General features: G+C 37.2%; 107 protein-coding genes, 2 pseudogenes and 1 riboswitch (2 of these 110 cut by a window edge). Of the genes and pseudogenes, 26 read left to right on the top strand and 83 right to left on the bottom strand.

Annotation, left to right across the window (positions count from 1 at the left end):
- Positions 1–781 carry the 5' portion of an L-serine ammonia-lyase gene (locus tag J663_RS13465; RefSeq protein ID WP_033850335.1) on the bottom strand. Its footprint begins 599 nt before the window's first position, so only the first 781 of its 1380 coding nucleotides appear in the window; its start codon is at positions 779–781; the stop codon falls past the left edge of the window.
- Between the two features lie 470 nt (positions 782–1251).
- Here J663_RS13465 and J663_RS13470 point away from each other — a divergent pair, with 470 nt between their 5' ends.
- Positions 1252–1875, top strand: a complete 624-nt coding sequence (locus J663_RS13470) for a hypothetical protein (protein WP_033850336.1) — start codon at positions 1252–1254, stop codon at positions 1873–1875.
- A 71-nt stretch (positions 1876–1946) separates the two neighbouring features.
- On the opposite strand, the gene J663_RS13475 is transcribed toward J663_RS13470, so the two are convergent.
- The 3 genes from J663_RS13475 to J663_RS13485 form a co-directional block, all read right to left on the bottom strand.
- Positions 1947–2381: an I78 family peptidase inhibitor gene (locus J663_RS13475; RefSeq protein WP_033850580.1), complete on the bottom strand. Its 435-nt coding sequence runs from the start codon at positions 2379–2381 to the stop codon at positions 1947–1949.
- Between the two features lie 163 nt (positions 2382–2544).
- A complete protein-coding gene (gene soxR, locus J663_RS13480; protein ID WP_032003334.1) occupies positions 2545–3009 on the bottom strand; it encodes a redox-sensitive transcriptional activator SoxR in 465 nt (154 codons plus the stop codon).
- Between the two features lie 202 nt (positions 3010–3211).
- On the bottom strand, positions 3212–3505 hold the full coding sequence (locus J663_RS13485) for a hypothetical protein (protein ID WP_033850339.1): 294 nt from the start codon (positions 3503–3505) through the stop codon (positions 3212–3214).
- 455 nt (positions 3506–3960) lie between these two features.
- On the opposite strand from J663_RS13485, the gene J663_RS13490 reads away from it, so the two are divergent.
- A complete protein-coding gene (locus J663_RS13490) occupies positions 3961–4620 on the top strand; it encodes an epoxyqueuosine reductase QueH (RefSeq protein ID WP_068972723.1) in 660 nt (219 codons plus the stop codon).
- A gap of 274 nt (positions 4621–4894) precedes the next feature.
- Here the strand turns inward: J663_RS13490 and J663_RS13495 are convergent, their stop codons facing one another.
- The gene (locus J663_RS13495; RefSeq protein WP_033850341.1) at positions 4895–6370 is read right to left on the bottom strand and encodes a PLP-dependent aminotransferase family protein; all 1476 of its coding nucleotides are present in this window, start codon (positions 6368–6370) and stop codon (positions 4895–4897) included.
- 112 nt (positions 6371–6482) lie between these two features.
- On the opposite strand from J663_RS13495, the gene J663_RS13500 reads away from it, so the two are divergent.
- Positions 6483–6938 (top strand): GNAT family N-acetyltransferase, encoded by a 456-nt coding sequence (locus J663_RS13500; protein WP_033850345.1) that lies wholly within the window; start codon positions 6483–6485, stop codon positions 6936–6938.
- A gap of 38 nt (positions 6939–6976) precedes the next feature.
- On the opposite strand, the gene J663_RS13505 is transcribed toward J663_RS13500, so the two are convergent.
- From J663_RS13505 to J663_RS13520, 4 genes are all read right to left on the bottom strand, one after another.
- Entirely contained in the window at positions 6977–8134 is a 1158-nt protein-coding gene (locus tag J663_RS13505) for a winged helix-turn-helix domain-containing protein (protein ID WP_033850352.1), read from the bottom strand.
- Positions 8135–8264: 130 nt separating this feature from the next.
- The gene (locus J663_RS13510) at positions 8265–9446 is read right to left on the bottom strand and encodes a cyanate transporter (RefSeq protein ID WP_033850353.1); all 1182 of its coding nucleotides are present in this window, start codon (positions 9444–9446) and stop codon (positions 8265–8267) included.
- The gene (locus tag J663_RS13515; protein WP_033850582.1) at positions 9443–9928 is read right to left on the bottom strand and encodes a nucleoside deaminase; all 486 of its coding nucleotides are present in this window, start codon (positions 9926–9928) and stop codon (positions 9443–9445) included. Before J663_RS13515 ends, J663_RS13510 begins: the two co-directional genes overlap by 4 nt.
- A 16-nt stretch (positions 9929–9944) precedes the next feature.
- On the bottom strand, positions 9945–10613 hold the full coding sequence (locus J663_RS13520) for an ankyrin repeat domain-containing protein (RefSeq protein ID WP_033850355.1): 669 nt from the start codon (positions 10611–10613) through the stop codon (positions 9945–9947).
- A gap of 149 nt (positions 10614–10762) precedes the next feature.
- Between J663_RS13520 and J663_RS13525 the strand changes: the two genes are divergently transcribed.
- Complete coding sequence (locus tag J663_RS13525; protein WP_033850357.1) at positions 10763–11620, top strand: LysR family transcriptional regulator; 858 nt, start codon at positions 10763–10765, stop codon at positions 11618–11620.
- On the opposite strand, the gene J663_RS13530 is transcribed toward J663_RS13525, so the two are convergent.
- The 18 genes from J663_RS13530 to J663_RS13615 form a co-directional block, all read right to left on the bottom strand.
- Positions 11617–12570 carry a M15 family metallopeptidase gene (locus J663_RS13530; protein ID WP_032003326.1) on the bottom strand — a complete coding sequence of 318 codons (954 nt, stop codon included), beginning with the start codon at positions 12568–12570 and terminating at the stop codon, positions 11617–11619. The genes J663_RS13525 and J663_RS13530 overlap by 4 nt on opposite strands.
- A 7-nt stretch (positions 12571–12577) precedes the next feature.
- Positions 12578–13198, bottom strand: coding sequence for a hypothetical protein (locus J663_RS13535; protein WP_033850359.1), 621 nt, complete (start codon positions 13196–13198; stop codon positions 12578–12580).
- A 12-nt stretch (positions 13199–13210) separates the two neighbouring features.
- Entirely contained in the window at positions 13211–14017 is an 807-nt protein-coding gene (icmH, locus tag J663_RS13540) for a type IVB secretion system protein IcmH/DotU (RefSeq protein ID WP_002114531.1), read from the bottom strand.
- Positions 14018–14034: 17 nt separating this feature from the next.
- A complete protein-coding gene (tssK, locus tag J663_RS13545) occupies positions 14035–15399 on the bottom strand; it encodes a type VI secretion system baseplate subunit TssK (protein WP_033850362.1) in 1365 nt (454 codons plus the stop codon).
- 16 nt (positions 15400–15415) lie between these two features.
- On the bottom strand, positions 15416–16510 hold the full coding sequence (gene tssA, locus J663_RS13550) for a type VI secretion system protein TssA (RefSeq protein WP_033850363.1): 1095 nt from the start codon (positions 16508–16510) through the stop codon (positions 15416–15418).
- A 22-nt stretch (positions 16511–16532) separates the two neighbouring features.
- Positions 16533–19214 (bottom strand): type VI secretion system ATPase TssH, encoded by a 2682-nt coding sequence (tssH, locus tag J663_RS13555; RefSeq protein WP_081404756.1) that lies wholly within the window; start codon positions 19212–19214, stop codon positions 16533–16535.
- Positions 19215–19362: 148 nt separating this feature from the next.
- Positions 19363–19626, bottom strand: coding sequence for a PAAR domain-containing protein (locus tag J663_RS13560; RefSeq protein WP_004793184.1), 264 nt, complete (start codon positions 19624–19626; stop codon positions 19363–19365).
- Positions 19627–19642: 16 nt separating this feature from the next.
- Complete coding sequence (locus J663_RS13565) at positions 19643–20410, bottom strand: OmpA family protein (protein WP_033850369.1); 768 nt, start codon at positions 20408–20410, stop codon at positions 19643–19645.
- Positions 20411–20412: 2 nt separating this feature from the next.
- A complete protein-coding gene (gene tagF, locus J663_RS13570) occupies positions 20413–21372 on the bottom strand; it encodes a type VI secretion system-associated protein TagF (protein WP_014206363.1) in 960 nt (319 codons plus the stop codon).
- Between the two features lie 37 nt (positions 21373–21409).
- On the bottom strand, positions 21410–25231 hold the full coding sequence (gene tssM / locus J663_RS13575; protein WP_033850371.1) for a type VI secretion system membrane subunit TssM: 3822 nt from the start codon (positions 25229–25231) through the stop codon (positions 21410–21412).
- A gap of 30 nt (positions 25232–25261) precedes the next feature.
- Positions 25262–26671, bottom strand: coding sequence for a hypothetical protein (locus tag J663_RS13580; RefSeq protein WP_033850372.1), 1410 nt, complete (start codon positions 26669–26671; stop codon positions 25262–25264).
- A complete protein-coding gene (gene tssG / locus J663_RS13585) occupies positions 26668–27666 on the bottom strand; it encodes a type VI secretion system baseplate subunit TssG (protein ID WP_033850373.1) in 999 nt (332 codons plus the stop codon). The genes J663_RS13580 and tssG overlap by 4 nt, the downstream gene beginning before the upstream one ends.
- Entirely contained in the window at positions 27630–29441 is a 1812-nt protein-coding gene (gene tssF, locus J663_RS13590) for a type VI secretion system baseplate subunit TssF (RefSeq protein ID WP_033850375.1), read from the bottom strand. Before tssF ends, tssG begins: the two co-directional genes overlap by 37 nt.
- Positions 29442–29457: 16 nt before the next feature.
- Positions 29458–29934 carry a type VI secretion system baseplate subunit TssE gene (tssE, locus tag J663_RS13595; protein ID WP_002048404.1) on the bottom strand — a complete coding sequence of 159 codons (477 nt, stop codon included), beginning with the start codon at positions 29932–29934 and terminating at the stop codon, positions 29458–29460.
- 78 nt (positions 29935–30012) lie between these two features.
- On the bottom strand, positions 30013–30516 hold the full coding sequence (locus J663_RS13600) for an Hcp family type VI secretion system effector (protein ID WP_000653195.1): 504 nt from the start codon (positions 30514–30516) through the stop codon (positions 30013–30015).
- A 49-nt stretch (positions 30517–30565) separates the two neighbouring features.
- Complete coding sequence (gene tssC, locus J663_RS13605; RefSeq protein WP_033850377.1) at positions 30566–32047, bottom strand: type VI secretion system contractile sheath large subunit; 1482 nt, start codon at positions 32045–32047, stop codon at positions 30566–30568.
- Positions 32040–32543 (bottom strand): type VI secretion system contractile sheath small subunit, encoded by a 504-nt coding sequence (tssB, locus tag J663_RS13610; RefSeq protein WP_005041656.1) that lies wholly within the window; start codon positions 32541–32543, stop codon positions 32040–32042. Before tssB ends, tssC begins: the two co-directional genes overlap by 8 nt.
- Before the next feature lie 16 nt (positions 32544–32559).
- Positions 32560–33249: a hypothetical protein gene (locus tag J663_RS13615; protein WP_032034497.1), complete on the bottom strand. Its 690-nt coding sequence runs from the start codon at positions 33247–33249 to the stop codon at positions 32560–32562.
- An 811-nt stretch (positions 33250–34060) separates the two neighbouring features.
- On the opposite strand from J663_RS13615, the gene J663_RS13620 reads away from it, so the two are divergent.
- A complete protein-coding gene (locus J663_RS13620) occupies positions 34061–35029 on the top strand; it encodes an SUMF1/EgtB/PvdO family nonheme iron enzyme (protein ID WP_033850381.1) in 969 nt (322 codons plus the stop codon).
- A 28-nt stretch (positions 35030–35057) separates the two neighbouring features.
- Here J663_RS13620 and J663_RS13625 read toward each other — a convergent pair whose 3' ends face one another.
- From J663_RS13625 to J663_RS13665, 11 genes and pseudogenes are all read right to left on the bottom strand, one after another.
- Positions 35058–38060, bottom strand: a complete 3003-nt coding sequence (locus tag J663_RS13625; RefSeq protein ID WP_033850384.1) for a hypothetical protein — start codon at positions 38058–38060, stop codon at positions 35058–35060.
- Positions 38061–38067: 7 nt separating this feature from the next.
- Positions 38068–40848, bottom strand: coding sequence for a type VI secretion system Vgr family protein (locus J663_RS13630; protein ID WP_033850387.1), 2781 nt, complete (start codon positions 40846–40848; stop codon positions 38068–38070).
- 236 nt (positions 40849–41084) lie between these two features.
- Positions 41085–41540: pseudogene (locus J663_RS19035) on the bottom strand (hypothetical protein); the annotation flags it as partial.
- Positions 41541–41724: 184 nt separating this feature from the next.
- On the bottom strand, positions 41725–42084 hold the full coding sequence (locus tag J663_RS13635) for an immunity 22 family protein (protein ID WP_068972724.1): 360 nt from the start codon (positions 42082–42084) through the stop codon (positions 41725–41727).
- Positions 42084–42923: pseudogene (locus J663_RS19330) on the bottom strand (RHS repeat domain-containing protein); the annotation flags it as partial. The gene J663_RS13635 and the pseudogene J663_RS19330, both read right to left, overlap by 1 nt.
- A gap of 195 nt (positions 42924–43118) precedes the next feature.
- Positions 43119–43448 (bottom strand): hypothetical protein, encoded by a 330-nt coding sequence (locus J663_RS13645; protein WP_033850388.1) that lies wholly within the window; start codon positions 43446–43448, stop codon positions 43119–43121.
- A 186-nt stretch (positions 43449–43634) separates the two neighbouring features.
- Entirely contained in the window at positions 43635–43868 is a 234-nt protein-coding gene (locus J663_RS19625; protein ID WP_228132952.1) for a hypothetical protein, read from the bottom strand.
- 11 nt (positions 43869–43879) lie between these two features.
- A complete protein-coding gene (locus tag J663_RS19630) occupies positions 43880–44152 on the bottom strand; it encodes a hypothetical protein (RefSeq protein WP_228132953.1) in 273 nt (90 codons plus the stop codon).
- Positions 44153–44567: 415 nt separating this feature from the next.
- On the bottom strand, positions 44568–45005 hold the full coding sequence (locus J663_RS13655) for an SMI1/KNR4 family protein (RefSeq protein ID WP_033850588.1): 438 nt from the start codon (positions 45003–45005) through the stop codon (positions 44568–44570).
- 24 nt (positions 45006–45029) lie between these two features.
- A complete protein-coding gene (locus tag J663_RS13660) occupies positions 45030–49949 on the bottom strand; it encodes an RHS repeat-associated core domain-containing protein (RefSeq protein ID WP_081404757.1) in 4920 nt (1639 codons plus the stop codon).
- 19 nt (positions 49950–49968) lie between these two features.
- Positions 49969–53172 carry a type VI secretion system Vgr family protein gene (locus J663_RS13665; RefSeq protein WP_228132954.1) on the bottom strand — a complete coding sequence of 1068 codons (3204 nt, stop codon included), beginning with the start codon at positions 53170–53172 and terminating at the stop codon, positions 49969–49971.
- 144 nt (positions 53173–53316) lie between these two features.
- Here J663_RS13665 and J663_RS13670 point away from each other — a divergent pair, with 144 nt between their 5' ends.
- The 3 genes from J663_RS13670 to J663_RS13680 all read left to right on the top strand — a co-directional run bounded on the left by J663_RS13670 (position 53317) and on the right by J663_RS13680 (position 55639).
- Positions 53317–53718, top strand: coding sequence for a hypothetical protein (locus tag J663_RS13670; RefSeq protein ID WP_033850390.1), 402 nt, complete (start codon positions 53317–53319; stop codon positions 53716–53718).
- Between the two features lie 95 nt (positions 53719–53813).
- Positions 53814–54758 (top strand): ABC transporter permease, encoded by a 945-nt coding sequence (locus J663_RS13675; RefSeq protein WP_033850392.1) that lies wholly within the window; start codon positions 53814–53816, stop codon positions 54756–54758.
- Positions 54758–55639: an ABC transporter ATP-binding protein gene (locus J663_RS13680; protein ID WP_001000080.1), complete on the top strand. Its 882-nt coding sequence runs from the start codon at positions 54758–54760 to the stop codon at positions 55637–55639. Before J663_RS13675 ends, J663_RS13680 begins: the two co-directional genes overlap by 1 nt.
- A gap of 51 nt (positions 55640–55690) precedes the next feature.
- Here J663_RS13680 and J663_RS13685 read toward each other — a convergent pair whose 3' ends face one another.
- The 6 genes from J663_RS13685 to J663_RS13710 form a co-directional block, all read right to left on the bottom strand.
- A complete protein-coding gene (locus tag J663_RS13685) occupies positions 55691–56713 on the bottom strand; it encodes an ABC transporter substrate-binding protein (protein WP_033850395.1) in 1023 nt (340 codons plus the stop codon).
- A complete protein-coding gene (atzF, locus tag J663_RS13690; RefSeq protein ID WP_033850397.1) occupies positions 56710–58521 on the bottom strand; it encodes an allophanate hydrolase in 1812 nt (603 codons plus the stop codon). Before atzF ends, J663_RS13685 begins: the two co-directional genes overlap by 4 nt.
- A gap of 12 nt (positions 58522–58533) precedes the next feature.
- Positions 58534–58968, bottom strand: coding sequence for a CopG family ribbon-helix-helix protein (locus J663_RS13695; RefSeq protein ID WP_001118705.1), 435 nt, complete (start codon positions 58966–58968; stop codon positions 58534–58536).
- A gap of 4 nt (positions 58969–58972) precedes the next feature.
- Positions 58973–59098, bottom strand: coding sequence for a hypothetical protein (locus J663_RS19045; RefSeq protein WP_033850399.1), 126 nt, complete (start codon positions 59096–59098; stop codon positions 58973–58975).
- Between the two features lie 171 nt (positions 59099–59269).
- Entirely contained in the window at positions 59270–59809 is a 540-nt protein-coding gene (locus tag J663_RS13705) for a hypothetical protein (protein WP_033850400.1), read from the bottom strand.
- Positions 59810–59896: 87 nt separating this feature from the next.
- Positions 59897–60250 carry a winged helix-turn-helix transcriptional regulator gene (locus J663_RS13710; protein ID WP_033850401.1) on the bottom strand — a complete coding sequence of 118 codons (354 nt, stop codon included), beginning with the start codon at positions 60248–60250 and terminating at the stop codon, positions 59897–59899.
- Between the two features lie 92 nt (positions 60251–60342).
- On the opposite strand from J663_RS13710, the gene J663_RS13715 reads away from it, so the two are divergent.
- A complete protein-coding gene (locus J663_RS13715) occupies positions 60343–60879 on the top strand; it encodes an NAD(P)H-dependent oxidoreductase (RefSeq protein ID WP_017386469.1) in 537 nt (178 codons plus the stop codon).
- A gap of 42 nt (positions 60880–60921) precedes the next feature.
- Here J663_RS13715 and uca read toward each other — a convergent pair whose 3' ends face one another.
- From uca to J663_RS13740, 5 genes are all read right to left on the bottom strand, one after another.
- Positions 60922–64527 (bottom strand): urea carboxylase, encoded by a 3606-nt coding sequence (uca, locus tag J663_RS13720; protein WP_033850402.1) that lies wholly within the window; start codon positions 64525–64527, stop codon positions 60922–60924.
- 2 nt (positions 64528–64529) lie between these two features.
- Entirely contained in the window at positions 64530–65183 is a 654-nt protein-coding gene (locus J663_RS13725; RefSeq protein WP_000217380.1) for an urea amidolyase associated protein UAAP2, read from the bottom strand.
- 15 nt (positions 65184–65198) lie between these two features.
- Entirely contained in the window at positions 65199–65939 is a 741-nt protein-coding gene (locus J663_RS13730) for an urea amidolyase associated protein UAAP1 (RefSeq protein WP_033850405.1), read from the bottom strand.
- Positions 65940–65967: 28 nt separating this feature from the next.
- Positions 65968–66063: riboswitch (guanidine-I (ykkC/yxkD leader) on the bottom strand.
- A 188-nt stretch (positions 66064–66251) separates the two neighbouring features.
- A complete protein-coding gene (locus tag J663_RS13735) occupies positions 66252–67415 on the bottom strand; it encodes a zinc-dependent alcohol dehydrogenase (protein ID WP_032049156.1) in 1164 nt (387 codons plus the stop codon).
- Between the two features lie 239 nt (positions 67416–67654).
- Positions 67655–68605, bottom strand: coding sequence for a 3-hydroxyacyl-CoA dehydrogenase NAD-binding domain-containing protein (locus J663_RS13740; RefSeq protein WP_033850408.1), 951 nt, complete (start codon positions 68603–68605; stop codon positions 67655–67657).
- A 203-nt stretch (positions 68606–68808) separates the two neighbouring features.
- Between J663_RS13740 and yddG the strand changes: the two genes are divergently transcribed.
- Both yddG and J663_RS13750 read left to right on the top strand, forming a co-directional pair.
- Positions 68809–69741: an aromatic amino acid DMT transporter YddG gene (gene yddG, locus J663_RS13745; protein ID WP_033850411.1), complete on the top strand. Its 933-nt coding sequence runs from the start codon at positions 68809–68811 to the stop codon at positions 69739–69741.
- Positions 69742–69869: 128 nt separating this feature from the next.
- Positions 69870–70301 (top strand): SRPBCC family protein, encoded by a 432-nt coding sequence (locus J663_RS13750; protein ID WP_002114206.1) that lies wholly within the window; start codon positions 69870–69872, stop codon positions 70299–70301.
- A gap of 65 nt (positions 70302–70366) precedes the next feature.
- On the opposite strand, the gene J663_RS13755 is transcribed toward J663_RS13750, so the two are convergent.
- The 15 genes from J663_RS13755 to J663_RS13830 all read right to left on the bottom strand — a co-directional run bounded on the left by J663_RS13755 (position 70367) and on the right by J663_RS13830 (position 85037).
- Positions 70367–70921, bottom strand: coding sequence for a TetR/AcrR family transcriptional regulator (locus tag J663_RS13755; protein WP_017402873.1), 555 nt, complete (start codon positions 70919–70921; stop codon positions 70367–70369).
- 634 nt (positions 70922–71555) lie between these two features.
- A complete protein-coding gene (locus tag J663_RS13765; RefSeq protein ID WP_033850415.1) occupies positions 71556–72140 on the bottom strand; it encodes a hypothetical protein in 585 nt (194 codons plus the stop codon).
- A 61-nt stretch (positions 72141–72201) separates the two neighbouring features.
- Positions 72202–73110, bottom strand: a complete 909-nt coding sequence (locus J663_RS13770; RefSeq protein WP_033850417.1) for an SEL1-like repeat protein — start codon at positions 73108–73110, stop codon at positions 72202–72204.
- A gap of 109 nt (positions 73111–73219) precedes the next feature.
- Positions 73220–74440: a chloride channel protein gene (locus tag J663_RS13775; RefSeq protein WP_033850418.1), complete on the bottom strand. Its 1221-nt coding sequence runs from the start codon at positions 74438–74440 to the stop codon at positions 73220–73222.
- Positions 74441–74742: 302 nt separating this feature from the next.
- Positions 74743–76461: an acetyl/propionyl/methylcrotonyl-CoA carboxylase subunit alpha gene (locus J663_RS13780; RefSeq protein ID WP_033850420.1), complete on the bottom strand. Its 1719-nt coding sequence runs from the start codon at positions 76459–76461 to the stop codon at positions 74743–74745.
- On the bottom strand, positions 76461–78044 hold the full coding sequence (locus tag J663_RS13785; protein ID WP_033850421.1) for an urea amidolyase family protein: 1584 nt from the start codon (positions 78042–78044) through the stop codon (positions 76461–76463). The genes J663_RS13780 and J663_RS13785 overlap by 1 nt, the downstream gene beginning before the upstream one ends.
- Positions 78045–78075: 31 nt before the next feature.
- Positions 78076–78891 (bottom strand): putative hydro-lyase, encoded by an 816-nt coding sequence (locus tag J663_RS13790; RefSeq protein WP_081404759.1) that lies wholly within the window; start codon positions 78889–78891, stop codon positions 78076–78078.
- 2 nt (positions 78892–78893) lie between these two features.
- Entirely contained in the window at positions 78894–79658 is a 765-nt protein-coding gene (locus J663_RS13795) for a LamB/YcsF family protein (protein WP_033850425.1), read from the bottom strand.
- Between the two features lie 34 nt (positions 79659–79692).
- Entirely contained in the window at positions 79693–80946 is a 1254-nt protein-coding gene (locus tag J663_RS13800; protein WP_080591763.1) for an NRAMP family divalent metal transporter, read from the bottom strand.
- A gap of 344 nt (positions 80947–81290) precedes the next feature.
- The gene (gene mumR, locus J663_RS13805) at positions 81291–82202 is read right to left on the bottom strand and encodes a LysR family transcriptional regulator MumR (RefSeq protein ID WP_033850428.1); all 912 of its coding nucleotides are present in this window, start codon (positions 82200–82202) and stop codon (positions 81291–81293) included.
- Between the two features lie 91 nt (positions 82203–82293).
- The gene (locus J663_RS13810; RefSeq protein ID WP_017400102.1) at positions 82294–82473 is read right to left on the bottom strand and encodes a zf-HC2 domain-containing protein; all 180 of its coding nucleotides are present in this window, start codon (positions 82471–82473) and stop codon (positions 82294–82296) included.
- Positions 82467–83087 carry an RNA polymerase factor sigma-70 gene (locus tag J663_RS13815; RefSeq protein ID WP_033850430.1) on the bottom strand — a complete coding sequence of 207 codons (621 nt, stop codon included), beginning with the start codon at positions 83085–83087 and terminating at the stop codon, positions 82467–82469. The genes J663_RS13810 and J663_RS13815 overlap by 7 nt, the downstream gene beginning before the upstream one ends.
- Before the next feature lie 2 nt (positions 83088–83089).
- Complete coding sequence (locus J663_RS13820) at positions 83090–83845, bottom strand: DNA-binding domain-containing protein (protein ID WP_033850432.1); 756 nt, start codon at positions 83843–83845, stop codon at positions 83090–83092.
- A complete protein-coding gene (locus tag J663_RS13825) occupies positions 83796–84659 on the bottom strand; it encodes a DUF692 domain-containing protein (RefSeq protein ID WP_033850433.1) in 864 nt (287 codons plus the stop codon). Before J663_RS13825 ends, J663_RS13820 begins: the two co-directional genes overlap by 50 nt.
- 69 nt (positions 84660–84728) lie before the next feature.
- The gene (locus J663_RS13830) at positions 84729–85037 is read right to left on the bottom strand and encodes a hypothetical protein (RefSeq protein ID WP_002122109.1); all 309 of its coding nucleotides are present in this window, start codon (positions 85035–85037) and stop codon (positions 84729–84731) included.
- Positions 85038–85202: 165 nt separating this feature from the next.
- On the opposite strand from J663_RS13830, the gene J663_RS13835 reads away from it, so the two are divergent.
- Complete coding sequence (locus tag J663_RS13835) at positions 85203–85805, top strand: DoxX family protein (protein ID WP_033850435.1); 603 nt, start codon at positions 85203–85205, stop codon at positions 85803–85805.
- 128 nt (positions 85806–85933) lie between these two features.
- On the opposite strand, the gene J663_RS13840 is transcribed toward J663_RS13835, so the two are convergent.
- From J663_RS13840 to J663_RS13855, 4 genes are all read right to left on the bottom strand, one after another.
- Positions 85934–86878 (bottom strand): DUF4424 family protein, encoded by a 945-nt coding sequence (locus J663_RS13840; protein WP_033850595.1) that lies wholly within the window; start codon positions 86876–86878, stop codon positions 85934–85936.
- A 122-nt stretch (positions 86879–87000) separates the two neighbouring features.
- On the bottom strand, positions 87001–87345 hold the full coding sequence (locus J663_RS13845; protein WP_017481463.1) for a hypothetical protein: 345 nt from the start codon (positions 87343–87345) through the stop codon (positions 87001–87003).
- A gap of 313 nt (positions 87346–87658) precedes the next feature.
- On the bottom strand, positions 87659–88117 hold the full coding sequence (locus tag J663_RS13850) for a hypothetical protein (protein ID WP_017481462.1): 459 nt from the start codon (positions 88115–88117) through the stop codon (positions 87659–87661).
- A 250-nt stretch (positions 88118–88367) separates the two neighbouring features.
- Entirely contained in the window at positions 88368–88562 is a 195-nt protein-coding gene (locus J663_RS13855) for a hypothetical protein (protein WP_033850438.1), read from the bottom strand.
- Between the two features lie 352 nt (positions 88563–88914).
- On the opposite strand from J663_RS13855, the gene J663_RS13860 reads away from it, so the two are divergent.
- Positions 88915–90258, top strand: coding sequence for an MFS transporter (locus tag J663_RS13860; RefSeq protein WP_033850440.1), 1344 nt, complete (start codon positions 88915–88917; stop codon positions 90256–90258).
- 41 nt (positions 90259–90299) lie between these two features.
- Positions 90300–91163 (top strand): alpha/beta hydrolase, encoded by an 864-nt coding sequence (locus J663_RS13865; RefSeq protein ID WP_025466693.1) that lies wholly within the window; start codon positions 90300–90302, stop codon positions 91161–91163.
- Between the two features lie 78 nt (positions 91164–91241).
- Here the strand turns inward: J663_RS13865 and J663_RS13870 are convergent, their stop codons facing one another.
- Together J663_RS13870 and J663_RS13875 are read right to left on the bottom strand one after the other, a co-directional pair.
- A complete protein-coding gene (locus J663_RS13870) occupies positions 91242–91559 on the bottom strand; it encodes a hypothetical protein (RefSeq protein WP_033850442.1) in 318 nt (105 codons plus the stop codon).
- A gap of 142 nt (positions 91560–91701) precedes the next feature.
- Positions 91702–92406, bottom strand: a complete 705-nt coding sequence (locus tag J663_RS13875) for a hypothetical protein (RefSeq protein WP_033850444.1) — start codon at positions 92404–92406, stop codon at positions 91702–91704.
- Between the two features lie 638 nt (positions 92407–93044).
- Here J663_RS13875 and J663_RS13880 point away from each other — a divergent pair.
- Both J663_RS13880 and J663_RS13885 read left to right on the top strand, forming a co-directional pair.
- The gene (locus J663_RS13880; protein ID WP_033850446.1) at positions 93045–94058 is read left to right on the top strand and encodes an SIR2 family protein; all 1014 of its coding nucleotides are present in this window, start codon (positions 93045–93047) and stop codon (positions 94056–94058) included.
- A 9-nt stretch (positions 94059–94067) separates the two neighbouring features.
- Positions 94068–95804 carry an ATP-binding protein gene (locus tag J663_RS13885; RefSeq protein ID WP_033850448.1) on the top strand — a complete coding sequence of 579 codons (1737 nt, stop codon included), beginning with the start codon at positions 94068–94070 and terminating at the stop codon, positions 95802–95804.
- 104 nt (positions 95805–95908) lie between these two features.
- Here the strand turns inward: J663_RS13885 and J663_RS13890 are convergent, their stop codons facing one another.
- A complete protein-coding gene (locus tag J663_RS13890; RefSeq protein ID WP_033850449.1) occupies positions 95909–96499 on the bottom strand; it encodes a TetR/AcrR family transcriptional regulator in 591 nt (196 codons plus the stop codon).
- 675 nt (positions 96500–97174) lie between these two features.
- Here J663_RS13890 and J663_RS13900 point away from each other — a divergent pair.
- The 4 genes from J663_RS13900 (at position 97175) to J663_RS13915 (ending at position 100812) form a co-directional block, all read left to right on the top strand.
- On the top strand, positions 97175–97933 hold the full coding sequence (locus J663_RS13900) for an HD domain-containing protein (RefSeq protein ID WP_033850451.1): 759 nt from the start codon (positions 97175–97177) through the stop codon (positions 97931–97933).
- Positions 97934–98069: 136 nt separating this feature from the next.
- Positions 98070–98690 carry an NUDIX hydrolase gene (locus J663_RS13905; RefSeq protein ID WP_033850453.1) on the top strand — a complete coding sequence of 207 codons (621 nt, stop codon included), beginning with the start codon at positions 98070–98072 and terminating at the stop codon, positions 98688–98690.
- A gap of 178 nt (positions 98691–98868) precedes the next feature.
- Positions 98869–99567, top strand: a complete 699-nt coding sequence (locus J663_RS13910) for a DUF1826 domain-containing protein (RefSeq protein ID WP_033850455.1) — start codon at positions 98869–98871, stop codon at positions 99565–99567.
- A gap of 216 nt (positions 99568–99783) precedes the next feature.
- Positions 99784–100812 (top strand): MerR family transcriptional regulator, encoded by a 1029-nt coding sequence (locus tag J663_RS13915; RefSeq protein ID WP_033850457.1) that lies wholly within the window; start codon positions 99784–99786, stop codon positions 100810–100812.
- A gap of 123 nt (positions 100813–100935) precedes the next feature.
- Here the strand turns inward: J663_RS13915 and J663_RS13920 are convergent, their stop codons facing one another.
- Positions 100936–101406, bottom strand: coding sequence for a spore coat U domain-containing protein (locus J663_RS13920; RefSeq protein ID WP_033850459.1), 471 nt, complete (start codon positions 101404–101406; stop codon positions 100936–100938).
- 512 nt (positions 101407–101918) lie between these two features.
- Here J663_RS13920 and J663_RS13925 point away from each other — a divergent pair.
- Entirely contained in the window at positions 101919–102356 is a 438-nt protein-coding gene (locus J663_RS13925; protein WP_033850461.1) for a DUF2147 domain-containing protein, read from the top strand.
- Positions 102357–102442: 86 nt separating this feature from the next.
- On the opposite strand, the gene J663_RS13930 is transcribed toward J663_RS13925, so the two are convergent.
- The 5 genes from J663_RS13930 to J663_RS13950 form a co-directional block, all read right to left on the bottom strand.
- Complete coding sequence (locus J663_RS13930; RefSeq protein WP_033850463.1) at positions 102443–103747, bottom strand: MFS transporter; 1305 nt, start codon at positions 103745–103747, stop codon at positions 102443–102445.
- 339 nt (positions 103748–104086) lie between these two features.
- Complete coding sequence (locus tag J663_RS13935; protein WP_033850464.1) at positions 104087–104683, bottom strand: cytochrome b; 597 nt, start codon at positions 104681–104683, stop codon at positions 104087–104089.
- A 12-nt stretch (positions 104684–104695) separates the two neighbouring features.
- Positions 104696–105760, bottom strand: coding sequence for a catalase family peroxidase (locus tag J663_RS13940; RefSeq protein WP_033850465.1), 1065 nt, complete (start codon positions 105758–105760; stop codon positions 104696–104698).
- Positions 105761–106076: 316 nt separating this feature from the next.
- A complete protein-coding gene (locus tag J663_RS13945; RefSeq protein WP_033850597.1) occupies positions 106077–106640 on the bottom strand; it encodes a TetR/AcrR family transcriptional regulator in 564 nt (187 codons plus the stop codon).
- A gap of 773 nt (positions 106641–107413) precedes the next feature.
- Positions 107414–108106, bottom strand: a complete 693-nt coding sequence (locus J663_RS13950) for an alpha/beta hydrolase (protein WP_033850467.1) — start codon at positions 108104–108106, stop codon at positions 107414–107416.
- A gap of 183 nt (positions 108107–108289) precedes the next feature.
- Between J663_RS13950 and J663_RS13955 the strand changes: the two genes are divergently transcribed.
- The gene (locus J663_RS13955; protein ID WP_033850469.1) at positions 108290–109180 is read left to right on the top strand and encodes an AraC family transcriptional regulator; all 891 of its coding nucleotides are present in this window, start codon (positions 108290–108292) and stop codon (positions 109178–109180) included.
- Positions 109181–109431: 251 nt separating this feature from the next.
- On the opposite strand, the gene J663_RS13960 is transcribed toward J663_RS13955, so the two are convergent.
- The 3 genes from J663_RS13960 to J663_RS13970 all read right to left on the bottom strand — a co-directional run bounded on the left by J663_RS13960 (position 109432) and on the right by J663_RS13970 (position 110563).
- Complete coding sequence (locus tag J663_RS13960) at positions 109432–109620, bottom strand: hypothetical protein (RefSeq protein ID WP_080612931.1); 189 nt, start codon at positions 109618–109620, stop codon at positions 109432–109434.
- 173 nt (positions 109621–109793) lie between these two features.
- Positions 109794–110003 (bottom strand): cold-shock protein, encoded by a 210-nt coding sequence (locus J663_RS13965; protein WP_014206275.1) that lies wholly within the window; start codon positions 110001–110003, stop codon positions 109794–109796.
- Positions 110004–110242: 239 nt separating this feature from the next.
- On the bottom strand, positions 110243–110563 hold the full coding sequence (locus tag J663_RS13970) for a hypothetical protein (protein WP_032038393.1): 321 nt from the start codon (positions 110561–110563) through the stop codon (positions 110243–110245).
- A 385-nt stretch (positions 110564–110948) separates the two neighbouring features.
- Here J663_RS13970 and J663_RS19060 point away from each other — a divergent pair, with 385 nt between their 5' ends.
- The 3 genes from J663_RS19060 (at position 110949) to J663_RS19490 (ending at position 111950) form a co-directional block, all read left to right on the top strand.
- The gene (locus J663_RS19060) at positions 110949–111086 is read left to right on the top strand and encodes a hypothetical protein (RefSeq protein WP_081404761.1); all 138 of its coding nucleotides are present in this window, start codon (positions 110949–110951) and stop codon (positions 111084–111086) included.
- Between the two features lie 158 nt (positions 111087–111244).
- Complete coding sequence (locus J663_RS19640) at positions 111245–111376, top strand: hypothetical protein (RefSeq protein ID WP_228132957.1); 132 nt, start codon at positions 111245–111247, stop codon at positions 111374–111376.
- Positions 111377–111716: 340 nt separating this feature from the next.
- Positions 111717–111950, top strand: coding sequence for a hypothetical protein (locus tag J663_RS19490; protein ID WP_033850599.1), 234 nt, complete (start codon positions 111717–111719; stop codon positions 111948–111950).
- A gap of 158 nt (positions 111951–112108) precedes the next feature.
- Here J663_RS19490 and J663_RS13985 read toward each other — a convergent pair whose 3' ends face one another.
- On the bottom strand, positions 112109–112735 hold the full coding sequence (locus J663_RS13985; protein WP_033850472.1) for a hypothetical protein: 627 nt from the start codon (positions 112733–112735) through the stop codon (positions 112109–112111).
- A gap of 183 nt (positions 112736–112918) precedes the next feature.
- Entirely contained in the window at positions 112919–113794 is an 876-nt protein-coding gene (locus J663_RS13990; protein WP_033850473.1) for an EamA family transporter, read from the bottom strand.
- Between the two features lie 118 nt (positions 113795–113912).
- On the opposite strand from J663_RS13990, the gene J663_RS13995 reads away from it, so the two are divergent.
- Positions 113913–114380: an Lrp/AsnC family transcriptional regulator gene (locus J663_RS13995; RefSeq protein ID WP_002115807.1), complete on the top strand. Its 468-nt coding sequence runs from the start codon at positions 113913–113915 to the stop codon at positions 114378–114380.
- Positions 114381–114467: 87 nt separating this feature from the next.
- On the opposite strand, the gene eat is transcribed toward J663_RS13995, so the two are convergent.
- On the bottom strand, positions 114468–115343 hold the 3' portion of the coding sequence (gene eat, locus J663_RS14000) for an ethanolamine permease (RefSeq protein ID WP_016144775.1). The gene runs 540 nt beyond the window's last position; 876 of the gene's 1416 nt are visible here — the last part of the coding sequence; its start codon lies beyond the right edge, outside the window; its stop codon occupies positions 114468–114470.

Below are 115343 nucleotides of genomic sequence, written 5' to 3' on the forward strand. Positions count from 1 at the left end.
TCACAATCAGGTTTGAGTTTTTCTTATTTAATAACTTATCGTGAATTTTTTTAGCCCGACGTTTTACGTTTAATCCGCCCGGTAATATGCCTTCATTAATTAATCCATTGTGAATACATTGCTGCATCACTTTCCAGATTTCCATAATCTTGCTACGAATCTCAGTTTCACTACGCCAGCTTTTTTCATTTTCAAGCATTAACTCGCTCACTGATAAATGATGAGTTTTACATAAGCTTAAAAGTTCAGCCGCACTGTGAAACGGATATGGAACCTTAACGTCGTTGGTTTCAGTTTGAGTTGTTGCTAATTGTCTTTGGCTAACAATAAAGCCACCACCCACCGAATAGTAAGTTTCTGCATATAAAATTTCTTGAGCCTCGTTATAGGCTATCAGTTCCATTGCATTGGGGTGATAAGGCAAAGATTCATCTAAAAAAAGCACATCATGCTTATAGTCAAAAGAAATAGTCTTTTGCTGATTAAGCTGGATGGCTTTATTTTCAAGAACATCTTCAATCAAGCTTGTACTTACTTGGGTATCAATATGTTCAGGATCAAAACCCATTAAACCTAACAGAACAGCCTTATCTGTCGCATGACCAACACCGGTTGCCGACAGCGAACCGTATAACTTCACCTGAACTCTAACCGTTGCTTGTAAATCGTTTTGCTTCAATAAATCTTCCACAAAACTGTATGCCGCACGCATTGGTCCAACTGTATGGGAGCTAGATGGGCCGATGCCAATTTTAAAAAGATCAAATACACTAATAAACACGTGGTCCTACCTTCGATTCATTATTATTCGTATGTTCGTCATTATTGTGTCCTTTCGGATAGCTCTAAAATTATCATTAAGCCAAGTACAAATCACGAATAACTCTTCGGCAGTAGCACAAAAAGACAACGGTTGAACAATCACTATAAATAACTTTGTTCACAGCCATAACTTTTGTAGTTTTTATTAACAAATATAAATGTATTAGCGCCTCCTTCCTTAAAACAAGTACAGGAAGTTGTACAAATAAAAAACTACAAATATTAGCCATTAGTCGCACCTCCCTATTTTTATTCATTTTTGCTGGTAAAGTGCATTACATGGTTTGATACAACCTACTTAACTCAGATGCATAATTCACCTGTTCTTGCATCTGATGTTTTTCTGCCTCTAGTCCGCTAGGGGCTTTTTTTATTATTGATTTAAATACTGATATATTAAATTTCTAGACATAATTAAAGACAAGAAAAATGGATCGAATTTTCAAATTAAGTATTTTAAGTTTTCCGGTTTTATTGTTAAGTGGTTGTATTGGCTGTTATAACCCGACAGGCTGTAACCGTGATGATTCGCCTTATTTCTATACAACACAAATAACTCAAGTCAAAGGTGTAACAGTTCCTGTTGGAACAAAACTGGTTTATAAATCTCAAAAGTCCAAACAGAAAGATGAGCAAACTGCACCACTTAAAGAAGAACATATAACAGGAATAAAGCTACCAAAAGATACCGCTATACTTTGGGGAGGAATGCCTACCAATCATCTCCTTCAGTTTGCTAATCCTGAAATGCAAGGATTTACAGCCTACCGAGCACAAGAAGCTCCAACTGTATATTCCAATCAATTTTTAAAACTCTGGAAAGAATGTGATAGTGATTTAGATATCTCGATCAAAAATAAAAATGATTGGAGCTTTAATCCTGCAAATATGAAAATTATTGGATGCGGAATTAACTATCAAGAAAGAGCTTCATACAACACCAACAATCCAAGCCAAGACAAAGTGGATATTTTTCTCATCAAAATTAATCAGGCCTTACAGAAGCTGCCACAACAAAAAGAGTATCCCGTTATCCATTATTCCGAAAATTAAAGAAAAAAAAGCCCACATTTCTGCAGGCTCTTTTCTTTAAAATTTGATTTACCAAATTTTAATTAGACACATTAACCACAGGTTGCTTGAATAATTTTCTTAGAAGCAGGATCAATAGTAACTGTAACTCGGTTTGTACGATAATCCATAGTCATTGGTTGACCTGGAGCCACTTTTCGCACAATTTCTGATTTAGTTTTTTGTTTAATTTGATCATCAGTAAGGCCAGATTGACCCACTAATTTTTGAGCTTCTTCTGCTACACAGTTTGCTTGATTATCACGGAATAATTTCCATTCTTCCACGACTTGGCCGTTTGGTAAATGACAATACCCAACCTGACCATTTGCTTCATTTCTAATTTCTAATTTCCCGCCTTGTTCAACACAATATTGACTAGCTGGGTTTGGTGAACCAATTTTTGGTGGAGTTGGATTTTTATGTTGTACAGATAAAAAAGCCGTTAACGAAACAAGCGCTAAACCAAGAAAGATAATTTTTTTCATAAATTTTTGCTTCTTAATAAAAAAACTAAAGATATCAAAAAAATTCATGTTTCATGTGTCTTGTTTACAATAAAAAACTCACTTGGGAGTTCTACTCACCATTTCTTTAATTGATTGGAATTTAAGATTTTCCTTTCTAAAAATAATTATCAAAATATTGCGATCATGGCCTTTCTAAAATTCGTGCTCCAGATCCCTCTTGGCCCAAAACATCTTCAGGATTTCTTAACGGACATTGCTCTAGTGACAAGCAACCGCAGCCTATACACCAGTCCATTTCATCCCGTAACCTCGTTAATTTTTGAATACGATCATCGAGATCTTTTCGCCAATGGCTTGATAACTCTTTCCACTGTTTAGCTGTTAATTTGCTCCCCATAGGATATGCACTAAGAGCCTCTTTAATTTCATTTAAAGGAATTCCTACTCTTTGAGCAACTTTAATAATCGCAATATACCTTAAAACAATTAATGGAAAGCGGCGCTGATTACCATTGGTTCTTATACTTTTTATCAGCCCTTTCGTCTCATAAAAATGTAGGGTCGAGACAGGAACTCCACTCCTTTTTGCAACTTCTCCCACAGTCAAAACTCGACTAGAGTCAGCTTTTTTATTTTCACTTATCATGATTAACCTCAACTTTACTCGAGGTTTATAAGAGAGCCTATTGTTTTTGTCAAATGAAAATCCAAACACCTTAACTGCTAAAAGCCACTTTTATGAGCTTATCGCTCTGAACTTTTCTATAAAAGCTGTGAAAATAAATTTGATACGATTACTAATTCAATTAAATTTATAAAATGAGCTGCCGACATTTAAATTTAAGAAATTAATTTTGTAGGATACATGGACACCCGCAAATCCAAAACATGTTGTAAACAAAAGGCATTGGTGCTCCTAATGGATAGACCTTAGCTTGCTCGATCTTATAAGTTTTTTTACGTGACTCAATGTGAAGTATATTATCGTAGCGAGCAACTACAATTCCCTTTTTATATAATTTTTTCCGTTCATTCTTTGCATCAAATTTATATACCAAAAAGTAAACTTTTTCTCCTACACTGATCTTTGAATGATTAACCATAATGTAACCATTACAATACTTACATTGCCAATCTTTCATATCTCAAATAATCACACACTTAAATTTAAAAACACTTCAAGTTTTATAGTATAGATTTATTAAAGCTACAAATCTAAAGAAATATTTTAATTGAAAAAATAAGGTTTATCTGTGACACACATCACAATAAAAACATAAAAAAATTTCAAATTATATTTAGAAACATCAATCACTTACCTAGCTATCTTTTAATATTATTATTTTAAAAAATATTAAATTTATCTATATTTTATATTACTATATAGTATTTCGGTTAATAAATTTAAAAGAGCCGATATAAATAATTTTAATATTTAATAATCTAATTATTTCATTATATTCAACTAAACCACAAATAAAGTAATAAATAAATTTTAAAATATTAAATAAATTTCATGTTTAATTGAAAATAATTCAGTTCACATTATACAAAATAAAAATATATAATTATTAGAATTGCAATTTATTTTTTTATTATGTCAACCCAACGTTTAAAATTAGAACTCCCATCTGGACATGATCAATTATTACTTCATTCTTGCTGTGCTCCTTGTTCAGGAGAAGTTATGGAAGCATTAATTGATTCTAGAATTAAATTTTCGATATTTTTTTATAATCCTAATATTCATCCGGTAAAAGAATATCTCATCCGTAAGGAAGAAAATATTCGTTTTGCAGAAAAGCATAATATTCCATTTATCGATGCAGATTATGATACGGATAATTGGTTTGCTCGAGCTAAAGGTATGGAAGATGAACCAGAACGCGGTATTCGTTGTACCATGTGTTTCGATATGCGTTTTGAACGAACTGCCCTTTATGCACATGAACACGGCTTTAGTCTCATCAGTAGTTCGTTAGGAATTTCTCGTTGGAAAAATATGGCTCAAATTAATGATTGCGGAATTCGAGCAGCATCCAATTATCCAGATATTCAATATTGGGATTATAACTGGCGAAAAAATGGTGGCTCTAGTCGAATGATTGAAATCAGTAAGCGAGAGGAATTTTACCAACAGGAATATTGCGGTTGTGTATATTCTTTACGTGACACCAACCGTTGGCGTATGAGTAATGGTCGAGACCGAATTAAACTAGGTGTTAAGTTTTATAGTAATGCCATGGAAGAAGATTAAATCCTATTCTCCTTAAAAAATTAATTCATTCTAAGCTGTATTTATTCCTAATAAAAAAAGGCCACATCTGGAGAATGTGGCCAAAAGGTGTACTGTACTGAGCTTTGATATTATTAAAATAATGAAGTTAGCTTAAAATAAGATTAATAAATCTTTTAAATTTAAATTTTTTAAAATTTCATCAAAATATTAAAATCGAATAAATATTTTGCCCTTCTCATTAAAAATAAAATCACTCTAAAATCCTGATATAATTTTGAAAAGTTTAGCTATTTTACTTTTTGATACTGATGGCTAGTCTCTTAATATTTTCCACCATTTCCTCAGGTTGATGTGCAGCATAGCCCAACAGAACTGCTGCTTTTTTCGACTCAAGTTGACAATATCTTGATAGAGGTTGAATCTCCAAATCCAATGCCGAGCAATGAGAAATAAACTCCTGCTCAGTCCATGATGCTTTTAACCAACATATAAGATGAATGCCTGAATCTGTTGGTTGAACATCGAGTACATCTGAAAGGTATTCATTAATAGCGTTAATCAATACTTGTTGACGCTCATAGCATGCTTTTCGAACTTTACGTACATGTCGAGCATAGTGGCCTTGTTGAATGAATAGAGCTAAAGCGACCTGCTCTAAATATGAACTTCGCACGTCAGTATAATATTTAGCTGCACTAAAGGTTTCAATTAATGCTTCAGGTACAACCATGAACCCTAAACGAAACTCTGGAAACATCATCTTGGTAAAAGTGCCAGAATAAATGACTCTTTGCTGCTGATCTAAACCTTGTAGAGCTTGAATTGGGTGAGTGCCATAGCGAAACTCACTATTATAATCGTCTTCAAAAATCCATTTTTCTTCTTTGTTTGCCCAATCTAATAAAGCAAAACGGCGAGCTAAACTTAAAGTTCCTCCTAAAGGAAATTGATGTGAAGGTGCTGTATATACCAGTTTGCTTTTGAAGTAATGATTTGTAATGTCAGAGATTTGCATTCCCTCCTCATCACTCTCGATCAAATTTACCTGTGCACCAAAACTTCGAAAAATCTTAAAAGCTGCATCATATCCCGGCTCATCCAAACACACTTCATCATTTGCTTGAAGTAATGCATAGGCTGTTAAATGAATAGCTTGCTGCGTTCCGTTTACGATAATAATTTGCTCTTCGTTGCAGTTCAGCCCTCGGGTGGAGCGAACATATTCACAAATTGCCTGACGCAAAGGTAGATAGCCACGTGGGTCGTAAAATTGACCAAGCTGATAATACGACTGCCGCCAAGCTTGTGTTAATAGCTTGCCCCACAGTTGATGAGGAAATAAATCAATACAACCTACCCCTACATGAAACATCTTTTTCTTTTTACTTAACCATGACTGCTTTCGCCATGAATCCAATAAAGCTTCAATATTCGGATTAATATTTAAGGAACGATGAGTATTTTTAGACGTTTCTTTTGAATTTTTTTGAACGTGTATTAACTGATCTGGCACAACCTCAGCAACATACGTACCCGAACTTGGTTTGGTAAATAAATATCCCTCATCCAGTAATCGTTCAAGAGCCGCCAATACAGAATTTCTTGAAATTGACATCATCTCTGCCAAAGCACGACTTGAGGGTAATTTTGTTCCGGCAGTTAACCTTCCATCTAAAATGGCATCACGCAAAGCCGTATATAACCCATCTTTAATCTGGCCTTTTGGCAAAATTAAATGGGGAAAAGATGCAGAAAACGAAGCTGCCATATCAAAACTGGTACTGTGAAAAATATCAAAAGTGTATCTTATAAAAATACCACTATCAAAACTACACTCTAGTTGTCGATTTTTTATTACTTTAAAACAGAGTGTAATTATTATGCAAAATCAAGGTCTACAAATCATTCCTGTTCAGCAGCAAGATTATTCACAATGGGAAAAATATTGGCTTTCTTACCAAAATTTTTATCAAGTGAATTTACCCCTTCATGTCACAAAAGTAACATGGGAACGTTTCTTCGATGAGAATGAACCTATGTACTGTGCCGTTGCTAAACAAGGTGAGCAGGTTTTAGGAATTGTGCATTATGTTATTCATCGTTCAACATGGGCAAAAAATAATTACTGTTATCTAGAAGACCTTTATGTTTCACCTGAAGTTCGTGGACAACACATTGGTAAGCAACTCATTGAATATGTGCAGAAGCAAGCAATCAAACACAACTGTGACCGTTTATATTGGCATACTCAAGAAACCAATGTAACAGCGCAAAAGCTTTATGACTGGATTGCACAAAAACCAGGAATTATTGAATATCGTATGCCTTTGAACTAAAAAAGTGAAAACATCAAAAGCGGGAGTGCTTTTGGTGTCTAAATTTTAGTACGAATACGCTTCATCACTTTGTCATTAATAGTTGAGCATTGATTAAACGCAGCAAAATGCTTGAGCTCTTGTTCTAGTTCGAAGAAGAAGAGCTCCTTATTTTTTACTGTTTTTTCTATATGCAGGCTAATCACTTCTAACTCTTTGATAGAACGATGCGCTTTACAATCTACTCGGCCGACTAACTCATCTTGATATAGAATCGGCAAACAAAAATAACCATATACACGTTTGGCCGCTGGTACATAGCATTCAATGCGGTAATCAAATTCAAATAAAGAAGCTAGACGGTCACGATGAATAAGAGAATTATCAAAAGGTGACAGTATTTTTAAACCAAAATCAGTACTAACCTTTTGTTCTATTGCAGCAACATCAACATATACAGTTTGACCATTCTCAAGTTTAATTGCTGATACAACACCTGCGTCAATTTGCTCCTTCAAAACGACACGCATAGTTTCTTTTAAATCATTTTTCTTTAGATGAACTAATTGTTTCCATGTAAATGCACCATGTGCTCGAAGCGTATTATTAAACAAATACTGCGCATATTCATAAAGCGTAGGCATACTTAAATCAATATTTTCAGGCAAGCAGCGCTCGGTCAAATCATAGACCTTTTCCATTCCGTTACGCTCACAGATCATCAGGTCACCCTGCATATACAACTGCTCAAAAGCACGGCGGCCTGGTCCGGTATTCCACCAGTTTCCCAAACTCTTTTTATTATTCTTATCAATATCACGGAGACGAATTTTTCCTTCAGCACGAACACGCGCCAAAATTTCATTCATAAGGTGTTGATCACCTCTATTGAAATAACGGCTTTCTCCGTTCCTGACAGACATCATGGCAGGCAGCGCATAGCGATAATCTTTCATAGGAAGATAAGACGCAGCATGATACCAATATTCAAAAATCTGGCGCTCACGAACCAAACTATTTAAATGATTTAATTCATAGTCAGGCACTCGGCTCCACAATATATGGTGATGAGCTCGCTCTACAACCGATATGGTATCAATCTGTACATATCCTAAATGCTCAATCGCCTGTAAAGTTCCATCCACACCTTTTGTAAATCGACTGGTTTTTCCTAAACCTTGATTAAATAAAGTGAGCTGTTTCAAAGAAGAAGTCATAGAAATCAAATATTGTTGTATTCATTTAGAAGCAGAAAAATTTCAGTTCTATCCTATCACTATTTCCTAATTTGCTTGTGCTTTAGCATCAGTAATTCTTTATAAAAAAAATCTCGGCTAACTCAACATTTTACAGACTCATCTTAAAATAACTTTTGGGATTCAATCTAATTACTAAAATAACAACCAATATCACACTGACTAAATGAAAAAGCCATCCTGCTTTGTAAGCTCTTGTAAGATCATGCAATATCGCAATAATCCACGGCGGGATTGCTGCCAGTAAAAAACCACCACCCTGCATCAATGCAGATAAAGCCCCTGCATGAATCGGATCATCAAAATGGTCTAATGCAACGATAAGCATTAACGCAAAACATCCACCCAAACCCACGCCCAAACAAATTGCCCAAAGCATAGAGGCAAAATCAGGGATAAAAGCCATTCCAGAGAAACCGACTAGCTGCATTGCTAACGTAAACCATAACCATGGACGTCGATCTTTATATTTCCTAGCTAAAACAGGCAAAATGAGCGCTGAAGCTGCTTGGCTCAAGGCCAGCAAAGCGAGTAATTTTCCACTTTGTGCTGCACTCCAACCCTGATCTTGAAAAGAAGGTGCCAACCACGCTACCACTGACGAGTAGCCACCATTTACAAGTCCAAAGCACATCATTAATAACCATGTTCGAGGTTGATTTAACAACTTGCGTACAGGCGCATGATGAATGGATGAACTAACTTTTATAGGTAAAAAGACAAGCGCCAATATAAATGCAAATAAAGCTGGAATGGTAAAAAAAGCTAGGCCAATCGACCAGACACCCGTTATATTTGAAATTATGGGAGCTAACCATGCACCTAGTGCACCTCCTCCCATGAGCATAGCCGAATAAAGTCCCATCATCGGACCAATATATTGGCTAAATTCTCTTTTGATCATGCCGGGAAATGCCGCTTGTATCATCGCAACTCCGAATCCAATTACTATTGCACTAAGAATTAATCCTTCGGATGTAGGCAATAAAAATCGGACAGCACATCCTCCACAAATGGCCAGTAATGCACCAAGAATAGCTTTTCGTTCGCCGACATAGTTCTGCAATATTGGGCCAACAAATGCAACAACCCCCATAAGCATCATCGGTAGCAAAGTAAGTAGTGCTATCCCTTGTAAGCTTAAACCAGCGGCTGTTCTAACATTGGCAATCAATGGTCCAATACTAGTTATAAAAGGTCTTAAATTAAGGCCCACCAAAGCTACCGTTACAACAAGCATGGGACGAGTCAAAAAAACTCCAGCCGGCTTCATTCTTCTGGGCCTAAATTCTTGGCTTGATAATTCTTCCAATGCACATAAAGATCAGTGCGGTTTTCAACTCTGATCGGTATATATTGAATTTTCATTGATTGCTCAGAAAACGGCTTGGCAAGCTCAATATATATTTTTGCTGTAGACAAACCAAATGGTGTTCCGTCTTCATTAGAATATGCATAGCTCACCGACTTGATACCTGCTAAACGCATTGCAGCCATACACATTGGGCATGGATGACCACTTGCATACACAGAACAACCTTCTAAATTGGCAGTTCCTAAAACTTGGCTGGCTGCACGAATCGCCAGTAATTCGGCATGTGCAGTGGGATCGTTGGTTGTCAGAATCTGATTTACACCTGAAGCAATAATTTCTCCATTCTTTACAACTACTGCTCCAAATGGTCTGCCACCTTTTTCAATATTGTTATAGGCAAGCTCAATCGCATTACGTAAAAACTGTTCACCTTTTTCCATCATGTACTCTCACTTTTTATTTTGCACCAGCTGCAAGAAGTCTTTTTTCAATTTCGGGGTAGCCTCGAGAACGCGCATGTTGTAATGGCGTAATGCCGTCTTTATCTGCTAAGTTCGGATCAGTCCCTGCTTTTAATAAAAGCTCTACAATGCGTTGATATTTTGGTTCTCCATTGCCCAAAATAATGGCCTCAAGCAATGCGGTCCACCCCAAATTATTGACATGATTAACATCTACACCAGCCGCAATTAATGTACGAACTGTTTCAACATGGCCTCGTTCCGCTGCTGGAATGAGTGCAGTCCCACCGTAACGGTTAATACTTTTTAAATCGGCACCATGCATGAGTGTCATTCTTAGAATTTTTAAATATCCCTGTGCACCAGCATATAAATATGGACTGTCTTGAATATTGTCTTTTGCATTTACATCGGCCCCAGCCTCTATCAGCATATGAGCAGCATGTACATTATTTGCTCTTGTAGCGACCATCAAAGCAGTCGAACCAGTTTCATCTCTCTCATCAATTAAAGCTTTTTGAGATAAAATCCGTTTAATAGATTGTGTGTCATTATTTATCACTGCTTGATGTAAAGGATACTCACCCATTGCATTCGTCATATTTGTAAAACCCAAAGCCCCTAATGCGACGATCAGATTCATCCATATTAGTGACTTACGCATGCTGGTCTCTCCCAATAAAAACTTATGGCAAAACATTTTGCAATTAGAATAAGCTTCACCAAAAGTATTTGGAAATTAAATTATTTAATCGATAGTATTAAGATTATAAATACATATCTTATCGGCTTTTAAGTGTGGCGGTACCTAATATGTTTGATCCTCGCCTTTTACGTGCTTTCGTCACTATTTTTGAAACTGGCGGTTTTACCGCAGCTGCCGATCGATTACACCTGACTCAATCAACAGTTAGTCAGCAGTTAGCACGACTTGAAGAATCTGTCGGTCATGCCCTTATAGATCGGACAGCAAGACCTTTCAAATTGACGGCATCTGGAGAATATCTAATTGGTTATGCGCAAAGGATTTTGACTCTTCAACAGGAAGCTGAGGCCCTACTTAAAGATCCGGCAGGAAGTATTCCCATTCGTATTGGTTTACCAGAAGATATGATGAGTCCTGCAATGGCTGAAGTTTTCGGTATATTTGCCAAAGAGCATCGTTCCATTCGTTTAGATGTAACCTCTGGCTTAAGTCGGAACCTAACAGAACGTTATCGGAATGGTGAGTTCGATATTATTATTGTCAAAGAACCTGCTGCTAGTGCTGATCACCACGCTACATTCCCAGAAGAAATGGCATGGTTTGAAAGTTCGAATTCAACAACTGAATGGTCTGATCCCATGAGTTTAGTGACCTTTCCTCAAGGCGGACTTTATCGGGACGAAATGTTCGCAACCTTAGAGCGCGAACGGCGACGTTGGTATATTGCCTTTACGGGTAGTAGCCTAGAAAGCGTGTTAGTCAGTGTTGAAACAGGATTAGGATTATCTTTATTGCCTGTAGCTACGACCAATGGACGGAGAGTACGTCGATATGATTCATTAGGAGCTGTGCCTCCTATGGCCGTTTCAATTTACACATGGGAAAAAGCTGGGATAATTTCCCAGCTTGTAGATAAAATGACGGCTGTTTTACAAGAACGTTTTCAATCCTCAATCAATATTTAACTTATATCATTCGAACTTTCAGCAATCAGTTTTTCTGCCATTTCTTGAGTTTTTCTTAAGCCTGGCATACGGAACTCGGTATGCCCATAATCTTGGATAGATTTCCAACGTCCACCCCAAGTTAAACCAACCGATTCGGCGACTTGCCCATATAACCGATAGCCTTGCATTGCCCATGGATCTCGCTCAGAAATAACCACTTTCCCATTTCGCTTAAATGCTACATCAGCAGCTAAACCAAATTGGTGGTAGCTTTGATAACCCCTCGCTCTAGTCGTATTTGGATTGCCCGCCAACATGTTCTGACGTGCTGGGCTACGATAGCCTTCTAATAGAACCAACTCATAACCATATTGTTCTTTCATGATTTTAAAGACCATGAGTAAACGCTGTTTATATCGTGGGTTCATTTTGTCCCATTTACGATCAACTAAATTTGTGTCCAGAATAGCTCGACCATCGAAACTGGCGTTATCAATCGGTGAAGAATTAATAGCTCCACTATTTTGAGACGAATATTGCTGCTCTAACTGCGTCGCCTCAACAATTGCGGCTTCAATTAGGCTTTCATCTACTTCTGGCGGTGGCGATAATATTTCACCATTCAAAAGTGCATAAATTTGAGGATCTGTTTTTTTCAGATATTCAGCTTCAATTCGGGTTGAACTAATCGGACGAGTAAAAGCAAAAACTAATATACTGGCAAACAAGAAAAAACCTGCAATTACAATCCACCATTGCTGTAAATGCCAATGAGATTGTAATTTTTCAGGAGCAGCTGCCTGATTCATGGTTTGAGCAAATTGTTTAACCTGATTAAGCTGTTTACGCCCTTGGGGCAGTAATGACAATACAAAATCTTTGCTTCTACTCCTGAGTTCATAAGACATTAAAAACGCTAAACCAATTGCCAAACATGTAAAGCAAAAGAAAATGAGAAAGATCATCATCAGTTCATTAATTCACGGCAAAAGGACTTCGTGTAATTTTAATATCTACCGATGCCTTAGGTGGCTCAACCTCAGGTTCTGGTTCGGCTGGAGCTTTACTCTCAACTACGGGTTTAGCCTGCACCACTTGTTGCTGCGGCTTACTCACAGGTTTTTGCTGAGTTGGCTGTATTTTGGGCTGAGCCGCTTTAGCTGCACCAGTCTGTAGCTGAGGCACAACCTGAACTTTCTTTTCACCTGTTAGCTGCTCATCAAACGGCGAAACTCGTTGTTCATTCGTAGCAACAGCTTTATGTGGAGCAGGTTTAAAAATATTGCTTAACTCATTATCTTTTGGCTGCTCAAAGCCATCACGGCTCATTGAGTCCGTCTCATTATCTTGACTTACAACAACCTGATTTTGTTCATCTGAAGAATGTACAGCATCTTGATTTAAAATTTGCTCTTCCGTTGATTTACTCTCAATTGCTGCTGATTCAGGCGAATTCGGTTGAGACAAGAACAGGAATAGCGAGATGCTGACAAACACCCCTGCAATCACACCAATCACAATATAAAGTACTGGTGATTTCGGCTTTTTTTTATTCGATTGTAAAACTCGAATAGAAGTTGGTTTTTCCTGAGCCATTTCGTTCCATCATCAAGGTAAATAAATTGTAATATGTGCTTGCTCTTGAGGAGCAGAAATCACATTTTGATAGTTAGATAATGCTTTATCATTTTGATTGTTCAGCATAAATCTTAAACCCGCAAAGGTAAGTAATGCAAAAATCAATAAAAAGATCAAAATCCAAAAGAAAGGTACTTCGCGATGAATAATATTTCGTATTTGATCGGGAATTGCCGAGAACGGCGAAAACGCAACTTTTTTCCCTTTTAAATAGTCAATTTCATCACCCACTCTTGATACTAGGTGGTTGAGACTTTCAATAGATTCAATTCGGTACTTACCCTGAAAACCGAGCAAAAGGCAGTAATGAAATACCTCTAACGCAGCTAGACGTTCTTTTCCACGACTTCGCAATTGCTCCAAAATTTCAAAGAAACGATACCCAGCTAACTGAGAACCAAACAAGCTCAATTGCAATGGGCTAATTAACCAAGCATTTTGTAAATTAAAATAGCTTGGGTCTTGTTGCGTTACGATAGTTTCATCAATCAAAGCACAAAATGCATATTTAGCATCATGAATATCATCAGCTGAAAATTGCAACTTTTTAGCTTGCTGCTCAAATTGATTGAGTAAATTTAAGATTTTTTCACGAAACTGCTGAGCGTCTGCCGGCACATACTGATTTCGAATCAAAAAAACCAGATAAAAGCCATCATGCAATAAATCAATAAGATTGATTGCCTGTAGTTTTGCTTGAGACTGGCTATTATTATTCCCACCCGTTCCAATTTGCCCATCGTCAAATAAAGAAGGAGCACCTGTGGATTGTGACATTTTTCTCTCCTTTACCCTTAAGCGTTCATAACCGCAATCAGTTCAATACTGATATCTTGGAATCCAGCTGGAACATAAATACAAATCGTCTCCGAATCTAACATGCGCTGGTATAATTCATGATGTGGTTCAACTTCAAAATAGCTCACACCAGAACGTACAGGGATCGCGGTTGGAACCTGAATCAAGTGATGCAATGGAATTGCAGGTAATGCAGCAACCACACGTTGCTCTACATCTAAAGTACTACCAATCTTGAATCGTAAAGGTACAATCTGGATCAACTCATGTGTCTGCATTGCACTACTTGATACTGCAATATAAAGTCGAGTGTCTCGAGTAATCTTATCGGTCTCAAGACTTCCCACCCAATATGAAGGGCGGATTTCTTTAAGTGCAATACTGATGTAACGGCTCGAAATAATCGTATCGAGTAAATCACGTAGAATTGTGTCTAACTGCGAAAAACTTTCTTGTAAATTATGGTGTTTATAGGCAGGCAACTGATCAACATCATACGCCGTCGAGAAAGTTAATAAAGAACCTGCTAAACGTAACAATTCAAAGAACAACCGTTCTGGATGGATTTGTGGATATTGCACAAAATGATTTAAACCGGCATGAGCTGTATTTAAGGCATTCACTAACCAGAAAGAAACAATATCACCTGAACGGAATTCAATTAATTTCTGTTCATTTTCTCGGTTATTGGTTTGAATCGTCTTAATTTTTGCCTTAATCACATTCAGTGTTCTTTTTAAGTTTGAAATGAGTGTTTCAGAGGCATCCACGTGCAAAATTGGTGGAATAAACTTTCGGTCAATTTCAAAAGCACCAGAGCTTTGGCGCTTAATTTTTCCAATCGGCAGATATAAGAAACCATCTAAATTATGATCTGGATTACTATGAACATCTAATAATTTAAAAACAGCACGGCGGCGTAGCAAACTAATATCGGCTTCGGTAGCATTCGTAAATAGATCATGCGTTTCGACAAGGTGAGATTGATATCTACCCTTTTGCGCTTGGTTTTGATCAATTAAATTTTGCTTATTTGCTTGTAAGAGTGGCAATGCTAAATAGATTAGCATCTCACCACGTAAATTAAGATCATCTAATAAAATTGGTTCAGGCAATAAATCATATGCAGGCGCCTGATAAATTTCACCGTCTTGCCAGATCATCTCTACAGACTCAAGAGCAAGAATATGCGTACTCAATTGAGCCTCGTCGAAACTCAATTTTTGAATACCATACGAAAAAGGCACAACCGCACGAACCGTATGATTTAGGCGTTGTTCATGATAGGTATCTTGAATTTGGAAATGTTGAGGTCTTAAAAATAAACCTTCGCCCCACAGGACTTTTTCAGCTTTAAACATATGTCTTTACCAATCTTTATTCATATTCATTTTTAGGCTGCACACCTAACATTTCCTGAACCATTTGTAATGGATGCTCATCTTTAATGACTTGCGCTAACCATTCATGTAATGGCATTTGACTCCATTTAATGGTTTTTTGAAGCATATAGCTCACAGGGCTATGAGGTTCATTTGCTTGGAAGTAATCTGCGATCTCTTGCAGCACTTTCATTGCTTGCTCGCGGTTAGCCAAGTGTGTTTGTGCTTGAGGCTGAAAAGCAGGCTGATCTGAAACAACTTGTACAGGCACTTGATTTTCCATAGATGAGCTCGTGATGACAGTAGCCTGTTCTTGGATTGGTGCAAGTCCCGTACCAAAAGCTTCTGCTTTATAAATCTTGCGTAATGTGCTGTGAATAGTCTCAAATGCTGAATCAATCGCAGCAAAACTCGGCGAATCTAATCCCATTAAATGATCAAGAGTCTGTTTTAAAACATCCCACTCGGTTAAGACTGAACTAAAATCTTGATAATTAGAGTATTGAAAAGTTTTAGAAGTATTAAAAATGGCTTGGTCGAATTGTTCTAATTCAGATGGTCCTGACTGGCTGTCATACTCTTCAGTTTGTTTACGGCGAACATTTTCGTGATATAGAAAATTATCGTAATCAAGCAAATTATAATAAGGAGCTGTATTGGTTAAAGAAACTTTCTTCAACAAGCCAGGCAATTGATTAATTAAACCCTGTAGTAAACCAATGCGTTGATCCAAGTCATCATCTTCAATAACAGGGTGTATTTCCTGCCAGTATTGATTCAGCATGGTATGGCTTAAAGTTAAACCTTTAGCCATACCTTCAAAACCATAAAGATGAGTCCAAGCCTCTAAGAGCCAAGTTAATAGACGAATATCTTTCGTTTTATCTTTTAGCAAAACACTCGTGTTCTTTGCTACAAAGTCCCAATCGGCTTGTTTGCGCTCAGCAACCCAATCACCTTGATCTAGTAATAGATCATCTTGTGTCTTCGCTTTTTTTATTTCATGAAATTCATTAGAAAACGAAAAGTCGTCACCACAAGGCAAACTATCACTAATGGGTTCAAGTAGTTCAGAAATATCAATATTCATCTAATTTTAGCTCTATTCAATTTTAAACTTCTGACTTCAATTTTTTACTAGTCCTTTTTTTAGCAGCTTTTACAACTGGGTCTAGTACATATTGAATTTCGTCATCTTTAGCATCAATCATGATAACTTTTGGTAGTTTTTGCTCTGCTAAAGCCACCAAAATTTCTGTAGCTAATGCAGGTAACACTGTAGAATTTAAAATATTATCAACGTTACGCGCACCACTATCGACTTCTGTACAACGGCTTAAGAGGAGCTCTACCAAATCATCAGAATACTGGACTTGTGTTCCGTATTGTTTCTCAATTCTTGCTGTGATTTTGCCTAACTTATGCTTAATGATTCGTACAAGTAGATCATCATGCAGTGGGAAATAAGGTACAACTCTCATTCGGCCTAAAAATGCAGGCTTAAATTGTTTATATAAACTTGGTTTTAAGTGCTCAATCAACTCTTCAGCTGTAGGCCACTCTTCTACAGGTCTATTTAAGCAAGCCTGCATAATGGCACTTGAACCAGCATTTGAAGTTAACAAAATAGTCGTGTTTTTAAAATCAATTACTCGTCCTTCACCATCCTCTAAAGTACCTTTATCGAATACTTGATAGAACAGTTCCTGAACATCGCTATGAGCTTTTTCAATTTCATCAAGCAACACAACACTGTACGGGTTACGGCGTACAGCTTCTGTTAAAACCCCACCTTGGCCATATCCGACATATCCAGGAGGTGCACCTTTTAAAGAAGATACAGTATGAGCTTCTTGATATTCAGACATATTAATTGTGATTAAATGCTGTTCACCACCATATAACTCATTTGCCAAAGTTAATGCTGTTTCAGTTTTACCTACACCACTCGGTCCGACCAAAAGAAATACCCCTTGTGGCTTATTAGGATCTTCAAGTTTTGCTTTTGAAGTTTTAATGCCTTGAACTAATTGTGTGAGTGCATAATCTTGCCCCATTACACGCTCGCCCAATTTATCTTCAAGCGTTAATATCTGTTTAATTTCATCATTGACCATTTTTCCAACAGGAATACCAGTCCAGTCAGAAATAATTTCATTAATAATTTGAGAGTTTACTCTTTCAAATACTAATGGTTGCTGACCTTGAATATCGGCAAGATCTTTACGCAGTAGATTAATCTGATCGAAAGCTTCAGACTCATTAGCATGATTCTGTGCTTCTAACTCTTGAATTTTATGAACAAGTTCTAATTCTTTTTGCCACTGCTCTTCGGTTTCATGGATCTCTTTTTGCAAAGATTCTAAATTAGCTTTTAAAGCTTCCAAGCGTTCATGATGTATTGGAATCTGACGATGTTCATTTTCTAAAATTTGCTGTTCAAGCTTTAAGTTATGCTCTTGGGCCTTTAACTGATCAAGCTTTACAGGTTGAGCATTTTGAGTCAAAGCAACACGTGCTGCAGCCGTATCAAGCACACTAATTGCTTTATCGGGAAGTTGGCGTCCACTAATATATCGATGTGAAGAATGAACCGCAGTAATGATCGCCTCATCATCAATTTGCAATTTAAAATGCTGCTGCATGACAGGAATCATCGCACGCAACATATCTACCGCAACTTCTTCGGTTGGCTCTTCTACTTTTACAACCTGAAAACGTCGGCTCAATGCCGCATCTTTTTCAAAATACTGTTTGTATTCTGCCCAAGTAGTCGCAGCAATCGTGCGTAATTCACCACGTGCAAGCGCTGGCTTTAAAAGATTTGCAGCATCGTTTTGCCCTGCTTGTCCACCTGCACCAATTAAAGTATGTGCTTCATCAATAAATAAAATAATAGGATGAGTAGAAGCTTGAACTTCTTGGATAACCTGTTTTAAACGATTTTCAAACTCGCCTTTAACACTTGCACCTGCTTGTAACAGCCCCATATCTAACACATGCAAATGAACATTTTTTAGGGCGTTTGGTACTAAACCTTGAGCAATTTTTAAAGCCAAACCTTCCACTACAGCTGTTTTACCAACACCTGGCTCTCCGGTTAAGATCGGGTTGTTTTGGCGTCTACGCATTAAAATATCGAGCATTAAGCGAATTTCATATTCACGGCCAATAACTGGATCTATACCGCCTTTTTTCGCTTTTTCAGTGAGATTAATCGTATATTGATCAAGTGCAGGTGTTTTAGCTACTTTGGTATTTGCTACAGTCGCCTCTGTTGACTCCACCTCATCAGGTGGTGTTTTTGTTTCATCTTGTTGTTCAACACTCTTCTCACAAATTTCAAGAAACTTGTGTTTCATTGAATCAATCGGTAAAAGGTCAAATAAACTCGAAGCTCTTGTTGCAATTTGATATAAATCAGGCGCAGTTAATAATGCAACTAATAAATGACCACTACGAATAACGGGATTTTGTTCAGCCGAAGCTAATAACCAAGCTTGTTCAAACAAACGAACAATAGATTTAGCAAAAATAGGAGTTCGAGTATTACCCTTTGGTAATTGAGAAATTGTTTCTTTTAAATCATCAGCTAAAGCTTCAGATGAAATTTTATATTTCTTTAATAAAATTTTTAAATCATTCTCTAAAGATTGATTAAGTAATTCTAAAAATAGATGCTCAATTTCAATTTCGTAATTTTGTTGAATAACACAAGCATTAGCCGATTTTTCCAAAGCAGTTCGTGCAACTGTAGAAAGTTTTGTAATTAAAATTTTTAAATTACTCATCATTACTCTCAATATTTTTAAATAATTTAATGCTTAAAATCATAATGCCTGTATATTAACAAAATTCAGCTTTATCAGACAAACTACTCATCATTTCAAGCGTTAATATGTTTTAGTAGATATTTATATCTATATAAAAATATCTCCACCCTTATCCTTGATTAACTAAACTCTGTTTTGGCAATAATTTACAGCCACATGATAATGAATCATTTACACGTGCTGCGGATTTTCCCATGACAAGCATATTTGGGTCTCCCGATACAATCGTAGAAACCGTTTTGTGTAACGGACAAGTAGCCTTATCTCCTACACAGGCAATTGCAATTCCATCAATTAAAAATGTACTGTTTCCTGAAATGACTTGCCCTCCACCAGTTGTTGGGCATCCAATCGTAATGTAAGGGCTAGCCATGTTCTTCTCCTTATATTTATAGAACAGTAAACTCAATCCGACGGTTTTTCTTTCTTCCTTCTGGAGAAGTGTTATCTGCAACTGGCTTAGATGAACCTAAACCTTCTGTAGATAAATGGTCGGCAGGAATACTCTTACTAATCAAATAGTTTTTAACTGCCAATGCTCGGTCTTGACTAAGTTTTAAGTTTTTAGTCGCATCACCAGAACTATCTGTATGTCCTACGATTTTGACTTTCTTGCCGCCAACTTTATTTAAAGCAATAGCCATCTCGTCAAGAATTTTTTGACCCGCATCAGTTAAAACTGCGCTACCAGATTCAAACTCAATAATTCGATTTTTAAGTGCATCATCAATGATTTTCTGCTCAGCCTGATTGACTGATAACTGTGAATACAGTTGGTACGGTGGCTGCACTAGTCCTTGTAAAGATTGAATTGTAGGCTGGATATCTGCTGGGTTCAGCATTTTTCCACTCAACTCAAACCGAGTACCATTTACGCTTAATTTGCCTTGTGAAACCTTTTTAAGATCAGGGGTAATCACTCGAGTTACGGAATCACTCCATCCATTGGGAGCAGCTACGGGTCTCACTTGTATTTTATCTACAACCTGATCAGCACCATAAACAGATTGCATTTTTAATAAGATGGCCTGTTTACTTGCCTCGTTAGGAACGACTCCTTCTACAACAATCGGCTGAGCTAAAGCATAGTTAGCGATTGCATAGATAAAACAGCCTTTTATGAGCTGTGAAAGTTTACTTTGATATCGTTGATTCATTGTTATTCACCCAAAAAAGTCTGTCTAAATAGTTTTAAACCTTGATTTAAACTTAATTGGCGTTGGCATAATGATTGTTCTAGCGTAGCTAAACCAGCATTCTGCTCCAAATAAGTATCAATCCACTGAGCTTCTATTAAAGAAACCCAGTGTTTACTATCCATATTCTGAGTAAAAATATCGCTAAGGGCTAAAATATCAGCTCCTTGAAAACCGAAGAATAATACGGGTTGCTCTCGATGTAGCAAACCTATCAGCACCTCAGTATTATGTTCTTTTAAAAAACGGCAAATAATACTGACCCAAAATGCTGCTATTTCATAACTGTAAGCAGGATTATTAATAGGTAAAATTAAAACTTTATTTAATCTACTGGTTCCATTTTGTAAAATTGGCTGTAGCAATAACCCCAAACCAATCATACTTTGAGCTAATTCATAAATACTTAACTTCATTAACTGTGCAAATGAGTGCATCGTATGATTTTCATAGAAACCTACACATTCACGTTCAGTTAAAACCTGAATTTGATTTTGTAAGTGACCTAATTTTCCAAGTAACAGATCTGAATCTTTAATTCCTTTTAAAGCACGATTGTTTTGAAATAAATCAACTAATACATGTTTATAGCTATATGGTGCATACAACAAATTATCATACGGTAAATCAATTTCTAACAAATGGCTCAGTACCATTGGAAAAGATCGACCTGAACTATCTTCACTTGCGAGAAGATTTGCCGCTAAAAACATATTTTCTTTCGGATTCGCAATAAAGAAATCCAGTGAAGGTAACGTGTTATAAGCTTCTTTAAAGCTGCCTGATTGCATTGCATATTCCAATGCTTCAGTAATCCACTGATCAAGCAACTGTATTAGAGCATTCTGACCTTTTGTTTTTAAAAAGTCGCCTCGTGCAGGACTTTTGCCGTAATACAAAGGAGTTGTTTTTAATGTTTGCATTATTGCTCCTCCTTTCGCATAGAGGTTATTTTCCATGTCATGGTTTAACTCCCGCAGAAGGCTGAGCAAGTGCTGAAACAGGATTTTCAGTTCTTACTGGAGCAGCTTGAGCTGGTGCTTGCTGAGCAGACACCACACGAGCAGCTTTATCAGCAGTGACTTTATCAACCAGTTGCATACCTGCATAACCACGGCTTGAACCGATACTGCCTGAATTACTGCTAATTAGACGGAAATTCATTTTTACAAATAATGATGGATCAGTTTTACTACGCCAAAGCATTTCAAATCCGCCATTTTGTTCCTTACGTTGAGCACTATCAATTAAACGGTTAATACCGTACTCACCTGGTTCATCAAAAATCGTATGCGTTTGACCTTGTAAATCTACAGCGGTAATACGAGCACCTGGAATACTGCCTTGGTTTGGCCAAATGAAGTTAACCCACTGCTGAACACCGTTTTCATAAGTCATACGCTGACCATCAATATCAACGGTATATGAAAGCAATTGTGGGTTTGGAATTGGGTAGAACTGGAAGTTCGATTGGTTAGTCGCTGGAGCAGCTGGAGCTTGAGCATTCAACTCACCTGTCGCCATACCATTGGCTGGTGCCACATATCTTTGGAAATTCATAACGAATTGAGGATTTAAACTAATGCCTAAATCTTTCCAAGTTTTAGACGTTAACGTATAGCCACGACGAATCACAAATGGATCAAGACTTTCTTTTACAAAACGAGAAATGCTGCCGTTTTCACCCAAGATTTGTCCAATTTCACTACTTGTTGCCTGCAAAGAAGCTGATGAATTAAATGGATATTTCTTAGCAAGATTTGCTGTAAATGGCTGATACGCCTGCATGACCCATAATTTATTAATTTCGTCTTGTGTCGGTGTAATTAAACTCTCAAAAGCTTGCGTAAGTGGGCTAACTACTAATTTTTGCAGTAAACGCTGATCAATTTCATTGAAACCAACCGCCATTTTTTCATCTACAATTTTTTGAGTTTGGTTAAATACAGACGTTTGCTCATTAAGGGTTTGCTTGACTAATGTCATCGCATTAGGTCCAATTTCACCCGCATTTTTAAGCTCATTAAACTTACTACGAACGAGTGCTAAATTTGTCATATATTCATCAAGCAATGACTTACCTTGTTGATCATCACGTTTGCGAACCAACTGGTAGAACATTTGATATTCTTGAGAAATAGCACCTTGGGCATTGTTTGCCACTTGATTAGCAACTTGCTTGTCATCATGATTTAAAACTTTACGTTTAAACCATGCAATAAATCCTTTTTGTGGAGCTGCAAGCTCAGCTTGAACAACCGGATTATCCCAGTTTGTTTCGACTGCAACTCTTTCAATTAATGTTCTAATTGGAGAGTTTTGCGGTTCACCTAAAACATCAATATTTTTTACTTGCTGAGCAAATTGGCCAGCTTTAGCATAATGAATACCACTTAAGAATTTTCTCCATTCAGCAATGTATTCTTGCTTATAAAGCGCTGTTAGCTGCTTTCTAATTTGCTCTGGACTACCCGAGAAAGTTAAATCATCAGATTGTCGACTATTTAACACCCAGTCTTTACTGTCTGTTGGCTTATCTGCAGCTTCCTCAATTGCTTTTTCTACATAGTCATTCCAAGCTTTTTGGGTAAATACGCCTGGTAATGCATAACTACCCAATACAATATTTTTATTTGCCTCACCCACAATCTGACTTACAGTCAGTGCTGGGAAACGTACCGCAGCACGCATTTTTATTTCGTTATAAACACGATCACGCGCTGGCATCCCTCGAACAACAGAGAGCAGCACTTGACGAGTTTGATCAACAATTTGCGAATCTGCTTCTAAAACTGGGAATTGTTTATCATTTGCTAAGGTCATTGCATACGACAAGATCTGTTCAGCTTCTTGAATCATATCTGCACGCGGCATTTGGCCTTTATTTGCATCTAACCAAGAACGCCAGAAACGCGTAACCTGATCGCTTAGATGACTAGCATCCATATATTGCGGATTGCTCATCATTAAATAAGCTTTTAATGCATTATAAGCATCTTGAGGATTGGTATCTGAAGGTTCCAAATATTGTTGAGACTGAGCAGTTTGCTTGATCTCAACATTCGTGTGGTTCGCTTTTAATGTTGCTTCATTATTTTTTACACGTTGCAAATATTGAGCAATATTTTGCTGTGTCGGTGTTAATACAATCTGCTTAACACCTTTTAAATATTCAGCTTTTAACTTTTCACGAAGCTCATTGCCCTGATATAAACCAAAACTAAACTTAAGTGGTCTATTTTCATCAAACTCATCTAACTGCTGTAAACGTCTTTGAAGAATCAGCAAAGCTTCTAATTGGGTAGACAGTTGCTGACCAGAGGCTCTTTCTAATTGAACGACCTTATTTAAATCTGCTTGAACTTCACCAATTAATTGCTGGTTATTACGATAAGACCAAACCCATACACCCAAAATAATTGAAACACCCGCTAAAGCACCAATAAATGCAATGTAACGTTGACGTTTTCTGCCCGTATTTACATGCTGCTTAACGAGATCTTTATCTTTTAAAATAATATCTGAGAATAGACCATTTAAGAAATAGCCATGGTTAGGAGTAATTTTTGAATGGTCTTTTAAATCATTTTGAGCAATTTGTGTAAGTTGGAATTCTTGTGCAATTTGTTCAGTCATTGGACTTTCAATTACACCTTCCTGCAAAGCACTAGTGAAATAAAACCCACGGAAAACAGGTTGAAATTGATATGGGTTATCTTCAAAAAGTGTACCAATAAAGCTCTTTAAAGCTGGTTTTAATGTTTTAAACTCTAATGGGAAAGTCATTACACTTGGTGAGATATTTTGCGAATGACGGCGACTTAAATGAGTCGAACTTACCCCTTTTAGACCATCGTAAAGAATGGTGTAATGTTTTTCGAACAAATCTACCGCGTTATGAGAAGAATTTTGCTCATATGGAAGCGTTGCCCCCCAAGCTTGGTTATATTCTTGAGCTTCATAAAATTCAAAAAACTCGGTAAAACCTGCAATCAAATCCATCTTTGAAAAGACTAAATAAACAGGTACTACCACTTCTAAACGTTCAGTTAGATCTTGAATACGAGCACGTAAATTTTTAGCAAGCTTTAATGAGTTTTCAGGACTTTGACTAATTAACTCAGCGATACTAACAATTAGAATCAAACCATTAACTGGTGCTTTAGAGCGGTTCTTTTTTAAAATATTTAAGAAACCTAACCACTCAGAATGATCTTCGCTATAAACAGAATAACGACCCGCTGTATCGAGCAAAATACCTTCTGTAGAGAAGAACCAGTCACAATTTCGAGTACCACTTAAGCCAGCTGATACCATTTTCTGATGTGTTTCTTCAAAAGGAAACTTTAAACCAGAGTTATAAATAGCTGAACTTTTACCTGCCGCTGGGTTACCAATAACCATATACCAAGGAAGCTCATATAATGCAGCATTGCCTTTTTTATCACCCAACTTAGATTTACGAATCAGTTGAATTGATTCTTTCATTTGTTGACTAACTAGCTGAAGCTCTTCTTTATCTTTATTTTTGCCATATTCAGCTTGGTTATCTTTTTCGATCGCCTCAGCTAACTCTTCACCTTGAGCAGCATGCTTTCTTCGTTGAATAAGCCAATAGATACCATAAACAATAAGACCCAAAGCATAGGCAGTTGCTAAAGCCCAGAATATATGACGAGGAATTGAAGTATATGAAGACATCAATGCCACGAACAATGACAAGGCGATAATTGCTTTAGGATTCGTGATGTACTGCCACAAGTAGCCTAAAATTGTATGCATTCTATTCTCGTTCTAAGTCCAAAGTTTAAATTAGTTATTCAACACCATCGCATCATCTTCTGAGTTTTCAGTGATACTCTGCACAAACGTATGTGCTGACACCGTATTTTCTCCAAAGACAAAAGGAATGATATGTTCAGGGAAATGCATGCTCAGCATAAAGCCATAAATATCAGCTAAATGTTGGGTATGCCCTAATGACGATTTCACATAAATATAGTGATGCGGTTCTACAGGCGTTTGAAGAAAGTGTTGCTGCAATTTCTTCGAAACTTTTATATCGGTCTGATCCGACAAAATCAGTACATAAGGCTCATCACCTTGATGCTGAGGTAAATCATTAAATTCAAAATTATTAAAAAGCTTCGCTGTATCTTGTTGACCCACTACCACTTTCAGTGCTTTAGTCGGTTCTAATTCTTGAATTTTAACTAAAGGATCTGCGAGCAAACAGCTTGCTGCAAATTCAGCAGGAATATAATCTTTAATCATCCAAGATTTTTCATCAATTAGATCTTGATCAATTTCCGAATCGGCCACGACCAAAAAGAACATCTCATGCTCTCTTTTATGAATACCCTTTAATAAATGCATTAACTCTTGGTAAGCCAGTTGCTCTCCAAAAAAATGATATTCAATATGGATTTTTTGAGCAGGAATACCAATTTCATTAAAAAACTCTAAAATTAATTCATTACTGTGGTCATCATTCCAGATATGTAACAAATCCTCCGAAAGAAGGATGTGTAGATTTAAGCGATTTAAGCGATAAACTTCTACAACCGGCATTTCAACATCGTCATATTCAGACTCGGGATCTACCCATGCTGGATGCATATGATATTCACGGGCTTGTTGCGACTCATAAAATAACGTTGAACGCTTTAAATGCTCAGCTAGAAGATATAAATTTTCTATATTTTGTTCGAGTTGCTGTCTTATTAATAACATCATACGAACTTGTCGTGGCGATGAGTAATCACTTTCCTCAAGATTCTCTTCATCCAAATCTTTAATACGGTAAGATAAAAGAGGTAATCCGTAAGAATTTAATAGTTGATCATCCAGCTCTGGACTTTTAAAGTTTTGTAGCTGCTCAATAATGCTTTCATTCTCACCAAAAGCATGTAAAGCAAAACCAGAATAAATATTGAAATCTAGCTGTTCTAATGGTTGATCAGTTACCGCTGTTTGTTTTGAGTTAACGTCATCTTTATCTTGATTTATAGCTTGCTCTTTTTTGTCTTTATACGTTGTATAAGCGCTATAAATTAACCATGGCGATAAAATCACCAATGTAATTATTGCTGGTAAAACTAAGAAATAAAGGAAAAAATCTCCCTTATCAGGATTATATTGAACATCACGCCAGTAGAAAATAATAATTCCACTAACTACTGAAAAAATAGCAATGAACGAGAGTAATATTTTTTTAATCATATTGTCTCCCCAATAAGGCTATAGCAGGTTTCATGACTATGTACTTTTGGTTGTCGTGATAGGAGAAAAGAACCCTGCCCTAATCCACTCTGATTCTTATGAGTGAGACAAATAGGTTGTATTTCTGATTCATCCAAGATAAGCCGTAAATCTATTGATAAAGTTGGACTACACCACGTTTCTACAAGCTTTTTTAGCTTTAGGCTTAACTCTTGATTTGGTAAGAAACCGAGATATTGCTGACGTTTTAATGGTCCAATTTGAATTTCAATTTTTCCATCAATTTGCTGAATGGTTTCCCCACAAAAAGTATTAACACCAAGTAGACTCGGCTGACTTCCTCCTAAAGTTGTTAACTGATCACTCGCTAACTTAAAGGATTCTTGTACAAATTCTTTAATCGTAATTTCATGTTTAAAAATACAGGACAGCATCGTTTTTAATGCATGAACTGTATTATTTTGCCCCTGCATTAATCCAGAGAATTCTGCAAAATATTCATCAAGATCAGCTTGTTGATGCTGCAAACGTACATAACCATTCAAAGCATGCAGAATATCTAAATAGTCATTTTTATGTTCTATCTCATATCTAATCGGTAGATTATAAGTAATACTAGAATCTACATATTGAGCAGTAAGCTTATGATTAAATAAGCTTAAAAACTCTTTAGTTTCAGCTCGTTGCTGACGCGGAGCTTGCTTAATCTTATTCGTATACGTATAAGGTAAAGCACCTTGTATGCCCGTAAGACCAACGATTAAATTCGTAATATAAATCCGCTCGTCCGTTAATTCTAAATTTTCAATCTCTGTAGCAGGAAAATTTAAATTAAAAGATGTCTCAAACTTAAAATGATCACTCCAAGATGAACTAACTGTATGACTTGAATCGTGTCTTAATAGCCGTGTTGCTTGGATAAACTCAAAAGACTTTGGTTTTGTAAAGAGCTCAGCTGTTACAGAAGAGTCTTGCCACCAACGTTCTGACTGCATTGGTATAACTCCTGCTGAGATGAATAATCCTTAACAACCAAATCAACAAAACTATTAATTTGAACCTTTAAATTAAAAACACGACTTAATAACTGACTAAAAATATATAGGCTATGACCTCTAAATACCGATGAATCAATTTGTAACTCTGCCTTTACTCCTCTTACAAACATTGGGAATGGCTTTCCATCTACAAGTTTGTGAGTAAGTGAAAATTCAAGATGTTTGATTGATTCAATAATTAGATAATTTTCTTTTGATAAAGGTAAGTTATATAAAGCAAGTAATTCTTTAATATGAGATACCGCATCACCTTTCATTAACGCTAAACTATTTAATGAAAGGTGTGAAATAACACGCCACTGCTCACTCTGGCTTTGACCAAATTGATAAGGTTTTGTAGGTCTTTTTAAAACAATGGCACGACGAGCCAGACTACTATCATTAAGGTTTAATATATTATTGGATTGCCCTAATGCTTCATGCGGCAAGTCACGATTTGAGCATAATAGTTTTGTGCTAATAAAATCCGAACGTGTTGACGAAGGATTTAAATTTTTAGAAATAATTGAATACCCCATTTCGACAAAATTGGGTTGTAGTTTTTGATAGTTCACTAAAAAGAAAAAGCGAGCCGTATCAGCATGATAATGACTCATGGCAAAAAAAGGCAGCACCGGAACATAGCTTTCTTCTTGACTCGTTTTTTCACGAACAATATTCATTTCAGTAATTGAATACACCTGATAAAACTCAGGATGATGAGCATCTGTAATCAGCGGATATTCTAATTGCTTATGTACAATTTTTTGTGGTTCAGCGTATTTTTCAAATAAATTAATAACTGGTGTAGTAAACAATTTAAAATTAGCGACATTTAATTCAGAATAATTTCGCACTACAGCTTGATCATTTAAATTTAATTTAAAATGTATAAGCAGTTCAAAATTACTCTCTTCTAGAGCTAAGCGCTTTAAAAAACCTAAATCGAGTTTTAGATAATTAAATTTTTCAGGAAAACAAAAATACTCCATCAGCAAACGATAAGCATGATGAGTATGCTGATCGAGTGGCAATAGACTTTCTTGCTCAGAAAAACCCGTTAACTCAAATGGATTTTTATCCAGTTCAACAATTTTCTGCCCTATTTTAATGGCAAAAGTTGTTCCCTTCTTAAAAATACTGTCTAGTACTTGAAGTGGAAAATTAGAAATAGCATCTAAATAAATAGGTAATTTTTCGTTTACTAAACATACATGAGCATGATTAAAAATTTCAAATTTAAAAGTTAAAGTCGCATTTTGACTTAAATGCATATGGGCACTAGGTATACTTTTGAATTCTAGCGCTTGCAAGCTTATCGGGAGTAATTTGACTTCTTGCGTGGTATTAAACTCACACTGAACGCCTTTAAAACTGCGAGACTTCAAAACTGTGTGTGCAGGAACAATATGCGCTTCTGTAAGCTGCTTTATTTTATTGATATCTTCAAAACTTATTACAGAACAAGCCGGAAAATGTCGTAAGTATTGAGGGAACATTACCTCAAATAAGGAACGTGTAAATACGTCATAACTATCAGCAAGCTTTTTATCAATACGAGCCGAAATTAATGAAAAAGCCTGTATAAGACGTTCAATATGCGGATCATCGATCTGCTCTTGATTTAAAGATAGACGCTGAGCAATTTTCGGATATTTTTGGGCAAATTCACGAGATTGCTGACCAAATTCCTGTAGTTGTTTTTCGTAAAAAGGTAAAAGCTCTTCTATCACAACACACCCACTATGCTTAGGTTCTCGCTGAAATTACATATTGCTGCGTTGTCGGTTTTAACAATGCATCAAAAACGACAGGTTCATACAGTGGATGAATATTTAGATATGCCTGAATGCTTAAACACAATGCCCCCATATTGTGCCCATCCAACAACATCTCTACCCGTATTTGTCTTAACCGAGGTTCATGAGCTGCAATAGACTGTTCAATAGATTGGCAAATCTTGTCACGATCTAGCGGATTGGCTGTAGAAAGCCCCACAAAATCAATAATACCGAACTGAAGTATAGATTTTTTAACTAGCGGGTAATCATCAACTACATGATCCAATTTAGCGACTCGACTGTTAAGTAAGTCTTCTAAATCTTTTGCTACCGATTCTCTTAATTGCTGAATAGAAAGACCTTTTGCATAATCTTCACTTTCAGGAATTAAGCGGTCAAACAAAGTTGAACGAAATCCATATGGATAAAGCCGATCTAAATTCATTAGAGTTCACAACAAGCATGCTTAAAGACAGCAGAGGCTAACTTTAAGTCAGCCTCCACCAAATATTCACTTAAACAATTACGCTGCGTAAGAAGCAGTATTGTTAGAAAGTGACCATTTCTTAGTAACAGCACCTTTAGCAGTACCGTTAATATCTTGTTGATTGTAAGTCCATTCAACAGCTGCGTATTTCAAACCAAACGCTTCTGTTGGAACACCTTCTTCATTAACTGTTGGAGTTACACTAGAAACTAGAACATGCTTCAATTTGATTTGTAAGTACTTGATGCGCTTATCACCATTTGCACGGTAGAAGTCAATTTGTACTTCATCAAATGTATAACCAGCTGAACATGCTTCCCATAATTTCGGGCTAGTTGCATCTAAATCTTTAACAAAAACCATATCTGAATGTTCAACACGTTCAGCAGTATGACCACCAACACTACTTGAAGTAGCAGATTTAGGTTGACGAATGTTATGAGACCAAGAGTTAACTTCTAACCAGCCTTTGTGCTCAGAGTCACGAGACTCTCCATCGACTTTGTATTTACCGCGAAACTCAACGTATATATCTTTCATTTAGAACTTTCCTATTTGTAATTTAAAGTTATTCTTTCGCTGACCTTTATTAATTTGAGGACTGAGGTAACTCAGTGACAAGTCGTAAAGAAACTGACAACTCGTCCAGCTGGAAGTGTGGTCGCAAGAAAACCACAGATTTGTAGTGACCTGGTTGAGCAGGATCTTCTACAACTTTTACAGACGCTTCACGTAGAGGGTATTGAGCTTTTGCTTCTTGAGAAGCCCCATCGTCAAGTAATACATACTGTGACAACCACTCATTTAAGAATGCTTCAACATTTCCAGCAGAAGCAAAGCTACCCACTTTATCTCTCATCATTGCTTTTAAATAATGAGCAATGCGTGAAACGGCCATGATGTACTGAATTTGACTCGATAAAGCAGAGTTAGCATTTGCTGTATCATTGTCATATTTTTTAGGTTTTTGAGTTGATTGGGCGCCAAAGAAAGCAGCGTAATCAGTGTTTTTACAATGCACTAAAGGAATAAAGCCTAAATCGCTTAATTCTTTTTCACGGCGATCAGTGATTGCAATTTCGGTTGGGCATTTGAATACAACTTCACCATCTTGTGTTTTAAAAGTGTGTACAGGCAAGCCTTCGACTAGACCACCACCCTCAACACCACGAATTGCAGCACACCAACCATGCATATCAAATGCATTTGTTAAACGAGTACCGAAAGCATAAGCAGCATTCATCCACAAATATTCATTGTGGTTTGCGCCTGAAACATCTTCAGCAAAGTTGAAGCCTTCAGTAGCTGTTCCTTCCTTTGGATGATAAGGAAGACGTCCAAGCACATGTGGCAATGTTAAAGCGACATAACGAGCATCTTCACTGTCACGGAATGAACGCCATTGTACATATTCAGCTGTTTCAAAAATTTTTGAAACATCTCTAGGACGGTCAATATCAGTAAATGACTCTAGACCAAGAATGCTTGGGCTAGCTGCCGAAATAAATGGCGCATGAGCAGCTGCAGCAACATGAGAAATTTGCTCAAGCAAATACATGTCAGAAGGCGTACGATCAAATTCAAAATCACCAATGAGCGCTGAATATGGTGCACCACCAAAAGATCCGTATTCTTCCTCATAGATTTTTTTGAATAATGTACTTTGATCGAAATCTGTAGCGCCTTGGAAATCTTTTACCAACTCTTTCTTAGTCGTATTCAACATACGAATTTTAATAAGAGGGTTAGATGGTGTCTCTTGACAGAAATAATAAAGACCACGCCAAGTTGACTCAATTTTTTGGAATTGCTCATTGTGCATGATCTGACTTAATTGACTTGAAATCAGAGCATCAATTTCTGCAATACGCTTATCAATTGATAAAGTCATATTTTCAGAAACTGTAATTGTGCCTGCCATTACTTCTTTAGCAAGCTCACCGATTAAGCTTTTTGCACGCGAATGTTCTTCTTCATTTCGGGCAATACGACTTTCTTCAACAATCGAGTCTAAGAGATTAATCTGTTCATTTTCAACAAGTGGCATTACTGCAGATTGAGTATTATTCATGATCAGCCTCCGCACTTAATTTACGAATCTGATCTGTATTTTTTAGAACTTCATCAAGTAAGTCTTCTAAACGTTCACTGTTAGAAATTTTGTTTCTTAAGTCAGTTAAACGCTCACGAGCTTCAACAAGTTTCTTTAATGGATCAACCTGTTGAACCACATTTTCTGGACGAAAATCTTCCATTGACTTAAATGTTAAATCAACAGCGATCTTACCACCCTCTTCTGTCAAGGTATTGTCTACTTGGAAAGCAGCTCTTGGAGATAATGACTCCATAACTTCATCAATATTATCTAAATCAACATTAATGAATTTTTTATCTTTTAATTTTGTACGCTCAAGCTCAGATGCAGCCGAAAAATCACCCATCACACCCACAACGAATGGTAGTTCTTTCGCTTCTTTTGCATCACCAATTTCGACATCATATGTAAGCTGAACACGTGGAGGTCGAATTCGCTGAAGCTTCTTTTGTACGCTCTCTCTCTTAGCCATAAGATTCTATTCCGGATTATTTAATTAAAGGGTCAAAAGGCGAACTTTTTGATTTATTAACAGTGGCTGCAGGTGCAGTTTTAGGTTTTACTGTAGTCGTCTTTGCTGGGCTTGATACTCGTTTATTTGACGTTCTAGAAGTACTCGCTTTATTACGCGTTACATACTGTTTTTTATAACTTCTTTTTTCGTTATCATCTGAGCTACTTTCTGAACTCGCTTTAAAGCTCGATGGATTAGGAGCAGGCATAGCAGTATGAATATTTTCAATTAACTGCTTTGCAGGAGGATAAGTCACATCATTGCTTAAATATCTCAGTTCCTGAGTACGCATTTGCTGTAAAGAGTTATTTGCAATGCTCACACCAGATAAAAACAAGACATCTGTTATTAATGAACCGCGTATATTTTGACTTTGCAATTGACTTGCTAAATTCAATGCTTTAACTGGTTGATTGGTTTGATAAAACCGCATAGCAGCTTTAGCTAATAAATCATTTTTTTGAGTTGTATTATCGCTATCACAAACTTGTTTAAAAATATTCAATAGCTCAGGATCATTTTGGCCTTCAGCTAAAGGGTTCTTCTTAATACAACTTTTTTTAAGTTTTACAGGCTCTAGTTCTGCTGCTTGAGCATATGATAGACCGATAATGTTTCCAGTCAAAAAAAGTATCAAAATACTTCGTTTCAACACAACTTTCATTCCTCTGTTTTCTTATTTATTCAAGGCCTTACCGAAAAGTTAATATTCTTAAAACATTAAAAAATCAGTCTAAAAACCTTATATTCAAAAAATTTAGGCACAGTTTATCATATAAACAAACATATTTTATATAAAAATCATATCAACTTAAACTAAAAGTAAATAGTTAAGATGCTTATAAAATATAGCTTAATAAAGTTATTCTTATAAAAATATAATATTGTTATTTTTTGTAATTAAAAATAAGTTATTGAATTTCAGCAATTAAATTAAAATTAAAACTAAACTAAAAATTATCATAAATATCACTTAGTTAAGTTTTACGAAACATTTTCTTAAAAAGATTTTAGTTGATTTAAAAGATAAACAAATTAAATGATTGTAAAAGATACATTTCAAATTCATGAAAGTGGAAACTCAAAATAAATAAAAACAAAATTGTCAAGACTAATCGGTCTATTTAGTATATTTTTATTACACTTGCTAATGTGATCCCAGAAAGTGAGCAACCAAGTTCACATAGAATACAAATTTTTAAGAATTATATATTTCTGAATCTTGACTACATCCCATTGGAAATTGATAAAACAATAAAATTACAGATGAGTAAATGATAAAAAGGAAGTTGCAGCAAGATTATAGTTTATAAAAAAAATGTTAAGACAAAGAATTTATAGTCATATATTTGAACATTTACTCTTTAGAAAAGCGAATTATTTCTACATCCGAATAACAAAACCTCTATTTATATCTCTTATGTCTCTTACTAAAATAATCAAATCACTACTCAACCACATGATTTTTAAATAAGATGATTAAACAAAATTTAGCCATCATTCTACTTTCGAGTATTACGTTGACTGCTTGCGCAAAATCAACAAATAATACAGAGCAAACCCAAGCATTTACAACTAAACAAAATCTCTCTTCAGAGCAACAAAAGAAGCTACAACAACTACTTGATAAAACAAAAAAGAATCTTGTAGAGATTAAAGGTGGTACTTTTATGATGGGGGATTTTGGTGAGCAAAAAAGTCCAGATAAATTACCATACGATAGTGATGCTGATAGCAAACCTTTACACAAAGTCACTTTAGACAATTATGCATTAAGCGCAACAAAAGCAACTTATGCTGACTTTGATATATACACAGAAGTTACTGGCCAAGAAAAAATTGGTAAATTTGATGAACTATCAATTCAAGATCGAGCTCCCAATTCAGCAGCAGGAGTAAATTGGCAACAAGCCCGAAATTATTGCCAATGGTTAGGAAAACAACTTAATTTAAAAATGGATTTACCGACCGAGGCTCAATGGGAATATGCTGCGCGAAATCGAGGACAATATATTCTTTATCCTACAGACAACGGTAAAATCGATAATGGTAGAAATGTTTGGAGTTTTGAACAACGTCAAAATCAACAAAATAAATTAAACGCTTTTAGAAATATTCCTGAGTTATTAAAGTTTCCCGCAACCCCTCTAGGCCTTTATGACATGATTACTGATAATTATGAGTGGATGCTAGACTGGTATGATCCACAGTATTACAGCAAATCTCCTGAAAAAAACCCTCAAGGACCCACAAAAGGTAGCCTCAAAGTTGTACGTAGCTCAATTCCTTCTGAAGGACAATCCCTACAAATGTTTGGAGGCTTCACTTTTAGTAGGCATGCTATTCACCCTATAGAAGATCCCAAAGCTGCTAAAGATGAATTAACAAAAAAACATCATCTTGACTTAAATCAAAATAATTCTGTCAGATGTGCGGTTAATTAAACCGAATTATATGAAACATATAATATAGCTACACATTATATGTTTCATATTTATCTGTATCATCCTGATCAAAAGGTGATAAAACATTTGAATTACTTGCTATGAGCGTTATTTCCTCTGAATCACCCCATACACCCTGCTGTATTTCTAGCTGTTTAAATCGACTATCATCCTGATTTTTTACCAACATGTAATTCAAAGAACCTGCTATCTTTTTTGCTCCTTTACGATATTTTAAATAATCCTGAAGCCATGCATTAATTTGGGTACCTTTATATTCGACACCAGAATTTAGACAACGGATTATATCTTCTGCATACTTTTCTTCATTTCCATAATTAAGAAAGCGAATAATATCTCCCTCCACTTTACCCAATTGAGTTTGAGTAAGCTTATTGCCACGTGGATGAATATGTTGAATCGTATTTTCCCACTCTTCTGTAGAAATACATGTTTTAAAAATATTGATTACTGCTGTCTTACGAGTTGGGAAAAATTCAATTTTCATATCTGAGAATTTAACATTCATATCAAAAATAGGAGCAGTTCTATCTGTCCAATGAGTTACTGCGTATAATAATATTCCTTTAGTCTCTGGTGTAGCATATAACAACTCCTTCTTTCCAGAACTAGAGTTAATATTCTGTGCAGTTTTATAGCGCCCTTGATCAATATCCAGCCTTCTAATCCAGTCTCCATATGAAGCTGCAATTCTATTTATATCACTAATTACTGGATGATTCTCCCCTATACAATAAGCCAGAACTTGTGCAGCTAAAAGAAATGCTGTTTGATTTATATATAAAAGTGTCTTAAATCCTGCATGGGCAACTTGGGATTTTATAAAACCAAGATAACTTAAAAAATGCTCTGTTCCTACAACGAATGATGCAACTCCTTTCGCTCCTACCCCCCAACACAAATGAGCTGCTACCAATATTTTAAAATTACCCGAAGTTTGATCATAGCCAATTTGAAATTGACCTTGCGCCCCCGCACCCGCACTTACACCACCTCCAGCTGCAGCTGAAGCAATCGCAACAAATTCTCCTTCACCACTACCATCACCTTTAGGTTTAAACCACTCTACAGCCCCTTTAAGCAAACCTTGTATTTGGGCTCCAGCAAAAGCATTAATACCAATATTTCCCTGATTCTGTGCATTTTCCTGATTAGCACCAATTATTTTTAAACTCCCTTGTGCAGGCTGAAACATAGGTTTTTTATTATGATCTACCATTTGACTCATAGATCTTTCAGGAGGTCTTACCACAGCTTTTATAACCTGTGTTGTGCCTTGATAAGAAATATCAACAGATAGATTACCAGCGATCCCTAAATTTGCTCCTGAAAAACCTGATATCTCCGCCCCAATTAAAAAACGGATTGTTCCTAAATCATAGTTATCATATTCAAGTTTCCAGCCCGATTCACAAGGATAAAATTTCCGCCACTCTTTCACTCCTTCAAATAATGTCCATTTAGTAGACATATCTCCAGAAGCCTTAATACTTACCCCTTTAGGTGCAGCACTTATTGAGCCTTCACCGCTTGCCCCAGCGACCATGCGCATCCATTGTGCTTCTTGGGTAACGGTAATATCCCTACTATTTTTATACTCTTCAGCAATTTCGCCACCCAAACCTCCTATCAGGTTATAAACAGCTTTTTCATCACTTCCAACACTTCCTTTTGCTGTCAAAAGTTGCTGGGAAAGTTTTTCAAAACTACTACGGATTTGTGCAGGTTGTTGTACTGTATATTGATTCGCAGTTACATCCACATTTGTCTGAGGATTTCTACGCTTTGCTTTTAACTCCTCATATTCAGTAACTTTTAAATAACGTCGTTTTAAATTATATTTAGATGCTTGTTCGTTTGTTTTACCTGTGCTCTCAACTACCCATACTTCTCTTAAATCAGCTCTTTGCTTAAATTCACCATTAATCTTTTCAATGGCCTTTTCCTGATTTATATTTAAACGCTTTTCCAATTCTTTAATTTCTTCCAAATCACGACTTTGGATTGCTTGCGTTAGATCTTTATTAGACTTGTGAACTTCCTTTACTGCATCAGATAATATCTTAGTTTTTTTATCAAATTCAGCATAGACTGCAGGCGGCAAAACAAGCACTTCATTGGTACACGGGTTAATCACAATAGGTGGTTTTTGTCTTGCACCCATATTTTCCTTATGATTAATATCAGGTTGAGTTACCGCTGTTGACGTCGGGAAAATAATTTGATAAATAACTTGTTTATCTACACAAGTTATTGGCTCATACCATTCACTATTTTTTTTAGTAGATCCTAAAGTATATATAACTCTACTCTTCAAATGCGTATAAGCTAATTGGGTATACCCTTTTTTATCAGGTGGTCCTGGTTTCAAGTTTACTAAGGGCTTATCCTGACCTTGTCCAAAGATTTGATAATCTACAATTGGAATTCCATTCCCTGCGCTATCAATAAATCTATATAAAGCATAGTTTTTAAACTTAAGATATTTTGTTTTTTTTACAACATGAGTATTCTTTTTTTTATATTCCTCATAAGACATATTAATTCTTTCATTTAATTCTTCTGCTAAATCCAAAGGAAAAGTTGGTTGTATTTTTGACAAATTAAAAAAGTTTTTTTGTTTAACTGATTTAGCATTTTTTCTTAGCTCTTCTAAACCTTTATTTGCTTTGCTCTGCTTGAGTTCATACTGAGCTTTTGTTAAGAAAAAAGTATTTTTCTTAAGGCTTATGGCATTTACTTCAACTATATTGCTTCCTTCAGCCAAAATAGGCTTTATAGTCTTTTTAGGGCTGAAAACAGTTTCATGCCCCTCAACAAAAATATGCAATTTTCCATTTTGATTTAATGAAATTGGTTTTGTTTGTCCTTTTAGGTTTGTAGCACCCTTATAAGTCTCTTTCGTCCCATCTTCACAGAAAAAGATTATGCTGTATTTTACATTTGGTAATTCTTTATTTCTTTGATTATAAAATACTATTGTATATTCAAACGTAGTATAAGGAGTCATTATATCTCTAACCTTTTGCCGCTAGTTTATATTTAGAAGCATTTTCATCACTAATATGAATAGAAATTTGTTCAGAGCCATCAGTTTCAAATCTTTGAGTTAAACCTTGGGCATTAGTTCGCCCCTTTTGCCGGCTACCATCCATTCTAAATGCAATATACTCTACATTTTTCGCTGGCTTTCCATCTAAATCAGTAATTTCAAAAGTCAAATAATAAGGCTTATTTTCCTGCTTTTTAGGAGGGGTAACTTGTTCTCCCCCCATAAACAAGTGCTGCCCAGCCTTCACCTCAAGCTTACCACCCGTGACAGGGAAAATACCCGAACCATTCAACTTAACTTGAGATCCATTTGCTGTCAGATTAATTTCAGTTGGGCTAGTAATAAAGACCGTGTCTTCGGTTGAAGTAATCTGTACAACTTTTCGAGCAATCACATCTAAGCCATCACCTTGAGCCTGAATTTCTACTTTGCCTTGGCCAGCAAAAAGCCGAGTACCTTCTTGGGCGGCAAATAGACTTATTTTTTGACTCGCATGACTTACTATATTCTTTTGCGTACTAATATTAATACTATCTCCAGCACTTTGAGTGAGCTGACCATTTGCACTGAGATGTATATCTTCATTACTACTTACAGCAATACTTTTTGGAGATGCCAGCAGCATCACTGCTGATTGAAACTCAGCAGCTTTTTTAGGATCTTCTTGTTTAAGAACTTCTAGGAAAGTCTGAATATTCTCAAGCATATCTAAGGGATCAGTTTGCTGATTTTTAGCAACTTCGCTGAGTGCCTTGGCATTGTTGAGGCTGCCTTCGATTTGCTGTTTGGCCTCGCTTGCATCAAGGTGTACACCTTGAGCTTGGTCCTGTTTATGTGTACTAATGAGTAAGCCGCTGCCTGCTCTGACTGCCCCCCACTGGTCTGTTCGTAGCTCGAAACCTTCACCACGACCTTCACCCTCTGCCTTGTCTTTTGGATGGCTTAAGTTACCCAAGTTTAGCTGACTTACAGCATGGCTACTTTGTAGCTGGGCACTGATCTGGCCTGTAGTGTCATCAAAACGTAGCTGGTTAAATCCTTTACCATCCACTTCTTCTGAGCGAATGCCGCTCAGTTTTTTGGTATCAGGTAACTGGCCTTTCTGGTCGAATTGCGTTGGATGTCGTTCAGCTTCGTGAATGCGTCCGACTACAAATGGGCGGTCAATGTTGCCGTCAAAGAAATCGATCACCACGATCTCACCCACGCGAGGTAAGAAGCGTGCACCATAACCTGCACCTGCCCACGGAGTGAGTACATCTACCCAAGCGGAGTCAGTGTCATTGTCGTTACTTCCTGCTCCACCATCATGACTATGGTCATTAGTTCGGGTAAATAGGAAACGAACCTTAATGCGTCCCCACTGGTCGACATGAATGCTTTCACCTTCTCCCCCCACCACTCTAGCACGCTGTGGGTAAGCTGCTGGTCGGTGCTCTAGCAGGTTATATTCAGGTACAGTTTTAATATTTCTACGCGACAAGATGAGTTCATTACCCTGACGCTCGGTTTGGTCATTTGGCCCTGATTGATTGTTTTGCCATTGGCTTTGGCTAAAAAGTTGATTGATTTGCTGTTGCAAATCTTTAGGTAAATTATTTTGCAGATAGAAGTTTTTCCCAATAATCAGAAATTCTTTGTCTGATCCGCTATGCGTATCTATTTCAGGATGTTCATTCAATTCAAACCAATAGCCAACTTGCGCATCACGTACTGTGGTTTGTGCATGAAAGTATTTTGATTGAAATGCATAATAATCAGATAGATTTTGATTGAGTTTTTCTAGCTGCTGGTGACCCGATGCAGTGGCTTGATCTTCCCCATTTAAGTCTTGCATCCAAGCAGGACTAAGGTGCCATGCCTGTTCTAGACTTAAACTCGCATTATCCTGATTAGCACTATGACTATGCTTTGACTGAACACTTCCGATGCCTTCTTCTTGACTTAAAGCATCAGCTTGCCAGCGTTGCACATACACGGCTGTAGGTTGCAAGCTTCGAGTTGGCACAAGGCTTGTCATACTGTCTTGTTGTTCAACAGCGCTACTGCGGTGATAACGGATATTTCTTCGGTCTAATGCTAAATATGATTCACTATTATCAATTAAACGTAGTTTTTGCGGTTGAATCTCATCTGAGCTATCAGTGGCAAACAACTGAGCTTCATCAATCAACCAGTTAATGCCTTCACTACGCCAAAGTCGGGTTAAAAATTCATAATCCGTTTCATTACTTTGCATTATAAAAGGTCGAACATCGTAGTCTTCGGTTAAACCTTTTAAATCCAAAGTTAAGCCAGAAGCAAACAACGGGCTTTTGTTCTGCCATTCTGTAAATAGAATTTCGGTGATATCCCGTACACTTTTATTCATAAACACACGGCTATTTCGGCGTTTATGCCATAGCGCGGTTGGATCTTGCAATCTCAGTTTATACAATGTTAATGAACCATCACTCTGCCCCTGACTGGCTTCTGTAATAATTCCTGTAGTTCTAAATAGCTGCCCCTGATCAGTGACTTGATCGACTGCAACCTGACAACCAATAAATTGTTTTAATGAAATATGGGCATTGGTAGAAAGACAAAATAAATCGGCAGTCAGTCCTTCATTTAACTGATGCTGCCCTTCAATACTTTGTAAAAAGACTTGAGTATTCAACGATGGATTAGAAAACTGAACATGAAGCACACGCTTTTGCGAGCTGATACCCAAATCTTCTAGAATTCTATGTATATGAGATAACATCTTTTTTATGAAAACTTTGTCAGGATTGGCATTATTTTATAAAATACAGAAACATCTGTCTATTTTGTAAAGGAAAACTTAACCATATGAATACAAGAGACGATGAAGATAATAAACGTAATAAAGATATGAAGTGAATTAACAACTTACTCTATTAACTCACTTTTAAAAATTGTTAATATTTTAGTATTCTAAGAAATTCATTTTTAATTTAAATTCAATAACAGTATTTACAAATTGTGATGATTAACCGTTTCCTTACCATCAAAATCGATTTCTTTAATTAAACGCCCACCAAGGTCATAAAAAAATTGATAACTTGCACCATTTTCATTAATGAGTCGGGTTAGACGTCCCAATCGATCCCATTTATATTTTAATTTGTGGTTTAAAGCATCTGTACGAGACAGAATTAAACCCGCCTCATCATATTCATAGCGAGTGATGTTCTGTTTAGGATCTATATGTGCCAGTAAACGCCCTTCAGCATCATGAATGAAGTGTTCTTCTGTGCCATCAGCATGTTTAATCTTTTCAAGTTGACCAAAAGCATTCAGAGGTAAATCTTTTATAATTGGTTCTCGATTTTCTAAGGTAAGTTCAGTATAAAAATACTCAACTTTTTGATTTAATGCATTTTCAATACTTATTACACGACCACGCTCATCATATTGCCACCTAGTCTCTTTACCTATATCTAATTTTTTATTTACGATTTAACAATCAATCTCTTATCCCTCCCCTTCAAAGAAGAGGGAATTTCTTTATTAACTAAATATTCAACATAACTAGACTTGTGCTAAAAATTTACTAACAAATAGGTAACAAATAAAAGTAGAATTTATTATAATCAACAATAAATTCAATCAACGTAAATTAATCCCACTCATATTCACCAATATAGGTGAGCGTATTATATTTTTTATCTTTACTTACTTTAATTGGATCATCCCCCCAATAATAAAACATAGCATTAGCTTTATTAATGCCTTTTTCCAAACAGTCTTTTAGCATCTTTTCATGATGTTCAGGCTCTGGAGTTTCTTTAATGATAAACTTTAAATCATCTACTTCTTTATCAAAATGATATCCCATAAAGTCCTGATCTAGCCAATCCAAACCTACCTCTTTACAAAATTTTGGCAATCCTTCGGAATCATCAAAATAATCCCAATACTCTTGTTCACTTATCTCAGTTAATCCCAACCAAAGATGAAGTTTAGTTTTAAAAGACATTATAGCTCTCCTGGTAATCTCATATGATTGTAATTTTGTCTATTAATAATATTAATAGCATCTTGCTTACTTGTCGCTGTATTTAAATCCGACATTAATCTTTTATGGAAATTAGAAGAAGCTGCACTGTTATACACTCCAGGACACGGGTGTTTTCCAGTTTTCAGTTCCCTTTTAGAATTCGGTACATCTACAAATGTAATTGACTTTGTATCAATTGTCATTTTCATTAATTCTTTATGCGTGAAGCCTAGTTCTTTTGCTTTAGCTGCCATTGATACAGGGAACATTTCATGTTTACCTCCATCACCTCTAAGAGCTTGGCTAACCGCACTTTTATTATTTTTAATATCTTGAACAGAAGCTTTATCAAACCATGCTGCAAAGCTTCCATTACCCCAAGGACCAGCTGCTAATCCCAAAGGATCAATCCAACTCACTGGATTTGGTGTATATACATACACATTATCTCCACCCAATAACCCAATAGGATCTTTGGCAATAAAACGCCCTACATATGGTGAATAATAACGATAACGGTTGTAATGAAGCCCTGTTTCTTGGTCGAAATATTGCCCTTGAAAACGGATATTATTACTGATGATCTCAGAGTCTTCAAAGAAGTTAGATTTAGCTTTTTCAGCTTTACACTCACCCCAAGCTTTATATTCGGCTTTCCAAATAATTGCACCTGTATGGTCGGTCATTTCTTGCGGTGTACCTAAGTGGTCACAGTGATAGAACCATACATCATCAGACTCTTTACCCTGTTTTTCAGTTTTCCAAAGCGGGTCTCGGTGTATGTTATAAAGTCTATCTGACCAATCTAAGGTTTGATTTTTAATATTAATTTTATTTCTTAAAATTATTTTAGAATTTTAATTAAAATATTCATTTGTTGTACAGAGACGTTATCTTTTTAATAACTCATTTCTTGAATCACTTAGTTATTTACAGTAGCATCCTAAAGAGTCTTTATAGAAATGAGTTATTATACTAAATATCTTATAAGTTAAAAAATATAAATTTAGTATCTATTCTTCTTTCCACACATCTTCGTAACCCTGTTTATCTATTACAAATCTAAAACCTTCTTCTAATGCTAAATAAGGAATAACTTCGGGAAGATAGTTTTCTAAATGAGATATATGCATTGGTTTAAAGAAATCATCATCTTCAGAAAATTCTCCACAATAGAAAAACCATGAGATATTTTCTCCTTCTTCAAGTATATTACGTATTCCTGTAATTGGTATTTTTCCCAATGAATCTAAAGCTACAGCAACCATTTCATTTTCCAAAGGTTTCACAAACTTAGAATTAAATTTTTTACATATATTTTTTTGCACTTCAATTACGGACATATTTATACCTAAAACCCTAATTTTTTATTGATTGCCTTAGAAAACCAGAGGCTTTACTACTTAACTTGGGAAAAGTATAGCAATATGGGTATAAATTCTACATTATACCTGAATTATTTATCAATATTTTCATATAAACACCCTATCTGCAGAATTCTAAAACCATACAATATAGGTAGACACTGTTTAATAAACAAAAACTAAAATTTTATCTTTATCAAAAGAATTTTTTAATGAAAAATTATCAACAGCATAACTTAATATGCTATATAACTTTCCATATTTAGCTGTTAAAAACTGATAACCACAAACTACATGACCCTTTTTAAAAAACTCTAATAAATCATGAAAGAAATAGAAATTAATTGAATATTTTTCTTTAAAATAATCCTCTAAAATTGAGTTAAAATATATTTCCATGAAGCTCAAAGCTACATCTTCAGATAGCCTTTTCCTTGAGAATATACTAAAAACTTCATCTTTATTGAAAAAAATTCATTTCTATTTTCTACCACAAACTTATTATATTCCTTTAAACCATTTTGACCTAAATCATTATAAATTAGAGATCTGAAATTATTCATTACTTCAGCATCACAATTTATAGTTTTATCTGAATTAGCAATTTCATTTATTTCATCATATGAAATACAAGTATAATTTAAATTAACTTTATCAATATTTTCTTTACCAATATTTTCCAAAAAATTGACGACTCAATTAATTCTTTAAATTTTGAAAGATCATTTCTCATTAAAATTCCACTTTTTCCTTTATTAAATTTCTCAGAGATACTAAGAATTAAGATAAAAAATATCTCAACTTAATTATTAATAGTAAAATAGAATTCATTTCAAAAACATACATACTTTTAAAATTTATATTTTATTTTACCACCCCAAATTTATTTAAAAGAAGTTATTACTTTATTTTTAAACTTATCAAGTATTTTAAAGTTAAAAAATTAAAGCCATTTACACCTATAGTATAGATGACTTTCAAACAACTAAAATATGAAGTTAAATTAATTATATATTACACATAACCATTCATTCTTTATAAAGTTAATTCTAGTCTTTTAAATTTAAATATACATACTATTTTCGTATATTTAAATAATTACCACTCTTGAAATTTTTCTTCTATTACCTCTCCTAAAGAATCTCCCAACTTCTCGTACTCATCATTATCCACATAATAAATATATACCTCCCCCTTCTCATTTATAAAAATAGGATTTCCAGCTCCATCATCCGAAATCACTATTGATTTTAAAATATAATTATTAACTTTCAAATCATCTAAAAGCTTTCTTGCTCTATTGGTCAAATCAATAACAGTTTCGTCTCCCATCATCTCAGCATTTTTTAAACCATATATAGCTAAACCTGCATATGATCCACCATATGTACTAACAAATAACTTATAGTCATCAGGAAGTTTTATCTGCAAAGTAGTTTCCACCTGATTAATATCGTTCAAAGTTAATGGAACTCCTTTCATTTCAGGGTTATCTTTGTAGAACTCCGACAATCTATTTAACAAATCAATTTTCATTTTCATTTCTCAAAAAATCTTAAACTATATTGATGAATTACGCTTCTGTAACTCTCTTTGCGCTGAATCTTTCCAATACTCTTTTCTCCAATTATTAAAATCATCTCTTTCCTGACTCGTTAATCCTCCACCTTTTTTCTTACCACAAGGATGCTGTCCAGGGTTTGTATGAGGTTTGTCATGATGCTTTTGAGGCATAGCAACTATTGGACCTTTTGCATTTTGCTTATAATGATGTAATACAATCGTATTTCCTTGTTTGTCTTTACCCGATAAACCAAAACCAGAATTATTATTTGCATGATACAATTGTTTCAATTGTTTATCACTTAAATGGCTTAAATCTGTATATCCTGTAACTTGTAATTTTGTTCCACGACTATCAGTGAATGAAATTGGGTTACGATTTAGCCCCAAAGGATCAACCCAGCTCACTGGATTTGGTGCATAAGCATATACATTATCTCCACCCAATAATCCAATCGGGTCTTTGGAAATAAAACGCCCTACATATGGTGAATAATAACGATAACGGTTGTAATGAAGCCCTGTTTCTTGGTCGAAATATTGCCCTTGAAAACGGATATTATTACTGATGATCTCAGAGTCTTCAAAGAAGTTAGATTTAGCTTTTTCAGCTTTACACTCACCCCAAGCCTTATATTCAGCTTTCCAAATGACCGCACCAGTATGATCGGTCATTTCTTGTGGTGTACCCAAATGATCACAATGATAGAACCAAAAATCTTTAAAGCCTTTTGCAGTTTTGGTTACTTTCCATAATGGGTCACGTTGTAAACTATAAGGCTTATCTGCCCAATCAGGTGTTTGATGAAGCTCTATTTCTTCTGCATAAACCGCCTGTATTAGTGGTACAAATGAATCTTTCTCATATATATAATGCTTAGTAATTTGGTCATTCGACTCATAAGCAAGTGTATTGCCATCCCATCCATAAATGATGTTATGCTCACCACCAGTATGATGATGTTTACTTCGCTTTTGGATACGGCGTCCCAATGCATCATAGCGGTACTCTGCCGTATATTCAGCATTACGACTTTTAATTAGTCGTCCACACGCATCCCACTCAAGATATAAATTACCCTTGGTTGATTTCTGGCAAACAAGTTGTCCATAAACATCATATTGGTATTGTTGGTCTAAATATTCTTTAACTACATTATTGACCAAACGATTATAACCATAACTCGTTTCGTCTAGCTTTTGTGAATGGCTTTGAACTTTCTGACTATCGTATGAATCTAGAATGTTACTCGCAGGGTCAAAACTAAACGTTTCCTTACCGAGCTTACTACTAGCCTCAAGCAAACGCCCCACGGGGTCATATTTATAATTGATATTACCCCTACGCGTATCATTAATTCCTGTTAATTGACCTGTTTTATCGTACTGATATAAACGTTGAATCAACTGCTGGGTTTCTTGAATTGCATTGTTCTGATTCTGGCTACCTTGTTCATTTGACGGATAACCGAACTCATGACCATTAACAATATTTTGCTGGGTTAAACGTCCCATCGTATCGTAATGTTGTTCTTGGCTAATTCCGTTGGCATAGTGACGGGCGATTTCACGGTGTAAATCATCACGCTCGAAACTTACAACATCTTGACCATTCACGATCAAGCTATGAACATGACCTGAACCATAAGTTAACAAGTCAATCTTTTGTCCATCTGGACGCACAGTCTTTATTCGATCATTAATTTCATCATAACTGTGTTTCCAGACTCCAGTTTTCTTGGTTTTATAGTCTTGATGATGTTCACAAATTACATTGCCTACAGCATCGTAATACCACTGTAGGTTACTTTCAGCATTTTTGGCCTGAATAAGATTGCCATTACTATCGTAAGCAAATTCTTCAACTAATTGTTGCTCTAAATCATGCTCAACATAGCCATAGCCTGCTGTACGCTGTTCTAAGCGCCCCATGCTATCGAAAAGAAACTTTTGAATACGATCTTTCGGCGCAATTCGATCTCTTAAATCTTGACCATGCATAGAAGCGACTTCAACACTACTAACAAGGTTTCCGTCTGTTTCATCATAGTTATAAATGGTTTCTTTACCATCAAAATCAATTTCTTTAACGAGTCGGCTTGCGACATCATAGAAGAACTGATAACTGGCACCATTTTCATTAATTAGGCGCTTGAGACGATTAAGCTTATCCCACTCATATTTAAGTTTATGATTGAGCGCATCTGTCCGTGATGCAATTAAACCTGCCGCATCATATTCATATCTGGTGATATTCTGTTTCGGATCTATATGTGCCAGTAAACGCCCTTCAGCATCATGAATGAAGTGTTCTTTTGTGCCATCAGCATGTTTAATCTTTTCAAGTTGACCAAAAGCATTTAGAGGTAAACCTTTAATAATTGGTTCACGTTGCTCAATTGTTAGATCACTATAAAAATATTCAACTTTTTGCTTTAAAGCATTTTCTATTGCAACAACTCGGCCTTTTTTGTCGTACGTCCATTTGGTTTCTTTACCAGAACAATCGATATAACTTATTAAATTGCCTTGGTCGTCATAACTTAAGGTTTTAGTACCACCTTTAGGATCTTTAATTGAAGTCAGTAAACCTAAACCGTTATAGCTATATTGTGTTTCACGCTTCAGTGGGTCTGTTTCTTTGGTAATGTTTCCAGCCGCATCATATTCTTTAAACCAGCGCCCCTCTTCAGCATCCACCATACCTATAAGCTGACGGTTTTCATCATAAGCATAATGTAGGAGTGACCCATCTGGTTGTGTCATAGACACAATATTGCCGTGCTCATCATAATCATAAATAGTCACCGCTGCATCAGTGTCTACATGCTTCATTACACGGCCAAAGTCGTCACGGAAGAACCACTCTTCCAGCCCATCAGGATAAATAATACGATAGGTATAACCTTCAATATCGTAGTAATACCAAGTCTCGGCTCCATAAGCATCTGTCACATACGTTAGACGAATATTCTCGTCCCACTGTAAAGTCGTATCTGAACTGCCATCATCTGCCCATTCATGATAAGCCTTAGACGTTGGTTCGATACCATCATACTCAAGGTTCATGCCCCGACCTGTAAGATCGGTATAACGAGTTAAAAGATGATGGTCATATTGGTAATGATAGCTCGCCCGATTTTCGGTAATTGCTTCAACCAAATCGCCTTTTTCATTGTAGTTATAACTCGCAAGTGGTCGAGCAAGCTGACCATTTTCAACTAGCCATACATCTTCAATTCTTCCAGAAGCATTTACCTGAAATGCCACATGTATCAACTGTTTTTGTTTTTCTTTAATAACAATATCTGAAATAAAACTTCGACCTTCGAAGTGATGATCATAACGTACCGCTAAAGTAAGTCCATTCTTGTATTCGATGGCTGAAAGTCGATAACCATCCTGATATTTTTCAAATAAGTGTTTCTCTTCTTTTTGATAAGAGATCATCTGAACTTTTTCAGAAATTACACTATAGTAAAAATCTTCAGTTTTATTATGGAAACTCTCACCTACTTTCAGGTTTGGTAACTTAACTGGACGAGCATCTGCTCCAATAAATTCAAAACCATTTAAGTGTTTTAAATATCCAGCGCATTCCTCTGTCTCTTCAATATATTCACTCTGAGGAACAATCCGGGTTGTAAATGGTGTTATCCATCTTGCGCCAAACTCACCATGCTCTAGTTGATAAAGATTAGATGCATATTTCCGAGTTAATACAAAGCTTAAAATTGATGATACATAAGCATCTTGATGAGTTAAACACTCTGTACCTAAAGCATAGGTAATATTTCTTTTTGTACCAGAGGTAGATTTGGGTTTGCTTTTACCACCCCTTAAATTTAATGCACATTCGGTTTCATTGGGGTTATTCTTTGACTTTGCTTGAACATTAGTCTTTTCAAGCTCTCCGTTTGGTTTTTGTTTTCTTTTTTCAGTGACTTGTGTAGGTTTAATATTTGCAGTCTTTGTACCCTTTAGTTTGAACTTCTGTACAGCTTTAAGCAAAACATTGAGTAGCCATGCGATACTCATTGCTTTCGCTGGATCTGCCAAAGCCATTAAATATGAAGGTGCTTTTCTACCAAAAACACGAATGGAAGTGATTACATTCTGGATAGGTTGTGTTGCACTAGCAGGCACAACAGCAGATACACCTTTGGCAACGGTATTTATTTGTTCTTTTACACCTGCTTTCCAAATATTTACGACCCCATCGACAGCATTCGATATCGTTGCTTTAGGGTTGCGTTGTAAATTATTTAAGTTAACTTTATTTAATTGTTTCTGGGCATTTTTTAAATTACCCGCGGAGCTAAATACTTTTCCATTAAGTACTTTTTGAATTCCGTTAGCAAAATCATTACTAATAGCTGTAATTTTTGTTCCACAATTTTGCAACATCTGGTTGACAATGGGTTGGGCATTTTTCGCAAATTGATCTAATTCCCCAGCAATTCTTTCATTTAAATGATCGCTCAGAATGACCAGAATCGTATCAGAAATTGTGCCTTTCGCCTTTTGTCTAACCAAATTCAACGTAGGCCTTAGGCTCATTCGCATTGTTGCCATGGTTGGCGGTGCTGGAATAATACCAATAACATCCAGTCCCAAATTTAACCAATCTGTAAAAGCTGGGCTAGGCTTTTTACTAATGTCTATAACATCATAAATTGCATCGACTAAAGCAATTGCATTTCCAATGACTGGTAATGTACCAAGAGTACTTTTAATCGTATTTAAATCGATATAGCCTTTGGTATTCGTTTTCAACCATGAATCAATTTTATTCATACCTGCTTTAACATCAGCAGCATACAATTTATTTAAAGGTACTACCGCAACTTGTCCGGTATTTGTTCTCACACTTGGCTTTGCTTTCGCTTGAGAAATAGTTTTTGGTGCTGTTGGCATTTTTATAAATTCTCAATTCTTATTTAAACTTAAAATTCATAGAATTAAGAGCAGTCTCTGTATTTTTCGAGTCTTGAGCCCTTAATGGATTTACATTTAATCCGCTGGTAACTGGAGCAATAGGATTAGTTTTCCCATGCATCCATCCTTGTCCTGTCGAACTTTGGCTTAAAACCTTAGAGGAAAAATTAGTCAATTGACTGGTTAAATGTGATTCAACACCTTGTTGCACCATCGGCAACAATGCACTTGCACCATTTTCTTTTAATTGCTTTGCAGTATCGATTGTTCTCATAATCGAACTTGGATTTGTGAATGTTTGACCTAAAGCTTTTTTAGCTTCTGTCACTGCACCTTTCAAGACACTCTCTGCTTTACCCATTAAAGTTTGGGCACTCATATCATTATCATTTGGCCACATAGGAGGGCGTTTAAAATCACTCGCTTCATCCCAAGGATTACGCTTATCTTCTTCAAATACAATTTTGGCTGAACCTGTAGCTAAACCTGAAACACGAACAAAACCTTTATCATCCAGTTGTCCTTTGAACTGTTTCCCTAACGAATCAGTCACTGTATAACCGCCTTGTTTAACAAACTCACCATGTGCATATTCATGAAACAACTCAAGTACACCCTGCCCACGTTTTGGTGGAGGTGGCAAACTAGATTTAAGATTTGCAGATGCACCGCCCATAAACAAATGCTGCCCAGCTTTTACCTCAAACTTGCCGCCAGTGACAGGGAAAATTCCTGAACCATTAATCTTGATTTGAGACCCCCCCGCCGTGATAACGATTTCTTTAGAAGCACTAATCTCAATTTTGTCTTCAGTTGAAATAATCTGAACCGCTTTACGGGCAATTAAATCAGCTCCATCACCTTGAGCCTGTATCTCAACTTTACCTTTACCTGCATACAGTCTTGCCCCTTCTTGAGCAGCAAAAAGGCTAATCTTGTTTTGAGCATGTGCAATCAGGTTCTTTTGTGTAGAAAGGTTAATACTGTCTCCAGCAGTTTGGCTTAACTGAGCATCTGCGCTGAGGTGAATGTCTTCATTACTGGCTAGAGCAATACTGTTAGGTGCAGTTAGTATCATCAAGGCTTGCTTAAAAGCGGCAGCTTTGTCTTGATCTTTTTCTTCAATTTGCTCTATGAACGTTTTTAAGTTCTCAAGAATTTCCAATGGATCAGTTTGCTGATTTTTAGCAACTTCACTGAGTGCCTTGGCATTGTTAAGGCCACCTTCTAGTTGTTGTTTGGCCTCATTTGCATCAAGGTGTACACCTTGAGCTTGATCCTGCTTGTGAGTACTAACAAGTAGCCCACTGCCCGCACGTACCGCTCCCCATTGGTCTGTTCGTAGCTCAAAACCTTCACCTCGGCCATCACTTTCCGCCTTGTCTTTTGGATGGCTTAAGTTACCTAAGTTGAGTTGGCTGGCCGCATGACTACTTTGTAGCTGGGCACTGATTTGGCCTGTCGTGTCATCAAAACGGAGTTGGTTAAAACCTTTTCCATCCACTTCTTCTGAGCGGATGCCGCTCAGTTTTTTGGTATCAGGTAACTGGCCTTTCTGGTCGAACTGCGTTGGGTAGCGTTCAGCTTCATGAATACGGCCCACTACAAATGGACGGTCAATGTTGCCGTCAAAGAAATCGATCACCACGATCTCACCCACGCGAGGTAAGAAGCGTGCGCCATAACCGGCGCCCGCCCACAGAGTCAGCACATCGACCCAAGCGGAGTCGGTGTCATTGTCGTTACTGCCTGCGCCCCCATCATGACTATGGTCGTCAGTTCGGGTAAACAAGAAACGGACTTTAATGCGTCCCCATTGGTCAACATGAATACTTTCGCCCTCTAATCCCACCACTCTAGCGCGCTGCGGATGAGCGGCTGGTCGGTGTTCTAGCGGGCTATATTCAGGCACAGCTTTAACATTGCGTCGAATCACGTTCAGCTCAGCATAGTGGCGCTGCTCAGGATTTTGGCTGTCGAGTTGGGCTGCCTTGAGCTTGTCTTTGGGTAATAAGCGCTCAAGTTGCTGTTGTAATTCTTTCGGTAAATTGTTCTGGTTGTAGTAGTGTTTGCTTAAGATTAAGAACTCTTTGTCGGCACTGTCATGCTGGTCGAGTTCCGGGTGGTCATTCAGCTCAAACCAGTAACCAACCTGTGCATCACGGACGTTACCCGAAACGGTAAACTGTTTCGAACTTAGGTGATGATAAGCATTGATGTGCTGGTTAAGCTGTTCAATCTGGCTATTGCCTGAAGCTGTGGCTTGATCTTCACCATTTAAATCTTGCATCCACGCTGGGCTGACATGCCATGCATCTTCAAGGTTTAGGCTTGCATTGTCATAGTGTTCGCTGTGCTGCTGCTTACCTTGTACGCTACCGCTGCCTTCTTCTTGTTGCAGCGCATCGGCTTGCCAGCGTTGCACATGAACCGAAGTCGGCTGTAAGCGGCGCTCTGCCTTGACTTGAGTAATGGTATCGAACTGTTCTGTCGCACTGCTGCGTTGGTAGCGGAGGCTACGACGTTCAAGTGCCTGATAGTTTTGGTTATCATCAATTAAACGCAGTACTTGTGGCTGAATAGAAGCATTCGGATCAGCGATCAAAAGCTGAGATTCGTCGATTAACCAGTTAATGCCTTCACTACGCCACAAACGGGTTAAAAAGTCATAATCGCTTTCGTTAGACTGCATCACAAATGGACGCACATCGTAGTCTTTGGTTAACCCAGATGTGTCGAGTGTTAAGCTTGCGGCAAATAACGGGCTTTTACCCTGCCATTCTTTAAACAGAATTTCGCTAATATCCCGCACGCTTTTGTTCATAAACACGCGGCTATTACGGCGTTTATGCCAAAGTGCAGTTGGGTCTTTTAAGGTTAAGTTATAAATGGTAAGTGAGCCGTCGCTTTGCCCTTGGCTTGCTTCGGTAATAATGCCCGTAGTTCTAAAAAACTGGCCTGTGTCTGCCACCTGATCTACGGCAACCTGACAGCCAATAAATTGTTTTAATGCAATATGCGCGTTTGTCGACAGACACAGTAAGTCAGCAACGCTGCCTTGGTTGAGTGTATGTTCGCCCTCGATGCGTTGCAAGAAAACTTGATTGTTTAATGATGCGTTGGAAAATTGCACATGAAGAACGCGGTTCTGTGCGACCAACCCTAAACTATCTAAAATTTGAAATATTTTATGGGACATCATTATTATAAAAACTGAGTCATAATCATCGATATTTTATAAAAAACAGACAGAATTGTCTATTTATATAAAATAGCTTATCTTCCCCTAACTTACATACTTTTTAGTTTATCTAAAAGAAAGATAAGGTATTAAAGGAGAAAAATCATGTCTAATCAAATGGATCAGGCCATTCAAAGTGTCATTGACTTACATGTTTTAATAGAAAATGTATTTACAGGTCGAAATGCAGAACAAAGTCTGAGTCCGCTTTTAGATAGCTTTGATCAAAATTTTAAGATGGTAACGGTTCAAGGTCGGAGTATTGGCTTAGCCGAAGTTAAAAACTTATTTAGTCAAAATATTGGAAAGAAGCCTTCTTTAAAAATCGACATTATTAAAAGTGCAGCTTTATACGAATTTGAAAATTATTGTTGGGTGCAATATCAGGAACATCAGCAAACTAATGAAACCGAGACAGTACGTACCTCTACAGCGTGCATTAAAGTAGAAGGCAAAAAATGTTATTGGGTTTATTTACATGAAACTTTAGTTCCCTCGTCTTCTTAACTCATCTGGAGCTCCTTAAAGATGGCACCTATTTTGCTTAACAATATTACGTTTTATGAAAATCGTAATACTGATCAAAATGGGGAGCTCTCAATATGGGTTATGTTGCAAAGGAATTTACGCGAAAGAACAAGCTGATTCTCAGTATTTGTTCTTTCGTGATTCCAATATGTCTTTGGTGCGCAATCAGTTACTTACCTTTTGTTTGGCATCCTCAAGTACAAATCACGAGTTCGGGAAGTGTTTCTTACTTACAAGTGGGAAGTCGCATTGATAAAAATGTGTTCTATCTCGAAGCACAAAATGCAGTCAATCGAGATTCTGCACCACCACAAGGTATTTTAGTCAATCCAATTTATTTACCCGCTCCCCATGAAGTCGCTAAGGCTTTGGTCACCGCCTTTACCACGCCACCTGAACAACCTGATTCGCCGTGGTTTCATCAAAGTTTATGGCACAGTATCAAACTGGTTTTTTCAGCTTTTTTTATCTCTTCATTGATTGGAATTCCACTGGGTATTTTGTGTGGTTTTTCTAAGCGAATATCCCTGTTAACAGAACCGTTTGTTGAGTTTTTCCGTTACTTACCCGCACCTGCGTTTGGTGCACTTGCAGTGGCAATTTTAGGGATTAATGACGCGCCTAAAATTGCGATTATTGTGATTGGTACGCTATTTCAGCAAATTCTCATTATTGCCAATACCACCCGAATGGTAGATCGAAGCTTAATTGAAGCTGGCTATACGCTTGGTACCAATAAGCTCAAAAGTTTATTTCACGTGGTGATTCCTGCTGCCTTACCTGATATTTATCTCGACTTGCGTGTGCTATTAGGCTGGGCTTGGACCTACTTAATTGTTTCAGAGTTGATTGGTACGACCTCGGGTATTACGTGGTTTATTACCCAACAGGCTCGCTATCAGAACTTTGACAATGTTTATGCGGCAATTTTGATTATTGGGGTGATTGGTCTGGTCTGTGACTGGTTATTAATGAAGTTAGGTGAGCGGATGTTCACTTGGAAAGTAGGAGCAAAATAATGAACGATTCAACATTTAACGCACATGAATACTTTCAAAAAATTTATGAACGTCCTGTGATTTTAGAAGCCAAACAACTGAGCCAAGTCTTTAAGCATGGTCACAACGAACGCACTGTTTTAAATAAGCTCGATTTAAAAATTCATAAAAGAGAGTTTATTTGTGTGATTGGCCCTTCTGGCTGCGGTAAATCGACACTAAGCCGTGTTATCGCAGGTTTAGACCCATACCATAGTGGAGAAGTTTTAGTAGACGGCGAATGCATTACGGGTCCATGCCCTGAACGCGGCATGGTGTTTCAGGGCTATACCCTTTTCCCGTGGAAAACTGTAAAAGAAAATGTGATGTTTGGTCCGCAAATGCGCGGCGCTAGTCAAATGACAGCCGAAGCTCAAGCACGCGAATGGATTAATATTATTGGTTTAGAAAAATATGAAAATCAGTATCCACACCAACTTTCTGGTGGTATGAAACAGCGTGTTGCGATTGCTAGAGCTTTGGTTAATCAACCTAAAATTTTACTCATGGATGAACCTTTTGGTGCGCTCGACCCACACACACGTCAAAAAATGCAAAAGCACTTGATGGATTTATGGCAAAACATTGATATCACCATTATTTTTGTGACCCATGACATGGATGAAGCCATTTTACTTGCTGACCGAATTGTGGCACTCAAAGCCAATCCCGGTGAAATTAAAGAAATTATTGAAGTTAATTTACCTCGCCCACGCTCACTCGACTTAATGAGTGCACCTGAGTTCAAACAACTTCGTTCACGGGTAGATTATTTAGTTCACGCCGAAGAAGATGAGCTTGACCCTGCTTTACAAGACTTACCAAAAATACCGCGTATGACTCAGGTCAGTACAGAAAAATAAGAAAGATATTAAAAAGCCCAAGTTGAACTTGGGCTTTTTGATTTATAGGGTTTATTTAAGTTGTTCGATGAGTGTTGGATAAATCAGCCCATCTACATTTTGTTCGGTTTTATAAATACCGTTTTCAACGTTAAATTTATTAACGTGATAGGTGGAGCCATAAATTGAGTCAAAACCTTGAGATTTAGCAAATACTTTTTTATTGGCATTGATATCTAATAAATGCGTACCGCTGACCATCAGCTCATATTGTTTTGGGTCGACCCCTGAACGGTTTGCCATAATTTTAACTGCATCGGCATGGGTTGCAGGATCATTAATATATTTAACTGTTTTGTCCCACACCTGAATGATTTTTTTCCATTCCTCTTGATGAGCTGTTAAATGGCTCATGTTGACTGTTAAGGTGTCATAAATTAAACCCGGCTTGTCTTTAGAGGTGTAGATAATTTTAGAGCCTGCCACTGCTTTTAATGCCTGACCTGCAACAGGTTGCCAAACAGCAATCGCGGAAATATCAGGGCTATTAAACACTTGGGGTAATTGGTTAGTGGCTGAGTTTACTAGCTTCACCTCATTCGCTTTAATGTTATGGTCGGTTAAAGCTGTTGCTAGTAAAAGATGATCAACCAAGCCTTTTTCAACACCGATCGATTTTCCTTTTAAATCTTGAATGGTATTAATGCCCTCTTTTGCAATAATGACATCATTGCCCGCAGAATAATCCGTTGCCATGATCATCATGCCTTGCGTACCGCCCGAAGCAGTTACCAAGTTATCGCCATTGGTGACCAACACAGCATCGAGCTGATTTGCGGAAAAGGCTGACAGAGAAGCCGAATAATCAAACCATTTAAACTCTACATTTAGCCCTGCTTCTTTTAACCAGCCTTTTTCAATAGCCACTTGCCAAGCCACCCAGCCCGGCCAATCACTATAGCCAATGGTAATTGGTTTTGTATTTGTGGATGCCTGAGCATCTTGTTTAGCCTCAGGCACTTTAGCGGTATTGTCACACCCACCCAATATAACTGCCGATAAAATAGATACGGATAACAACGCTTTTTTAATCATATAGAAACTTCCCCAACATTTTTACTAACAACATTTTGAGCAGTTTGATTGAGTGACTTTATATAGGCTCGCCAGCCTCCAAAATGGCTAATATCGGTTGCATCTTGAATGGCATAAGCTTCGCAAATAAAGCCTTTGACCCATGTTCCATCTTTTAATTTCAGGTTCCCAATACCAAGTGGTGCAGGCACTTCAGCCACAATGGCTCCAAAATTTGCTAAAGGAACATCCCACACTTCCACTTCAATGGACGTACCTGCTGCGTCACATTGCAGTCCCGGCTTTGGTGGCGTGGTATTTTTCAAGGCAAAGAGTTTATAAGTCTCTGCGGTCTGGGTTTTCTTGAGCAAAGTGGCATTACGGCTAGTGAGCTGAAAATTAAGTGGCATGCCTGTTAAGTGTGCTCCGACTACAGCAAGCTGCACTGAATGATTTGATTGGATCTCTAGACTTTTTTGATAATGTTGAGCTGATTTACCTAAACTCAGCGATGTTTCGGTTTGCCAGAGCTGCGCAAAATTGGCCAGCGCTTGATCGTACCAAGCAGGTGCAATAAAGGTTACGCCGCTTGGTAGGCTATCCTCACGGAGTACATTAGGTAAAGCCAAAGCCGAAAGATCAGCAAAATTGACAAAGTTGGTATAAGCCCCCATGTGTGCATTTTTAGTCAATGGGTCGGCTTCAACTTCGGCAATGGTGTAAATAGTTGGTGCTGTCGGAACCATCAATGCATCAAAAGGTTGTAATGCCACATTAATTTTTCGAGCTAATACGGCGCGGTTATATTCAGCTTGAAGTGCATCTGTTGCCTTGAATTTATCTGCCTGCGCAATAATTTGAGCAATAACCGGATGGGCCTTTTCACGTGTTGTCATGCGTTCAACGGCGACTGTTCTTTCTGCTACCCAAGCATCGTTATACAGTGCAGCAGCAAGCTCATTAAAGGCGCTGAAATCAATACTCTCAACTTCATAGCCCAGTTTTTTAACGCGCTCGACTGCAACTAAAAAGGCTTTTTCAGATTCAAGATCACCATAAAACTCAAGCTGAGCTGGAATAGCTATTTTTCGTTTAGAAAATTGAGTCGGTACATTGGCTGGATGTGCTCGTGAATATTCATCTGTTTCATCATAGCCCTGCATTAAATTGGCAATGGTCCACGCATCATCAACATGCAGTGCAAAAATAGAAATGACATCAATAGTTCGACAGGCAGGAATTAAACCTGTGGTAGAAAACCAGCCCTTTGTCGGCTTAAGGCCCACAATATTGTTATGGCCTGCAGGAACACGACCAGCCCCCGCCGTGTCTGTCCCCAAACTAAAAGGCACAATACCGTTGGCGACCACCACTGACGAACCAGAACTTGAACCACCGCTGATATATTCAGGGTTAAAACTATTTTTTACTGCACCATAGGGTGAGCGAACGCCAACCAGCCCAGTCGCAAACTGATCGAGGTTGGTTTTACCAACCACAATTGCCCCTGCTTTTTTTAGCTTGGTAACTACGGCAGCATCTTGGGTCGCTAAATATTGAACTTCTTTACAGGCAGCAGTAGTGTGAAAGCCAGCGACATCAATGTTGTCTTTAACTGCAAATGGCACACCGTATAGAGGTAAGTCAGCAACATCCTGGTCTTTTAAAACATCAATTTGTGCCTGAATCTGCTCGTTCGATGCAATTTCAATCCATGCATGGTCATCATTTTTAATTTCCGTAACATAGCCAATCAAATCTTTAAGATTGATTTGCCCGTTTTGATATGCAGTTTTCCAGTCTTGAATTGTCCATAAATTTTTCAACACGCTACTCCTCATTTAGTCATTTTGCTGTATAGGCGGCATGACGGCATCCATTAGTTCTAAATGCCCTTTAATCACACCTTTCAGCACAATAAATTGCTGGCTAATTTGTCTGAGTTCAGAACTCGCGCCCTGCATTAACATGACTTGCAATATCTTTTGCTGGTCGAGCTGAATATGAAGTGAACTAATCACCTGTGCTAAAAACTGTTGTTGTAAATCGACCAATTGATTGCGTAAGGTCATTTGGCTAGCGTCATAAAGCAACGTTAATGTGCCCACCATGACTTCATTGGCCTGTGCTTGCTCTGCAATCAAGTGTTTATTAATCATGTCGACAATGGCTTGCGAGCGACTTTCATAGTTCTGCTCGACAATTTTTTGATCGAGTGCGTTAAGTGTCGTTTCAGGTACGGTAATACTGATTCGAGCCAACTTTTGTTTTGCCACAGTCTTATCCTTTTGTTTTAGGCGGCTGATTGTTTTGCTTGATATATACGCCTGCACGTACGCTAAGCAATTCGACTAAAAGGGCTTTTAAAGTTGGCTTTGGTTGAACCACAGGTTTTACATCGTTCATATCACACCTCTAGCTTGGTATTACCAAATTCAGTTTTTGTATTACTGATAAGAGATGCAGAAAATGTGCCAGTTTTTAAGTGTCGTTTTGATGGGCTTTACGGGTATTTATGAGTGATTTTTGGGCAAAAAAAAGCCCCATGCACAGGGATGGGGCTATCTCTTTTAATCCTTAGTTATGTTTCAATAAATCATTCTGATTAAAAAGGAATCCATCTTTAGGAGCCTCTATTTTTATATTATTTATTAAAATTTTAAAATCATTAATCGCTTTATTTGTATCATTACCTTCGCCTTCATATGTCACTAAGATAACTCCAGCATTAGTACCTGATGAAGCACTGATAAGAAAACGTTTATCAAAGTTGGTTGTAAATACATTAGCTTGATAATTCATACCACTACTCAATGGAATATTAATATCCTCATTAACCAATGTTACCCCTTTCATTTTTACTAGTCCTTGTTTCGGAATTTGTAGCGAAGCAACCAGATATTGCATACCCTCTTCTATACCTTTGGGATAATATATTGAAATTATAATTGCCTGTTTACTCGCTTGTTTTATTGCAATTAGCTCTTCATTTTGACCTTTGCTAATATCCCACTGATCTTTTAAATTAACTACAATATTTTTATATTTTACTTCTTGAGCATAAGTCGGAGTAAGTAAATAAAAAAACATAAATATTAGTAATAAAATTCTTTTCATAATAATTCCATTTTTGTTCTTGAAGTATCATATTAAATATCATTCACAGAGTCGAATCTATTCAATAATTGAATTTTGTCTTTAATCTTATGACTGATTAATCATTGTATGTGCCCATACCGATAAAGACTCTAAAACAGGTTTAAAAGATTGACCTAATTCGGTCATTTCATAAACCACTTTAATCGGTGCTTTTTCACCATAAACGGTTCTGGAGATTAAACCACTTTGCTCTAATTGTTTAAGTTGAAGGCTTAAGGTCATTTCTGTGATGGTTGGCATTAATTGATTGATTTCATTAAAACGTTTTGGCCCATCTTTTAGATAATACAAAATAACGCCTTTCCATTTCCCACCCACCAAATCCATAGCCATACTGATATGACATGGATAGGTTTTTCCATTCATGGTGATTTCACATTTATTTTTAGTATTCGCCATTTTTAACGCCACCTATCAACTTTGATAGTTATTGTACACCCATACTATAAAAATTATAGTGACTATGATTTTTATAGCTACAAGGCATTATTATGGCTTTACTTATTTTGGCCCATCCCTACTACACTCAATCAATTGCAAATAAAACGATAGTGAATGAACTTATAAAAACCTATCCGGACCTTGAAGTCCGAGATATTTTCCAGCTTTATCCAGACTATAAAATTGACGTCAGCGCTGAACAAGAAGCGTTGCTACGCCATGACACCATCATTCTGCAATATCCAATGTTCTGGTTTAATATGCCGGCAATTTTGAAATTATGGTTTGATGAAGTTTTTACTTATCAGTTTGCTTATGGCTCTCAAGGCGACAAATTAAAAGATAAAAAAGTCATTATTAGTATGACGGTCGGCCAAACAGAAGCCAACATGGTGAACGACCAAGAAAACTTAATCGATAGCTTTTTAAAAGCGGTTCAATATTCAATTCAATATACACAAATGCAGTTAAGCGCCACCTACTTGCTTTATGACGTTTCGCCTTTATCAGGTAATCCAGAGTCGAAAATTAAATTAGAAGCTGTTGAACATGGTCATAAAGTATTAAAGCATTTGACCGAAGCATAAAGTTTAAAGAGAGCATCAATATGGATGCTCTCTTTTTTAGGTTTAAGCGACTGGTGCCAAAGTAAATAGCACTTGTCCTGTTTTTACGGTTTGCCCTTTTTCAATGGTAATGGTTTCTACTTTCATGCGTTCCGGAGCAATAATCGGAATTTCAATTTTCATTGCTTCAATTACTGCAAGGGTTGCACCTTCTTCAACTATATCTCCTGATGCACATTCAATTTTCCAGATTGACCCCGGCATGTGCGATTCAACTGCACAGCCGCCTTCAGGGATCACCACGGTTTCACCTTCATCAACAGCATCTAGGCTTTCAGAGATATATTCTTGTAAGCCCGCTTCGTGCCAACGGCGGCGCTCAGCCTCAAAGTTAGCTTGTTGCATGTCTTTAAAGGCTTGAATACTGTCTTGGTGTGTTTTTAAAAACTCGTTGTATTCTTTTAAGTTAAGCACACCATCTTCAATGCGAAGTTGTAGACGACCTGCCTTAAAGTCTTCACGCATTTGTAGAAGTTCAGTCTCAGAAACTTCATAAAACTTCACTTGGTCAAAAAAGCGTAATAACCACGGTTTGCCATCTTCGAAGTCGGCATTTTTACGATAACGACTCCACATTTGAGTAGTACGGCCAACAAACTGGTAACCACCCGGTCCTTCCATACCGTACACACACATATAAGCACCTCCAATGCCGACCGCATTTTCAGGTGTCCAAGTTCGTGCCGGATTATATTTTGTGGTGACTAAACGTTGGCGTGGGTCGAGCGGCGTTGCAACGGGTGCACCTAAATACACATCGCCTAAACCCATCACCAAATAGTTTGCACTATAGACCATATCTTTAACCGCTTGCTTTGAAGCTAAGCCATTAATACGGCGTATAAACTCGACGTTGTCTGGGCACCACGGCGCATCTGGACGAACAATTTGCGTATAGCGCTCGGTGGCGAGTTGAGTTTGAGAATCTTCCCAAGCCAAAGGCAAATAGACCGTCCGTGAAGGCACCTGCATATTTTGAATGTCAGGTAATTCGGCTTCTGCTTGTTGAAGTTTCTGTAAAAGTTCAACTTGATCGAGCTGGATTGAATCAAAATGAATTTGTAGTGAACGAATGCCTGGTGTTAAGTCGATAATGCCCCGAATGTTTTGATCTTTGACCCATTGCATGAGCGCATGAATACGGAAGCGTAAGTTTAGGTCGAGTACCAACTCGCCATATTCCACCAATAAATAGCTATTTCCTGCTGGTCGATAGGTCACGCTTGGTAAGTCAGCTTCACCTTCTAAAGTGGCCAAAACCGCATCTTTTAAAGTGTCGGGTTCTGCTTGAATAGCTGGATTAAAATTGATCTGAGTTGTATCGGTCGCAGTTAAGCTTTGATGATATTTTTGATCGAGTGCTTTTGCTTGCGCATAACTCACGGGTACAAATTTGACTTTATCGCCTGCTTTTAGCTGCCCGATTTTCCAAAGCTCGGAATGAATCACTACCGCAGGACAGACAAAGCCACCTAAGCTCGGACCATCTGGACCCAAAATAATTGGCATATCGCCCGTAAAATCAATTGCGCCAATGGCATAAGCATTGTCATGAATATTGGAAGGATGTAAGCCTGCCTCACCGCCGTCTTCACGTGCCCACTCAGGTTTTGGTCCAATTAAGCGAATGCCTGTACGGCTTGAGTTATAGTGAATTTCAAACTCATTGGCAAAGAAGTTATCAATATCTTGTTTGGTGAAAAAATCTGGTGCGCCATGAGGTCCATACATGACGGCAATTTCCCAGTTTTGGGTAAAGCTAGGAATTTGCGCTTGAGCTAAAGCTGTAGTCGATTGAGTAGAATATTCAGTAATTGACAGCATATCGCCAATTAATAAATTACGACCTGCGTGTCCACCAAACTGCCCTAAAGTGAAAGTCGCCTGTGACCCTAAATACTCAGGAACATCAAAACCACCTTTCACACCTATATAGCTACGGCAACCTGAACGGATAAGCCCACATTTTAAAACTTGGCCTTTTTTCACATTAATGGTTTGCCACATCGGCACCAGTTCGCCATCAAGTTTTGAAAGCATATCACCGCCTGTAATGACAATTTGGCTGTCGCAGTGAAACTTTAAGGTCGGCCCTTGCAAGGTGCATTCAAGACCTGCGGTATTTGGTTCATTGGCTAAAAGCTGATTTGCTACAGTTAAACTGAGTGGGTCGATGGCACCTGATGGCGGCACACCAACATCCCAATAACCTAATCGACCTGTTACGTCTTGAATGGCAGTTTGAATGCCAGCCTGCAACACCTCAATTTTTTGAGTTTTCCATTCAAAGGTATTTAAAAATCGAGTGGTTTGAGTACCTAAAGCAAACACATCGCAAGCAATAATATTCTGTAAATATTCCAAATTGGTTTCAATGCCTGCGACTTGCGTGTTGGCAAGACTAGCACTCATTGCCTGTATGGCTTGGTCACGTGTTGCAGCAGTTACAATGATTTTGGCAATCATGGGGTCATAAAAAGACGACACCGTTGACCCTGTTTCTACCCATGTTTCGACTCGTGCTTGCGAATCAAATTTAACATGTGTGAGTAGACCTGCACTCGGTTGGAACTGTTTAATCGGGTCTTCGGCATAAAGACGAACCTGAATCGAATGTCCTGTTGGCTCTAACTTTTCAGTTGGTGCTGACCAGTCACCGCTTGCCAGGGTAACCATCCACTCGACTAAGTCGACACCAAACACTTGTTCAGTCACACCGTGCTCGACTTGCAAACGGGTGTTGACCTCTAAGAAATAAAATTCTTGGGTTTCGGTGTCCATAACAAACTCAACCGTGCCTGCCGAGCGGTAGTTCACCGACTGCATCAGTTGAATCGCAACTTTTTGAAGATAGTCGCGTTGCTGTTCATTTAAGTGTGGCGCGGGTGTTTCTTCAATCACCTTTTGATTACGGCGTTGCACGGAACAATCACGCTCACCCAATGCTAAAACTTGTCCTTGCCCATCACCAAAAATTTGTACTTCGATGTGGCGTGCATGCTGTACAAATTTTTCTAAATATAAACCTGCATCTTTAAAATTGACCTGCGCTAAATAAGACACTGTTTGATAGGCATCTTTTAACTCGGTTTCGTTCCAGACCAAACGCATGCCAATACCACCACCGCCCGCAGTACTTTTCAGCATGACTGGATAGCCAATACGAGCTGCCTCAAACAAGGCCTCAGCTTCATCGGCAAGTAATGAGCTACCCGGAAGTAAAGGTACTTTACTTTTAATAGCCAGCTCACGCGCGGTATGTTTTAAACCAAAATCGAGCATTTGGCTTGAAGTTGGACCAATAAAAGCGATACCTTGGCTTTCACATAAATCACAAAACTCGGCATTTTCAGACAAAAAACCATAACCAGGGTGAATGGCTTCTGCTCCCGACTGTTTTGCTACTTCAAGGATTTTTTCAATATTTAAATAACTTTGATGCGCAGGTGCAGGTCCAATCAAGAAAGCTTCATCGGCCAAAGTCACGTGTAATGAATCACGGTCGGCCTCAGAATAAACTGCAACCGAAGCGATCCCGAGTTTTTTAAGGGTGCGAATGACGCGGCAGGCAATTGCACCGCGGTTAGCAATTAGAACTTTTTTAAACATGCTTACACCCCTTCCGCTTCACGGACAACCAGTTGAATTTTGGTTGGGTTATAGGCATTACATGGGTTGTTTAGCTGGGGGCAATTAGAAATTAAAACAATTAAATCCATTTCTGCCCGAACTTCGACATATTTCCCCGGACCTGAAATTCCATCATCAAATTTAAGCTGACCGTCTGGTGTCACAGGCACATTCATAAAAAAGTTAATGTTTGGACCGATATGACGGACATTTAAACCATGCTTTTTTGCAATCGGGTGTTTTGCCAAGGCATACATAAAGTTGTTACGGCAACTATGCATGGGATACGTTTCATGTGCATAACGAACCGTATTACTTTCACATGAACAAGCCCCGCCAATAGTGTCATGGCGACCACAGTTATCATCATGAATAACCGCAATTGGACGGCCAAAGTTACTATAGAGCTTGGTGCCCTTTTCTAAATAGATTTGTTGGTTGATGGCCAACGTGTCCATTGCGCTATAACGCTCAGTTGGGTTTTCAGCACTCATAAACAAAGTATCGACCGCTTGGTTTCCCTCAAGGTCAATAATTCGAAAATATTGGCCCTTTTTAACCTCACACATCCACGCTTCACCCGCAGGACAAACTTCATTTAAAACTGCTTTTTCAAATGATTGTAAAACTGTCATGATGCTTCTCCTGATTTAAATATTGCTAAGCGCGTAGTAGCGGGCTGTGTTTTGAAACGCACGCTGATTTTGTGAACACGCATCACGACAAATATCGCTGTCTGTTAGTGAATTGGCTTTAAATAGACTGAGTTGAATATCGGCAGGTTGATAGCTTGGGCTGGTGTCTAAACCGTGCGGTGCGGCAGATAAAAATATCAAGCAATCCATTTCAAAACGCAGTTCAATGGTTTGATCAGTATTGTCAGAACTGACATATGACAAAGCGCCATTTTCATCTGGCACAACTTTAGAAAATAGGTTAACCGTAGCACTCAGGTCTTGGCTGGCAAGTCCGTATTTACACATTTCAATGAGTAAACTGTCTAAGCCGTTTTGGTACATATCATTGCGGGCATCTTGAAATGTACGCGCACCAAATTGCTTTTCAATTTGCTCAGGTCGGCTTGGGCCACAAAGCGCATCGTTCCAGCCATGATCATCATGAACAATGGAAGCCATCACACGGCCTAGGTCTGAGTACAGCACATTAGAAGCTTTTAAATAGGCGGTGTGTTGCCCTTTTAAACTGTCGGGCATGTTAAAACGTTCAAGCACATCGGCAGCATTTACACAAAACAAAGAAACATTTGCCTGAACGCCTAGCGATGTAAATCTAAGAATAGTTCCTTTTTGAATACGACCCGACCAGTGATGTCCGCCGGGTAAAAGTTCGGTCCAAATCGCCTGATTGTTATGATAACTTGCAGTGTTCATAGCTACTCCTGTCGGATAGTTTTAGACTTCCTCCCGGGCTTTTATCCCTCCGTGTAGTTCGCTAGGAACCGTGAACTCTCGGTCCAGACATACGTGAAGTATCGGAACCCTAGATCACTTTTGATTGCTTAAGACTATGCAAAGGGCATGCCAGATTAGTATTACGTTTTTGATTAAAAGTAATACTAAGATTGGGCAATTTGAGTGCGATTTAAAACACAAAATAAAAAGCTGCACTAAAAGTTGTGCATTTCAAAATAAAAAAGCCCCTTTCACTAAGAGGCTTAAGAATGAATTATAAGATTGAGAATGTTAAGGAAGCAGAATCACCTTACGACAGTCCTCTTCTCTTTCATTAAAAATGCGATATCCCTCTGCGGCATCTTCTAATTTCATTCGGTGGGTAATAATCGTTTCAGGTGTTAATTCACCACGCTCAATCAATTCTAAGAGTTGCGGCAAATATTGATGCACATGGGTTTGGCCCATTTTAAAAGTCAGTCCTTTATCAAAAGCATCGCCAAATAAGAAACCATGAATCGGGCCTGCATATACACCCGGTACACTCACCACACCACCACGGCGAACCGCGGCAATACATTGACGCAGTGCTGCACCACTTGAACCTTCAAGCTTTAAATTAGTTAGAACTGTTTCAATCACACTGCCTTTCGCCTCGAAACCAATGGCATCAATCACCGCATCGACACCGCGGTAATTGTCGGTATGTTGAATAATAAATTCGGCCGCATCGACTTCGTCAAAATTCACTGGAATGGCACCGTATGTTGCCGCTGCATAGTTCAATCGATAGTCATTGTGATCGACCATAAATATCTTTTCAGCACCGAGCATCTTGGCACAAGCAGCGCTTAACAGTCCGACTGGACCAGCACCATAAATTGCAACGGTTGAGCCACGCTTCACTTGGGCATTGGTCACGGCTTGCCAAGCGGGGGGGAAAATATCGGTCAAGAAAAGTACTTTTTCATCTGACAGTGAAGTTGGCACTTTAAAAGGGCCTTTATTGGCTTTTGGCACACGCACATATTCCGCTTGCCCGCCCGGTACACCGCCGTAAAGATGACTATAGCCAAATAAAGCCGCACCTGGTGGAATCTGCTTTTTATTAATAATCGCGCCGCGCCCTGTATTCGTAGTTTCGCAAGCAGCCGTTAGATCAAGTTGGCAAAAGAAACATTCACCACAGGCAATCACAAAAGGAACAATGACACGGTCCCCCTTTTTGACTGCGGTGACAGCTGGACCGACCTCTTCAACCACACCCATAAATTCGTGCCCAAAGATATCACCCTGTTCGGTTCTAGGGATTTTGCCTCGATATAAATGTAAATCAGAGCCACATATCGCTGTGGCAGTCACGCGTAAAATAATGTCATCTGGTTCTTGAATAATAGGGTCTGCTACTGTTTCTACTCGAACATCTTCGGCACCGTGGTAAGTTAGAGCGCGCATATTGTTATTCCTCTATTTTCTATCATGTCCTTTGATTATGAGGAGGCTTTCTTTACGGTTTGCAACGATTCTTACTTTTCACGTAAGGCATATAGTTCAAATGCAACGCGATAGGAATTTCAGTAACATTTATTGAATATAGGATTGTTTTCAGCTAGGAATATTTTTGTTATTTACCCCAACAAAAAAAGCCTATCATCTCTGCAATAAAATGATTGGCTCTATTCTAATATTTTGAATTAATCTAACTTAAGTTGTTGTCTGAGCTTTAAGATATCGACCAGACCTTTATCTCTGGTTTCATATAAATCGATATCTTTATATTGTGTTAATAGCTGATTGGTTTGTGCTTCCAATAACTCTGTTGTCTCGTCTGAATGTTGAAATGCGTGCATATCGTTCCACCATTCTGTCATTGGTGGGCCTAAATGATGAATTGCTTCTTTAAAGCCCTTTTGGTTGGCAAGCTGCATATTAATGTAGGGGCCAAAGAGCGCCCATCTTAAACCCGGCCCACTGGTAATCGCGACATCGACATCTTCGGCAGAGCACACGCCTTGTTCAACTAATGAAAAAGCTTCTCGCCATAGCGCAGCCTGCAAACGGTTTGCGACATGCCCTTTTACTTCTTTATTTAAAACAATTGGATTCTTGCCCAACTGTTTATAGAACTCAGAAGCCTGTTTTAAAATTTGAGGATCAGTTAAATTACCGCCAATGATCTCGACCAAAGGTAAGAGATGAGGCGGATTAAAAGGATGACCTAATAAAATACGTTCAGGATGTTGCGCCTCTTTTTGAAAATCAGACACTTTTAAGCCCGATGAGCTTGAAGCAATAATGGTATGTTCAGGACAATATGCTGTGATTTCTTGATATAGCTGTTGTTTTACATCCAGACGTTCTGGGGCATTTTCTTGAATAAAATCTACATCTGAAACCGCATCTTTTAAATGATTAAAAATTTCCAGATGAAGCAGTACATCTTGCTGAGAATATGTGTGTTCCGCGTTTTGGCATAAAGCCAATAAATCATTTAAATTTGCAGAAATTCTTTTTTTAAAGACCGCTTCATCTATCGGATAAGGGTCGTAAACCTTAACTTTAAATCCTTTATATAAAAATAAGGCAGTCCAACTTGCACCTATTACACCTGCTCCAACAACACCAACCGTTTTAATGACTTCCATATTTTCCTCGTAAGAATGTTGTTTTATTCGAAATTTCGTTACTCAATTGAATGCTAAATAAACATAGCAGATTCAACCAATCAATAAATTTAATTGTTTATATTTTATATAATTTGTCCTATATTCCTTAGCTTGAAAATTGATTCCTTTCATTAGTACAACCTCATCTTTTACCATTTTTTAATCGTTATTTATTGAATTTTATGTCAAAAAATCTAGCAACATTGATTGGTTTAAGCGCCATTCTCATGTGGGCATCTCTGGTCGGCTTAATGAAACAAGTCAGTGCCGCCATTGGGCCTGAGCTAGGTGTTACCTTTATTTATTCTTTAAGTGCGCTACTGTTGCTTGCCATTTTCAAAGTTCCAGATTTTAAGCAGATCTCTAAAAAATACTTAATATTTGGCACAATTCTGTTCGTGGCTTATGAGGTGTGCTTTTCATTTGCGATTGCTTGTTCTCAGACAGCAAGGCAGGCAATTGAAATTAGTATTGTTAACTATCTGTGGCCGAGTTTAACGGTTTTAGCTTTCGTTATTTTTAAGGAATTAAAGTTTAATTTCCTTATTATTTTAGGTCTAATGCTTTCAATTTTCGGCATTATTTTTATTCAAACTGGAAGCGGTGATTTTAGTCTAAATAGTCTTGTCGATAATTTTCATAGCAACCCACTGAGCTATATTTTGGCATTTACAGGTGCCATCATTTGGGCTTTTTACTGTGTACTCACCAAAAAATTAAGTAATGGGCAAAATCCAATTTCCATTTTCTTTGTTGGTGTCGCGCTCACTCTATGGTTCAAGCTGCTTGTGTCGGGGCAATTCGCTATTCCTTCAATGGATATTCCAACAGTCATGGCCCTTTTAGTGGCATCTGCTGCCATGGGTTTTGGTTATGCTGCTTGGAACATTGGCATCATTCATGGAAACATTACCGTGCTTGTGGTGGCCTCTTATTTCACCCCGATCATTTCGTCTATTTTGGCGATGTTTGTTTTACAAACTCAATTATCGATGAGCTTTTGGCAAGGAACAGCAATGGTGACGGCTGGTTCCTTTATTTGCTGGGTTTCAACCAACTGGTCTGTGATTCAGCCCTTCTTTAAAAAATTAAGAAAAGGCCAAAAAGCATTGTAGATTTATCGTAATGCTTTTTTCGGACTTAAGATAACTCCGACGAAGAAGAATTCCCCCATTGCCCAAAGCGTGCTAACATCCAAATTCTGACAATTACCAATGTCAAAATAATTTCTAGAGGGAATAAGATGTTAAAAACTCAAAAAATCAACATCGTACAAGAATTTGATGCACCCGTAGACAAAGTCTTTGCAACCTTAAGTGAGCATGAAAACCTAAGTAAACTTTTCGCTCCTGCTAAAGTGACTCGCATTAGCAACGGAAAAGACGCTCGTAATGGTGTTGGCTCTGCGCGCAAAATGTCTATTCCATTGACCCCTTCATTTGTAGAAACCAATTTAGTCTATAAAGAAAATGAACTGATTGAATATGCAATTACGAGCGGCATTAGCCCAATTAAAGGTCACCGTGGTGTCATGAAATTTACTGACTTGGGAAATAATCGAACTCGTTTGGATTACACCATTAGCTTTAAAGGCCGCGTACCATTTATTGGCCCTATTATTAAAGCCGCCCTACAAAATGGTGTGAGTCGTGGGCTTAAAAAACTTAAGTTTTAATCGCCACACCAAAAATAAAAAGCCCAATCACGGGCTTTTTATTTTGATGATTATTGGGGCTATCTCTAAGACATCATTAATAAAAAATATTCTACTAACTTGTCTTGCTCACCTGTCTGGTTTTTACTTAAAAGCTGAATCATTCCCCCATCCACTACAAACAAAAACATCCGTGCATCGTCAACTGAAGCCTCAGTTTTGACTGTTAAAAGCAGTTTATAAATTTCATTTACAAGCCAAGTTCTATATTCAATCGCAATGCGATAAGCCATTGGATAGAGCGTTTTAATTTCAAATATTGCCTTAAAGAGCAAATAATAAAGGCCATTTAAATTGGTATGTAGAAGGTAAATCTGCTTAAGTTTATCGAGCACCATAAGTTCATTGTAAGAATAGAGAATCGAAATTACCTTGTCTTTGAGGGCATCTTTTTGAAAAATGAGACACCTCTCAATGAGTCTTTCTTTTGAGTGAAAAGCATTATAAAAAGTAGCTTTTGAGGTTTGAGCTTCTGCAATAATTCGGTCGACCCCGACCTTATGAAATCCATATTGTTTAAATAAATCTGTTGCCGTGTGAAGCGTTCGCAACACTCGAAAGGAAGATTCTAAATTTTTCATATATACCGCTTAAAATAATTTTTTGTTGTATGTAAAAGAGATAGAAATGCCGTCACTCTTAAATTGAGTGTTAAAAACAGGCATGCAAAAGCGGCACAAAAAATGGTGTGCTCGCCTATCTCAGATTTATTGTTGCTATGTTTTAGTCGTAACGATGTTTAGGCGTAAAAACCTAGAGTCGATTAAACCGATTTTTAGACTGTTTAAGCGGTATGGCTAGAGAGAGTTTGGCAAAGGCCAAAAATTGAGAAGAATTAGTACGCATAGCGGACTCCTTTGGCTATAAAAGAAGTTTCACCGCATTACTGCTAAATAATGGTGGCGAAACGAAAGAGGGTTAGCAGACTGGAGCCAAAGAATCCAGCACACCCGAAGGTGTCCCCCTCCCGTTCCGCCGCAGAGGGGGCACGCAGGGATTTCCACAAAAAAGTTACTACTTTTTCGTGTACTTTGGCTGATGGTCTGCTAAAACCAACTGGCAATGTGGCCAGCACGCAAAGGATAGTATTCGCTATTGTTGACGTCAAGCGTGGGAAATGACAATCGTATTAAAATAGATCGTTAAAAAGTTAGGGGAAATAAGTTAGTTTCTTTATTATTTATTTTCTTAAATATTATGCTCTTGGCATACTATCTATCTTGAAATCCTATGTACTCGATCAATTAAATCTTTTATTAATAATGGATCTAAAAATTCATCTATCTTTTCCCAATTCTTTATATACGGCTTCATTACATCATCCATGAAATCTTTTTTCATATAGACCTGCATGTAATATCCATCTATAACTACTCCTACAAATCTACAATTACTATCAATAAACATATATCCTCCATTTAACATCTGCATAAATGAACGACTTACACAATCAAGCATTTCTTTTGTAATCGAAGTTTTAGCAATCATAAGAGGAGAAAAATCTTGAAAGATAATATCTTCGTTATTACTAAGAGGAATCCAGTATAACTTCTCAATCTCTCCTCCCATTATTGAGCATAAATTCTCAAATAAGGATAGAGGACAACTTTCATTAGAATAGTCGAAGAAATCTAATAATTGAATTCCAGTCTTAACTTGACCAATATCGGATTCTAATGCGTAATCATTTTTATTCCACTTACTAAATAAAATTAAAAAACTACTTAGCTCGTTACCATCCAATAAACCATAATATTCTTTTAAAGGGTCATTTTCTTCAATCCACGGCTTATTTTTCATAAAGTATCTCTATCACTTCTTACTTAAAAATCTTATTTTTATATTACAAACTTCTATAGAACTATTCTTCAAATAGCGATAAAGCATCCTTATTGCCATTTTCCGCCGCTTTTCTTAGCCACTTTTCGGCTAATTCATTGTTTTGCTGTATACCCTCACCTTTGTAGTACATCATCCCTACAGTAAATTGTGCTTCATCATTTTCCTGTTGAGCAGCTTTGCTATACCATTCGAATGCTTTCTTATAATCTTGATTTACACCTATCCCAAGAGCATATATCGCCCCCAAGTTATTTTGTGCTTTTTCATTTCCTTGCTCAGCCGCTTTGCTATATAACTCAAAGGCTTTTTTATTATTTAGCTCTACGCCCTTACCTTGTGCATAAAGTGCTGCAAGATTATTTTGCGCATCGGTATAATTTTGTGCAGCAGCTTTGCTATACCAATCAAATGCTTTTTTATAATCTTGGGTTACTCCATAACCTTCTTCATAAAGTATGCCCAAAGAGTATTTAGCTTCGGCATTATCTTGTGCAGCAGCTTTGCTAAACCACTCAAAGGCTTTCTGATAGTTTTTAACTCCACCATCACCATTTGCGTAATATGCACCTAAATTACTTTGTGCTTTTACTTCCCCTTGTTCAGCAGCTTTACTATACCATTCGAATGCTTTTTTATAATTCTGCTCTATCCCTTGCCCAAGAGCATACATTGCTCCCAAATTATTCTGTGCCTCTGCATTTCCTTGATTAGCAGCTTTGCTATACCATTCAAATGCCTTTTTATAATCTTGAGGAACAACTTCCCCCTCTACATATAATTCACCAAGTTTTGCTTGAGCTCCTGCATCGCCTCTTTCTGCTAACTGCGAAATATCTTTAAAATCTGGTTGATGGCTACAAGCTAATAAGTTGATTGCTACTAAAATAATGCCGATTTTTTGAAGTTTTTTTCTTAAAATAAAAAACATAATAAATATTAAATTGCTTGTGATGATAAATATATTGAATGAATTTTAGCATAAATCCTCAAGCACAATTGAGCCAAAGCCCAATCAAACCCTACCTAGAAACCACTTATTAATCCATCAACTTTTTACGGCGATACAACCCACAATTCCCAGAAAATAGCGCTGCCAACAAACAAGTAATAATGGCGTAAGTGGCAACATTCATTCCAAATAGCTCAACAGCTAAAATAATAGAGGTCAACGGTGCCTTACTCGCCCCTGAAAACAGACTTACTAAACCTAATCCTGCAAGCAATGAAATTGGCAGATTTAAAACTGCGCCTAAAGCATTACCTAATGTCGCACCTACATAAAACAACGGCGTAATTTCACCACCTTTAAAACCTGAACCTAGAGTGATGGCAGTAAAAATAGTCTTGTTAAAAAAGTCGTAAAACTCAATCGGCACATAAAAAGATGAAATGATTTTATCTGTACCCAAACCGTTGTATTGCTGATGTGCAGTGAACAAAGTAAGTAGCATAATGACAATACCACCCACCATCGTTCTTAATGGCAAATAACGCACATACTTATAAAAGACGTCACTCGCAAAATGGATGGCCGCAATAAAGAAACGCGCGACTAAACCAAAGATCAGACCTGCCACAATTAAGTTCATGAGCGTGCCAAAATGAATGGCTGGGAACTCATTAATCACATAAAAAATATGTGGATGAACAATATCAAATAGCTCAGGGATGGCCGATGCAATCAGAGCCGACACAAAACACGGAAAAATAGCTGAGTATCTTAAATTACCTAAAGCCGTAATTTCTAAACCATAGATTGCACCCGCTAGAGGCAAGCCAAACACCCCTGCAAAGCCTGCACCAATACTGGCGATTAAACAGATTTTTCGGTTATCTTCCGAGACTTTTAATATATGGCTTAAGTGGTCAATTAAGGCACCTGAAAGCTGAACCGCTGGGGCCTCACGCCCTGCCGAACCACCAACTAACTGCGTTAAAATTGAGGTAATAAAAATGATAGGGCTCATTCGTTTTGGAATAAACGACTTAGGCTGGTGAATTTCATCAATTAGTAAATGCGTTCCCCGTTCAATCGGTGATCCATATTTTTTAATCAGATAACCAATACCAAAACCCACAAAAGGTAAAAAGTAGATGAGCCAGTGATGCAGACTTCGAACTTTGTTTGAAATATCAAAAGCGACAAAAATTAAAGTCGATCCCACCCCTGCTACGACTCCAATCACAATTGAGATGACGAGCCAATAGACACTGTATTTTAGAATTTGATCATATTCAGATGAAGGTAGAATTTTCATTCGCTTTCTTCAATTCGCCTTTGAGTGGATGCCAAATTCTCAAATTATTTTTATGCTGCCAGCTCATTAAGTGAGAAATGCTTAAACTGGGCTAAAAATTAAAGCCCGCATAAGCGAGCTTTCAATACAGTGATTAATTTTCATATCACTAAACTGTGATAAATATCTCACAATTAGGGCTGATTTTCAAGCTGAAAATGGTTAACGAGTACTGCGAAAATAGCTGACTGAGTGAATAAATAAGCATTCGATTTGACCCAATCAAACCAACACTTAATCGGGCCAAATCATCTATTCAAAACTTAATTAATACTCGCAATCACGGTTTCTGCATGACAGGTCGCGCCCTTCTCTGCGCCAATCTGAATAACGCCACTGCGGTGTGCCAGTACCTGTACTTCCATTTTCATGGCTTCCATAATGGCAACCACTTGGCCTTCGGTGACTTGCTCACCATTTTCGACTTTCCAAGCGCTAATCACACCATTAATTGGAGCAAGTAAATGCTCGGCACTTACTTCTGGCGAGGCTGTTTGGGCTGGAGCTGCAGTTGCTGGGCCTTGTGCAAACATACCCGCAGGTAAACCTAAACGGTGTAACTTGCCATCAATTTCAATGTAGCTGAGTAGCATTGGCTGTTGATGGTTTGGAATGCCACGTTTGGTTGGCTTTAATTCTTGTTTAAAGTCATTTTCAATCCAGCGCGTGTGTACATTAAATTCATCTGTAAAGTCAGGTTCATTAAGTACCGCGCGGTGAAAATCTAAAACTGAAGCTACGCCTTCAATTTTAAATTGTTTTAAAGCACGTTTAGCGCGAGCAATTGCAACTTCGCGGGTTGGACCAGTCACAATTAGCTTTGCCATGAGTGAGTCAAAATGGCTAGACACTAATGACCCAGTGCGAACACCTGTATCTACTCGTACACCGTTACCAAACGGCGCTTCAAATAAACTCAATACACCAAAGGCTGGAATAAAACCACGTGCTGGGTCTTCAGCATTAATACGAAACTCAATGGCATGGCCTTGTGCTTTTGGTGTTTCTTTAATAGAAAGCTCTTCACCTTGTGCCACGCGAATTTGTTCCACCACCAAATCGACTTTTGAGGTTTCTTCAGTCACTGGGTGCTCAACTTGCAAGCGTGTGTTTACTTCTAAGAATGAAAGCTTGCCATCACGACTGAGTAAATATTCAACTGTACCTGCACCCACATAGTTTGCAGCCTGACAAATATTTTTTGCCGAGGTTAAAATTTGCTGATAAATCTCATCGCTAATGAATGGTGCTGGTGCTTCTTCGACTAATTTTTGGTTACGGCGTTGCAATGAACAATCACGTGTACCAAGTACAACAATATTGCCATGCTGATCCGCAATCACTTGCGCTTCTACATGGCGCGGTTTATCTAAATATTGCTCGACAAAACATTCACCACGGCCAAAGGCAGCTTTTGCTTCACGTACCGCCGACTCATAAAGCTCTTTGACTTCTTCGAGTTTCCACGCAACTTTTAAGCCACGGCCACCGCCACCAAACGCCGCCTTAATGGCAATTGGTAAACCGTATTGTTTGGCAAACTCTAAAGCTTCATCTGCATTATTGAGTGGATCTTGCGTACCCTGAACCAAAGGCGCACCGACTGAAGCAGCAATTTTACGTGCTTCGATTTTATCGCCTAGTTTTTCAATAGCACTTGGTGATGGCCCTACCCATTTTAAGCCCGCATCAATCACGGCTTGGGCAAATTCAGCACGTTCAGATAAAAAGCCATAACCTGGATGCACCATGGTCGCTTTTGATTTTTTTGCAACTTCAATAATGGCTGGAATATTTAAATAGGTTTCACTGGCAGTCGCACCAGTCAAGCCCCATGCTTCATCTGCAAGTTCGACATGCATGCTGCCAATATCGTCATCTGCATATAACGCGACTGATGAAATTCCCATATCACGGCAAGCATGAATAATACGAACGGCAATTTCACCACGGTTAGCAATCAATAATTTTTCTGTATTCATCATTCATTCTCAAAATCTGTAAATTCGGCAATTTTTTTAAATTTGATGCGGCAACCTGCTGGAATCTGTGCCACCAAGTCCCAATGGTGTTTAGCAACAGAGCCAATGACCGGATATCCGCCCGTTAAAGGGTGATCATTCATAAACAAAACGGGCTGACCACTCGGTGGAATCTGCAAAGCGCCAATACACGTACCTTCACTTTCCAGTTCATGGGTAATTTTGCGAGTTAGAGGCTGTTCACCTGAAAGTCTTAGCCCGACGCGGTTGCTTTCATTGGTTCCCAGCCACTCTTGCTGACAGAGCAGTTCAATACTGTCTTGTTCAAACCAGTCTGTACGTGGGCCCATCACAATATCTAGCTCAACGACTTCGTCAGCTCGCGGTAAGTCACTTTTGCCCACTTCATTTACGCTAATATTGGTTGCCTTTACCTGCCCTTGGTAAATGGTATCTCCAAGCTTTAAAGGTTCTGGACCTAACACTGCCAAGCTGTCAAACGAGGCACTATTGAGTACTGGTTCAACGTCTATACCACCACGAACTGCTAGATAGTTTCTTAAACCTGCGGTCGGTGGCTGAATTTGAAATTCATCGCCTTCATCCAGATCAATCGGTTGATGGCTTGCAAAGTCTGCGGTTTGCCCGTCAGCAAATTTCACACGAATGTTTGAAATAGCCCCAGCAACCGCAATAACGCCTGCATGCTGCATTTTGGCTTTTAGGCCGCCATTTAAAACTTCAATGACAGGTGTATCGGTTGGGTTACCTACAATACGGTTAGCACTATGCATGGCAGATAAGTCCATTGCACCCGCCACGCCAACTCCAATATTAGTTTGGTTTAGGCGCCCTTCATCTTGAATAAGCATCTGTAAACTTGGCGCAGTGATCGTAAATAGTGGCACAGATTGTTTCGGCTCAACTGTACGAGTAATTTGCTGCGGTACATTTACGGTTGTAGGCTGATGCGTAACATCCTCGAAATGTACGGTCATGCCCGGTAACAGTAACGCAGGGTTTTTACGCTCTAAATCCCACATTTTTTCTGATGTTGTCCCGATCAGCTGCCAGCCACCCGGACTGTCTTTTGGGTAAATACCAGAGTATTTTCCAGCCAAGCCCAAAGAACCTGACTGTATTTTTTTACGAGGAACCGTTAAGCGTGGAATATCGGTAAAAGGCTTATCGGGACTGCTCATATAAGCAAAGCCCGGCGCAAAACCAATAAAAGCCACATTCCACACACTTTGGTGATGTTTTCTAATCACATCTGCAACAGTCAGCCCTTGTAACTCTGCAACTTGAGCAAGGTCTTCGCCGTTATAGCAAATCGGCACAATCACTTCTTGGCTGCTACGCTCAAATCCAGAATCAATTTTAAGGCTCTGAATTGAAGTAACCAGTGTTTTAAAGTTGGTTTCGATCTCGTTAAAGAAAACCAAAATTGTTTTTGCAGCGGGGACTAAGTCTTTAATTCCATTCAATTGCGTATTTTGCAATTTATTGTACAACGCCAAAGTTTCTTCTAAGCTCGCAAGCTCAATTAGAAAACAATCGGCGTTTACCGATAAAAAACGCATTTGCTTATCCTTTTAATTCTTCTTTAGCTATTTAGCTCATCCAAGCGCGGTCAGGAATATCGGTAACAAACATGTAGCCCGGTGCATGACTAATGGCAAAAGGAATTTTCGAGTTCATCACTGCTGCTTGCGGTGTTACCCCACATGCCCAAAACACTGGAATTTCACCCGCTTCAATACGGGAAGCATCACCAAAGTCTGGCTTATTTACATCCTTAATGCCTAAGCTTTCAGGGTGACCAATATGTACAGGCGCGCCATGTACACTCGGCATACGTGCTGTAATTTTTACCGCCTCACTAATTTGATGCGATGGAATTGGTCGCATTGAAACCACCATATTTCCTGAAATACGGCCTGCTGGTTCGCACTTTATATTGCTCAAATACATCGGCACATTGGTGTCGTCATGAATGTGGCGAACTTCAATGCCCGCTTCTTGCAAAGCTGTTTCAAACGAAAAACTACAGCCAATTAAGAAAGTCACCAAATCTGGATGAGCGTTATAAATTTCTCTTGCATCGGTCACTTCATCGACCATTTGGCCATCTTTCCAAATGCGATAACGCGGAAAGTCAGTTCGAATGTCTGAGTCTGCGGCAAGCTTAGTTGCATAAATGCCCTCTTCGAGCACATCGAGCACTGGACAGCTTTGCGGGTTACGGTGTGCATAGAGTAAAAAGTCATATGCCCACTCTTTTGGCACCGAAATCATGTTGACTTGCGTCATGCCCGCAGCCATGCCTGCTGTCGGTTTATCAAAACCTGCACGGATTTTTAAACGCGCCTCTAACGCGGCTTCAAGCTGAGCTGGGTCGACTTTAATATCCTTATACATGGTGCTCATCCTTATGCTTTATTTACAAACGGGCGAATTTCAATATTATTTTTTACAAGCTCAGCTTTAATGGCAGCCGACATCTCTAGCGCACCATCGGTATCACCATGTAAGCAAATGGTGTCGGCCTGAATTGGGGTAAATACACCGTCAATTGACTCAACTCCACCATTATTAAGCATAGACACCACGCGGCTTGCTACAAATGCCGAGTCGTGTAAAACCGCACCTTCTAGACGGCGGGAAACCAATGAACCATCGCTATTATAAGCACGGTCTGCAAATGCTTCTGACACGACTTTTAAGCCAGCAGCTCGTGCCTGCTCTACCAAGTTTGACCCAGCTAAAGCCACTAAGACCAGTTCAGGGTTATACATTTTAATGGCATCAATCACAGCTGCTGCCTGAGCTTGATCATGTGCAATGGTGTTATAAAGTGCGCCATGCGGTTTAACATATTGCACTTTTGAGCCAGCTACTTTCGCCAAACCATCGAGTGCAGAAATTTGGTAAAGCACATCGGCAATCAGTTCGTCACGTGACAAATCCATATTACGGCGGCCAAAGCCTACAAGGTCTGGGTAAGACACATGGGCTCCAATAGTCACACCAAGCTCAACGGCTTTACGAACCGTTTTTAAAATGCCGAGTGGGTCGCCCGCATGAAAGCCACAAGCAATATTGGCACTGGTCACGACAGGTAAAATCTGGTCATCATTACCCATTTTCCATGAGCCAAAGCTTTCACCCAAGTCACTATTTAAATCTACAAACATGGCATTATTCCTTTATCACTTCACGCAGTCTGGCTTAAAGCTTGGTCAAATAGTTAAACACAGTCGTAAACGACATATAGCCCATCCACCACGTTAACAGACATGTTAATCCACCTAAAATAAGCAACCATTTTGGATAGTTATAATTACCCATTAAATCTTTACGGCACGCGGCAACATACACAAAAATTGTAAGGCCAATTGGCAACACCAATCCGTTAAAACCACCTACGAAAATGAGTAGGCCTGCCGGAGTTGCACCCAATAACACATAAAGCAATAAAGCCAATGCGATAAAGGTAATGGTCGTATAGTTGGTTTGTTTTGGTGTTAAGTTCTTTTTAAACGCAGTAAAGAATGACACTGAAGTATATGCTGCGCCAATGGTGCTACTAATCCCTGCTGCCCAGAAAATTAAACCAAATAATTTAAAACCAAATGTACCCGCTGCATATTGGAATGCTTGAGCTGCCGGATTGGCGTCATGGCTGGCTAAATCAATCGTTGCACCGCTCACCACCACACCTAAAAAAGCCAAGAACAACACATAGCGCATGATGCCGACCACAACAATGCCCTTGGTCGCAGCTTTAGCAACTTCATCAATATTTTCAGGGCCAACAGCGCCTTTATCGAGTAAACGGTGTGCACCCGCATAACAGATATAGCCACCAACCGTACCGCCAACAATGGTGGTAATAATGGCAAAGTCGATCTGATCTGGAGCAAAGGTTTGATGTACAGCTTGCCCAACTGGAGGCATCACAATGACAGCAACGATAATAATCAGAAGGATTTTAAGCAATCCCAACACGATCATGCTTTTATCCATGGCAAGTGTTGCTTTTCTTGATGCAAAAATCAAAATGGCTAATGCACCACTTAAAATACCGCCCCACTTTGTGTCGAGGCCAAAAAGTGCATTTAAACCTAAAGCTGCACCGGCAATGTTACCGACACTAAAGAAAAACCCGCCTAAAATCACCAGAAACGCCAGTAAATAACCACTACCCGGTAATGCTTTATTGGCAATGTCTGATGCACGCATTTGAGTAAGTGTGACCACTCGCCAAATATTTTGTTGAACCACATAATCAATCAGAATGGAAATTAAAATGGCAAAGCCAAATGCCGCGCCTAACTTGACTGTAAATACAGCAGTTTGGGTTAAAAATCCTGGCCCCATTGCAGAGGTCGCCATCATAAAGATCGAGGCCACAATGGCCCATTGGCGATCTGATAAAAAAGAAGATTTCAGTAAAGACATATTAATGCGTTCCTCATCCATTTGAGCTTAACAACGCTATTTTCAAGTTGAACCAAGAACACCATTTTTTGTCCCAAACGATATTCTTTAATCCTTTAAAATGACAAAGATTCCCTGTTCCCCAATCAACACAATCGGTGATCAAATCTTGTGTCTAAAATAAAAACATAGCTAATCCCTACGGACAATAAGACTTTTTACATTAAGTTAAAAATTTAAATAATTGATTTTAAATAGTTTAGTATTTATTAAAAAATCAAGATAAGCTTTACTTATTGAAGTTAATAAGCTGCTTTTATGGTTTTACATACAAAACAGCTTTTTTTAAATAATAAAAAATGGGATAAAAGACACACAAAAATAGCTTATTTTTTAATTTGCTCATTGAGCCTTTTCATAGCACATTCAGAGACCTTAACTGCAACTTCGGTCAATTTCTCTTTTAACGCAACATCGTTTCCTTGAATGTAGATCGAGGTGAAATGGAACGTTTTTAATTGAATAGGCGTATTTAATATTTCTAGTCGACCATCAGTAATTTCTTTTAGAGCTGTTAAGGTCGGCACCACAGCAATACCAAAGCCCTGCTCGGCTAAACGCAGTAAAGTTGCCAATGAATAACTGGTAATTGAAAGTGGTTCATCAATCCCTTGCTCTTTCATTCGTGCTTTCAATTCTTTATAGGGATAGGTAATTTTTGGATAAGTTAAAATGGTATGTGACATTAAAGTTTTAAAAGACATTTGAGCAACACCCCCTTTAAATGAAGGTGAAGCCAAGAAACTTAATTCAAAGTCACACAAAGCTTGTTCAATACACTCAAAAGCTAAAGTTGGCCCAAGTAAAAAAGCCATGTCTAAGTCACCTGTCCGAACGCCCTCTTGTAAGTTAGGCGTAAGGTCTACCACAATTTCTACTGAAATTTTTGGGAACTCTTGCTGAACCTTTTCGATATATTCAACAAGCCACGTATAGACAATAGTTTCGGAAACGCCCAAACGAATGGTGCCAGTCAGGTGCTGATTTTCAGTCAGTTCAGCCACCAGATCGGTCTCTAGTCGCATAAATTTTTCGGCGTACTTAAATAAAGTTAAGCCTTTGTGTGTTGGTTTAAGCTGCCGATAACTTCGATCTAAAACTTTAAAGCCTAATTCATTTTCAAGAGATGTGATTTTTTGAGAGACCGCAGGCTGGGTGGTTTGTAATTTAGTCGCGGCCTTATTGAAGCTCTTTAAAGTCACAACCCAATAAAATGCTTCAAGATTCTTTAAATTCACGTTTCATCCTGTCTTAAAAAACTCCTTTACTTTTATAGTATGGGAGTTGTTAGCGTGATTAGGCTAGCAATAAATAAATTTTTAAATAAAATTAGCCATCCAAATTTTTAAATGCTTTAGAAAGCTGACTAATTGTTTTGATCTGTTTTGAATAACGGCGGCATGAGCGGCACGCCAATAAATGCAGTTGTAAACCACTTTGCTCACGTAATAACAATGGTCTATCTTGCTTTTCAGACAACAGTTGAGTGGCTTGTCGACATGTCAGCATGAACAATCCTCCTTCAATAACCATTTATTTTCTAAGCATTCACGTAGTCGGGTACGACTCCGATACATCAACACATTAAAGTTTGAGATAGACAATTCCAACTTGCTACAAATCTCATTAGAACTCAGCTCTATCACCTCTCTCATCATAAAAACTTGAGCATATTTGGCAGGTAAATGATTTAAACAAGCTTCAAAAATTATCCAGAAATCTCTCTGCTCCATCATTTCTTCAGGGCTTTGCCATGCTTGAGGCGCTTCATATTTGTGCCAATGTCCGGAAGCATCAAACAGTGCATCAATACTCAGTTCACTTTCCTCATCTTTAAATAATTCTGTCATTGAGACCAAACGCGATTTTTGCCGAATCACATCAATAATTTTATTTTTTAAAATGGCAAACACCCATGTTTTAAACGCGGCACGCCCTTTAAATGAATCTAAATGCTGGAAAGCACTCGTTAATGCCTCTTGCACCACATCTTCAGCTTGAGGAAGAGAAGAAAGCTGTAAAAAAGCAAATTTTATCATTTGCTGTCTTAAGTCTTTTAAAAAGGCTGGATTATGCAGCTGATCCCCTATTTCTTCATGATCTGATGCCACGGCTGAAGTCATCCTTATACCTCTTTAAAATCATGGGGAACTTGAATCAATCGCACTCGAGTTAACAGTGCTTTTAGTTCTTGAATCTGCAAATAAATATCATGTTCAGACAAATCAGTGAGTACAGATTGAATCAGTGTATGAATATCTTGGTCAGTTAACTTTACATTTTGAGTCAACTGTTCAATCACCATAGCAAACAAAGGCGAAAGCTGTTCAATACATACTTTGTCTTGTTCATCTCGCCAGACCATAATTGCTCCAGGCATAGGCTCGACCTGTTCTGGAGTCATTAAAGTTGTCCACGTATAAACGGGATATTGATAAACCAATACCCATACCTTCGTGGTTAACTGCCAATCACAGTTTTCCTGCAAGACTATTTTTTCAATTTCAACAGTGTCTAAATACAACTCAAGCCATTCAAACTGCAACAACTCAGCCAACCAAGGATATTCTTGCAATATCGGGTGCTGCTGATCTGTCAAATACTCTCTAAACTCAAGAGAAATATCATTATACAAAGGTGATCGGCACTGGGCTTTTTGAAAAAACTCCGAGAGTAATTGTTGCCACTTTAACTCTGGCAACATCGCACGAGCCACGGGATAAACTAAATCAATAAATGAACAGACATTATTAAAAAGTAAGTCTCGATAAATATGCATTCGTCCGGCAGGAAGAGCTTGAGGTAATTCCAAATCAGGATCTCTAATCCAGTCACAAAACTGTTGTTGCATGGTCTGAAAGGATATTTGATTTTCCTTCATAGCCACTCTCCTGTTGTTGAATTATTTTAATTTTGGCTAGCTCCTCTTCTAGCTCTCGCCATGATGGAATATTAAAGTCGCGCTCAAGTAAAGTTGCTTTCACACCACACACTTGATAGGTATATCTCAATAGTTCCCATACGCGATCACAAACCTCAGCACCATGCGTATCAATTAATAAATTTTTCTGAACTTGCTCATGTCCAGCAATATGTAAATAACGTATTCTTTCTTTTGGCATGTCCCGAATAAATCCAAATGCATCACTGCCATGGTTAATACTGTTGACATAGACATTATTTACATCCAGAAGCAAATCACAGTCTGCATATTGAAGAACTTCTCGGATAAACTCCGCTTCACTCATCTCAGCATTTGGCATTAAATAAGTAGAAACATTCTCTATGACTAATCGTCTTCCTAAAATATCTTGAATACGTAAAATACGTTCAGCGACATATTGAACAGCCGCTTCAGTCATGGGGATTGGCAACAAGTCATATAGATAGCCCCCATCATTTGTATAACTTAAATGTTCAGAATAAATCGAGACATCATATTGTTCTAAAAAGCTTTTTATTTTTTCGATAAATTCAAGATTGAGTGGATGAGGACCGCCAATAGACAATGACAAACCGTGACAAATTAATGGGGCTTTTTCAACACACTGTGCGAGTAATTTCGCATGTCGACCACCAAAACCTAGCCAGTTTTCAGGAGCAACTTCGATAAAATCGGGACATGTTTTTGCATCTAAAAACGAATCTATAAAATCACGCCTTAAACCCAGCCCTACGCCTGACAAATCCATCATGGTGATTTCTCCTTTTGGAAACGATGCCGACACTTACCAGAAGGTCGACATCATCCATGATCAGATTGTTTACTTAGCGCCGCACTTACCGTCAGCGACTTTTTTATCTGCACCGCACTTGCCGTCCGCTGCTTTTTTGGTTGCTCCACATTTACCATCAGCTGCTTTTTTATCTGCACCACATTTTGCTTCGGCAGACTTTTCGTGGTTTTTCATTTTGTTAGCACCGCATTTTGCTTCACCGCATTTTCCATCTGCTGCTTTGGTTGCATGTGCTTCGGTTGTTGTATGGGTTGCTGCTACCGCCACTTGTGTAGCGCCAGCAACTGAAAGTGCTAATAATGCCGCCACTGAAGTCATTGAGTTGAGTTTGTTCATTTTAGTATTCCTTTAAAGATAAAATTCTCGGTTTGTACATTTGTACGTATAGTTAGACGGACCAAATCCTTTTTTATTACACCGTAAATAAAAAATTTTTTTATGTAAGAAATACAGTCTTTATCCGACTAATTAATATTCAATCGCATCGGATGTGAAATTATCATGAAGAATTTTATTTATGGCTTATCTCAATATTATCAAAAACTGGGTAAAACTCTACAACATGCGGACGGCATCGCAGCTCTGGCTCTTCGATTATATTTAGTTCCTATATTTTGGATGGCCGGCACAAATAAATTAATGCACTTCAATGATATTGTAGAATGGTTTGGCAACTCAGATGGAGGTTTAGGACTTCCCTTTCCGTATGTAATGGCCCTGCTTGCAACAACAACTGAACTCGCGGGGGCAATACTATTAACATTTGGTCTCTTTACTCGCTTAATTAGCATCCCGCTCATGATTACCATGTTGGTTGCCATATTTACTGTCCATATACCAAATGGATGGCAAGCGATTGCTGATCCAAATGCACCCTTTGCAAACATGCAGGTCTTGGCCTCGGCTGAAAAGTTAGAGAAAGCTCGTGAAATATTACAAACCTACGGCAATTACGACTGGCTCACGTCTAGTGGTTCGTTTGTAATTTTAAATAATGGAATTGAGTTTGCCGCTACGTATTTAGTGATGCTTCTCGCACTGCTTGTTCTTGGAGGCGGTCGTTATTTCAGTTTAGATTATTGGATTAAAAAGAAGCTGCTCTAATTACTCATTACGCTCAGAATCCTACTGACAGCAACATAGGGCATCTTTTTCTTATTGTGTGCCATGTTTAGCTCATGACACACAATCAATATTGAGGCAATTTGCTCAAACCAGAAGCTTGTATGAAGTCATCTAACTCTCACAAAAATAATATCTAGGTCCTTTTTGGGTACAAACCTAGTCTTGGTCATTTGAAATTGAGTTGGACTAATTTTTTTAACTGGCCCATCCCAACAAAATGAAACCAGTTCGTCTTTATCGCGCTCAATGGTTAACTTAAAGTTTTCAATTGGTTTTGCCCAATTTGCGCCCGTCGTCAAAATATAACCCAAAGCACTAAACGGCGAATTTTCTGCACTGGCTTTTTTTAAGCCCTGTTTAAATTGTTTATCCATACAAAATTGCTGGTTATATTCATCTGGATAGAGAGCTACAGAGCCACCGACCAAAGGTTTGTATTCATGATGAATCTTAGTCAAACCATTGGCTTTAAAAGTCTGCTTCCAACTATAGATCACTTGAGATGACCATGGAATTACATCATCTTTTTTAAATTTGGCTAAAATTTTCTGTATTTGCGGCTTATTACATTGTTTTAGCTTATCTACATAATACTCATAATCATAGTTAGTACGAGTCCACGGATTTAGCATCTCTTTTTCACTAAAACCGCACTGTTTAAACTCATCCGTAGCATCAATCAGGGACGATTTTTCATCTTTTTGAATAAAGGTTCTGACATGCATCTCCGGCTTTATATTTTTACCATCCACCACAATTTTAAAACTTTTTAAAAGCTGTTCGGTGTGGGCAAAATCAGCCTCAAAAAAATTATCAATGCGCGGTAACGGAAATAAGATGGTTTCCGTTACGTCTTTATTACTTAAGTTTTTATAAAGATAGTCGACCTTAATCAGTTTTTTACTGATGAATAGATCTTCGCTTTGCATGGTAATCTGCGAGTTTTTGAGATATTGAATCCCACCCGTACCCACGTAACCCGTAGAGTCGTTGGCTAGACCATAGGTGGATAACGAAGCTAAAACAGCAAAGGTTAATGCAAACGTTTTCATTTTAAAGCGCTCTGTCATTTTCTAATTATAAAATATCGATCTGGAATAAAGCATAACTATTTAAGCATAGATACGATTAGTTTTTTAGTAATGACTCATATATCGCTTTAAATCTAAAAACTTTAATGAAAACTTAGTTTTTGTCTCGTCATCTTTTTAGGCACACTAATTTTTCCAATAAAGTTGGTTAGCCATAAAATGCATTCATCACGATGTTCAAAGTGAGGCATCAAACTAAGGTCAATTTTTATATCTCTATCTGCCAAAGGCAAACTCAAGCAATATTCAAAGTCAATCGACTTATATTTTAACCTCAGATCTTTTTCTTGGGCCTGTTTTTTGATTTCCGCCATGATGCGGTTAAGGTTAACAATCAAATTATTGGAAACTTGATTATTTTCATAGACACGTTCATAGACGTTTTCAGCAACGTCAATGTATTTTATAAGCTCTGCATTTTCATTCATATCATTCACATTCTCTTTTTTTTAAAGATTATGAACAGCTAAATGTTTAATTGCGTTACTTGGCACATTGGTTATGTGAAAAATGTATCTTTTCCTTTATTACAATATAAACTTAAATTATTGTTATTTATTATAAAACATAAAAATCATGCATATTTACATACAATTAATCTTGTCTATGATCTGAGTTTAAACATAAGAAAAAATTGAGTTATCAATTATATTTAGTCAAAAAAAACCGCCCCAGAAGGCGGTCGCTGAGTTTAAACCAGCAGTATATAGAAGCAAGGTGGACGTTCGCTTCTATATTCTTTTATGAAGGAGTTTTATTAGTTTTCATAAAATCCTCAGATTTAAAATAATTGATAATCATGTCTGCATGCTCTTCTTTTGGAGGAGCAACAGTTACAGGAAACGAATCTTTCGACATCTTAAAACCTGGTGGTAAAAAGTGCGAAATTGGTGGCAATTTAGGCTTTCCCCCTTCTGTGATTCGCTCAATAAGACCAGCTAACCAAAGAAGATATTCACCTTCGTTTGTAAACTTTGGCATGACACTCAAATCAATTTTAACTTTGCATTCACTTAACGGTTTCGTTAAATTTTCTTCAAAGTCTATATAGTTGAACTTGAGCTTAAACTCAGTTCCCTTGATGGCTTTTCGGATCTGACTAATTAAACAGTTAAGGTTCTGAGTAATGTCATCAGTGAATAAGCCATCTTTTTTTATATTTTTATAAACCTTTTCGGCTACAGCTAGATACTTTGGCATTAACCTCTCTCCGTCCTATTGTTATAAAGTTCTGATCTATGAATGTCTTATGTATTTGATTATGCTTAAACTCATGTAATTAAAGGTAACCTTATTGGACTTGTTTGTAAGTAGTTGGCGCTTTATGTAAAGCGCACCAATAAAATACCGAAAAAAATTATGGTTTTGATAACTCATCCGCAAAAATGCATGGTTGAATAGAGAAAGTTTGAAACATTTATTTTCATATTATTTTTACCATTTGGTAAAATTAATATGCTTTCATTTGCTTATCTCGCCTCAATAAACCCAGAACAGCTCGACGCACTCGTATTTCTTCTTCAGAAAAAGGTAAATGCTCGATGAGCTCGCAAATTGAGAGAGAATTATTTTCGATCAAAAAGCAGTCTTGCTCTGTTGTCCAATTAGTCGTAGCCGATTCAGTTTGTTTTAAATAGCGTTTCATATTTCCTAGCAGACTTGTTTACATATACAAAAAGCCTGCCTTTAGAGCAAGCTTAGCTTAAATTTTGGGGTGAGCATTATTATAGCAGTCTGTAGACAATATGTTCTGTTGATCTTGTAGCTTATCTTTATAGCCACTAATAAATAATTTTTAGTGCGAAGCATTTTATTTTGTAAATTCAGCTAAGTGTACATTCGGAATTAATGGATATAGATACGGATGAAATGGATATTTTTCATCACCGATAAAAATAAGAATAAAGCTGGAATACACACGGATGTCTAAAACTTATGGAGTACAGCAATTCTTATTTGTTTCACAAGATTCTTAAAATCAATTACAGGGATATATTATGAATAAAATAGATGTGAACACCATCGTAGATCGAGAAAAATTAGCTCCCCTCCAATGGCTAGTCTTTATTTTAGGTTTTTTAGTATTTTTCTGTGATGGCCTAGATACTGGAATCATAGGCTTTATAGCACCACCTTTATTAGATGAATGGCAAATTTCAAAGGCCGAGTTAGCTCCTGTATTTGGAGCTGCTTTGGTAGGTATGAGTATTGGAGCTTTAATATCAGGTATTTCCGCAGATAAGTTTGGCCGAAAGAAAATAATGATTATCAGTATGTTAGTCTTATCTGTATTTACAATAATTTCTGCCTATTCAACAAATACAAAAGAATTGATTATCTATCGATTTATCACTGGACTTGGGTTAGGTGCTACGATGCCTAATGTAAGCACAATCGTTTCAGAATATATGCCCAAAAAGTATAGAGCATTTCTTACAGGTTTAGCGGGTTGTGGATTTCTAATGGGAGTCTCTTCTGGCGGATTTCTTTCAGCCTATTTATTAAAAACTTTTAGTTGGTCTCAATTATTAATTATTATTGGTTTGATACCAGCCTTACTCACCCTTGTATTAATCTTTAAACTCCCTGAATCTACACAATTCCTGATTCTTAATAATCAAAAGAAAAAAGCACTTTCTATTTTAGAAAAAATACATGGCAAAAAAATTGAAAAAGAACTTATGTTATCAACAGCTGGACAAGAAATTATTGAACAAAATAATCCACTCAAGGATATTTTTAGCAAATATTTATTCGGTTCATTAATGTTGTGGCTATGTTCGTTTATGAGCTTATTAGTGTTTTATCTTTTCACTAGCTGGATGCCTACCATTTTAAAAACTGTTGGTTTTGATCTACAACAATTAAGTCTCATGTCTACGTTATTCCCATTCGGTGGGGTCATCGGAGCCATAATCATGTGTAGATTTATGGATCGTTTAAATCCAACCAAAGTGATTACATTTTCATATTTCTCTGCGTTTTTGTTATTTATTCTTCTCAGCTTTACCCATAACAATATCGCCCTATTTTCAATTCTGATTTTTATGATTGGAGGGTTATTAGCGGGAGCTCAAACTGCGTTATTTCCTTTAGCTACTCTATTCTATCCTCCAAGCTGTAGAGGATCTGGAGTTTCATGGATGCATGGAATCAGCCGTATTGGCGCAATTTTAGGCTCATTATTAGGTTCTCTAATTTTCACTTTGAAGCTAGATCTGAGCTCAATTTTCTTAAGTTTAGCAATACCCACTTTTATTGCTTTTCTTTGTTTAGCACTTAAATGGTATCGGGAACTAAATATAGCTAAGCAAAAATTTAAAGTCGTTCGTACTGATTGATCACTATTCCCCTCTATTAAATCATTGTTATCGAGGTTTACATGACAGATCTATTTTTTTCTAATCTTCAAGAAAGAGAAGTTCAATACAACGCAAGAAATTCAGTGCCAGACTTTGATTCTTGTATGAAAGAATATGCACGTCTTGCACAGAAATCAAAAAACACGGTTACAGGCTTATATAATTTACATTACGGCTTAGCTAAGAGAGAAACTTTAGATATCTTTCCAGCAATGAAGCAACTTTCTCCGATTTTTATTTATATTCACGGAGGATATTGGCGTGCACAAAGTAAAGATGATGCCTGCTCGATGGCAGAAAATTTTGTTGCACATGGAATTGCCGTATCTACAATTGAATATAGTCTTTGCCCTCATGCATCTCTTTTTGAAATCGTGAGAGAAGTAAGAACATCGATTGCTTGGATCTATCAGAATGCTAAGACTTATGGCATAGATCCCGAGCAAATATATGTAGGAGGTAGTTCTGCTGGAGGACATTTGGCAACAATGCTTTGGAGTGACCGTTGGCAAGAAGAATTTAACTTGCCAAAAAATGTTATTAAAGGTGTTCTTGGCTTAAGTGGTCTTTATAATTTATTACCCTTATGCGATACCAGCATTAATGAATGGCTTAAACTCAGTCCAGATCAAGCAACTGAACTAAGTCCTTATAAAAACTTACCTCTACCAGAAAATTCAGCACCTCTCATACTCAGTGTAGGAGATTTAGAAACACAAGGTTTTCATAATCAAACCGATTTTTTCTATTCTATTTGCAAAGAAAAAGGTTTAGACGTTTCATTAATAAAAGATGAAGGACATAATCATTTTGATATTGTGAATACCCTTGCTGACAAAGATAGTGTGCTATTTAAAAATATGTTGGAACTTATTCATAAATAATGTCTGAGCCATTAAATAGTCAATTGATATAGAGTTATACATGATAAAAAAGCCCACTCACGGTGGGCTTCTTAATGGTTATTTTGCGGCATTTACCCCAACAATAAATTGACTACAATTAGAACCTTCAGATGCATTGCCTAATTGCTTTTCAGAGAATTTAAATTTAGAGGCAACTGACTCGTAATCTTTTTTAAGGCTTTGGCCTGTTAGCTCACCAAGCTCTTTCACCTGTTCCGGTTTCAAGATGTCATGTTCAACCGCTTGATTTATCATGACACATGCTGTGGTCATTGCGTCATAACGTGCAGCAGTTTTAGAGTAACCTAGAGCGCCAATTACACCGCCAACAATTAAACCAATAATGACCGCTAAAGTTACGTGCATCTTATTCATTTTTTAAATACCTAAAAATCTAACCAAAAGACGAACACTTCAAAAGGATGTGCTCAAGTCCAATTAGGATAGTCGTATTTACAGGTTATAAAAAAGTTAGATTCTGTCACATTTTTTGATAGTTCAAGATGCGTATAAACCATCAAGGTAAAAACGGTTTTGTTAAAAATACAAACCCGACAGAGAAAAAAGCATTATCGTGATGAGAAATTTGGTCGCCATAACTTGCATTTAATTGAACAAAGTCTTTATAGACCATGTATCGAATACCTGTTTGGTAAAAGGTATCATTTCGGTCATTACCATATACTTCGGCAGTGAGCGTTAAAGGGTTAGCAAGTTGTGTTTCGGTTGCAATACCCCACGTGGTTTGATTTTTATGAGTAGTATTTTCACGTAACCAACCAAGATTGGCATGGATTAAAAACTTATCATCTAATGTAGAAACACTTAAGGGAACATTAACCGTCCAATCTTTCTTTGAAGAATCCTTAGTATTGATTTGAGTACCAAATGAAAAACCGATTCCCCAATCATTCGTTTCTAAAGGCTTTAATAAGGTTTTACCTTGTAGAGTTGCATAACTGACATGCTCAGTATCATCATTTACTCTCCCCATCCCTATAGCAAATTCAAAATTACCACCAAAATTACAGGCTGGTGTTGCCCAATATTCTTTGCTGTCAGAGTTATGCTGTGCCCATGTTTCTAGCTGACAAGTTTTTGGAGAAACCAGAGCAGCATCGTCAACAACCATAGGTCGTCCACTATGGCTCGCGCTAGATAATGCGAATAAACAGAAACCAGAAATAAGTGAGCGTTTCTTTAAAGTAAATAACACTAGCATCACTCCCATAAGTCATGGAGCACATGCAAGTACTGCAACCCGTCATGAATAAATCATGGGTTAATAATAGAAATGAAAAGATGGAAATAAAAAAACCTCTTTTTGCATCCACAAAAAGAGGTCTGTCAGGACTTCAGTGGATACTTAGACTATTACCGATCGACTACTGTCACTCGAACAAGTACTCACATTGAAGCTCCTAAAAATTAGTTGGGCGGATTCTAAAATTCCCGTTGTTAAATATCAAGTTAAAATTTCATGACAATCTAAGAGCTATAAACTGATCGTTTAATCAAAGCAGCAATTTTTTATTGGTGTTATTCATAAGACAAGTCTCCCAATAGACCTATCATTAAATCATCTTTTAAGATATGAAAAGGTAAAGAAACATATTGGCTTGGATGTCTTGGTTTTGCAGAACCATCATTGGGGCCATTTTTAGTAGCCCTTTTACAAGCTAACCATTAGATTTTATATAAGATAGAATTATTAGTCGACCATGATTTTTTGATTCAATTAAATTTATTGCTGGCATAAATGTATATTTGACTTATCTTTTTTTATAAGTTACAACAAAATACATCTTTACACTTGAACCAATTAAAAAACACCAAGTCAAGCATATAAAGGATAATAACTTGTCTAGTATTAATTATGAAAAACAGGCTCAGGATTATTATGGAAAAGCTCCTATCATAATTTTGGGTAGTGGGGCCTCCGCAGCACATGGAATGTCTGGTATGGGCGCACTTGCCCAGCATTTGACTGATAAAACTGATGTTTCAGAATTATCTGATACAGATATGCGATCGTGGGGTAACTTCTGTCAAATTCTTACAGATGGTATAGATCTTGAAACAGCACTTCATCAAGTGGATGTATCTAAAGAACTAACTAGTAGAATCATAAATTCTACTTGGTCACTCATCAACTCTGAAGATTGCAATATCTTCAAAAATGGCTTGCAAAATATTTCGATGTTTCCACTGAGTCGCCTGCTAAAACACATGTTTAAAACAAGCTTAAAAAAAATAAATATTGTCACGACAAATTATGATCGTCTAGCAGAATATGCATGCGAGCAAAGTAAAATCCACCACTATACTGGTTTTACACACGGGTTTTTTCGCCAACTAACTACTCCCGATGAATTAATCTGCTCACGCAGAGTGAATATCTGGAAGGTACATGGGTCTCTCGACTGGTTTCAATCTCCACTAGAAGACACCATTGCAATTTCGGGCGCACAAGAAATTCCTGAAAATTACAGCCCACAAATTGTGACACCAGGCACTCAAAAGTACCATAAGACACATCTTGAGCCATTCCGCTCTATCATTAATAACGCAGACATAGCTATCAAGGAAGCAGGGTCATATTTGTGCATTGGATATGGATTCAATGATGAACATATTCAACCAAAACTTATGATCAAATGTCAGCGACAAGGTACACCAGTCACAATTATCACATATGCGCTTTCCGATTCGGCCAAAAAACTTATTCTTGATGGGAAAGCACAAAATTATTTAGCAATAGAGCGTGGTGCAACAAATGACCAGTCTGTTGTCTACTCTTCTCTAAGTAATTCTTCATTCACAGTAGAGAAAAATATCTGGAGCCTTGAGGGCTACTTATCACTCATCATGTAGAGAGGACATATGCCTATATTTAACTTTAAGGATGAAGAGGCTCTTGGAAAGGTTGCCTCCGTTGACACCACGAATGTTATTGTGGATGTTGAAAATATTGCTCACCTAAAAAGGCTTCAGGTTAATCATCTTGCTGTGCTCCAGAGCAGTAGGCCTGGACAACACCTCATTGGCCTCATTACGCAAGTGACTAGAAAGCGTAGTATAGAAAATATTTCCGATGGTGGAATTGTCGACCAAAACTCCGAATTGAATCTGTGCCGTATTACTTTAATTGGAACAATGTTGGATCGAGATGGTTCAAAGGAAGATGTCTTTCGTCGAACTTTAGAAAGCGTTCCCGAAATAGATGCCAATTGCTTCTCGCTTGAAGGTGATAATCTAACCAGATTTATGCGTACACTCTCTAGGGTTTCAGTGAATGAAAATGCCTTGACCCTAGGAAAGTACACCTTAGATGAAAATGCAGTTGCCTATCTTAATGGAAATAAGTTTTTCCAGCGCCATGCCTTTATCGGAGGAAGTACAGGCTCAGGTAAATCGTGGACAACTGCCAAAATTATTGAACAGATGGCAAGGCTTTCTACTGCGAATGCGATTGTTTTTGACCTTCATGGCGAATACGCTCCATTAAAAGGATCGGGTATTCAACATTTCAAGGTAGCAGGACCTGCTGACGTTGAAGCCAAACGGACGATTTCTGATGATGTACTTTATCTTCCCTATTGGTTACTTTCTTATGAAGCATTAGTTTCTATGTTTGTGGATCGAAGCGATCAAAATGCTCCAAACCAAGCCATGATCATGGCGCGTGAGATCAACCAAGCAAAAAGGAAATACCTTGAAGACAATGGGCAACATGATTTGCTAAAGCATTTTACTGTTGATAGTCCAGTTCCATTCGATCTCGACTTTCTTATGAAGCAGCTGAGTTCAATAAATGTCGAAATGGTACCTGGTGCTAAGCCTGGAACTGAGAAACAGGGAGATTTCTTCGGGAAGCTTGCACGCATGATTTCCAGACTTGAAAATAAAATTTCCGATAGACGTCTCGGATTCATGTTTAATGGTGGTGGCGATGTCCTTGAATATACTTGGCTAGAAAAGTTTACAAATGCCATTCTTGGTAGTACTAGCGAAAATAACAAGGCAGGTATCAAAATTATTAATTTTTCTGAAGTTCCCTCGGATGTTCTGCCTCTGATCGTTTCCCTTGTTGCACGCGTTACATTTTCTTTACAACAATGGACATTATCCGAACTTCGCCACCCTATTGCGCTTCTTTGTGATGAAGCTCATCTCTATATGCCCCAGCGTAATATGGCAGATTCCGCTGACGATATTTCATTGGATATATTTGAACGCATTGCAAAAGAAGGGCGTAAATATGGAGTCAGTTTGGTTGTAATCAGCCAGCGCCCATCTGAAGTAAATAAAACACTTCTTAGTCAATGTAGTAACTTTGTATCTATGCGCCTGACCAATGCCGAAGATCAGGGCGTTATTAAACGTCTTCTGCCTGATAGCCTTGGCGGTTTTAGTGACATTCTCCCCACACTCGACACTGGTGAAGCTTTAGTGGTCGGTGATGCCAGCTTATTGCCTAGTCGCATCAGGATCGATGAACCACAGAATAAGCCAAATAGTGGAACGGTAAATTTCTGGGATGAGTGGCAAAATCCCGTCAAAGATAATCGACTAATTGTTGCTATCGATAACTGGCGCAAGCAAAGCATACAATTATAGGGAAAGATTTGAGGGGATACCGTTTCTCCTCATATCAATTCTAATTATGAAAATGACAGTGCCTTTGTTATTTTCAGCGACAAAAATAATAACTGATATGTCTTTCAATGAATATTAACTTTAATAAGATAAGCATTCTCTCCTCTAAACCCCTGCAAAAAACACTCAAGCACTCTCTCCCGCTCGATTGCCACATCCAAACTTAGAAGCTGAATAATTGCACCTTCAATCATATATAGAAATAGCTTAGCGTCTTGAAAGGTAGCATCGGTTTTGAGTTTTATAAGCTGGCTATAAATTTCATTAAGCAGCCATGTTCTATATCTCACTGCCGTTATATAGGCTTTTGGATAGGCTAGTTTCGTTTCAAAAAATGCTTTAAATAATAGGTAGTACATTCCCTCTAAATCTGTGTGTAGGTAATAAAGTTTTTTGAGTTTATCCTTCACGTTTGTGCCTTGGTCGTACTGAGCTATTGAAACTACTTTTTCTTTTAAACGTTCTTTTTGTACGATCAAACAGATTTCAACAAATCGCTCTTTAGAGTGAAAATAATTATAAAAAGTGGCTTTCGGAATTTTTGACTCTTTCACGATTCGGTCGACTCCAACCGTATGAAATCCGTGATGGTGAAATAAATCAATCGACTTATTGATGACTTGTATGGCACGAGTTGAGAGAACTAACTTTGGCATAGTTTTACCGTTATAAATTCTTGTTGTTACTAAATGAGATACTTTTTTGGGAGAAAAAAGGCACAGCAAAGCCCGTAAGACTGTGCTTGGCACATCTCAAGTTTTATTGTTGATTAAGTTTTAAGACGAAGTAATTTAAAGCCTGAAAACCTTACGGCGATCAAACTGCTTTAAAAGTTTAAGCTGTGTCGTTATAGCTTTTGGCAAAGGCTGCCAAGAAATAATGGATGTGCAAAGCCAACTCCTTTTTATTGGGAGTTCTGCCAGACATTAGAATTATGGTGGCAGAACGAAAGGGGTTCGCAGACTGGTCAAACGAGGCCAGCACACCCGAAGGTGTCCCCCTCCGTTCCGCCATAGAGGGGGCACGAGGGCTCAACACTAAAAGTATGAAACTTTTAATGCTCGTTTGATTCGGTCTGCGACAACCGACTGGCAATGTAGGCCAGCAGGCAAAGGATAGTAGCCCGCCCTCTTTCAGTCAAGCACACAAAATGACATTTGCTTTAAAATAGATCATTAAAAAGTAAGGATAAATAATTAAAATTTATTGTTAAATTGGGGTTTATAAAACGTCTATCAATCAAAGCTCCATCGAGGTCTTAAAAGATACAACTTGCAAAAAATCATTTATAGCAATATTTTAGAGCAATTACTCTAAAATGAGATCTAATAATGAAAACTAAAAGAATTGGTTCATATCACTGGATGCAAGCTACAAATGGTCAGCTCAGCTTCAAAGAGAAAGTTAAGTTAATTCAAAAAATTATGCTGCCAAGTGTTATGGCCTCTATAAAAATAAATTACTTTCGGTTCAAAACTTCTCATGATTTTGATATCGATCAGATCGAAATACCAGATACTCAAATGGTTAAAGTCGCGCTTGATGAGCTCGAAGCTAAAGCAAATATATCTATCTACAATCATTCATGGCGAACCTATTTCTGGGGAGCTGCCCTAGGCCATATACAAAAACAGCAATTTGATGCTGAGTCACTTTTAATAGCCTCACTTTTTCATGATATTGGCTTAACTGAGCAACATATTCATATTAAAGGTTGTAACTGTTTTACCTATGAGAGTGCTAAACAATTTGAGCTAAAGGCTAAAGAACATAGCTTTGATGAGAAGAAAAGTGAAGTTATTAAAGATGCTATCTGCTTACATATGAACGGTTATATAGATCATTCTGACCCAGCAGAAATTACGCTATTACAGCAAGGTGCATCATGCGATGTGATTAGTGACGGTCTATATAGACTCCCCGTCTCTTTTAGAAATAAAATTTTGGAAAAATATCCTAGAAAACAATTTAATAAAGAATTTATTGAGCTTGTTAATTTAGAAAGTAAGAATGTACCAAATTCTCGAACTAGTTTATTAAGTAGTTTTGGTTTACCGCTCATGATTAATTCAAATTTATATGAAGAGTGAATTTAATTAGAGCTATTAATCGTACAAAACCTATTAAGACTCAGCTTGAAATTTCAGTTAACAACTGTTTAATAGTGCTTCGTCTGAGTATGTCTTACCATAGCTAAAAGATATAAGCTTGAAGGCGTCTGTTGCAATGAATGACTCAGTGAAGTGGTTAGAAACTTTAAATAAAATTACTGGTATTGCTCAAACAGGTTTACATTATTCAAAAGATGTTTATGACAAAGAACGTTATGAACAACTCTTAGGGCACATTGAGTATTTATTAGAATTAAAAGAAATCAAAACAGAAAATTTTATTAATAACGTGCTCCAAGATGTAGGTTATGCCACTCCCAAACTAGATGTCAGAGCAGTTGTTTTTAAAGAAAATAAATTATTATTAGCAAAAGAAATTGGAGATGGGCGATGGTCTGTTCCGAGTGGATGGGCTGACGTAGGTTACTCAGCATCGGAAAATGCTGAAAAAGAGGTTCTAGAAGAGACAGGTTTACGAGTTAAGGCCATTAAATTATTAGCTTTAACTGATAGAACCAAGCACCCACACCCTCCCATGTTTTTACATGTGTATAAGGCTTTCTTCTGGTGTGAAATTATTGAGGGTGAGTTGACACCAAGTATTGAAACACCCGAAGTTGGATTCTTTGGTAGAGATGAGTTACCCCCTATTTCTACAGCACGGGTAACAGAAGAACAAATACAGCAATTTTTTGATTATTTAGAGTCAGTACCAGAAATTACTAAGTTTGATTAGTTAAAAAAATCAATGAAAAGAGAAATATCTATTATTGATAAAAAACTATTAGTTATTTAATTCTAGAATGTTCTTCTGAAGTAAGTCTAAGCTGGTTTAATAAATTGGAATGGAATATTTTTTGGCTAAGCTCAGGCTATAATATTAGACATGCTCTATTATTTTATCTAATTCTCATATGAAGAACGCGTTTTCTGACAGCAATCAAATTAGAAAAGTGTCTAGTTTCTCTGAACTTGTGAATACACATTTTCAAGGAGAGACAAATGCGATTTGTTGGCCCAGAAATTTGGTGGGCGACTTTAAAGAAATTGTGAATAAACTTCAGTTAAAAGAAAATATTACAGAAGTTTCTGTTGAAGACTTGTTAGCCCTACAACTTTCAGAAAAAGGTAATTTGGCGAGAGCAATTATTTTAGAAGATATAGAGCAGTTAACTGATTTTGGCGCATCACCTGTACTTAATTTGCTTAAAAACTATGAACGCGATGAAGAGCTAGATTTCATTTCAACAGATGTATATTCATTTCATGTTGATCGCTCGCCCATTGAAACCGATACATTCTTATGTACCTATCACGGCGCTGCTAGCGATATTATGCCCAACGATCAGGTTGAACAAAAAGTTTTAATTCCAGAAATTAGAGAAAAGCTCAAAGAATTACATGACGGCTCTGATGCTGAGTTTGAAGCCTTTTTGGCAGAGTATTTTTTTGATTTGCATTATCAGCCTAAACCCGATGCCCAACCTGTAAATTTAGGTACGGGACATATTTGGCGTTTAGCAGTAGATCATCCAACTCAAAAGGTTTTACCTTGTGTTCATCGAGCACCTGTTGAAAAAGATGGCGAGTATCGATTGCTGTTGATTTGTTAAGTGTATTACCACTCCATAACTGGAATGGCTTGAAGTCATTTTTATTAAAGAAAAACTGGCTTAATTAATCTTTTTTATAATATTCCAATAACGAATGGAATAAATTCGAATATTTACCAAAGCGAAAATAATGAAAAAATATGATTTAAAGTAGTTGACCCTCACGTAACGTAAGCCCCTAGCATAAAACATGCCTAAGGAAGAAGGAGCTAAAAGATGCTGTTAAAAGTTGGTGAATTGGCTAAGCAAACCGGACTTACTGTCCGTGCTCTTCATCACTATGACGATATCGGTTTACTTCAGCCTTCGGTCCGTTCCGATGCTGGTTATCGACTATACACCCGTAAAGACATTACTCGTTTGCATCAGATTCAAGCATTACGAGGACTGGGAATGTCGTTAGCCGAAATCCATACGGTTCTTGAAGACCCCAATCTTGCACTTTTACCGATTATTGATCAGCAGATTCAAGCAATTGATCAAAGGCTGACAGAGCAAAAGAAATTGCGAAATCAGCTCAGCAAACTTAAATCTCAGATCATAAGTGGTGAAGAGCTTGGTTTGGAGGATTGGCTAAAAACACTGGAGCTTATAGCGATGTTTGAAAAATACTTTACAAAAGAAGAGCTTGAAAAACTGACTTTCTTACAAGCAGGCACTAAAAGCCACCAAGAATGGCAAAGGTTAACTCAAGCAGCAAATGCACTATTTAATGCTGGCGAACCATCTAATAGCGAAGCCGCTCAAGACTTGGCTCGTAAGTGGATGAAAACTCTTGAGCACAATACGCGAGCTAACCCAAAATGGTTAGTTAAACTAAATGCTATAAACTCAGCCGAGCCTGAATTTCAGGAAAAATTAGGCGTAACGCCAGAAGTTGTTGAGTTTTTACTTAAAGCTTTTTCTGAGAGTAAGCTGAGTATTTTTGCCCGTTATTTATCTGATGATGAGTTTACTTTTTTAAAAGAAAATTACATTCGTGAGATGAAAAAATGGCCTCAACTATTGGTCGATATTGAAAAATTGATTGATGCCGAGGTCACACCAGATAGTGATGGAGCAAAGCATTTGGCACAACAATGGCTCTCTATGCTACAAGGCTATGCTGGCAAAAAACCAAGTACTCAAGAAAAAATTCGTACAGCAATGCAAAATGAACCAAGCCTTGCCGACGGTACTTGGCTCAAACCAGTGACCCTACAATTTCTGGAAAAAGCAGTAACAGCATTAATGCGTGGTGCTTAGTTCTATCAAAACAACTGGCTACACCATAGTTTGGTGTAGCTTTTTAAAATATTCTATTCTGCCCTAAAAACAGATTTTTTATAAATTAGTTTTTGATATTTATGATTATTTTTGTTTTCACAATTAATATATAACATTCACACGAACCCAATCTTCATACTTGGTTGCCTGAACATTCGTACTTGATATGATCGCTCCATGAATAGGAATATTTTCTTTCATTCCAGTCGCAATTCGTGAACGTATTTTATCCGCCATCCCTCCCCAAATTTGAGTGTGGCCCGCATCTTGATACAGTACATATGCAACAGATGCTGGGCTGGCAGTAGATTTAAGTTCAAAGTTATTGTCAGAGGTTACAGCCAATTGATAGGGTGTATTTTTGCTGCATTGCACAGTTACATCCGTTCTTGCAGTAGGAACTGGCTGAGCACGTTCAACCGAACCAAAATCTAAGTTTCCTTGTGTGGAAACTTCACAAGTTTCTAGAATGGTTAAACTGACCCTCAATGATGTAGATGCATTTCCAGCATCTGCACTATTTATTGTCAACATTCCCATCAGAGAAAATAAAGCATGTCTAATGACTTTCATTTCTTCTCTCCTTAACTTTTTGTTCTAATGTCTATTCATCTTTATATTGTGTTTTTTCTGTTCCTATTAAAGAAACAGCTTTCAGGATTGTTTAGTTATAAGACTTAATATTGCACAGTGTCAATCTATACTAATCACATGATTTGCATATTATTTTTATTATTTGTGATGAGTTACACGCAATCTAACTAATTTAAAAAGTAGTGGATGTTTTTTATTTCTCCTAAGCATAAAATTTGTCATTATTTATCAAACTGTATGTAGTTTAATCACCCCACTACTTCTAAAAATTATCAATAATTTATAACTTGGTTTTAAACCCTGCTTAATCATTCTGTCCATTCTCGCAATTGCATAAAAAAACTAATCAAAATAATATCCAAACAAATAGATTATAACTTTACATATTGTTTAGCTTATAGATTCAATACTAAGAAAATTGTGAAGTTAAATTTAAAATGAATAATTCTGGCCTTTAAAACCCTTTATTTTTAATTCGAGAAACCATTGATATGAAAAAATATTTATTATTAATTTTATTCAGCTTTTATTCGGTTCATTCATTTTCATCGGACAAATTACATGGCAGTGTTTGGAAGACTATTGATGACGCAACCAATCAACCTAGAGCATTGGTAAGATTTAGCCAAGATAAAAATGGCAACCTCTCTGCAAACATCGAAAAAATACTTGTTCCAAGTGAAGCCAACAAATGTACGATGTGCGAAGGTACTTATAAAAATAAATCTTTGATTGGTTTAACCATCGTCAAAAATTTAAAAAGTGTGGGTCAAAATAAATATGACAAAGGTTCTATCCTCGACCCACAGTCAGATAAGACCTATCGCTTTAGCCTAACAGTATCACCAGATGGTGAAAAACTTACCGCTCGTGGATACATTGGTATCTCTGCGATTGGCCGAAATCAAACGTGGTATCGAGTTAAATAGCTTATGAAGTAGCAGTAATCAACTTCTTATATCTACTTACCGATCATAATTACAATCAATATGTGCATGATACATGTAATAGTTTTTTATGATCGGTACTTAGCTTGAATCATCAGCATAATAATGACGAGTAGCGAAGGTATTGCAGCAATCACGAATAAATGGGTAATGACCAGAAATTGGGAAAGGTAGCCACCAAATAGCGGCCCAATGACCGAACCCAAACGGGCAATTCCGATACTCCAGCCCACTCCTGTAGTACGAAGTGAAACTGGGTAATAACTAGCAGACAGTGCATTAATGGCAGGTTGCCCACCAACAATGGCAAAGCCAGCAATAAAAATGATAATAAATAATAAAACAATATGGCTAACAGCATAGCCAATTAAAGCAACACTCATCACTGCTACCAAAAAAACAGGAATTAATACTTTATAAAATCCTGTCTTATCGATTTTAAGGCCCATCACTACACTACCAACCGTACCGCCTAATTGTAGAGTAGAACCAATCATCAATGCCTGATTTAGTGAGAGCCCTGATTCTTTAGCCAAAGTCGGGAGCCAGTTCGCCAGAAAATATAGACTGATCATATTTAAAATACTGATGATCCAGATGGAATAGGTAAAAAACGCACGCTGATTTTTAAATAACTCAAGCGGTGACTTTTTAACCTCAACTTCAGTGTTATTGATGATTTTTATTTCTGAATTGAATGTTAATGCGGGATAAAACTTCTTTAACCAAAATAAAATCTTAGGATTATTTTTATGATCTTCACTCAAAAAATATAAAGATTCTGGCAGCTTAAAGTATGTGATAAAGAAAATAATTAAAGGAACAATACCGCCAAAATAGAAAATTGCCTGCCAGCCTCCCCAAGGAACTAATAAGGCGGATATACCGCCCCCTAACATTGCCCCTACCGTATAGCCACAAGAAATGACCATCATGGTAAAAATACGAGATTTGAATGGAACAATTTCGGAGCTATAAGCCATAACATTTGGCATGATCCCTCCTAAAAAAATTCCTGTAACAAAGCGGATTGCAGTCAATTGCTCAATATTGCCCACATGTGGCGTCACCAGCATCAATACCGAAAACATAAAAGTCGAGATCAGTAAGATGGGACGGCGGCCAAAACGATCAGAGAGTGAACTTAATAAAAATGATCCGACAAATAAACCAAACAAGCTGGCGCTAAACACAATCCCTAGCATGGATTTTTGAACGCCCCATTCTTCTATAATCATTGGGGCCGCGTAAGCCATAGACTGGATGTCATAGCCATCCATAATCATTAGTAATAAACAGGTGATCAGAATAAATTTTTGATAGCGTCCAACTTTCTGCTGATTGATCAAATCACTTAATGCAACTTCTTTCATGGTATTCCCTTCTCCATGACATGCTTTAAATTAATTCATTTTAATTATGCAATACGTAATCAATTTACGATTAACGTAAAATAAAATAACAATAATATGCCAATAAAGTCAAAATATTATTTTTTTACAATATAAACAAAAAGTTAGATCGGATGATTTGATTCTATCGGAGTAATGATCTCAACTTATTGCACAGGGGCTATGGCCTGCTCATCTAACAAAAAACAAGCAAACCATACATTCTATTATTTAAATTATTTTTATATTCAAACAGATGATTTAAAAAGCACTCCAAAACTTTTCCCTCTCGTCCGCCTGATCTGAGCTTAATAATTCCCCTCAATCAGCATTCTTCTTTTCAGCAGAAGATCCATTACTTGATGGTTTAGAAGAGCCCAAAGCCATACTTGAGAATACGCCATCGCGATAAATCCATGCATGTAATAACGCAGCAGACAAATGACCAATAACCACAGCAAATAGTAGCCAAGCCAAAATTCCGTGTAGAGTACGAAACCAAGCATAAAGCGTAGAGTTGGTGGGTGCTATAGGTGGAAGATCCCAACCAGGAAATAAAGTTACAGGCCAATTACCTGCCGATAGCGTAGCCCATCCGAGCAATGGCAAACTAAACATCAAAAGATAAAGCAGCCAATGTGATGCATGGGCCATAAACGCCTGCCAGCGTGGTACAGTCGGCGGCAAAGGTGGAATTGGGAAATAGAGTCGATTTATTAATCTAATGATGACCAATAATAAGATTGCGATTCCTAAAGGACGGTGAATATCGATTAACCACGGACGCCAAGTGATTGAGGTTGTCATTCCCACACCAATAAATAGCATGGCCAAAATCGCTACCGCCATAAGCCAATGTAGTATTCGAGCAGTCAAATTAAAATGACGTGGAGCATTATTGTTAGATTTGTTTTGCATGGCTGATCTCTCCTATTTGCCCACGGCATCCGTTGCTTTGCCAAATCCAATTTCACGTAAGCGAGCATTGTAAGATTGTGAATAGATGCCTGCTCGTGCGGCGAGTACTGGATCATCTGATAACTCAATTCCCGGTGGAACTAGTGTTGGATCAAAGTTAATGTCACGGCAAACGCCATTTACCTGTTCAGTTACATTTTTGACTTCCAATGTTCCTGCTATCACTTCTTTACGTTCTTTTGGCCAAGGTTGAGATGGGTCATTCACTGGGTCTCCCGGCTCGGCAAGTTGCAAAACCAAATCCCAATATAGCGGCCCTTCAGCCAAACGTTTTTTGATGTCGTTAAATAAGAAATCATGGTCAGCTTGATCACGTTGTTCTTTGGTCAGACTAATAAATTTTGAATGAGGACGCATAGACCAACGAACTGGCTGTTCTTGTCGATTGGCGGCTCGCAATATAAAAGCATTTACGACATAAAATTCTGCGCCGCTGAAACTACCGGTTAATGGCATCTTTGCCTTTTGCTCAATAGACTTACGTGCTTCTGGATATTCTTTTAAGAAAGCCTCAACAAGGGCTGGATCGGGTTTGCCAGTAGCTGGAACTGGTTTAAATGCTTTTTGCTGCGCCAAAAAACCTTCGGCATTTCGTGTAGGGAAATAGGGAAAGTTGTTTAATTTCATGCGCCATTGTGAATGATCAGCTGCTGAAAGTAATAAAGCCATACTTACTGTTGCTGTCGAATTATCTGCCGCATGCGGGTTACCACTTCCAATAGAAAATCGGCCAATTGCTGGTATATCAGACTTGGCAAATACCGTGGCTTTAGAGAGTGTCGCCGCCGCACCATTACTGTGGTAAGTACCATCAAAACAAATACCCTTACCGTGTGCACGTCGATATCCGGAATCAAAGTTATTTAATGAGTCTCCCAAAAAAGTTTTGCTTGTGGTGCGATGTCCAAATAGACCAGCGACCCAAGCAAATGCCAATAATAAGGAGCCCGCGATTACAGCAATACCCACGAATCGCAGCCAGTACTTCTTTAGAGTTTTAAAATTCAAATTATTCATTCTTCATCCTGTGTAAATTGTATGGCTGCATCCCTAAAAAAGAGTTTCATCATGTCAAAAGAGATTTACTTACATTGATGGAATCACGTTCAAAATTAGCTCAGTAAATAAAATCCCGAAAGTTCTGGATCCAATAGAGATAAGCCTTAATATAATATTTATTTCCCGATCATATAAGGTACGCACCTCGGGGTTAGTATTAATCTTATTAACATTTGAATGGAGATAAATACAGCATAAGAACGAAGAATCTAGAAGCGCCAACTTTGACCGAAAGAGTCCGAAGAGGTGATCTTTTTAAAAGCGAGCTCGTTAACTAGTGATGATTGATCATAGAGATGAGAAAACAATCCAACACCCTTTCTCTCTCATCTGCCTGACCCGAACTTAAAAGCTGAATAATTATGCCTTCAATCATATATAAAAATAGCTTGGCGTCCTGAAAAGTCGCATCCCTTTTGAGTGCTCTAAGCTGGCTATAGATTTCATTAATGAGCCACGTTCTATATCTCAACGCGGTTTGATAGGCTTTTGGATGGGTCAGTTTTGTTTCAAACATGGCTTTAAACAATAAATAGTACAGTCCCTCTAAATCAGTATGTAAGAAATAAAGTTTCTTAAGTTTTTCCTTCACGCTTGAGCCTTGGTCGTATTCAACAATTGAAACCACTTTTTCTTTTAAACGTTCTTTTTGCACAATTAGGCAGATTTCAATAAACCGCTCTTTTGAATGAAAAAAGTTATAAAAGGTCGCTTTGGTAATTTTTGACTCTTTCACAATTCTGTCGACCCCAACCGTATGAAAGCCGTGATGCTGAAATAAATCAATCGACGTATTAATAACTTGAATAGCGCGTGTTGAGAGAACTAACTTTGGCATAGTTTTACCGTTATAAAAATTCTTGTTGTATATAAATGAGATAAAAAAGCTTTGCCTTTTCTGGGAGAAAAAAGGCACAGCAAAGCCTATAAAGACTGTGCTTGGCACATCTCAAGTTTTATTGTTGAGTAAGTTTTTTGGTCGTGACGATTTAAAGCTTGAAAACCTTAGGGCAATCAAGCTGCTTTAGTTTTTTAAGCTGTGTCGTTATAGCTTTTGGCATTGAGAGCCAAGAAATAATGGATGTGCAAAGCCAACTCCTTTTTATTTAGAGTTCTGCCAGACATTAAATTTATGGTGGCAGAACGAGAAAGGGTTAGCAGACTGGTGAAAGATATAACCAGCACACCCGAAGGTGTCCCTCTCCCGTCCTACCGCTACGGGAGGGAACGAGGAGTTTACACATAAGAGTATCCCTCAGACGGAATAACTCTGATGCGATCTTTCATCTCGGTCTGCTAAAACCGACTGGCAATGTGGCCAGCAGGCAAAGGATAAGCTTCACATTTATTGCAGTCAAGCACACAAAATGACATTTGTTTTAAAATAGATCATTAAAAAGTAAGGATAAATAATGAGTTGGTTATTGTTAAGTGGGGTTTATAAAGCGGGTGAATTAAAAATATTATAATTAATTTTTCATTAGCAATAATACGCATTGCTAGAGGTGACTCTTATGAGATGAACTTATATTTATAATGAAATAGAAGTTAAAAAAATTATTATTTTCTTAACTTCTTAATTTATTTATCTATCTAAATTTATTAACTTTATTAATTAAAGAAAGAAACAGCTTCATCTATTAAATCCGCAACTTCAACTGGCTTGGAAGCTAATGAAGCATGGCTCGCATCTAAAGAAATAACTTTTTTAGCATTTAACCTAGAAGACATAAACTCTTGATTTTCTGGACTAATCATTCGATCATGAGTAGAAATTTGATACCAAGAAGGTTTAGTTTTCCAAGCGGGTGATGAAATCGTGTCGCCGAAGGTGCTTGCTAACGGAGCTTTTTGTGTTACTCCCATCACTAGACCTTCATCTTCTGTTAAGTCTTGACAGAAGCTTTCATGAAATTTGTCTGCTTTAAGCCAAAGGTAACCATCACTATCTGGTGATAAATTAGGAGCAGCGACAGGTAGATGCTTTTGCGTAATCTCCCCTGGACTCTCATTTGTATCAGGAGCAAACGCTGCTATATAGACTAGACCAACTACATTTGGAAGGTTACCAGCTTCAGTAATAACAGCACCTCCATAAGAGTGCCCAACTAAAATTACTTCACCATCAATCTGAGCTATCATTTTCTTTGTACGTTCAACATCATCAGCTAGTGAAGTTAAAGGCAATTCAACTGCTTGTAATGAGGTAAAACCTCTATGGGAAAGTTCAATAATAACTTTACTCCAGTGAGCAGCGCCTCCCCAAAAGCCATGTACTAATATAATTGTTGGTTTATTACTCATTGTTTTCTCCTAGCTTTAGCTATGACATTGAAATCAATAAATTAAATTAGAAATATTCACACATGAAGTTCAAACAACCTGATCAAATATCAAACTATAAAATCTTCGTAAAATGATTATTTGCTATAAAACTACTTTTCACAATTACCAAAACAGCATATTTTTTTGATGAGATGTAGTGAGATGGATAGTGAACAAGATTTAAATAAATTAACTGATATATTTTTTGATATTTATAAAAAAGCAAAAATATCAGGAAAAATTTATCAAGTTGAAAATTATCAAAATAAAAATATTGTTTTTCTGGATAAGAATTTTTCTTATATCCATATATTTCAAGGAAGTAGTTTTAAAATTAAAAGTGATGAACAACAAATAAATGAAACTGTAAACGATGGGGATATTATCGTTATTCCTTCGAGATTTAAGCATTCTATTGAAATTATAGAAGATAAAGCTATAGAACCATCTGTCATTACATGTGTTTTTCAATTAAACGGTGTATATGGACAAACAATCGCTGAAGGGTTGCCTAAATATATATTAGTTCCCTCAGACCGAAATGGGAAAGTTGCTGAATGGATACCAATGACAGTAGCGGCAATAAAATTAGAACTTGATCAACCTTCTTTAGGTAGTCAGGTTATGCTTTCAAGTGTTATCGATTTGCTTTTGGTATGGTCAATAAGATTTTGGCTAAATAAAGAAACATTAAACCATAAAAGTTGGATTTCAGCTTTGCAGAATCCTGCTATTAGCAAGGCATTATTCTTAATGCATTCTGATCCTACTAAAGAGTGGACCGTAGACATTCTTGCCAAAGAAACTAATCAATCTAAATCAAAGTTTTCAAAAAATTTCATAGAATTGGTAGGTACTACACCAATTAATTATCTCAAACATTGGCGAATGAAGTTAGCGAATCAATATTTAATTGAAACGAATAATAGTATTTCACAAATAGCTGATTTAGTTGGTTATTCTTCACCAGCTGCCTTTACCAGATCTTTTATTCAAACTTATGGTTATAGCCCAAAAAAATTTAGAGAAATGTCGGAAACTAAAGCTAAGTAATAGAAAGGAAAATTTCTAACCTAAAATAATAAAACACTAAAAAAGCTATACCTTAATTTTTTACAATAGAGGTCAGAATTTAGTTTTGTCGAAAAATAGGAAATGCTAAAAACATATTTGTTTTATACCAGCCGTAGATTGATGTCACCTGCTTTTAGAATTGTTAAAGATACCTTGAGTGAAATATGAAAAAGTCCTCATTAGAGGACTTTGATTTATAAATTATCGATTTTTTTAGACGGGAAAATTAATTAACGAACATAGAGCGGATCTTCCTCAACAAAAAATACCTCACCCGATGAAGGTAAAACCCATTGATAAGTTCCTTCTATTTTCTGCATTTTTTCTTTAAACGTATTATATATTGCTACAAGGTTATGTTTTTCATCATATTCACCTATATAGCCACGTTCCTTTTCCTCATGAAAATCTCTAAACATTTTATGCATTTTTACGGCTCTAAGTTCCATCTCTTTTGACCTTCTTATTATTAATATAATTATTATGATCTCTTTTTTTACTTTAAATATCAGAAAAATGTACCAAATTATATCCTATTGATATATCAAACAAAAAAAAAAGCACCTAAGATGCTTTTTTTATTTTTAAAATATTATTGGGCAATAATATTAGTAGCTGTAAGACCTTTTTGTCCTTGAGCTATATTAAAACTAACACGTTGACCTTCATATAAGGTTTTAAACCCTGAACTACTGATTTCTTTAAAATGTGCAAAAACGTCTGGGCCTGTATCTTGTTGAATAAAACCAAAACCTTTAGTTTCATTAAACCATTTCACTGTACCGATTGCTGTATTAGACATAATATATCCTTTGATTTTTAATAATATAAAGCCACATTTCATGACTCATTAAACTTTGAAAAAATAATAACGAATTGAGTTTAAGATCTTAAAAAAACGAAGGATTATGAATAAAACTACGATACTAAAAGAGGATTTACTAATAAGTCTTTTTTTCTAGTTAAATTGAGTATACGCCAAATAAATATTTATACAACACATTTAAAAAATATTTATTTTATTTGCTATCACATCATAATTTAAAAATAATAACTTCTAGATACAGAAATACTTTTTACAAATCCCGCCAACCATAGAATAAATTCATGTTCATTATCAAAATTAGGGAGAAGGCTTAAGTCAATTTTAACAATACGCTCTTTCATTGGCCTATTTAAACAACTTTCAAAATCAATAACAGGATATTTTAATTGTAAATTGTTTATAGCTGCTTCTTTTTTAATTTCAATTAACAGTCTATTCAGACAGTCAATTAAATCCTTAGAGGACTGATTTTTAAAGTGAATATTATTGTAAACACTTTCAGCCACATCAAAATATTTTTTCATTTCATCATCCATATTTCCCTCATTTTTTAATTAATTTGATTGAGTATGCATGTAAAACTGTATCTTTATGTTGTATAAATATATTTACAGATCGAATCCCCCACTTTAATTAAAAATATTTCCTCCACTTAAGAACTTAAAATAATATATTTAAATAAATTATAATTATCAAAAAACCATTAAAAACAATAGCTCTCTAGCTATATGTTAACTCTTGTATTTGGTTAAAATTTTCTTCTAGTTATATATCAACAGTCTATTTGGTTCAAAGAAACATTATGTCGAGAATTAAGCAATTTTACGCACATATCTCTACATAGAGTTCTCATAATCACCGCAATGTAAGCGAATTAAAGGCCTACGATGAAGCTTCCTTACTATTATTAAGAAGTTTAAAATGTCTGATTTCAAAGAATTTTCAAAAAAAACCACACAAAACAAAAATGATTCTAATGCGCAACCTAATGAGGATAAAACTGAAAAACCTGTACAATCGTCTGAAGAAGAAAATAATAATGAAGAAAAAAAGGAATAAAATAATTGATAGCTCAAAAGCTCTATATTAAATAGAGCTTTTGTTTAACATCATATTAATTAAAACGTTTTATTCATCTTCCACATAGAATCTAAAAAAATACTAATACATATATTTATTTTTAATTTAAACAAGTTCTAATCTTTTATTTAATATTAATTCAACTCTTCTTTGCGCATCACAAAAATCAATCTCTTCACTTATCCAAAATGTATGAAGCTGCCCATGTAGATGAAAATGCTCTTTATTATATTCGGAGCCATGATCAGAATAATGACTATCTACTCTGAAATGATTTTGATCGTCTTTTCTTTTTTTCCCATCAAGTATACCGCCAATACAGATATCCATTTTAATGCCAATAATTAATCGAAATTGACTATAACACATAGTGCACGGTGGCTTTAAAAAGAGTTGTTACTATTATCTTTACAGCATCATCAAAAATTTATGTTTGCAGCATATCTCCTTAAATTTAAAGAGAATAAATATATATTTTGCATATCTAAAATACTTTGATATGTAATATAAATCTTGATTTATCTAAAATTTATAACATTTTCAAAATAATTCTTCTTACAGTAGATAAATCACTATATGCTGCATGTACCTCTTACAGAAATTATTCTAATGTCACAGCAGACTCTGCTACAAGAACTAAACTCCAGAATCGACTATTACTCCACCAGAACAGACTACCCACTACGTAGAATTTTGATAGGTTACCGAGCATACTCAAAATTGATGTTATGTTCAGCTTTTTCAGATGAAGTTATAAATTCTGCAATTGACCCCAATAAACGGAAATATAAGAAGTTAAAAATTAAAGTCACAAAAGATGACGACCAACTCGACCTTGAATGAATCAATCTAAGTAACAAGTGAATATTTCCTTATGCTTATTTAGCGCTTCAATGACCGCAAAATGACAATGACTAATGCCAGCAATATTGTTGTGAACATCTAGATAATGATGCCCTACTGCTGACGCTTTGAACCAAGAAAATAATTTGCTCTTAAACTTATTTTTTCACAGGAAGCAGTAAAACAGGGTCTTCAATATCGTAACCTGTTTCTTCTGGAACCCCCAGATATTTAACGACAACCAACCTCTTATTGTGTTTAGGCACGCTATAATTTTGGGAAATTTTTATTGCTTTGGTGTAATGAACCGCAACATGGGTCTTACTTTGTAAAGACGGCGATTTTACAACATATTCTGTTTTATATTGCGTGATCTTTCCTGAAGGATCAAACCAAGCCGATACCTGATTCTGATGAGTTTTTAACGTCTGAATTTTTACGGTCTTACTATTACTTACGACTAATGGGGTTAAATTCTTTTTAATTTTATTTAGAGCTTTATCAAATGCTCTAATATCTTGATCATAATCAATCTTATGTGTTTTTGGATTGATATAGAGAGATTTAACTTCAATCAGTTTATCAGGCGATTTACTATTTAATAAATAATAATAGAGTTGTGGTAAACGTCCTCGACCATCTTCATAATGTCTTAATACATAAAGTTTCTTCTCTTTTTGCTGATAGCCCAATACTTCAATTTTTTGTCCACCGCCCACTGTCGCATAACTATGTGCGGATAAAGTAAGAATGGTGCTAAAAGTTAGAAATTTTAGAAATTTCATGAGTTCATATCCGTGTGATCTGGTAACTATATTGTATAAATATCAATCAGATTAAAATGATACTTGAGTAAGTATTACTTGCTGTTTTTATATTCTTTTGTACAGAAGCAGCCTTTCTAAGGGGGCTCTATTTATTATTTACCCCCCTTCAAAACGACTCATCCAGCTTTTAGAGATGCGGCATCATAGATGAACAGGCTTTGCAGTATTACGTTTATAAGAAAAATAAGAACATCCCGCACACGATGCCATAATAATTGTTATACCTAGGATCTGAAAACTGTTTAATCGTTCATCTAAAATCAGCCATCCAGCCAAAGCACTCACCGCGGGTGATGCACTCAATAAAATTCCAAAAACGCGTGGATGCAGTTTTTTCATCGCAATCATATCTAATATGAAAGGAATCGCACTTGCTAGCATCGCCATGAGTAAACATGTCAAAAGAATCGTATAACTATCAAAAATATGGACAATGTGGGATGCCCCTAAAGGCGTTGCAAACAAAGCTGCTAGGAACATTCCAGTCGCAACAGAACTTCCACCACCTTTTGCAACTTTAGAGCCGTAAATAATATATAGTCCCCAACCTACTGCCGCCACTAAAGCATACGTCATACCAATAAAGCTAAAGTTATGATTTGAATTGCCCATAGGTAAAAGAAGCAAACCAATCATAGATAATGCTCCCCAAAAATAATCTAATTTATTTTTAGACATTAAAATAGCAACCGTAAGCGGTCCCAACACTTCAATGGAAATCGCGATCCCAACAGACATATAAGAAAATGCTTTATAAATTAAAGTATTCATTAAAGTGAGGATGGCCCCATAAATAATGAGATTTTTCCAATTGGTCTGTCTGTTCCAATCTCTCCAAGGTTTATAAACAATCCACAAGAAACATGCTGCTAAAGCAAGTCGAGTTAAAGTTACTCCTTCTGCACTAAGAATTGGAAAAAGGGCTTTTCCTATTGATGCTCCTATTTGCACAGAAACTAAAGATAGAAATGCGGCTGCAAATGCCATGCCTTGCTTGGAGTTTGTCTCAATCATCATATTTACCGCTCTGGGAATGATTGAAATTTTAATTCTATATAATCAATATATTTCTTCTATTTCTCTCAATAAAACGATTAAATAACTCTATATTTAAAGCTTAATGAGAGATTTACTCATGTCAGATATTTCTTTAGATAATTTTGACTACGCAATCTTAAGAATACTGCAAAAAGACAATAAGACTTCGCATCGAGAAATTTCTGAAAAAATTGGTCTATCGTCCGCTTCCGTGCAAAGACGTATATCTCGTATGGAAGAAAAGGAAATAATTTTAAAAAATTGCGCTATTTTAAATCCGCTTAAATTTGGTGAAAAAATTACGTCTATTATTGAAGTCCGCCTTAGCGAAGACCGCTCTGTAGTGATGGACAGAGCGAAGCAATACTTTGCTTCTGTTGAAGAAATTCAACAGTGTTACTTTGTGAATGGAGGCGTCTCTTTTATCATTATTATGCTGAGCAATAACTTATCTCATTTTGAAAGTTTGGTTAGAAAACATTTTGCTGATAATGAAGATGTAAAAACATATCGAACCTTAATTGTTTTAGACCGCGTGAAAGTAAACTTTGAGTTAAATATTTAAACTTCTCTATTTTGGCTTTAAACGTTTCAATCATTTTATAAAATTTAAAAAGAGGCCGAAGCCTCTTTATTTTTAACCCATTTAAAATTAGTCATCAATCATGGCGAACTCTTGCTCAGGCGTACCTTTCACCAAATGATGACGGCTATATAACAAGTAATAGAGTATAAATCCGACATAAATCAGCGCGGCCAATAACCAAACTTTTGGATTGACCATTAAACCTGCAACTACAGCAACAGCAGCAAGAATCAAGGCAATACAAGACGTCCACATTCCACCAGGCGTTTTATACGGGCGTGGTAATTCAGGACGAGATAAACGCAATTTGATATGTGAAAGCATCATCAACACATAAGAAATTGTTGCACCGAATACTGCCATTAAAATGAGTAAGTCACCCTCACCTGTTAAAGAGAGTAAAAAGCCAATAATGCCCGGAATGATAATGGCCCAATATGGCGCCTTATTTTCATTGGTAAGCGATAAGTTTTTTGGCAAATATCCCGCACGTGACAATGCAAAAATCTGGCGTGAATAGGCATAAATAATTGAGAAGAAACTTGCGACAAGTCCAGCAAGACCTACAAAGTTAACAAAACTTGCTAACCATGTGTGCTGACCATATACCGCAATGAGCGCATCAACCAAAGGTGCTCCTGAATTTTTTAAAGCATTTGAACCCGCTGCGCCTGCACCCAAAAATAAAATTAAAAGTGCAAACGATGCCAATATCAACATTGAACCAATCAGGCCTCGTGGCAATGAACGTACTGGATCTTTTGCTTCTTCGGCAGCTAGTGGTACCCCTTCAACTGCAAGAAAAAACCAAATGGCATAAGGTACTGCGGCCCATATTCCCATATAGCCAAACGGTAAAAATTGACTTGCACCTGCATGAGTGCTGACTGGAATATCAAATAAACGTGCGCTGTCAAAATGTGGAAGCATCGCGACAATAAA

This window comes from Acinetobacter sp. 826659 (genome assembly GCF_000588515.1).
Taxonomy (GTDB): domain Bacteria; phylum Pseudomonadota; class Gammaproteobacteria; order Pseudomonadales; family Moraxellaceae; genus Acinetobacter; species Acinetobacter pittii.

Bases quoted from the DNA above. Each gene is read 5' to 3' on its own strand.
- J663_RS13715 (WP_017386469.1), top strand. From the start codon at position 60,343: ATGGCTTTACTTATTTTGGCCCATCCCTACTACACTCAATCAATTGCA.
- J663_RS13580 (WP_033850372.1), bottom strand. From the start codon at position 26,671: ATGATTAAAAAAATATTACTCTCGTTCATTGCTATTTTTTCAGTAGTT.
- J663_RS13800 (WP_080591763.1), bottom strand. From the start codon at position 80,946: ATGGATGAGGAACGCATTAATATGTCTTTACTGAAATCTTCTTTTTTA.
- J663_RS13750 (WP_002114206.1), top strand. From the start codon at position 69,870: ATGTTAAAAACTCAAAAAATCAACATCGTACAAGAATTTGATGCACCC.
- J663_RS13965 (WP_014206275.1), bottom strand. From the start codon at position 110,003: ATGTCTAATACAGCAATCGGTACAGTGAAATGGTTTAATGAAACTAAA.
- J663_RS13490 (WP_068972723.1), top strand. From the start codon at position 3,961: ATGTCAACCCAACGTTTAAAATTAGAACTCCCATCTGGACATGATCAA.
- J663_RS13850 (WP_017481462.1), bottom strand. From the start codon at position 88,117: ATGCCAAAGTATCTAGCTGTAGCCGAAAAGGTTTATAAAAATATAAAA.
- J663_RS13500 (WP_033850345.1), top strand. From the start codon at position 6,483: ATGCAAAATCAAGGTCTACAAATCATTCCTGTTCAGCAGCAAGATTAT.
- J663_RS13740 (WP_033850408.1), bottom strand. From the start codon at position 68,605: ATGGAAGTCATTAAAACGGTTGGTGTTGTTGGAGCAGGTGTAATAGGT.
- J663_RS13505 (WP_033850352.1), bottom strand. From the start codon at position 8,134: ATGACTTCTTCTTTGAAACAGCTCACTTTATTTAATCAAGGTTTAGGA.
- J663_RS13775 (WP_033850418.1), bottom strand. From the start codon at position 74,440: ATGAAAATTCTACCTTCATCTGAATATGATCAAATTCTAAAATACAGT.
- J663_RS13890 (WP_033850449.1), bottom strand. From the start codon at position 96,499: ATGCCAAAGTTAGTTCTCTCAACTCGTGCCATACAAGTCATCAATAAG.
- J663_RS13855 (WP_033850438.1), bottom strand. From the start codon at position 88,562: ATGAAACGCTATTTAAAACAAACTGAATCGGCTACGACTAATTGGACA.
- J663_RS13670 (WP_033850390.1), top strand. From the start codon at position 53,317: ATGTCTAATCAAATGGATCAGGCCATTCAAAGTGTCATTGACTTACAT.
- J663_RS13635 (WP_068972724.1), bottom strand. From the start codon at position 42,084: ATGTCTTTTAAAACTAAACTTCATCTTTGGTTGGGATTAACTGAGATA.
- J663_RS13770 (WP_033850417.1), bottom strand. From the start codon at position 73,110: ATGTTTTTTATTTTAAGAAAAAAACTTCAAAAAATCGGCATTATTTTA.
- J663_RS13530 (WP_032003326.1), bottom strand. From the start codon at position 12,570: ATGATGATCTTTCTCATTTTCTTTTGCTTTACATGTTTGGCAATTGGT.
- tssA (WP_033850363.1), bottom strand. From the start codon at position 16,510: ATGAATATTGATATTTCTGAACTACTTGAACCCATTAGTGATAGTTTG.
- J663_RS13870 (WP_033850442.1), bottom strand. From the start codon at position 91,559: ATGAATAAGATGCACGTAACTTTAGCGGTCATTATTGGTTTAATTGTT.
- tssC (WP_033850377.1), bottom strand. From the start codon at position 32,047: ATGAATAATACTCAATCTGCAGTAATGCCACTTGTTGAAAATGAACAG.
- J663_RS13510 (WP_033850353.1), bottom strand. From the start codon at position 9,446: ATGAAGCCGGCTGGAGTTTTTTTGACTCGTCCCATGCTTGTTGTAACG.
- J663_RS13755 (WP_017402873.1), bottom strand. From the start codon at position 70,921: ATGAAAAATTTAGAATCTTCCTTTCGAGTGTTGCGAACGCTTCACACG.
- J663_RS13905 (WP_033850453.1), top strand. From the start codon at position 98,070: ATGAATGACTCAGTGAAGTGGTTAGAAACTTTAAATAAAATTACTGGT.
- J663_RS13810 (WP_017400102.1), bottom strand. From the start codon at position 82,473: ATGCTGACATGTCGACAAGCCACTCAACTGTTGTCTGAAAAGCAAGAT.
- J663_RS19625 (WP_228132952.1), bottom strand. From the start codon at position 43,868: ATGGAAATATATTTTAACTCAATTTTAGAGGATTATTTTAAAGAAAAA.
- J663_RS13845 (WP_017481463.1), bottom strand. From the start codon at position 87,345: ATGAATGAAAATGCAGAGCTTATAAAATACATTGACGTTGCTGAAAAC.
- J663_RS13920 (WP_033850459.1), bottom strand. From the start codon at position 101,406: ATGAAAGTCATTAGACATGCTTTATTTTCTCTGATGGGAATGTTGACA.
- J663_RS13520 (WP_033850355.1), bottom strand. From the start codon at position 10,613: ATGCGTAAGTCACTAATATGGATGAATCTGATCGTCGCATTAGGGGCT.
- tssG (WP_033850373.1), bottom strand. From the start codon at position 27,666: ATGCAGTCAGAACGTTGGTGGCAAGACTCTTCTGTAACAGCTGAGCTC.
- J663_RS13865 (WP_025466693.1), top strand. From the start codon at position 90,300: ATGACAGATCTATTTTTTTCTAATCTTCAAGAAAGAGAAGTTCAATAC.
- J663_RS13885 (WP_033850448.1), top strand. From the start codon at position 94,068: ATGCCTATATTTAACTTTAAGGATGAAGAGGCTCTTGGAAAGGTTGCC.
- J663_RS13910 (WP_033850455.1), top strand. From the start codon at position 98,869: ATGAAGAACGCGTTTTCTGACAGCAATCAAATTAGAAAAGTGTCTAGT.
- tagF (WP_014206363.1), bottom strand. From the start codon at position 21,372: ATGCAAACATTAAAAACAACTCCTTTGTATTACGGCAAAAGTCCTGCA.
- J663_RS13915 (WP_033850457.1), top strand. From the start codon at position 99,784: ATGCTGTTAAAAGTTGGTGAATTGGCTAAGCAAACCGGACTTACTGTC.
- J663_RS13495 (WP_033850341.1), bottom strand. From the start codon at position 6,370: ATGGCAGCTTCGTTTTCTGCATCTTTTCCCCATTTAATTTTGCCAAAA.
- J663_RS13820 (WP_033850432.1), bottom strand. From the start codon at position 83,845: ATGAAGGAAAATCAAATATCCTTTCAGACCATGCAACAACAGTTTTGT.
- J663_RS13825 (WP_033850433.1), bottom strand. From the start codon at position 84,659: ATGATGGATTTGTCAGGCGTAGGGCTGGGTTTAAGGCGTGATTTTATA.
- J663_RS13875 (WP_033850444.1), bottom strand. From the start codon at position 92,406: ATGCTAGTGTTATTTACTTTAAAGAAACGCTCACTTATTTCTGGTTTC.
- J663_RS13860 (WP_033850440.1), top strand. From the start codon at position 88,915: ATGAATAAAATAGATGTGAACACCATCGTAGATCGAGAAAAATTAGCT.
- soxR (WP_032003334.1), bottom strand. From the start codon at position 3,009: ATGATAAGTGAAAATAAAAAAGCTGACTCTAGTCGAGTTTTGACTGTG.
- J663_RS13685 (WP_033850395.1), bottom strand. From the start codon at position 56,713: ATGATTAAAAAAGCGTTGTTATCCGTATCTATTTTATCGGCAGTTATA.
- J663_RS19490 (WP_033850599.1), top strand. From the start codon at position 111,717: ATGTCACAGCAGACTCTGCTACAAGAACTAAACTCCAGAATCGACTAT.
- J663_RS13660 (WP_081404757.1), bottom strand. From the start codon at position 49,949: ATGCCAACAGCACCAAAAACTATTTCTCAAGCGAAAGCAAAGCCAAGT.
- J663_RS13785 (WP_033850421.1), bottom strand. From the start codon at position 78,044: ATGCGTTTTTTATCGGTAAACGCCGATTGTTTTCTAATTGAGCTTGCG.
- J663_RS13710 (WP_033850401.1), bottom strand. From the start codon at position 60,250: ATGGCGAATACTAAAAATAAATGTGAAATCACCATGAATGGAAAAACC.
- J663_RS13990 (WP_033850473.1), bottom strand. From the start codon at position 113,794: ATGATGATTGAGACAAACTCCAAGCAAGGCATGGCATTTGCAGCCGCA.
- J663_RS13485 (WP_033850339.1), bottom strand. From the start codon at position 3,505: ATGAAAGATTGGCAATGTAAGTATTGTAATGGTTACATTATGGTTAAT.
- J663_RS13470 (WP_033850336.1), top strand. From the start codon at position 1,252: ATGGATCGAATTTTCAAATTAAGTATTTTAAGTTTTCCGGTTTTATTG.
- J663_RS13950 (WP_033850467.1), bottom strand. From the start codon at position 108,106: ATGAGTAATAAACCAACAATTATATTAGTACATGGCTTTTGGGGAGGC.
- J663_RS13625 (WP_033850384.1), bottom strand. From the start codon at position 38,060: ATGACTCCTTATACTACGTTTGAATATACAATAGTATTTTATAATCAA.
- J663_RS13900 (WP_033850451.1), top strand. From the start codon at position 97,175: ATGAAAACTAAAAGAATTGGTTCATATCACTGGATGCAAGCTACAAAT.
- J663_RS13475 (WP_033850580.1), bottom strand. From the start codon at position 2,381: ATGAAAAAAATTATCTTTCTTGGTTTAGCGCTTGTTTCGTTAACGGCT.
- J663_RS13765 (WP_033850415.1), bottom strand. From the start codon at position 72,140: ATGAAAAATAAGCCGTGGATTGAAGAAAATGACCCTTTAAAAGAATAT.
- J663_RS13630 (WP_033850387.1), bottom strand. From the start codon at position 40,848: ATGTTATCTCATATACATAGAATTCTAGAAGATTTGGGTATCAGCTCG.
- J663_RS13535 (WP_033850359.1), bottom strand. From the start codon at position 13,198: ATGGCTCAGGAAAAACCAACTTCTATTCGAGTTTTACAATCGAATAAA.
- J663_RS13725 (WP_000217380.1), bottom strand. From the start codon at position 65,183: ATGACAGTTTTACAATCATTTGAAAAAGCAGTTTTAAATGAAGTTTGT.
- J663_RS13665 (WP_228132954.1), bottom strand. From the start codon at position 53,172: ATGATGTCCCATAAAATATTTCAAATTTTAGATAGTTTAGGGTTGGTC.
- J663_RS13645 (WP_033850388.1), bottom strand. From the start codon at position 43,448: ATGTCCGTAATTGAAGTGCAAAAAAATATATGTAAAAAATTTAATTCT.
- J663_RS13815 (WP_033850430.1), bottom strand. From the start codon at position 83,087: ATGACTTCAGCCGTGGCATCAGATCATGAAGAAATAGGGGATCAGCTG.
- J663_RS13620 (WP_033850381.1), top strand. From the start codon at position 34,061: ATGATTAAACAAAATTTAGCCATCATTCTACTTTCGAGTATTACGTTG.
- J663_RS13735 (WP_032049156.1), bottom strand. From the start codon at position 67,415: ATGCGCGCTCTAACTTACCACGGTGCCGAAGATGTTCGAGTAGAAACA.
- J663_RS13730 (WP_033850405.1), bottom strand. From the start codon at position 65,939: ATGAACACTGCAAGTTATCATAACAATCAGGCGATTTGGACCGAACTT.
- yddG (WP_033850411.1), top strand. From the start codon at position 68,809: ATGTCAAAAAATCTAGCAACATTGATTGGTTTAAGCGCCATTCTCATG.
- J663_RS13955 (WP_033850469.1), top strand. From the start codon at position 108,290: ATGGATAGTGAACAAGATTTAAATAAATTAACTGATATATTTTTTGAT.
- J663_RS13930 (WP_033850463.1), bottom strand. From the start codon at position 103,747: ATGAAAGAAGTTGCATTAAGTGATTTGATCAATCAGCAGAAAGTTGGA.
- J663_RS13835 (WP_033850435.1), top strand. From the start codon at position 85,203: ATGAAGAATTTTATTTATGGCTTATCTCAATATTATCAAAAACTGGGT.
- J663_RS13830 (WP_002122109.1), bottom strand. From the start codon at position 85,037: ATGAACAAACTCAACTCAATGACTTCAGTGGCGGCATTATTAGCACTT.
- tssB (WP_005041656.1), bottom strand. From the start codon at position 32,543: ATGGCTAAGAGAGAGAGCGTACAAAAGAAGCTTCAGCGAATTCGACCT.
- icmH (WP_002114531.1), bottom strand. From the start codon at position 14,017: ATGTCACAATCCACAGGTGCTCCTTCTTTATTTGACGATGGGCAAATT.
- J663_RS13840 (WP_033850595.1), bottom strand. From the start codon at position 86,878: ATGAAAACGTTTGCATTAACCTTTGCTGTTTTAGCTTCGTTATCCACC.
- tssE (WP_002048404.1), bottom strand. From the start codon at position 29,934: ATGAATTTAGATCGGCTTTATCCATATGGATTTCGTTCAACTTTGTTT.
- J663_RS13940 (WP_033850465.1), bottom strand. From the start codon at position 105,760: ATGAATAATTTGAATTTTAAAACTCTAAAGAAGTACTGGCTGCGATTC.
- J663_RS19045 (WP_033850399.1), bottom strand. From the start codon at position 59,098: ATGAACGATGTAAAACCTGTGGTTCAACCAAAGCCAACTTTAAAAGCC.
- J663_RS13655 (WP_033850588.1), bottom strand. From the start codon at position 45,005: ATGAAAATTGATTTGTTAAATAGATTGTCGGAGTTCTACAAAGATAAC.
- J663_RS13985 (WP_033850472.1), bottom strand. From the start codon at position 112,735: ATGAAATTTCTAAAATTTCTAACTTTTAGCACCATTCTTACTTTATCC.
- J663_RS13795 (WP_033850425.1), bottom strand. From the start codon at position 79,658: ATGTTTGTAGATTTAAATAGTGACTTGGGTGAAAGCTTTGGCTCATGG.
- J663_RS13925 (WP_033850461.1), top strand. From the start codon at position 101,919: ATGAAAAAATATTTATTATTAATTTTATTCAGCTTTTATTCGGTTCAT.
- J663_RS13960 (WP_080612931.1), bottom strand. From the start codon at position 109,620: ATGTTTAGAGATTTTCATGAGGAAAAGGAACGTGGCTATATAGGTGAA.
- uca (WP_033850402.1), bottom strand. From the start codon at position 64,527: ATGTTTAAAAAAGTTCTAATTGCTAACCGCGGTGCAATTGCCTGCCGC.
- J663_RS13680 (WP_001000080.1), top strand. From the start codon at position 54,758: ATGAACGATTCAACATTTAACGCACATGAATACTTTCAAAAAATTTAT.
- J663_RS13705 (WP_033850400.1), bottom strand. From the start codon at position 59,809: ATGAAAAGAATTTTATTACTAATATTTATGTTTTTTTATTTACTTACT.
- J663_RS13790 (WP_081404759.1), bottom strand. From the start codon at position 78,891: ATGAGCACCATGTATAAGGATATTAAAGTCGACCCAGCTCAGCTTGAA.
- J663_RS13615 (WP_032034497.1), bottom strand. From the start codon at position 33,249: ATGAAAGTTGTGTTGAAACGAAGTATTTTGATACTTTTTTTGACTGGA.
- J663_RS13780 (WP_033850420.1), bottom strand. From the start codon at position 76,461: ATGAATACAGAAAAATTATTGATTGCTAACCGTGGTGAAATTGCCGTT.
- tssK (WP_033850362.1), bottom strand. From the start codon at position 15,399: ATGTTTAAAGCTGAAAAAGTCCTGTGGGGCGAAGGTTTATTTTTAAGA.
- J663_RS13995 (WP_002115807.1), top strand. From the start codon at position 113,913: ATGTCAGATATTTCTTTAGATAATTTTGACTACGCAATCTTAAGAATA.
- J663_RS13600 (WP_000653195.1), bottom strand. From the start codon at position 30,516: ATGAAAGATATATACGTTGAGTTTCGCGGTAAATACAAAGTCGATGGA.
- J663_RS13560 (WP_004793184.1), bottom strand. From the start codon at position 19,626: ATGGCTAGCCCTTACATTACGATTGGATGCCCAACAACTGGTGGAGGG.
- tssM (WP_033850371.1), bottom strand. From the start codon at position 25,231: ATGCATACAATTTTAGGCTACTTGTGGCAGTACATCACGAATCCTAAA.
- J663_RS13675 (WP_033850392.1), top strand. From the start codon at position 53,814: ATGGGTTATGTTGCAAAGGAATTTACGCGAAAGAACAAGCTGATTCTC.
- J663_RS13970 (WP_032038393.1), bottom strand. From the start codon at position 110,563: ATGGATGATGAAATGAAAAAATATTTTGATGTGGCTGAAAGTGTTTAC.
- tssH (WP_081404756.1), bottom strand. From the start codon at position 19,214: ATGATGAGTAATTTAAAAATTTTAATTACAAAACTTTCTACAGTTGCA.
- J663_RS13945 (WP_033850597.1), bottom strand. From the start codon at position 106,640: ATGCCAAAGTTAGTTCTCTCAACACGCGCTATTCAAGTTATTAATACG.
- J663_RS13935 (WP_033850464.1), bottom strand. From the start codon at position 104,683: ATGCAAAACAAATCTAACAATAATGCTCCACGTCATTTTAATTTGACT.
- J663_RS19060 (WP_081404761.1), top strand. From the start codon at position 110,949: ATGTCTGATTTCAAAGAATTTTCAAAAAAAACCACACAAAACAAAAAT.
- J663_RS13565 (WP_033850369.1), bottom strand. From the start codon at position 20,410: ATGAATCAACGATATCAAAGTAAACTTTCACAGCTCATAAAAGGCTGT.
- J663_RS13515 (WP_033850582.1), bottom strand. From the start codon at position 9,928: ATGGAAAAAGGTGAACAGTTTTTACGTAATGCGATTGAGCTTGCCTAT.
- J663_RS13525 (WP_033850357.1), top strand. From the start codon at position 10,763: ATGTTTGATCCTCGCCTTTTACGTGCTTTCGTCACTATTTTTGAAACT.